This is a genomic window from Candidatus Omnitrophota bacterium (assembly GCA_041653595.1).
Taxonomy (GTDB): domain Bacteria; phylum Omnitrophota; class Gorgyraeia; order Pluralincolimonadales; family Pluralincolimonadaceae; genus Pluralincolimonas.
In genome coordinates this window covers 1-92,574 of record JBAZFB010000006.1, presented here as the reverse complement: position 1 = coordinate 92,574, position 92,574 = coordinate 1, and the positions used below count along the sequence as shown (strand labels likewise).

87 protein-coding genes and 3 tRNA genes are annotated in these 92,574 nt (G+C 51.2%); 86 read left to right on the top strand and 4 right to left on the bottom strand.

Translation table 11 applies throughout. The features are described 5' to 3' along the window. Window positions 1-23: 23 nt before the first annotated feature. The 15 genes from WC317_04040 (at window position 24) to WC317_03970 (ending at window position 18,246) form a co-directional block, all read left to right on the top strand. The gene (locus WC317_04040; GenBank protein ID MFA5339306.1) at window positions 24-6,539 is read left to right on the top strand and encodes a hypothetical protein; all 6,516 of its coding nucleotides are present in this window, start codon (window positions 24-26) and stop codon (window positions 6,537-6,539) included. A 12-nt stretch (window positions 6,540-6,551) separates the two neighbouring features. Then, window positions 6,552-7,406, top strand: coding sequence for a hypothetical protein (locus WC317_04035; protein ID MFA5339305.1), 855 nt, complete (start codon window positions 6,552-6,554; stop codon window positions 7,404-7,406). Between the two features lie 64 nt (window positions 7,407-7,470). Continuing rightward, the gene (locus WC317_04030) at window positions 7,471-7,848 is read left to right on the top strand and encodes a response regulator (protein MFA5339304.1); all 378 of its coding nucleotides are present in this window, start codon (window positions 7,471-7,473) and stop codon (window positions 7,846-7,848) included. Then, complete coding sequence (locus WC317_04025; protein ID MFA5339303.1) at window positions 7,845-8,972, top strand: PAS domain-containing sensor histidine kinase; 1,128 nt, start codon at window positions 7,845-7,847, stop codon at window positions 8,970-8,972. Before WC317_04030 ends, WC317_04025 begins: the two co-directional genes overlap by 4 nt. A gap of 16 nt (window positions 8,973-8,988) precedes the next feature. Continuing rightward, window positions 8,989-9,363 (top strand): response regulator, encoded by a 375-nt coding sequence (locus WC317_04020; GenBank protein MFA5339302.1) that lies wholly within the window; start codon window positions 8,989-8,991, stop codon window positions 9,361-9,363. Between the two features lie 11 nt (window positions 9,364-9,374). Further along, window positions 9,375-10,508, top strand: a complete 1,134-nt coding sequence (locus tag WC317_04015; protein ID MFA5339301.1) for a GNAT family N-acetyltransferase — start codon at window positions 9,375-9,377, stop codon at window positions 10,506-10,508. Beyond that, window positions 10,508-11,644: a radical SAM protein gene (locus WC317_04010; protein MFA5339300.1), complete on the top strand. Its 1,137-nt coding sequence runs from the start codon at window positions 10,508-10,510 to the stop codon at window positions 11,642-11,644. Before WC317_04015 ends, WC317_04010 begins: the two co-directional genes overlap by 1 nt. Before the next feature lie 56 nt (window positions 11,645-11,700). After that, window positions 11,701-12,612 (top strand): serine hydrolase, encoded by a 912-nt coding sequence (locus tag WC317_04005; protein ID MFA5339299.1) that lies wholly within the window; start codon window positions 11,701-11,703, stop codon window positions 12,610-12,612. A 13-nt stretch (window positions 12,613-12,625) separates the two neighbouring features. Then, the gene (locus WC317_04000) at window positions 12,626-13,405 is read left to right on the top strand and encodes a DUF4239 domain-containing protein (protein ID MFA5339298.1); all 780 of its coding nucleotides are present in this window, start codon (window positions 12,626-12,628) and stop codon (window positions 13,403-13,405) included. A 53-nt stretch (window positions 13,406-13,458) separates the two neighbouring features. After that, window positions 13,459-14,079 (top strand): MotA/TolQ/ExbB proton channel family protein, encoded by a 621-nt coding sequence (locus WC317_03995; GenBank protein ID MFA5339297.1) that lies wholly within the window; start codon window positions 13,459-13,461, stop codon window positions 14,077-14,079. Next, window positions 14,076-14,501, top strand: a complete 426-nt coding sequence (locus WC317_03990; protein MFA5339296.1) for a biopolymer transporter ExbD — start codon at window positions 14,076-14,078, stop codon at window positions 14,499-14,501. The genes WC317_03995 and WC317_03990 overlap by 4 nt, the downstream gene beginning before the upstream one ends. 174 nt (window positions 14,502-14,675) lie before the next feature. Continuing rightward, a complete protein-coding gene (locus WC317_03985) occupies window positions 14,676-15,014 on the top strand; it encodes a hypothetical protein (protein MFA5339295.1) in 339 nt (112 codons plus the stop codon). A gap of 17 nt (window positions 15,015-15,031) precedes the next feature. Further along, the gene (locus WC317_03980; protein ID MFA5339294.1) at window positions 15,032-15,655 is read left to right on the top strand and encodes an NAD(P)H-dependent oxidoreductase; all 624 of its coding nucleotides are present in this window, start codon (window positions 15,032-15,034) and stop codon (window positions 15,653-15,655) included. A gap of 28 nt (window positions 15,656-15,683) precedes the next feature. Beyond that, window positions 15,684-17,399: a 2-oxoacid:acceptor oxidoreductase subunit alpha gene (locus WC317_03975; protein MFA5339293.1), complete on the top strand. Its 1,716-nt coding sequence runs from the start codon at window positions 15,684-15,686 to the stop codon at window positions 17,397-17,399. Then, on the top strand, window positions 17,386-18,246 hold the full coding sequence (locus WC317_03970) for a 2-oxoacid:ferredoxin oxidoreductase subunit beta (protein MFA5339292.1): 861 nt from the start codon (window positions 17,386-17,388) through the stop codon (window positions 18,244-18,246). The genes WC317_03975 and WC317_03970 overlap by 14 nt, the downstream gene beginning before the upstream one ends. Here the strand turns inward: WC317_03970 and WC317_03965 are convergent. Further along, window positions 18,229-18,498, bottom strand: coding sequence for a hypothetical protein (locus tag WC317_03965; protein ID MFA5339291.1), 270 nt, complete (start codon window positions 18,496-18,498; stop codon window positions 18,229-18,231). The genes WC317_03970 and WC317_03965 overlap by 18 nt on opposite strands. Before the next feature lie 26 nt (window positions 18,499-18,524). On the opposite strand from WC317_03965, the gene WC317_03960 reads away from it, so the two are divergent. The 10 genes from WC317_03960 (at window position 18,525) to WC317_03915 (ending at window position 27,224) form a co-directional block, all read left to right on the top strand. Next, window positions 18,525-19,025, top strand: a complete 501-nt coding sequence (locus WC317_03960; GenBank protein ID MFA5339290.1) for a DNA-binding response regulator — start codon at window positions 18,525-18,527, stop codon at window positions 19,023-19,025. A 115-nt stretch (window positions 19,026-19,140) separates the two neighbouring features. After that, window positions 19,141-19,509, top strand: a complete 369-nt coding sequence (locus WC317_03955) for a response regulator (protein ID MFA5339289.1) — start codon at window positions 19,141-19,143, stop codon at window positions 19,507-19,509. 36 nt (window positions 19,510-19,545) lie between these two features. Beyond that, on the top strand, window positions 19,546-19,734 hold the full coding sequence (locus tag WC317_03950; protein ID MFA5339288.1) for a ferredoxin: 189 nt from the start codon (window positions 19,546-19,548) through the stop codon (window positions 19,732-19,734). Window positions 19,735-19,766: 32 nt separating this feature from the next. After that, window positions 19,767-20,831: an NAD-dependent epimerase/dehydratase family protein gene (locus WC317_03945; protein MFA5339287.1), complete on the top strand. Its 1,065-nt coding sequence runs from the start codon at window positions 19,767-19,769 to the stop codon at window positions 20,829-20,831. Continuing rightward, a complete protein-coding gene (locus WC317_03940) occupies window positions 20,828-22,087 on the top strand; it encodes a glycosyltransferase 87 family protein (GenBank protein ID MFA5339286.1) in 1,260 nt (419 codons plus the stop codon). The genes WC317_03945 and WC317_03940 overlap by 4 nt, the downstream gene beginning before the upstream one ends. After that, on the top strand, window positions 22,084-22,827 hold the full coding sequence (locus tag WC317_03935; GenBank protein MFA5339285.1) for a glycosyltransferase: 744 nt from the start codon (window positions 22,084-22,086) through the stop codon (window positions 22,825-22,827). The genes WC317_03940 and WC317_03935 overlap by 4 nt, the downstream gene beginning before the upstream one ends. A gap of 86 nt (window positions 22,828-22,913) precedes the next feature. Beyond that, on the top strand, window positions 22,914-24,323 hold the full coding sequence (locus tag WC317_03930) for an HD domain-containing phosphohydrolase (GenBank protein MFA5339284.1): 1,410 nt from the start codon (window positions 22,914-22,916) through the stop codon (window positions 24,321-24,323). A 30-nt stretch (window positions 24,324-24,353) separates the two neighbouring features. Continuing rightward, the gene (locus tag WC317_03925; protein ID MFA5339283.1) at window positions 24,354-25,307 is read left to right on the top strand and encodes an aldolase catalytic domain-containing protein; all 954 of its coding nucleotides are present in this window, start codon (window positions 24,354-24,356) and stop codon (window positions 25,305-25,307) included. Window positions 25,308-25,311: 4 nt separating this feature from the next. Beyond that, complete coding sequence (locus WC317_03920) at window positions 25,312-26,223, top strand: class I SAM-dependent methyltransferase (GenBank protein ID MFA5339282.1); 912 nt, start codon at window positions 25,312-25,314, stop codon at window positions 26,221-26,223. Window positions 26,224-26,237: 14 nt separating this feature from the next. Further along, the gene (locus WC317_03915; protein MFA5339281.1) at window positions 26,238-27,224 is read left to right on the top strand and encodes an OmpA family protein; all 987 of its coding nucleotides are present in this window, start codon (window positions 26,238-26,240) and stop codon (window positions 27,222-27,224) included. Between the two features lie 13 nt (window positions 27,225-27,237). On the opposite strand, the gene WC317_03910 is transcribed toward WC317_03915, so the two are convergent. Further along, window positions 27,238-28,716, bottom strand: a complete 1,479-nt coding sequence (locus tag WC317_03910) for a glucose-6-phosphate isomerase (GenBank protein MFA5339280.1) — start codon at window positions 28,714-28,716, stop codon at window positions 27,238-27,240. 95 nt (window positions 28,717-28,811) lie between these two features. Here WC317_03910 and WC317_03905 point away from each other — a divergent pair, with 95 nt between their 5' ends. From WC317_03905 to WC317_03710, 40 genes are all read left to right on the top strand, one after another. Beyond that, window positions 28,812-29,486, top strand: coding sequence for a TIGR00730 family Rossman fold protein (locus WC317_03905; protein MFA5339279.1), 675 nt, complete (start codon window positions 28,812-28,814; stop codon window positions 29,484-29,486). Beyond that, window positions 29,483-30,022 (top strand): hypothetical protein, encoded by a 540-nt coding sequence (locus tag WC317_03900; protein ID MFA5339278.1) that lies wholly within the window; start codon window positions 29,483-29,485, stop codon window positions 30,020-30,022. Before WC317_03905 ends, WC317_03900 begins: the two co-directional genes overlap by 4 nt. 12 nt (window positions 30,023-30,034) lie before the next feature. Next, window positions 30,035-30,745, top strand: a complete 711-nt coding sequence (locus WC317_03895) for a cytochrome c biogenesis protein CcdA (protein ID MFA5339277.1) — start codon at window positions 30,035-30,037, stop codon at window positions 30,743-30,745. Window positions 30,746-30,747: 2 nt separating this feature from the next. Beyond that, on the top strand, window positions 30,748-31,233 hold the full coding sequence (locus WC317_03890) for a tetratricopeptide repeat protein (protein MFA5339276.1): 486 nt from the start codon (window positions 30,748-30,750) through the stop codon (window positions 31,231-31,233). 121 nt (window positions 31,234-31,354) lie between these two features. Then, complete coding sequence (locus WC317_03885; GenBank protein MFA5339275.1) at window positions 31,355-31,840, top strand: NAD(P)H-dependent oxidoreductase subunit E; 486 nt, start codon at window positions 31,355-31,357, stop codon at window positions 31,838-31,840. After that, on the top strand, window positions 31,837-32,199 hold the full coding sequence (locus WC317_03880; protein MFA5339274.1) for a (2Fe-2S) ferredoxin domain-containing protein: 363 nt from the start codon (window positions 31,837-31,839) through the stop codon (window positions 32,197-32,199). Before WC317_03885 ends, WC317_03880 begins: the two co-directional genes overlap by 4 nt. After that, complete coding sequence (locus tag WC317_03875) at window positions 32,192-33,931, top strand: NADH-ubiquinone oxidoreductase-F iron-sulfur binding region domain-containing protein (protein MFA5339273.1); 1,740 nt, start codon at window positions 32,192-32,194, stop codon at window positions 33,929-33,931. The genes WC317_03880 and WC317_03875 overlap by 8 nt, the downstream gene beginning before the upstream one ends. Window position 33,932: 1 nt before the next feature. After that, window positions 33,933-35,684 (top strand): NADH-dependent [FeFe] hydrogenase, group A6, encoded by a 1,752-nt coding sequence (locus WC317_03870; protein MFA5339272.1) that lies wholly within the window; start codon window positions 33,933-33,935, stop codon window positions 35,682-35,684. A 114-nt stretch (window positions 35,685-35,798) separates the two neighbouring features. Then, a complete protein-coding gene (locus WC317_03865; protein MFA5339271.1) occupies window positions 35,799-36,053 on the top strand; it encodes a TM1266 family iron-only hydrogenase system putative regulator in 255 nt (84 codons plus the stop codon). Then, window positions 36,050-37,339 carry a [FeFe] hydrogenase H-cluster maturation GTPase HydF gene (gene hydF / locus WC317_03860; protein MFA5339270.1) on the top strand — a complete coding sequence of 430 codons (1,290 nt, stop codon included), beginning with the start codon at window positions 36,050-36,052 and terminating at the stop codon, window positions 37,337-37,339. Before WC317_03865 ends, hydF begins: the two co-directional genes overlap by 4 nt. Beyond that, window positions 37,336-38,718, top strand: coding sequence for a [FeFe] hydrogenase H-cluster radical SAM maturase HydG (gene hydG / locus WC317_03855; protein MFA5339269.1), 1,383 nt, complete (start codon window positions 37,336-37,338; stop codon window positions 38,716-38,718). The genes hydF and hydG overlap by 4 nt, the downstream gene beginning before the upstream one ends. Next, on the top strand, window positions 38,711-39,682 hold the full coding sequence (hydE, locus tag WC317_03850) for a [FeFe] hydrogenase H-cluster radical SAM maturase HydE (protein MFA5339268.1): 972 nt from the start codon (window positions 38,711-38,713) through the stop codon (window positions 39,680-39,682). The genes hydG and hydE overlap by 8 nt, the downstream gene beginning before the upstream one ends. A 74-nt stretch (window positions 39,683-39,756) precedes the next feature. Next, on the top strand, window positions 39,757-40,389 hold the full coding sequence (locus WC317_03845; GenBank protein ID MFA5339267.1) for a hypothetical protein: 633 nt from the start codon (window positions 39,757-39,759) through the stop codon (window positions 40,387-40,389). Window positions 40,390-40,581: 192 nt separating this feature from the next. Continuing rightward, entirely contained in the window at window positions 40,582-43,917 is a 3,336-nt protein-coding gene (locus WC317_03840; protein MFA5339266.1) for an alpha/beta hydrolase, read from the top strand. Continuing rightward, window positions 43,917-44,810 carry a hypothetical protein gene (locus tag WC317_03835; GenBank protein ID MFA5339265.1) on the top strand — a complete coding sequence of 298 codons (894 nt, stop codon included), beginning with the start codon at window positions 43,917-43,919 and terminating at the stop codon, window positions 44,808-44,810. The genes WC317_03840 and WC317_03835 overlap by 1 nt, the downstream gene beginning before the upstream one ends. 63 nt (window positions 44,811-44,873) lie before the next feature. After that, window positions 44,874-45,146, top strand: coding sequence for a hypothetical protein (locus WC317_03830; GenBank protein ID MFA5339264.1), 273 nt, complete (start codon window positions 44,874-44,876; stop codon window positions 45,144-45,146). Between the two features lie 50 nt (window positions 45,147-45,196). After that, the gene (locus WC317_03825; protein ID MFA5339263.1) at window positions 45,197-45,589 is read left to right on the top strand and encodes a hypothetical protein; all 393 of its coding nucleotides are present in this window, start codon (window positions 45,197-45,199) and stop codon (window positions 45,587-45,589) included. Between the two features lie 139 nt (window positions 45,590-45,728). Continuing rightward, window positions 45,729-46,151 (top strand): Rrf2 family transcriptional regulator, encoded by a 423-nt coding sequence (locus WC317_03820; protein MFA5339262.1) that lies wholly within the window; start codon window positions 45,729-45,731, stop codon window positions 46,149-46,151. After that, entirely contained in the window at window positions 46,141-47,796 is a 1,656-nt protein-coding gene (gene hcp, locus WC317_03815) for a hydroxylamine reductase (GenBank protein MFA5339261.1), read from the top strand. Before WC317_03820 ends, hcp begins: the two co-directional genes overlap by 11 nt. Window positions 47,797-47,915: 119 nt before the next feature. Beyond that, on the top strand, window positions 47,916-48,218 hold the full coding sequence (locus WC317_03810; protein ID MFA5339260.1) for a hypothetical protein: 303 nt from the start codon (window positions 47,916-47,918) through the stop codon (window positions 48,216-48,218). Between the two features lie 184 nt (window positions 48,219-48,402). Continuing rightward, window positions 48,403-48,642 (top strand): AbrB/MazE/SpoVT family DNA-binding domain-containing protein, encoded by a 240-nt coding sequence (locus WC317_03805; protein ID MFA5339259.1) that lies wholly within the window; start codon window positions 48,403-48,405, stop codon window positions 48,640-48,642. Between the two features lie 82 nt (window positions 48,643-48,724). Next, the gene (locus WC317_03800) at window positions 48,725-49,975 is read left to right on the top strand and encodes a TolC family protein (protein MFA5339258.1); all 1,251 of its coding nucleotides are present in this window, start codon (window positions 48,725-48,727) and stop codon (window positions 49,973-49,975) included. After that, on the top strand, window positions 49,959-50,936 hold the full coding sequence (locus WC317_03795; GenBank protein ID MFA5339257.1) for an HlyD family efflux transporter periplasmic adaptor subunit: 978 nt from the start codon (window positions 49,959-49,961) through the stop codon (window positions 50,934-50,936). Before WC317_03800 ends, WC317_03795 begins: the two co-directional genes overlap by 17 nt. Beyond that, window positions 50,933-52,900: an ABC transporter permease gene (locus WC317_03790; GenBank protein MFA5339256.1), complete on the top strand. Its 1,968-nt coding sequence runs from the start codon at window positions 50,933-50,935 to the stop codon at window positions 52,898-52,900. The genes WC317_03795 and WC317_03790 overlap by 4 nt, the downstream gene beginning before the upstream one ends. Further along, window positions 52,893-54,095: an MFS transporter gene (locus WC317_03785; protein ID MFA5339255.1), complete on the top strand. Its 1,203-nt coding sequence runs from the start codon at window positions 52,893-52,895 to the stop codon at window positions 54,093-54,095. The genes WC317_03790 and WC317_03785 overlap by 8 nt, the downstream gene beginning before the upstream one ends. Before the next feature lie 138 nt (window positions 54,096-54,233). Continuing rightward, window positions 54,234-55,268 carry an outer membrane beta-barrel protein gene (locus WC317_03780; GenBank protein ID MFA5339254.1) on the top strand — a complete coding sequence of 345 codons (1,035 nt, stop codon included), beginning with the start codon at window positions 54,234-54,236 and terminating at the stop codon, window positions 55,266-55,268. After that, a complete protein-coding gene (locus WC317_03775; GenBank protein MFA5339253.1) occupies window positions 55,268-56,629 on the top strand; it encodes a sugar transferase in 1,362 nt (453 codons plus the stop codon). Before WC317_03780 ends, WC317_03775 begins: the two co-directional genes overlap by 1 nt. Next, on the top strand, window positions 56,629-57,342 hold the full coding sequence (locus tag WC317_03770) for a polysaccharide biosynthesis/export family protein (GenBank protein MFA5339252.1): 714 nt from the start codon (window positions 56,629-56,631) through the stop codon (window positions 57,340-57,342). The genes WC317_03775 and WC317_03770 overlap by 1 nt, the downstream gene beginning before the upstream one ends. Beyond that, window positions 57,342-58,922: a polysaccharide biosynthesis tyrosine autokinase gene (locus WC317_03765; protein ID MFA5339251.1), complete on the top strand. Its 1,581-nt coding sequence runs from the start codon at window positions 57,342-57,344 to the stop codon at window positions 58,920-58,922. The genes WC317_03770 and WC317_03765 overlap by 1 nt, the downstream gene beginning before the upstream one ends. 131 nt (window positions 58,923-59,053) lie before the next feature. Continuing rightward, entirely contained in the window at window positions 59,054-59,722 is a 669-nt protein-coding gene (locus tag WC317_03760) for a hypothetical protein (protein ID MFA5339250.1), read from the top strand. Next, complete coding sequence (locus WC317_03755) at window positions 59,703-61,034, top strand: hypothetical protein (protein MFA5339249.1); 1,332 nt, start codon at window positions 59,703-59,705, stop codon at window positions 61,032-61,034. Before WC317_03760 ends, WC317_03755 begins: the two co-directional genes overlap by 20 nt. Then, complete coding sequence (locus WC317_03750) at window positions 61,022-62,011, top strand: glycosyltransferase (protein MFA5339248.1); 990 nt, start codon at window positions 61,022-61,024, stop codon at window positions 62,009-62,011. The genes WC317_03755 and WC317_03750 overlap by 13 nt, the downstream gene beginning before the upstream one ends. Before the next feature lie 10 nt (window positions 62,012-62,021). Beyond that, complete coding sequence (locus WC317_03745) at window positions 62,022-63,278, top strand: oligosaccharide flippase family protein (GenBank protein ID MFA5339247.1); 1,257 nt, start codon at window positions 62,022-62,024, stop codon at window positions 63,276-63,278. Beyond that, window positions 63,271-64,752 carry a hypothetical protein gene (locus WC317_03740; protein ID MFA5339246.1) on the top strand — a complete coding sequence of 494 codons (1,482 nt, stop codon included), beginning with the start codon at window positions 63,271-63,273 and terminating at the stop codon, window positions 64,750-64,752. Before WC317_03745 ends, WC317_03740 begins: the two co-directional genes overlap by 8 nt. Beyond that, window positions 64,733-65,962, top strand: a complete 1,230-nt coding sequence (locus WC317_03735; GenBank protein MFA5339245.1) for a glycosyltransferase family 4 protein — start codon at window positions 64,733-64,735, stop codon at window positions 65,960-65,962. Before WC317_03740 ends, WC317_03735 begins: the two co-directional genes overlap by 20 nt. Further along, the gene (locus tag WC317_03730) at window positions 65,959-67,170 is read left to right on the top strand and encodes a glycosyltransferase family 4 protein (protein MFA5339244.1); all 1,212 of its coding nucleotides are present in this window, start codon (window positions 65,959-65,961) and stop codon (window positions 67,168-67,170) included. Before WC317_03735 ends, WC317_03730 begins: the two co-directional genes overlap by 4 nt. Window positions 67,171-67,176: 6 nt before the next feature. Then, window positions 67,177-68,634: an alpha-L-arabinofuranosidase C-terminal domain-containing protein gene (locus tag WC317_03725; GenBank protein MFA5339243.1), complete on the top strand. Its 1,458-nt coding sequence runs from the start codon at window positions 67,177-67,179 to the stop codon at window positions 68,632-68,634. Then, on the top strand, window positions 68,621-69,583 hold the full coding sequence (locus WC317_03720) for a radical SAM protein (GenBank protein ID MFA5339242.1): 963 nt from the start codon (window positions 68,621-68,623) through the stop codon (window positions 69,581-69,583). The genes WC317_03725 and WC317_03720 overlap by 14 nt, the downstream gene beginning before the upstream one ends. Continuing rightward, the gene (locus tag WC317_03715; GenBank protein ID MFA5339241.1) at window positions 69,580-70,692 is read left to right on the top strand and encodes a glycosyltransferase family 4 protein; all 1,113 of its coding nucleotides are present in this window, start codon (window positions 69,580-69,582) and stop codon (window positions 70,690-70,692) included. The genes WC317_03720 and WC317_03715 overlap by 4 nt, the downstream gene beginning before the upstream one ends. A 169-nt stretch (window positions 70,693-70,861) precedes the next feature. Then, window positions 70,862-71,416, top strand: a complete 555-nt coding sequence (locus WC317_03710; protein ID MFA5339240.1) for a PEP-CTERM sorting domain-containing protein — start codon at window positions 70,862-70,864, stop codon at window positions 71,414-71,416. Between the two features lie 117 nt (window positions 71,417-71,533). Here WC317_03710 and WC317_03705 read toward each other — a convergent pair whose 3' ends face one another. Both WC317_03705 and WC317_03700 read right to left on the bottom strand, forming a co-directional pair. Next, a complete protein-coding gene (locus WC317_03705; protein MFA5339239.1) occupies window positions 71,534-72,193 on the bottom strand; it encodes an exosortase C-terminal domain/associated protein EpsI in 660 nt (219 codons plus the stop codon). After that, window positions 72,190-73,017 carry an exosortase/archaeosortase family protein gene (locus WC317_03700; protein ID MFA5339238.1) on the bottom strand — a complete coding sequence of 276 codons (828 nt, stop codon included), beginning with the start codon at window positions 73,015-73,017 and terminating at the stop codon, window positions 72,190-72,192. Before WC317_03700 ends, WC317_03705 begins: the two co-directional genes overlap by 4 nt. Before the next feature lie 52 nt (window positions 73,018-73,069). Between WC317_03700 and WC317_03695 the strand changes: the two genes are divergently transcribed. From WC317_03695 to fba, 21 genes are all read left to right on the top strand, one after another. Continuing rightward, entirely contained in the window at window positions 73,070-73,291 is a 222-nt protein-coding gene (locus WC317_03695) for a hypothetical protein (protein ID MFA5339237.1), read from the top strand. Continuing rightward, the gene (locus WC317_03690; GenBank protein MFA5339236.1) at window positions 73,288-73,584 is read left to right on the top strand and encodes an EF-hand domain-containing protein; all 297 of its coding nucleotides are present in this window, start codon (window positions 73,288-73,290) and stop codon (window positions 73,582-73,584) included. The genes WC317_03695 and WC317_03690 overlap by 4 nt, the downstream gene beginning before the upstream one ends. 9 nt (window positions 73,585-73,593) lie before the next feature. Continuing rightward, on the top strand, window positions 73,594-74,652 hold the full coding sequence (locus tag WC317_03685; GenBank protein ID MFA5339235.1) for a hypothetical protein: 1,059 nt from the start codon (window positions 73,594-73,596) through the stop codon (window positions 74,650-74,652). Then, entirely contained in the window at window positions 74,609-75,373 is a 765-nt protein-coding gene (locus WC317_03680; GenBank protein ID MFA5339234.1) for a hypothetical protein, read from the top strand. The genes WC317_03685 and WC317_03680 overlap by 44 nt, the downstream gene beginning before the upstream one ends. Window positions 75,374-75,471: 98 nt before the next feature. Continuing rightward, window positions 75,472-77,538, top strand: coding sequence for a tetratricopeptide repeat protein (locus WC317_03675; protein ID MFA5339233.1), 2,067 nt, complete (start codon window positions 75,472-75,474; stop codon window positions 77,536-77,538). 10 nt (window positions 77,539-77,548) lie between these two features. Beyond that, window positions 77,549-79,501, top strand: a complete 1,953-nt coding sequence (pgaB, locus tag WC317_03670) for a poly-beta-1,6-N-acetyl-D-glucosamine N-deacetylase PgaB (protein MFA5339232.1) — start codon at window positions 77,549-77,551, stop codon at window positions 79,499-79,501. Next, on the top strand, window positions 79,498-80,760 hold the full coding sequence (gene pgaC / locus WC317_03665) for a poly-beta-1,6-N-acetyl-D-glucosamine synthase (protein MFA5339231.1): 1,263 nt from the start codon (window positions 79,498-79,500) through the stop codon (window positions 80,758-80,760). The genes pgaB and pgaC overlap by 4 nt, the downstream gene beginning before the upstream one ends. Next, window positions 80,721-81,194 (top strand): hypothetical protein, encoded by a 474-nt coding sequence (locus WC317_03660; protein ID MFA5339230.1) that lies wholly within the window; start codon window positions 80,721-80,723, stop codon window positions 81,192-81,194. The genes pgaC and WC317_03660 overlap by 40 nt, the downstream gene beginning before the upstream one ends. 58 nt (window positions 81,195-81,252) lie before the next feature. Beyond that, a tRNA-Lys gene (locus WC317_03655) sits at window positions 81,253-81,328 on the top strand. 21 nt (window positions 81,329-81,349) lie between these two features. Next, window positions 81,350-81,434, top strand: a tRNA-Leu gene (locus WC317_03650). Window positions 81,435-81,457: 23 nt separating this feature from the next. Further along, window positions 81,458-81,533 (top strand) — tRNA-Gly (locus WC317_03645). 29 nt (window positions 81,534-81,562) lie between these two features. Next, window positions 81,563-82,027, top strand: a complete 465-nt coding sequence (locus WC317_03640) for a PTS sugar transporter subunit IIA (GenBank protein ID MFA5339229.1) — start codon at window positions 81,563-81,565, stop codon at window positions 82,025-82,027. Between the two features lie 74 nt (window positions 82,028-82,101). Then, entirely contained in the window at window positions 82,102-83,367 is a 1,266-nt protein-coding gene (locus tag WC317_03635; protein ID MFA5339228.1) for a YvcK family protein, read from the top strand. Then, the gene (locus tag WC317_03630) at window positions 83,367-85,367 is read left to right on the top strand and encodes an alpha-amylase/4-alpha-glucanotransferase domain-containing protein (GenBank protein MFA5339227.1); all 2,001 of its coding nucleotides are present in this window, start codon (window positions 83,367-83,369) and stop codon (window positions 85,365-85,367) included. The genes WC317_03635 and WC317_03630 overlap by 1 nt, the downstream gene beginning before the upstream one ends. Window position 85,368: 1 nt before the next feature. Then, window positions 85,369-85,638 (top strand): HPr family phosphocarrier protein, encoded by a 270-nt coding sequence (locus WC317_03625; GenBank protein MFA5339226.1) that lies wholly within the window; start codon window positions 85,369-85,371, stop codon window positions 85,636-85,638. After that, window positions 85,628-87,364 carry a phosphoenolpyruvate--protein phosphotransferase gene (ptsP, locus tag WC317_03620; GenBank protein MFA5339225.1) on the top strand — a complete coding sequence of 579 codons (1,737 nt, stop codon included), beginning with the start codon at window positions 85,628-85,630 and terminating at the stop codon, window positions 87,362-87,364. The genes WC317_03625 and ptsP overlap by 11 nt, the downstream gene beginning before the upstream one ends. 11 nt (window positions 87,365-87,375) lie before the next feature. Beyond that, window positions 87,376-88,449, top strand: a complete 1,074-nt coding sequence (locus tag WC317_03615; protein ID MFA5339224.1) for a bifunctional phosphoglucose/phosphomannose isomerase — start codon at window positions 87,376-87,378, stop codon at window positions 88,447-88,449. Then, window positions 88,446-89,186, top strand: coding sequence for a nucleotidyltransferase family protein (locus WC317_03610; protein MFA5339223.1), 741 nt, complete (start codon window positions 88,446-88,448; stop codon window positions 89,184-89,186). Before WC317_03615 ends, WC317_03610 begins: the two co-directional genes overlap by 4 nt. Window positions 89,187-89,205: 19 nt before the next feature. Beyond that, entirely contained in the window at window positions 89,206-90,360 is a 1,155-nt protein-coding gene (metK, locus tag WC317_03605; GenBank protein MFA5339222.1) for a methionine adenosyltransferase, read from the top strand. Next, window positions 90,357-91,613 (top strand): adenosylhomocysteinase, encoded by a 1,257-nt coding sequence (gene ahcY, locus WC317_03600; GenBank protein ID MFA5339221.1) that lies wholly within the window; start codon window positions 90,357-90,359, stop codon window positions 91,611-91,613. Before metK ends, ahcY begins: the two co-directional genes overlap by 4 nt. 27 nt (window positions 91,614-91,640) lie before the next feature. After that, window positions 91,641-92,567: a class II fructose-1,6-bisphosphate aldolase gene (gene fba / locus WC317_03595; GenBank protein MFA5339220.1), complete on the top strand. Its 927-nt coding sequence runs from the start codon at window positions 91,641-91,643 to the stop codon at window positions 92,565-92,567. Window positions 92,568-92,574 lie beyond the last annotated feature (7 nt).

Genomic DNA, 92,574 nt, shown 5'->3' with positions numbered 1-92,574 from the left:
GCGACTTTTCCGTTGCGGCCGCGGTGGCATTGTGGACTAAATCTACCGCCAACCCGTGCCTTATTTTTAACGGCGCCGGCGCCCAGAACCTTACTTCAGGCGGCAAGAACCTGGGCAATATACAGTTCTCGACCGCCGGAACAAGCGTGAGCCTACAGGACGACCTGAACGGCGACAACCTTACCATTGACAGCGGGACAACGCTTAATACCACCGCCGCGGGCAACCGGAATATAACCCTGACCGTCGATTTTAACATAAACGGGACCCTCACGGCGAACGGCTCTACCATCAGGGTCAAGCGAAATTGGGTTTCTAACGGGGCTAACGCGGTATTTAATTGCGGGACCAGCACGGTCATCAGCACTGTGACCGACGGCGATAGCGCCGGCTGGAAGACAAAAGATACCAACCCGTTCTACAATTTCGAGAAGACAGGCACAAGCGGGGCGTTCGGCAAATGTTTCATGGAGACCGATTGGGTCGTAAATAATGATTTTACCGTGACCAACGGTGAGTTTTATCAAACCGGCGCCCTCGGCCAATGGGACCTTACGGTAAAAGGCGACTTTTCCGTCGCGGCCGCGGTGTCGTTGTGGGATAAATCTACCGCCGACCCGTGCCTTATTTTTAACGGCGCCGGCGCCCAGAACCTTACTTCAGGCGGCAAGAACCTGGGCAATATGCAACTCTCGACCGCCGGGACCAACGTCAGCCTCCAGGACGCCCTGACCTGCGTAAAACTTACTCTTGACGCGAACACGACTTTGACCGACACGGTCGATAACGCCAACCTGACGTTAGGCGGCAATGTCGCCAATGCCGGGACCATGACGTTTAACGCGCCTACGAGCGACCTCATCCTGATAAGGTCTACTCCCGACGGGACCCAACGCAACTGGCAGGGGGCTGGGGCTTTCAATATGACCGATGTGGATGTGAAAGACCAGACCTGCATCGGGGGGACGCCGGCCAATATATATGTTGTCCATGGGACAGACTCGGGCAACAACGTCAACTGGGCTTTTACGGCCACCACGCTCACCGTCCCGGCCGCCGGCAGCAATGTAAACCAGCAGCCCACGATCATGGGGGTAGGGACGCCCGGCGATGTCGTGACCATAAAAGGCACGGTAGGCGGCCTCGCCTTCCAGGCTGTAGCGACGGCCACCGTTGACGCTAACGGAAATTACAGGGTAAAACAGACCGATTACACGGCCCTGCTGGATGTGATGCTCAATAATAATATCAGGCCGTATGTCGGCCTCGCGGGAGGCGTGGTAGTGGCTGTTAACGTCAGCGCGGCGCCCGGGCCCAACCTTACCCCGACTATCACATCACCTGCCGACGGCAGCCGCGTAAGCGGCAGCACGCCGACGATATCAGGCCAGGGTTTAGCCGGCCAGGCAGTGGCGTTATGGGCAAGTGATTTTAACAATGTCAATTTGCCGTTGACGAATATCGCGGCTACGGTGGTAGACGCGGGAGGAAATTGGACCATTACCGCCGCGGATTACACGACTCCCCTGGTGAAGGGAATAAATTACCTGAGCGTTGTCGTCAATAACGTGGCCAGCAACATAACGACTGTAACTTTCACGGATCCCTTCGGCGTGGTCTTCGATTCGGTTACCAATAATCCCATCAGCGGCGCGCAGGTCACCATCTATGATGCGGCAGGCGTTATTTTGGTCCCGGGCGCTCCCCCCGCCGCCGGGGGATGCCAGATAGCCGCCGGAGACGCCAACCCGCAGACAACCGCGGCGGACGGGGCATACAGCTACTTATGCGCGAATGCGAACGGTTATACTATAACCGTGTCGGCCCCCGGATACAACTTTCCTTCGACCGTGACCAACCTGCCGGCAGGCCGCGTCATCGTAAACGGTTCGCGCGGCCAGGCCTTTAATGTGGCAGGCGTCATCATACAGATGGACTTCCCTATGGACTCGAATAATATGCTGCTCAGGATCAAGAAGACCGCCAATAAGAAGGAAGCCGTGATAGGAGATATCGTCACCTATACGGTAACCATCAAGAACGTCAGCTCGACAGCCGTGAGCGGGGTATACCTGGCGGACCAGATCCCCGGAGGATTTAAGTATATAAACAGCAAGGCGATCCTTGACGGCGTTACCCTGGACCCGAGCGGCACACGCCCGATCGTATTTAATATCGGTACGGTCGCCGCGGGACAGACGCGGACCCTTAAGTACCAGTTGGTCGTAGGTTCGGGCGTCACCCAGGGCAGTTACGAGAACACTGCCTGGGCGCAATATGTAACCGGCGTTATTATATCCAACAAGGACCGCCAGACGGTAAAGATCACCCTCGACCCGTTGTTCGACCTGGGTACCATTATCGGGAAGGTATTCTGGGACAGGAATGATACCGGTTACCAGGAGGCCCCCAAGAGTACGGGGAAGAAGGCGGATAAGGAGATCGAAACCGAGGCCGGTATCGGCGGCGTCCAGATAGTCATGGAGGACGGCGCGGTCGTCACGACGGACAAGGAGGGTAAATACCATTTCCAGGCAATTATCCCGGGAAGACACCTTTTAAGGGTCAACGAGAGGACGCTGCCCGACGGCGCCTATTTGACCACTGATAAGGTGGTAGTGGTAGACACCACGCCCGGACTCTTGTCGAAGGTGAATTTCGGGGTCAACTCAAAGGACAAAGGGAGCAAGGAGCCAAAGAAAGAGAGTTCTCCGGTAAAGATACTCCAGAAGGAAGAGAAGGTAAAGCCCCTTCTTAACGCGGCGCTCTTTCCGGCCGGTGTTATAAGTTACGCGGGTTACGGTTCCGAAGTCCAATCCCTTCCCAACGCGTACGAATTCAGGATATTCACCAATTATTCCCTTTTTATCAAGAATTGGAAACTTGAGATATTGGACAGGGAGACGAAGGCGTTGGTCAAGGGCTTTAGCGGCACGTACCTTACCCTGGGCGAACCTGTCTATTGGGACGGCAAGGACAAGGACGGCAACTGGCTTGACCCTGGCCGCAATTACATATTTGTACTTTCAGTGATGGATAAGACCGGCCGCGCGGATACGACCAAGCCGGAGGAGTTGAAGGTCGTAAAATATAAAGCGCAGGCCTTAGAGCGTTCGGATACGGAGAAGAAAAAGATGAGATCCGAATGGCTTAAGGAAGAGAGTCTCGCCGATAACCTGGATAAGCAGAACATAAGGCTCAGCAACAAGGTAGTCGTGGTCGAGTCCCGGGGCGGCTTTGAGGCAAAGCAGGACGTCGATGTGCCTGAGGTCACGGATACCTCCAGCATAAATATAATGGTTGACGATACGCCTGTCCCGGCGGCCGGGGAAGGCAAGGAGTTCGTCCGGGAAGTCATAGTCCCTGAGGGCGAACACAAAGTCACGGTGGAATCTGTCGATACGGAAGGCAAAAAAGAGGACCAGACGCAATACGTAAAGGATAAAGATAATTACCTCATGTTCGTGGCGATGGGCGACGGCAAGGCCGGCTATACCTTCCAGGGAGGCAACATCGAACCGGTCATGCACGATGATAAATTCAGGAAGGGCCTCTGGTCCGAAGGCAAACTTTCCTATTACTTAAAAGGGAAGGTGCTCGGTAAATTCCTTGTCACATCAAGCTTGGATACCGACAGGAAGAAGAAGGAGCTGTTCAGGAACCTGGACCCGAATAAATATTATCCGGTCTACGGCGACGCCTCCAAGGTCAATTACGACGCCACCAATACCCAGGGGATGCTCTATCTTTTGGTCGAATGGGACAAGTCCAGCGCGTTATGGGGCGATTACGTCGTTGATTTCAAGGATACGGAATTCGCCACTTTCAAGAGGACCCTCTACGGCGCGAACGTCAATTATGAAGACGTCTCGACCACCCAATTCGGCGAGCCGAATACAAAGTTGGTCGTTTTCAAAGCCACCGCTAAGCAACAAGCGGCCCATAATGAATTCGTCGGGACGGGCGGTTCGCTATTTTACCTGAAGAACAAGAACATCACCGAGGGTTCGGAGAAGGTCGCGATAGAAGTCAGGGATAAAGTCACGGGCCTTGTCCTCGCGACCCTGACCCAGGGCGAGGGATTCGATTACCAGATAGACTACGATAACGGACGCGTCATGTTCTGGGAACCCGTCTCCCGGATAGCCGAATCGAATTCGATAGTATCATCCGCCCTCTTGAACGGAAACCCCGTCTATGTGACCGTCGATTACGAATTTGAGACCCTCGACAAATATGACGAGGGCGTCATCGGCGTGCGCGCCGAACAGTCTATAACCGATTACGTCAGGTTAGGCGGCACATACGTAAAGGAGGACCAGCAGGATAATAACTACGGCCTCGCCGGCGTAGACACGACCATACACTTAGGCGCCAAGACCCAGGTCACCGGCGAGTTCGCCCAGAGCAGGTCACAGGAGTTGGGGAGGTTCGTATCGACAGACGGCGGCCTTACATTTACCCAGCTCATTACCGACGAGCTTGCCATAGGCAGGGCTTACGGGGTGAAGGGCGAATCGCGCCTCTTTGATAAGTTGGGCGTCAGCGGCTATTACAAGAGGATAGATAAGGATTTCTCGTCGATCTCTACCGCCTCCCAGCAGGGTAAGGAGATGATGGGCGCGGCCGTGACATACGATATAACGCCGAAGACGAGGATAACCGCCAGGCACGATACGCAGGAACTGTTGGCCGACGGGAATCTCCAGACGCAGCTCCAGGTCGGCGCCAAGAAGACGGAGACGACAACCGCCCAGATCACGCATACGATGGACAAACTGAAGCTCACCGGCGAGTATCGCCACCAGAATACCGGCGAAAAAATAGAAAAATTCAAGTCCGAGACCAACGAGAACGGGGACATACTGGCCGCAAGGGCCGATTATAAACTGACCGACAAGACGAATGTTTTCGCGGAACAGCAGGGGAACATAACGGGCGTTGCCAATAACCAGACTACCGCCGGCGTCGAGACCAAAGTAAACGAGTATGTATCCTTAAGAGGCAAAGAGACGGTAGGCACAAAAGGGAACGCCACCTCAGTCGGCGCCTTCAGCAACATAACCGATAAGTTCAAGATCTCCGGCGACTACACATTAGCCGCTTATAAGACAGGGGACAGGGAGAACACCGCCTCGGCCACCGCCTCGGCTAAAGTGGACGAAACCAGCGAGGTTTACAATACTTATTCGACGAGCAGCTCCGCCTTTGAGGGCAAGAGGGACTCCCATGTCTTTGGCGCCAAGAAGACGATCAATAACGGGCTGGAATTAAGCATGGAACAACAGGAGGCGAAATCCGCGGTCGAGGTGAGCGATACCAATATCTACGGCGTGTCGGGGAACGTGAACGACAAGTTAGCCGTTACGGCTAAATTCGAGAGGGGCATAGTCCAGGATTTTGACGGCACCCGTTACAACCGTAACGCCCCGTCGCTCGGGTTGAGTTATTCCGATAAAGATAAGATCAAAGCCTCCCTTAAGGGGGAGGCGCGTTTTGACAATGCGAATGAGGATAAAAGGCAATACCTCGTCTATGCCGCGTTCGAAAATAAAGTGACCCGCGACCTTACGCTTTTCGCGAAGGCCAACATATCAAGCAGCGATAACACAAGCTTATCGTCGAAGCTCGCTGCCTACAAGGAATTTACCTTAGGCACTGCCTACAGGCCGGTTGATTTTGACAGGTTGAACCTGTTGGCCCGTTATAACTACCTGCAGAACGACTCGCCTGCCCAGCAGACCGACATACATGATATAGAGGGCTACAAGGCCCATATCTTATCGGGTGAGGCCGCCTACGACTTGAACGATCACTGGCAGATAGTCCAGAAACTCGCCTTAAGGATAGGGGAAGAGAAAGTAAGCGGATTCGGATATACAAGGACACAGACCTGGCTGGTAGTGGACAGGTTAAATTATAATATAAACAGGGACTGGGTGGTGGGCGCCGAGTACAGGCGGCTCGCCCAAACACAGGCGAAGGATGCCAAGCAGGGCGCGCTGGTCGAGGTTGCCAGGAATATCGGGGAATATGTCCAGGCAAGCGTGGGTTATAATTTTACCGATTTTAATGACGACCTGACCTATCTTGGTTATACCGCCCAGGGGCCGTTTGTAAGGCTGACCGGCAAGTTCTTTGACAGGACCCCGGAAGAGATAGAACAGCTGCGGCAGAGGAGAGAAGAAGAAAAGATAAAACGCTGGGTCCAGGAACTGGTCGACAGCGAATTATCCAGGCCGGACAGCAAGATAGCCCGGGAATTACGCCATTATTATAGCTTGGCTGAGACGGCGCAGCAGGAGGGAGAATTGGAGCTGGCAAAGAAGTATTATGCAAAGGTCGTCGAGACGGGTAACAAGATGAAGCGGGAAGCTGAGGATTATGTGAGAGGCCGCATAGAATTGGAAAAGTCGCTGGAGAGGGAGGATAAGCTGGCCAGCGCTTATTATAAAGACGGCAGATTACGGGAAGCTAAAGAGGAATGGGAAAAGATATTGGAAGCGGGCACCGCCAATATTTATCCCGCTAACTGGTAAGGAGGAAGAGCGATGTATAAAGAAAAGATCAATTTTGCGGCGCCGGTACTGGCTGTCCTGTTTCTGGCCGGCAATTTATCTTTAGCCCAGCATTCGCCGGCGGAAGAGGCCCGGCCGGCCGGCAAGGGATATACCTACAACCTCCAAGAGATGATAAAAAAGGCGAACGAAAATATCAAAAAGGTCGATAAAGAACTGGAGGAGCAGGCACTCAAAGAACGGAACATGGAGAAAGAAGCGGCAGCCAGGGAGCATTTCGAGAAAGGGGATGCCCTCTATAAGCAAGGTAAATTGCCGGAGGCCCAGCGGGAATGGCGGAAAGCGGTGGATATAACCAAAAGCACCGGTATGCAGGAATATATAAAGACAAGCGAAAAGGAAGCTAAGGAGAGAGAGCTCCTCAGCCAGAAGGAGGAAGAGGGAAGGCTGGCAAGGGTAAAGGAAGAAAAAGCCCGCATAGAGAAAGAGAACAAAGAGAAAGCGCTCAAGGCAAAACTAGAGGCCGAAAAGCAGGAGAAAGCGCGCCTGGAAGGCGAGGCGAAGGCACGCAAGGAAAAGGAAGCCGCCGAGAAGGAATCCCGGAAACAACTTGAGGCCCAGAAGAAAGAGCAGGAGCGCAAGGCCAAAGAAGATCAGGCTCGCATAGATAAAGAGCGCAAAGATAATGAACGCAAGCAAAAAGAAGATCAGGCTCGCATAGAGAAAGAGAACAAAGAGAAAGCGCTCAAGGCAAAACTAGAGGCCGAAAAGCAGGAGAAAGCGCGCCAGGAAGCAGTGCGCCGCGCCAATCAGGCAACTGAGAAACAGGCCAAACCGGAAGCTGAGAAGCAGGCCACACCGGTGAAATCGGGTAATTTTAGTTTTTGATATTTGACCTTGTTTTGGGTAAGTAAGGAATATATACTATAGCCGAGGGCAATCAGCGTGAAATATGACCGACGATAAGAAGACGGTGCTTATAGTAGAAGACGAACCGCTGAACATGAGACTTACCGTTGATCTTCTCGAGATCAACGGTTTTAATACGTTAAGCTGCTGTGACGGCGCAGCCGCGCTCGAGACCTTAAAGAATGCCATCCCGGATATCATCCTCCTCGATATCAATATGCCTAAGATGAACGGGTTCGAGGTACATAAAAAGATAAGGGAGGACCGCCGCCTCGACCGCATAAGGGTCCTCGCGCTCTCCGCGTCGGTGATGAAAGAGGACGAGGAGAGGATAAGGGCCGCGGGGTTCGACGATTTCATCCCGAAGCCGATCGACACGAAAGGGCTGGTAAAAAAGATAAAGGACTACTTATCCTCATGAGCCGGGACGAACTCGATATCCAGTACCGCGAACTCGTGGAGAACGCCAACAGCATCATCCTGCGCATGGATATGAAGGGCGATGTCACTTATTTCAACAGGTTCGCCCAGAATTTTTTCGGGTACAGGCAGGAGGAGATACTGGGAAAGAACGTCGTCGGCACGATAGTGGCACCGGCCGATTCCTCGGGCCGCGACCTTAAGGCGATGATCGACGACATGGCGCTACACCCGTCGAGCTATGTAAGCAATGAGAATGAGAACGTGATGCGCAACGGCACGCGCGTGTGGATCGCCTGGACCAATAAGTCGATCCTCGACGAAGACGGCCGAGTCAGGGAGATACTATGCATCGGCAACGACATAACCAGGCTTAAGGAGGCCGAGGAAGAGATAGTCAAGGCGAAAGAGGCGGCGGAGAGCGCCAATAAGGCGAAGAGTTCGTTTTTGGCGAATATGTCGCATGAATTAAGGACGCCGCTTAACGCGATAATAGGTTTTTCAGAATTGATGAAAGACGAGAGCTTCGGCCCGTTGACCGATAAGCAGAAAGAATACCTTGATTACATCTGGGAGAGCGGCAAGCACCTGCTCTCGCTGATAAACGATATACTCGACCTCTCGAAAGTCGAAGCGGGAAAAATGGAGCTTGAGCCGGGAGAGTTCGACCTGAAGGAACTTTTGAAGAAAAGCTTTGTTTTTATATCGGAGAAGGCCGCTAAACACGGCATAACCCTCTCCGCGGACGTCGGTGAAGGGGTAGGGGTAATAAAAGCGGACGAGAGGAAAGTCAAGCAGGTCATCTTCAACCTGCTCTCAAACGCGATGAAATTCACCCCGGACGGCGGCAAGATCGGCATTGACGCCAAAAAAACCGACAAAAAAGAGATCCTGGTCTGCGTCTGGGATACCGGCATAGGCATAGAAGCCAAGGACAACCATAAGATATTTTCGGAATTCGAGCAGGTCGACAGCGAATATTCGCGTAAATACGCGGGTACCGGGCTCGGCATGCCGTTAAGCAAGAAATTCGTGGAGCTGCACGGAGGCAAGATGTGGTTTGAGAGCGAAGGCAAGGGCAAAGGCACGCGTTTTTATTTCACCCTGCCGCTTAATATCTGTTAAGAAGAGGAGGCAAAAGATGGCGAAGGTCCTTATGATAGACGATGATGTGATGGTGCTTAAACTTTATTCGGAGATATTATCGAAGGAGGGGTTCGAGGTCCTGACCTCCAGCGACGCGAAGAAAGGTTTCGACATGGCCGTATCGCAAGCCCCGGCCCTTGTCCTGCTCGATATCATGATGCCGACGGTCGACGGGACGCGGGTGCATGAGGCCCTTTCACAGAACGATAAGACGAAAGATATCCCTGTCGTCTTCCTGACGGCTCTCGTCAGGGAAGAGGAGGTCGCGGCAAGCGGCGGGAAGATAGGCGGGCTGGATTACATATCCAAATCCACGCCTAAAGACAAATTCATCACGCGGGTCAAGAGTATCTTAGCCGGGAAGAAGTAGGGCTATACGACATGACGGCGGGATCCGGATTTAATATTAAGATCGCAAGGAAGATCGAAGAGATCCCCGTCGGGGACTGGAATAAACTTATGCCGGAGGCAGGAGAGAACTATTTTTTCCTAAAGACCCTCGACGAATCAAAGATGTCGCAATTCTCGTTCTTTTACATCCTGGTTTATGACAAGGATATCCCGGTCGGGGCGACCAGCTGCTTCGTCATGAATTTCGGCCTGGATTTCGGCGTTACCGGAAAGCTCAAAGGGTTCGCCAGGTGCATCAAGAGTATCTTCCCTTTTATTTTTAACCCCAGGATCCTGATCTGCGGCCTGCCTAACGGCCAGGGCAGGATAGGGATCGCCGCCGCCGCGGATCCCGGGATGGTGGTCAAGGCCATATGCGAAGGCATGGAGCAGATAGCGAAGGAAAAAAAGGCGAAGGTCGTCGTATTTAAGGATTTCAGCTTCAGGTACAAGGATATCCTTGATAAATGCCTTGATGACGGTTTTTTCAGGACCGCGTCCCTGCCTTTCACGGAGATGGATATCCGTTTCCGGGATTTTAACGGCTACCTCGGGACGCTGAGCTACGCGTCCAGGAGCGGGTTAAGGAGAAAGTTCAAGAAGATCGACGAGGAGGTCAAGTTCGACCTGGAAGTGAAGGGCAGGCTGGAAGAGGACGAACTGAAAGAGGCGTACGCCCTCTACCTCCAGACGTTCGGCAGGAAAGAGGTGGGGCTAGAAAAAGTGCCGGTGGATTTTTTCAGGAACATATCTGGGAATATGCCGGAAGAGACCAAGTTTTTCTTATGGCGGATGGATAAGAAAATGGTCGCGTTCAGCTACTGCCTGGCATCAGGAGGCCGTTTCATCGATTATTTTCTCGGGTTCGATTATTCGATCGCCTTCCACTTCCATCTTTATTTTATAAGGTTCCGCGACCAGCTGGATTGGTGTATTAACAATAATATAAGGTTGTATGAATTCGGGACAACCGGGTATGAATCTAAGAGGAGGCTGGGTTTCAGGCTTGTCCCGTCGTATAATTACGTAAAGCACCGCAACAGGTTCCTGAACCCGGTCGTCAGGGTCTTCAGCCGGAACCTGGTGGAAAAATTATATAAGTTTTTTTCGAAGCGGAAAAAATAATGGTATCTATCAAGAAAAGCCCCGATACGGGCGAACGGCTTTCGGTATTATCGAACGATTCCCGGTACGACCTCGCCTGCGCCTGCGGCACAAACGATGACGAGCACCGCCGCCGCTCTAAAGAAGGCAAATGGATATACCCGGTAGTGCTCCCTAACGGCGGCACGACATACCTTTTCAAGACCCTGCTTTCGAACGAGTGCGTCAATAACTGCAAATATTGCCCCCTAAGGGCCGGTTCCGATACGGAGCGCTGCTCCCTTAGCCCCGGTGAACTGGCCGCGTCTTTCATGTCTTATTATAATGCCCGGAGGGTCAGCGGGCTGTTCCTGAGCAGCGCGGTAACAGGCAGTCCGGACGCTACCATGGAACGGATCAACCGCTCCGCGCTTAACCTGCGCAGGATGCGGTTCAGGGGTTATATCCATTTAAAGATAATACCGGGCGCCTCCGAAGCGGCTATCAGGGAGAGCCTTTCGCTGGCTACGGCCGTATCTTTGAATATAGAGACGGCCGGCGAAAGCAACTTCAGGCATCTCAGCACGACCAAGGATTATATCCGCGACATCATACGGCCGATAGAATTGATAAGCCGCCTCACAGCGAAAGGTTCTCCTTATGCGGGGATCAAGCAGACCACCCAATTTGTCGTCGGAGCTTCCGGGGAGACCGACAAGGAGATCATCGGCTATTCCTGGAAACTGTACAGGGAGTTGGGCCTCAGCCGCGTCTATTTCAGCGCTTACCAGCGCGGCGCGGGTTCGCCGGAACTCCCCGGCGAACGTTCGGACCTCACCAATAGCGACCTTTTGGCGAGGGAGCACCGCCTTTACCAGACGGATTGGCTCATCCGCAAGTACGGCTTCAGGGCGGACGAGATCCCTCTCGACCGGGACGGCAACCTCTCCCTGGGGACGGACCCGAAAGAGATGTGGGCGAAGTCTCATCCCGAATTTTTTCCCGTATATGTAAATAAAGATGACAAGGACCGGCTGCTGCGCGTTCCCGGACTGGGACACGTGATGGTCGAGAAGATACTTTCATTGCGGGAGAGCGGGGCGAGGATCAGTTCTATCGAAAACCTGGGAAGGCGCAGCAAACTCCTCGTCAAGGCCGGCCAATACCTCACCTTTTGACACCGGGCCATCAAAGTCCTTGTCATAACAAGGCATTATCCTCTATAATATCAAACATGAAGACGAAGACGGTATTGATAGCCGCCGCTTTTATCTTCCTGGGCGCAGGTCTATTTATCGCGTACAGGAATTATGCCGGTTCCCCGGAGAGTGTATCCTCAAGGGCCAGGGAGAAGGCATGGGCGGGGCTAAAGAGGGACCTGAAGAATAAAGTCGCGCATTTCAAAGGCACGGTCGGCCTTGTGATAAAGGACCTGGATACAGGCCGTGAGATCGACCTCAACAAAAATACCCCCATACCCTCCGCGAGCCTGGTCAAGATACCCATCATGCTCTCCTGTTTTTACGCCGCGCAGGACGGGAAGATACATTTAAACGACCCTGTGAGGCTCAGCTACGCCGATAGGGTAAGCGGTTCTAAGGTGTTGGGCAACAAGCCGGTCGGCTCGGTCTTTACCGTAGAGGAGTTGTTCCATCCTATGATAACGCAGAGCGATAACGCCGCCGCGAACGTCATTATCGATTTCATGGGGTTCGACACCTTGAACTCGTATTTCAGGAAGATGGGCTTAAGGGACACCAATTTGGCGCGCAAGATGATGGATTTCAAGGAGAGGAGGGCGGGTGAGGAGAACTATACGACCGCGGCGGATATGGCCGGCCTCCTGGAGGAATTGTATCGTAAGGAATTCTTAAGCGATGAGATATCCGGCAAATGCCTCGAGTTACTGGGACAGCAGAAGATAAACGACAGGATCCCCAGGAAGCTTCCCAGGGACGGTACGTCGATCGCCCATAAGACGGGCCTGGAAAGGCATATCTGCCACGATGTGGGGATCGTATTCACCGATAACGGCGATTTCCTGATATGCGTCCTGGTCAAGCACGAGAACAGGTTCGCGATGCCCGCGAAGAAACTTATTTCGGATATCGCGTTATTGACGTATAATTATTACCGGAGCTTTTAAAAAAGGGGTAGAAGTGCCTACGATACAAAAAGTAATGTTCTGGTTCCCGGCTTGGCTTTTAGGCCCGTTCGTAATAGGGGGATTTACTTTATTTTCAATAGTGGGGCTGCTGATAGTCCGCCGTTTCGTGCCGCATAGCAGGTTAAGGACCCATCATGACGTAGCCGACCCGATCCTCGGCGCGGTCGGCGCCGTTTATGCCGTGCTTATAGCGTTTGTCGTGGTAACCGTCTGGCAGAATTATGACAAATCGAACTGCAATGTGGAGATGGAAGCTAATTACATGGCCGACATTTACAGGGACGCAGAGGCCTTTTCCCCGGGTTTCAGGCAGAAGGTGGGCGATCTACTCCGGGAATACCGGCAGGCTGTGGTCGACGACGAATGGAAGTCGATGCGGAAGGGGGAGATGAGCCCCAGGGTGGAAAAGATAATGCGGCAGATCTGGACGCTTTATACTTCTTACCAGCCGAAGACCTCTACAGAGCAATCGTTTTTCGATGAATCGGTCAGGAAATTGAATTCGTTCCGGGAATTAAGGAGGCAACGGCTGATGGATTCGAGGTCCGGGATCCAATCCTTGCTATGGTTTGTCCTGATAGGAGGGGCGCTCGGCACCATCTCCTTTACATTTTTATTCGGCGCGGAAAGCATAAAAGCCCAGATCATAATGGTAATTATACTTTCGGCGATGATATCGTTGATCCTGTTCACTATCATGGAGCTGGATTTCCCTTTCACCGGCTCGGTCTCGATATCCCCGGAGCCGTTTAAAGAGATGCTGTTGGATTAAAGATATTCGAGTTCGAAATCCAATAAAATAGGAATATTAAGGAGGCAACTTTTATGTCATTGTTCCAGGGGGTCATCGGCGGAGGTTTTGTCATATTAATCCTTGTCGGCTGCTCTATCTTGTCGCTCGCGATAATAATAGAGAGGTGTTTTTATTACAAAAGCAGGTCCAGGGTGAAGAGAAGGGACTTTATGGATGAGATAAGCGCGGAATTGAAGAGGGACCGCCTCATGAACGCTCTGGATATCTGCGAAAACACCAAGACGCCTTTCTCCGGCGTCGTCCATGCCGGACTGAAGCTCTTCGGCCACAATGAGTCCGTGATATCAAACGCGATGGAGAGGGAAGTGACGATAGAGACCACCAAATTGGAGCAATATACCAGCGTGGTCGGCACGATCGCAAGCACCGCCGTTTATATCGGCCTCTTCGGGACCGTCCTGGGCATAATAAGGGCTTTCCACGATATCGCCCAGAGCGCCGGTTCCGGCGGGATAAACGTCGTCATTAACGGCATAGCCGAGGCGCTGATATGCACCGCGGCCGGCCTCTGCGTCGCCGTCCCGGCAGTCATCGCGTATAATTATTTCATCAAGAGGATAGATAAGTTCGTCGTAGATATGGAATTGTGCGTTTCCGAAACCATGGACCTGATCGCCACCAAACACAGATGAAAAGAGAATCCAGAAGGCAAAGGCTGGTCGCGGAGATAAATATAACGCCCTTCACCGACGTTATCCTCGTCCTGCTGGTCATATTCATGATAGCGACCCCGCTGATATCCCAGACGAGCCTTGATATAAAGCTTCCCGAGGCCAAGAGCGGACAGCCCCTCGAGGCGCCGAAGAAGGCGCAGGTATATGTCAGCATAATGAAGGACGGCTCGACCTATGTCGACCAGGACCGGGTGACGAAAAAGGAATTGAGGGCGAAGATAGACGCCCTGCACAGGAAGACCCCGGATATAAGCGTCGTCGTCCATTCGGACAGGCTGACGCCGTTCAAGGATGTGGTCAGCGTCCTCGACGTCTTGAACGAACTGGGCGTGAACAGGTTGAGCATAGGGGCGATAAGCGAAAGAGAGGCCGATAGATAAATAGGATTCCCTCCCGCCGCAGCCCGTAAGGTAGAAAAAAGTCAATAAAAAGCGGAATGCGGCAATTTACATATCTCCGCCATCCCTTATAATTATTTTATGAGGCCCATGAGGTTATTTACGAGTTTAGCTCTGCTGTTATGCCTCGCTTGCTTTTCGCCGTATTCCTATGCAATGCCCAAATTTTTTTTAAGATCCGGCCGGTCCGTCCCTCCGACGCTCCTTTATCCGACGACAAACGACATCAACCTTGAGGGAAAAGATATCCTTGTCTTCCGGTGGGAGACGACCGATATTGCCGAGACCGACCATTACGAGTTAAGGTTGTATAACGGTTACGACACCACGGTCACAGGGTTTATAATGAAACACAATATCTCCACCAGTCCCGCAAAAATCCCGGCTGCTACATTCAGTGAAGGCCGGGTCTATACATGGAGTTTGAGGCAGGTATTCCTGGGCGGCAAAAAAAGCGATTATAGTTACAGCTCATTCAGGGTCATAAAAAAATAATACCGGAAAGGAGCAAAATGAAAAAATTACTGCACATAATAGCCACGCCGAGAGGGGAAGAATCCAGGACATTGGCGGTATCCGGCGCCTTCCTTGAGGCCTTCAAGACAGGCCATCCCGACTGGACGGTGGAGGAACTGGACCTTTCGAAGGAGGACCTTCCCTCGCTTACATTAAAGAGGGTAGACGGTAAATATGTCCTTTTGTCGGGCAAGGACCTCACCGGCGACCTGAAGGAGGCCTGGGAAGAGATAGTCAGGCATATCGAGAGGTTTATGTCGGCGGACGGCTACCTGATAAGCACGCCGATGTGGAATTTCAGCGTCCCGTACACGCTCAAGCATTATATCGATGTCATAGTCCAGCCGAAGTACCTCTTCCGTTATACGGCGACCGGCGCCGAGGGGCTGGTGAAGAACAAAAAGATGGTTGTTGTCGCCAGCAGGGGAGGCGATTACAGCTCCAAGGAGATGCGCGCCGCCGATTTCCAGGAGCCCTATCTCCGTAGAATATTCGGGTTATGCGGCATCACGGATATCACGTTTGTCGTCGCCCAGCCTATGGATATGGGGCCCGAGCTGCAGAAACAGAAGATAAACGAAGCGCAGCAGGCCGCCAGGATAACGGCCGCAAAATTCTGACTAAGGAGAAGGTCCATTGCGGGATGAATTGACGATAAAGATCTCCGGAGAAGCGGGCCAGGGGATGCAGGCTATAAGCACGGCGCTGGCGAAAGTCTTCAAAAAAGCCGGGCTGCATATATTCATGAACCAGGACTTTATGTCGCGCATCCGCGGCGGGAATAATTTTTCGCAGTTGCGGGTCTCGGAGAGGCCCGTCTTTACGCTAAAAGGGAAAAGCGATATCACCGTCTGCCTGGATAAGGGAAGCATAAGCATACATAAGCCGGATATGGCGGAAAAAGGCATTATGATAACCGACAGGCAGAAATTCGGCACCGAGGAAACAGGCCCGGGTTTTTTCGACGCGCCTTTTTATGATATGGCCAAAAAAGCAGGAGGAAGCGAGCTCTTCGCGAATTCCGCGGCGTGCGGCGTGGCGGCCGGGATCACAAAGATCAGCTTCCGTCTCGTGGAGGAGGCGTTAAAGGAGATATTCGCGGATAAGCCCGCGGATGTCATAAAGATAAATATAGCCGCGGCGAAACTGGGATATGATTTCTCGGCGAAATATTTCCGATCCGACGCCTTCGCCGTCAAGGAAGGCGCGGCGGCCGGAAACCTTTTGATGAACGGCAATGAGGCGATAACCCTGGGCGCGATCAGGGGAGGATGCAAATTTTATTCCGCGTATCCGATGTCGCCCTCGACGAGCATAATGGAGAACCTGAGCCGCTACGCGAAGGATTTCAATATCATCGTCGAACAGGCCGAGGATGAGATCGCCGCGATAAATATGATAATAGGGGCGTCTTTTGCGGGCGTTCGGTCGATGTGCGCCACATCCGGCGGCGGATTCGCCCTGATGGTCGAGGGGTTAAGCCTTGCCGGGATGCTCGAGACGCCTATCGTCGCGGTGGATGCTCAGAGGCCGGCCCCGGCGACAGGATTCCCGACCCGCACCGAACAGGCTGACCTGGATTTTCTTATACATGCGGGCCACGGCGAATTCGCGAGGGCGGTATTTGCCCCCGGGACGGTCGAAGAGGCGTTCTACCTTACGGTAAAAGCATTTAATCTCGCGGAAAAGTACCAGATACCGGTCCTGATAATGACAGACCAGCATCTGGCCGATTCCTCCCGCGACATTGACCCGTTCGATATGGATAAGGCGAAGGTAGAGCGCCACATAATATCAAAAGAGGATTCGAAGAAGGTCACCGGGTATAAGCGTTATCAGCTCACCGAAACAGGCGTATCGCCTATGGCCGTGCCCTCGTGGATCGAGGATGTAATTTACGCCGATAGCGACGAGCATACCGAAGAAGGGCATATCACCGAAGACGGGAAGATCAGGATGTCGATGGTCGATAAGCGGTTCTATAAGAAGATGGCGCTTCTCTCGCGCGAGGTCGAGGAGCCGACGGCTTATAACCTGAGCGGCGCCGACATGGTTTTGGTAGGTTTTGGTTCGACCTACGGGGTTATGAAGGAGGCCTGCGAAGCGACGCAAGGGAAGAAGCTGGGTTTTATACACCTATCCCAGGTATGGCCGTTCCCCTCGGATCATATAGCCGGATTATTGAAGCGGGCAAAAAAGGCCGTTACCGTTGAAAACAATGCCGGGGCCCAACTGGCGAAACTCATCCGGCGCTCGACCGGCATCGAAGTCGACGGTTCCATATTAAAATATGACGGCAGGCCTTTTAACGCGGACTTCCTGAAAGAAAAGGCCTCCGAGGCGGTGAACAATGGCAGACGTTAAAGATTTCATAAGCAACGATCCGATAGCATGGTGCCCTGGGTGCGGGGACTTCGGCATCCTCAACGCATTGAAAGCGGCGCTCGTAAAACTGGGGCGGAAGCCCAAGGATATAGTCATCGCCTCGGGGATAGGCCAGGCCGCGAAATTGCCCCACTATATAAAATGCAACTGCATAAACGGGCTCCACGGCAGGTCTCTCTCATACGCGTCCGCGGTCAAGATCGCCAACCGCGAATTGACCGTCCTCGTCACCACAGGCGACGGCGACTGTTACGGTGAAGGCGGCAACCATTTCATACACAACATCAGGCGCAATACGGATATTACCGTGATAGTCCATAATAACCAGATCTACGCGCTGACGAAAGGCCAGGCCTCGCCCTCGACCGATGAGGGGTATGTAACGAAAGTCCAGACGCAAGGCGTCATCTCAGAGCCTATCCGCGCGCTGGAGATGGCGATAGTCCTCGGCGCGGGTTTTGTGGCGCGGGGTTATTCCGCAGATATGGAGCATCTCTCGTGGCTGATTCTCGAAGGGATAGAACACAAGGGGTTCTCTCTCGTCGAGGTCCTGCAGCCGTGCGTTTCGTTCAACAAGAAGAACACTTACGAATGGTATTCAAAGAGGATATACAAAGCAAACGACGATCCCGCATATGATCCCGGAAATTATGTTGCCGCGCTCCAAAAGGCTTCGGAATGGGGCGACAGGATCCCCATAGGGATAATTTATAAGGCCGAGAAGGCGAGCTACGAGGAAAAGAGCGGATTAAATAAGCGTCCGCCTTTGGTCGAAGAGAAGATAGATGATATCGACATAACAGGCATCTTAAAAGAATACGCGTAAAAAAAGGAAAGAGAGGAAGCCCATGGTTGATAAGATCTTGATAGTGGATGACGATGAAGGGCTGAGGAGCGAGCTCAGGGACTTCCTGGAAGGATACGATGTGGTCGAGGTCCCTGACGGGGAAGCGGCCCTGAAATTATTGGGCAGGGCGAACGAGATCGGCCTGGTGATCCTGGATGTCAAGATGCCGGGAGTGAACGGCCTCGACGTCCTGGCTGAGATCAAAAAAACGGACCCGCACCTAAAGATCATTATCCTGACCGGGCATAGTTCAAAAGATGGCGATCGAAGCCCTGAAGGCCCGCGCGGACGATTATATGGAAAAGCCGGTAGGCATCGCAAGGCTCAAAGAGACGGTAGAAGGCCTGCTGGAGGCCAGGCGCGGCGAAGGCGGAGTGAACGAACAAGGTTTAAAGGGGAAGATAGAGAAGGTCAAACGGTTCATGGAAAGGAACTGGTACAAGAAGATAACCTTGAACGAGGCCGCTGGCGCGGTCTGCCTTAGCCCGAAATACCTTAGCAGGATATTCAAAGAGAACATAAAGAAAGGTTTCAGCGACTATAAATTGGAGTTGAAGATAGGCAAGGCCAAAGAGCTCCTGAAAAAGGGCGACTACAATGTAAACCAGATCTCCGAGAGGATGGGTTACGAAAACACGGAGTCGTTCATAAGGCAGTTCAAGAAGTTAGCGGGATACACCCCGACGGAATACAGGAAGAAGGTAAGGCCGGGCAAAAGCCCCGGCAAGCGGGCCAAAACCGCTAAACGGAAGCGGTAACCGCGTTTTGACCCGTAAGCCCTCAGTAGAAAAATATCAATAAAAAGGGGAAACAGCCTGTTTACACTTTTACCGCGATAAGATAATATCTATGTATCAAACGAGGCATAAAGAGATGGCCGGTAAAAAAGTGATGATAGTCGATGACGACACGGAATTTCTCGAGGAGCTGAACGAGACGATGTCTATGAGCGGCTATGAGATAATCCCCGTCAACGATTCCGTCGCCGCGGTGGAAATAGCGTCCCGCACAAAACCGGATCTCATAATACTCGATCTTAAGATGCCAGGGAGGAGCGGGTTCCAGCTGGCCGAGGAGATAAGGCGGCTCCCGGAATTGGAAAAGACCCCGATAATCGCGATGTCGTCGTTCTTTAAGGAGGAATACGCGTTCCTCCTGAGCATATTCGGTATCAAGAAATGCCTCAAGAAGCCGTTTAAGCCCCTGGATGTGATCAACGCGGTGGAAGCCGCTATCGGATAAGATAATAGAATGCTTAAAGAAGAAGGGGAAGATCGGATGAAGGTGAAAATCGACCCGGATATCTGCATAGGCTGCACATTGTGCGTGCAGACCTGTCCGGATGTCTATAAAATGGAGGGAGAGAAGGCGGTGGTTTATGTCGCCGCCGTCCCTAAAGCCGTCGAGGCCGCCTGCAAGCAGGCAGCGGATGAATGCCCCGTGACGGCGATCATAATAACAGAATAGCGTATTTCGTAAATTCTGCTATAATATGACACATGAAGAAATTAGTCCTTGTGACCGGTTCTGCCGGTCTCGTAGGTTCTGAGTGTGTCAGATTTTTTTCTCACAAGGGTTTCGGCGTCATCGGCGTCGACAACAACATGAGGAAGAAATTCTTCGGCGACGCGGGTTCGGTGGAATGGAACAAAGACCTTCTCCTCAAGACCGCCCCGGATTATGTCCATCATGACTTCGATATACGGGATAAGGCCGCTGTCGAAGGCCTTTTCGCAAAATACGATTTCGACCTTATAATCCACGCAGCGGCCCAGCCCTCGCATGACTGGGCGGCCAGGGAACCTTCCACGGATTTCGATATAAACGCCGGGGGGACGCAGGCTCTCCTGGAAAATTTCAGGCTGCGCGCCCCAAAGGCGGTCTTCATCTTCCTTTCGACGAACAAGGTCTACGGTGACAATCCCAACAGGCTTCCCCTGGTGGAGCTCGGGAAGAGGTTCGAGCTGCCCGAGGACCACAAATTTTTCGGCGGTATAGACGAATCCTTCAGCATAGATAACTGCCTCCACAGCCTCTTCGGCGCCTCAAAGGCCGCCGCCGATATACTCGTCCAGGAATACGGCAGGTATTTCGGCCTCAAGACCGCGGCATTCAGGTGCGGCTGCATAACAGGACCGTATCATTCCGGGGCCGAGCTTCACGGTTTCCTGTCCTACCTGGTGAAATGCTGCGTCTCCGGGAAGAAGTATACTATCATCGGCTATAAGGGAAAACAGGTGCGCGATAACATCCATTCCCGCGACCTCGTCGAGGCCTTCCACCAATTCTATCTAAAACCCCGCTCCGGAGAGGTCTATAATATGGGCGGGGGCAGGAGCACCAGCGTTTCTGTCCTTGAGGCGATAGGGCTTTGCGAGGAGGTCTCCGGCAGGAAGATGCCTTACGATTACGTCGACCGGAACAGGATAGGGGACCACATATGGTGGATATCCGGGCTCTCAAAATTCAAGTCCCATTATCCCGGCTGGAAGATCTCCTACGATGCCCGCGGCCTGATCGGGGACATATTCAAACAACAGAAAGAATTGTCCGGAAATAAATGAAAAGATACAGGGTCTTTAATATTTTTTTCTGGTCGGCCGTCTCTATAGCAGTCATAGTCACAGGCATCTCGCTTTCCATGAGGGGCGGCAGGGACCTGAAGGTGGGGTTGTATGGAGTCAACCAGGTATTGCACGGCAAGTCGCCGTATGATAATATTTCCGACGTAAACCGTCCGCTCTTCCGTTACGCGCCGGGGATGACGATACTCCAATATCCCTTTATGCTGGGAAGCGAAATGGCCGAATTCTCGGCCGCGGAACCCTTGACTTTCAAAGGCATGTTGCCCTCCATATTCGCATGGTACCTGGCCGAGCTCGCCGCGGTAGCGCTCAGCGGGTTGATATTGCTCCGGCTCATCCGGTCGCGCACTAAAGAGGAGGGTTTGCTGAACCTGAAGATAAGCCTCCTCTTGGCTTTGCCTTTCCTGTTATATGAATTGTCCAACAGCCAGAACAAGCTCGTCGCCCTATTTTTCCTTCTGACGGCCCTTTTATTGTTCAAGGAAAGAAGGATGTTCTTTTCGGCCGTATACTTCTGCCTCGCCCTGACCGTATACAGCCCTTTGCTGGTCTTTATCCTTTATTTTGTATTAAAAAGCAGGGGGAGGTTCATCCTTAGCTTCATCGCGGGCTTTTTTGTCATTTTTTTCCTGGTCCCTTCCGCGGTATTCGGCATAGGGTTCAATAATTACCTGCTGGGAGAATGGTTCGACCGCGCCATCAAGCCGTTCTCTGCCGCGGCCTCTTACGTGAACTACCTCGACCTGAGGGTAAGCAACCAATCGCTTCCCGGGGCCGTCGGAAGGCTATTGGCGCCGGGCGGGACCAATAATTTCCGTTATCTCGTTTCTCCGGAATTGATCCATCTGCTTATCAGGGGCCTTTCGGCGGTGATCGTCCTGTTGTCATGCATCGCGGCCTGGAAGAACAGGGAAGAATCCTCGCAGGGGCTGCTCTATCCGGTCTTTTTAATGCTCGCGCTCTTGCTTCCCCAGTATTGCATTTATTACACCTGGGGTTGGACGTTTGTCATTTATTTCGCCGTCCTTAACTATGCCGCGCGCGCGGAAACCCCGCCGGCCGGGAAAAAATTCCTGCTTGCGGCCGCTTCGGCCTTATTTATTTCCACCTGCCTGGTGTTCGTGCCTGTTTTCAAAAGTATTTCCCTTATTTCGTGGGCCACCCTGTTCTTGTGGGCGGCGATGGTGAAGGCCATTATCGGGACCCCGCTGCTTAAAAAGGCCGGTCCGCGATGAAAGGCAACCTCTCGGCTGTCTTGATCGCCCATAACGAAGAAGAGAATATCGGCGGGATGCTTGAAGGCCTGCTGGGTAATTATCCGGACGAGCTTCTCGAGGTCCTTGTGGTCAGCGACTCCAGCACGGACAGGACGTCAGATATCGTCCGGGCCTGGATGGGCCGCGACAGCAAAGTCAGGCTGATAGAAAAAGGCCGGCCGAGCGGGGCCGGGCTCGCGTTAAAGACCGGTTTCAGGAACGTCAGCCCCAAGGCCGATTATGTCCTTACGATGGATTCGGATTTTATAGAGAATATCAAGGAGGTGCGGTCGCTTATCGCGGCAGCGGAGCGGAAAGGGTTCGACGGGGCGATAGGCTCGCGGTATATGGAAGGCGGGAAGCTGGTCAATTATCCGCCCATGAAGAAGATAATGAACCGCTCGTTCCATTTTATCGTCAGGGCGCTTTTCAATATAAGGCAGAAAGACCTCACCAATAATTTTAAACTTTATAAGGCGGAGATAATACGCGGCCTGCCGTGGAGGAGCGGTGATTTCGCCATAAATGCGGAGACAGGCATATTCCCCATCGTTGCGGGATATAATATCGCGGAAGTCCCGGTATCATGGATACAGAGGGGGGCCGGGATGGGAAAGTCAAAGTTCCGCCTCTTCGCGGTAGGCTGGAGCTACATCAAAGTCATCGGTTATGCCTTGCGGCTTTCTGCGGGGAAAAAGGTTTCCCGATCGATCCGATGAATATTGTTATCACAAGTGCCATCTTGATTTACGGCGGTATATACGTATAATATCTACTATACCGATGGAGGCAACGGCAGGCCCATATGAACAATAACCAATTCTTTTTCGGGAGTTTTCGTTCGAAGATCACGGTGGCCCTCGTCCTTTCACTGTTTTTGGTGGCCGCGATCAGCAGCCTGCTCTTATACCAATTCAGCTATAGAGCGCAATTCGAGCAGTTCAGGGAACACCTCAAGATGGTCGCGCAGACGGCGGCCTTTACCGTGGATCCCGATCTCCTTATGCAGGTCCCGCTTGACCGCGCCGGCGTAAAAAGCTCGCAATACAATACCATCGCCGAAAAATTATCACAGATAAAAAAAGCGAACCCCCAGATACTTTTCATATACACCATGGACCGGACCGACAAGGGCGTATGGCAGTTTATAGTCGATCCCGAACCCAGGGTCCAGACCAAGGGGGAGTCGGGGGCCACCTCGTACCCGGGGGATAAGTATGACGCCTCGAGGTTCCCTGAGATGTTAAAAGCGCTATCGGGCCCTTCCGCCGATAGTAAACTCATGATCGACGAATGGGGGGCCACCCTCTCGGGCTACGCTCCCATCCGCGGCAAGGACGGCAAGGCGGTAGCCATACTCGGGATAGATATCAGCGCGCAAAATGTTTACGGGACACAGAGGGAACTCTTACGGCGCGCTATTTTGGTATTGGGCGCGGGCATGCTGATCTCCGTAGCCTTAGGGCTCCTGGTCTCAAAGAGGGCGACCGATCCGGTCAAGGAACTCGAGGAAGCTACCAGGCACTTCGCGACGGGAGACCTCCAATACAGGGTCCACATAAAAGGAAGAGATGAGATCGGCAGGTTGGGCGAGTCCTTTAATAAAATGGCAGAGAGCCTCGTCGCGTCAAAAGAGGCCTTACGGGATTATTTCTACCGCATCGTCCAATCGTTAGTGCGCGGGCTTGAAGCGAAAGACAGTTACACGAGCGGCCACTCTGACAGGGTCTCCGAGTATTCGCGCGCGCTCGCCCTCGAGACGGGACTTTCCGTAAAAGACGCCGACATGCTGAAAGAAGTGGCCGAGCTCCATGATATAGGAAAATTAGGCATCGACGAGAGGGTATTGAACAAGGTGGAAAAACTGACCGATGAAGAATGGAGGACGGTCAAGCAACATCCGGTTACGGGAGAGGAGATATTGGGACCTGTCTTCCTGGATAAGCGTATGCTCTCCATCGTCAGGTCGCATCACGAACGGTACGACGGTTCGGGTTATCCTGACGGCCTTAAAGGCGATGAGATAGATATGTTAGCCCAGATCGTCTCGGTCGCCGACGCTTATGACGCCATGACCACTACCCGCGCCTACAGGGGACCGCTGACTAAAGAGGTTGCCATAGAAGAATTAAAAAAGCACAGCGGGACGCAGTTCAACCCGCTATTAGTCGATGCCTTCCTCAGGGTATTGAGCAGGGAAGGTAAGGATGCTTGAGCATGACCTTAAGAGGAGGAGACCAATAAAGTGTTCAGAGAAAAGATAAAGGTGCTGGACTGCACGATAAGGGACGGCGGGCTCATAAATAAACACGACTTCGACTTCAAGTTCGTCCGGGCGGTCTATAAGGCGCTCTCGGAAGCCAGGATAGATTATATGGAGATAGGATATAAGAACTCGAAGAAACTCTTCTCGGAGAAGGAATACGGCCAGTGGAAATTCTGCGACGATGAACAGATAAAGAGGGTCATAGACGGCATCGAATCGAAGACGAAGATCTCGGTCATGGTCGATGTCGACCGCGTGGACGTAGAAGACGTAAAACCGCGGAAGGAGAGCCCGGTGTCGATGGTCCGGGTCGCGTGTTATGTCAAAGACATAGACAAGGCGATATTCCTCGCCAACCGGTTCGCGGACAAGGGTTATGAGACGACGGTCAATATAATGGCCATTTCCAGGGCGCCTGACAACGAGCTAACCGAGGCTTTCCACCAGCTTAACGAAGAGTGCAAGGCCGGCGTCATCTATATCGTGGACAGCAACGGAGCGCTGTACCAGGAGACGACCGAACTGCTGGTAAAGAAGGCAAAGGGCATAATAAAGGACAAGGAGATCGGGATACACGCCCACAACAACCAGCAGCTCGCCTTCGGCAACACGATAGAGGCGATAATCCACAACGCGAATTACGTCGACGGGACTGTTTACGGCCTGGGAAGGGCCGCGGGCAACTGCCCGCTCGAGCTTATACTCGGGTTCCTCAAGAACCCCAAGTTCGATATACGTCCGGTGCTCGACCTGATATCGAAGGAATTTATCCCCCTGAGGGAAAAAATGGAATGGGGTTATATAATACCGTACGCGATAACCGGCATGCTTGACGAACATCCGCGCGCCGCGATGGCCCTGCGCGGAAGCGACAAAAAAGAGGATTACAGGGAGTTTTACGAGAGCCTGATAGGAAGCGGAGAGACGCAGTAAGAAGATGGGTATCGGTCCCGCGGGAATGAGGTTGATAGAAAAAGGGGTCAGGATCTCCGATTCGAAGATGTTCGAAGAGGACAAGATCTGGGCCAAATACAGCAAGGATAAGGTCGACAGCGGCGAGAAACTTGCCGCGGTGATCAGGGCCCTCTGCAAGGAGTTCCCGCCGGATAAACCTCTTACCGCCCTTTCGGTCGGCTCCAGCAACGAGCCCCAGTTCAGGATACTCGAGGCCGTCTTCCGCGGAGGCCTCTATCTTTTGGACATAGAAAAGAAATCGCTCGGCCTGGTTGACGAGCGCATCAAGAGGCAGTCGCTTGACCACGTCAAGACCATCGTCGGCGATTACAACAGGATCTTTTCAGGCCCCGGCGGCGCCGGCCGTTTTTTGAATGGCCGCCTTGGCGGAAGAAGGATGGACCTCATCATGCTTCACCATTCGCTCTATTATTGCCAGGAGCCCGGATGGGACCGGCTCTTCGATAACCTTTACCGCGGAATACTTGCTCCGCGGGGGGCCATCCATGCTATAATGATGGCGTCGAAGAGCGGCGGTGAATCCACGACCAGCTGGCTCTACGGCCATTTCGCCGGAAAATTCTTCGGCTGCCATAACGACCAGGATCTCCGGCATTTCAGGAGGGAGCTCGATAAGGACCCCGTATTCCGGAAGGCGAAGGTCCTGATGAAAAGGAGCCGCGTAAATTTCTTCGTCGATGATTTCGGGGAATTCATGGCGGTGATCTGGATGATAATGCTCTATCCCAACGTCCATAACTACAGCGTTGCGCAGAGAGAGGAGATCACCGAGTTCGTATATAGGAAATTCTGGCTTCCGAAGAAGCCTCTCATCCAATTGCAGGATCACCTGGTCTTATTCCGCGGCATAAAAATTTTACCTAAAACCCTTTAAAGGAGGGACCTAGAATGTCGAAAAGGACGATCGTGAGATACGCATTAATCGGCCTGATCATTTTGACCGCGCCGAACCTGTTTGCCACAAGCCTTTTCATGAGCAAAGAGGAGAAAAAGGCCAACCGCGAAACCGAAATGCAGGAATTACAGAAACAATTCCAATGGTGGCCTACCGACGCTCAACCGGCTCCCATAAAGGACGCGGATATGGGCGGATACTGGTGGTGGCCGAAGGAGCCCGGCACTGCTGCGCCCGGCACGACCGCGCTGTGGGGGAACAGGGGTTACATATACATGTATAAGATAATATTCGATTATAAATCGGAAGAATTGCCTCCCCCCAAGCCGCAGGAATTGAGGCCGTCGCTGCTCATCAAGAACATAAAAAAGAACGTCAAGATCTACTTTGATTATAACAAATCCTATTTGCGCGTTGACGTCAAGAAGATCCTCGATGAGGCCGTCTGGACTTTAAAGCATAATCCCGACTGCAGCATCCTTATAACAGGTAACTGCGACATCCGCGGAACGGAAAAATACAATGAAAAACTCGGAAGGCAGCGCGCCGACGCGGTGAAAGATTTCATGCTCAAGAACGGTATACCGAATAGCCGTATCAAGATAGTAAGCCGCGGAAAGCTCGACGCCATCGCGCCGGTCACAGACCTGGTCGGGATGCAGAAGGACCGCAACGCCCAGTTCATGATAGCCGAGGTCGAGGAGGTAATGATCCCGGCCCCGGGCGAGGCGCAGCTCGAACAGGCCACGAAGGTTGAAGAGGGAAAATATGTCATCGAGGAAGAGAAGAATGTCGAGAGCAAGATAAAGGTCTCCAAAAGAGAGTATGTAGTGCAGAAAGGCGATACTCTTTCTTCCATCGCGAAGAAGGAACTCGGGAATCCCGCGAAGTGGAAATATCTCTATGAGGTCAACAAGGAAAAAATCAAGGACCCGAACAAATTGAAAGCCGGGACCAAAATTATCATCCCTAAAGAATAATCACCATAATTCCTTATAGGATGAATTTGGGGTTTTTGAGGAGAGGATTGTTCTTTATTTCGTCGGCGACCTTCTCGGAAAGGCCGGGTTTGCCGAGCTTATAATACATATAGTTCTTATATCCCTCCACGCCGGGCTGGTCGAAGGCGTTGACTCCCAGCAGTTCCCCCTCGAAAGCCGTTGCCATCTCGAAGAAGAAGAGAAGGGCGCCCCAATTATAAGCCGAGGCCTCGCGCATCATTATCGTGCAGTTCGGCCTCGATTCCCGCACTAGAGCCCACTCCGTCGCCTCCTGGGCGAGCGTTATCATCTCCGAGAACTTTTTTCCTGCGAGGATGCCGCTTTCCGGGCCCGAGGGGACCTTGATCTCATTGTTAAATTTTTCGACGCGGATGAAGGTCACGACCTTATTATTCATCCCCTCGATGTTGTTCTGCTGGATGGAATGCAGGTCGTTCGTCCCGCGCGCGGAGATAGGAGTGCGCCCGGCGTTTACTACGCGGCCGGTGTCGTTTACCCATTCCTCGCGCCCGTCCCGCGCCTTGTTTATCTTCCTGGCATATTTCTTCCCCAGGCTCTCGGCGAGCATCTGGACGTACCAGTCGGCAGTGGATTTCAAAGTCTCGGAGAAAGGCATGATTATGGCTATATCCTTGCCTTTCATCCTGTAGAGTATCGTGTGCAGGGCCGCGTACATGTATGCGGGGTTCCTGTAGAGGTCGATCGTCCCGCACCTTTTGCACATATCAGCGGCGCCCTCGAGGACTTTCTCTATGTCGATGCCGATTATCGCGAGATGAAGGAGGCCCATATTGAATTCCGAGAACCTTCCGCCCACGCCTTTCATCAGCGGGAGGTTCCTGAAACTCAGCTTGTCCTTCTCCCGGTGCCGGTCTACGATCTTGCGCAGGCTCCCGGATTCGGGGTCGGTTATCGCGAATATCTGCCTGCCGTAGTCCTTGCCCGCGCCTTTCTTAAGCCAGTTCTCGACGGCGATAAAGGCGGTCTTAGTCTCGGTCGTCTCGCCTGATTTGGAGATGACTACCACAAATGTCTTTTTCGGATTTAAATTTTTCAGCAGCACAGACAGCGTGTCCGGGTCGAGGTTATTCCCCTCGAAATATACCCTCGGCCGTTTCTTCCTGGCGCCGGCGAATTCGTTATAATAAGGAGGACAAAGGGCGTCCTGCGCCGCCTTCAGGCCGAGATACGAACCGCCTATGCCCAGGGATATCACGTTCTCGTATTTTTTCGCTATCTCGTTCCCCAGCTTCCGGATATTTTTTATTTCCTTTTTATCCTGGAAAGGCAGGCGCGTCCATTCAAGGCCCAATTTTACCCTGTTGCGGCTGTCGGCCAGGACAGAGGCCAGGTGTTCATGCGCCTCTTTTACGGAGTAGGAGAGGGCGTTTAATTCCGTTTCCTCGACGCCATTCTCTTTTCCGACATTGAAACCGAACATGTTATTGAAATCGAATTTCAGTTCTTTCATCGTAGAACCCTTTCTGTTTTTGGTTTGCCTATTTTACTACTCTTTGATACAATAAATCAACAGAATCCACCCTTTCCTTAATGAGGAGGCACGCCATGCGCAAGGATGTCGCCATCGTAAATGATTTCACGCAGGAGGACACCTGGCGGATATTCAGGATAATGTCCGAGTTCGTCGACGGGTTCGAGACGCTTTCCAAGGCCGGCCAGGCCGTGTCGATATTCGGCTCCAGCCGTTTCAAGCCCGGCACTAAATATTACAAGATGGCCGAGGAGACCGCTTACCTGCTCGCCAAGGAAGGATACGCCATCATAACCGGCAGCGGCCCCGCGATCATGGAGGCCGCAAATAAGGGCGCGAAGAGGGCGAAAGGCCACTCGATAGGCCTGAATATCCAGATACCTCTCGAACAAGAAGCCAATAAATACGTGGACACCCTCCTCGATTTTCGCTATTTCTTCGTCAGGAAAGTCATGTTCGTTAAATACGCGAAGGCCTTCGTGATAATGCCCGGAGGGTACGGCACGCTCGACGAATTCTTCGAGGCCATCAACCTTATCCAGACCCAGCGCATCCAGAAATTCCCGGTGGTCATGATGGGAAGCGGGTACTGGAAGGGGATGATCGACTGGCTCAAGTCGACGGTCCTTAAGAGCGGGGCAATATCCAAAGAAGACCTTAAGCTCTTCACGATCGTGGATGAGCCGAAAGACGTTGTCGGTGTGATAAAGAAATTTTACAATAAGCAGGCGAGAGAAAAATCAGCGTGAAAACGATAAGGCTCAAACCGATGAACATCACCGGTAAGATACTCCTGCGCCTCGAGAAGAAGGGGCTGATAAGGACGCTTAAGCCGACGGCAAAGATATTGCGCAGGACGGCAAAAAACGGCCTTGTCGATACCATCTATTCTTCGCCGGTCGAGCACGGCACCCACAAGCTGATCTGCGTCAGGTCGGATAACGGCGGCAGGATCGCCCTCAACTCGCATCCCCACAACGAGGAATTCATAGTGATAAACAATACGGGCCTGAAGCTAAAACCGGTGTTGATGGCCATAGCCCTGTCCAAATACAGGGATATAGAGAGGAAGGCAAGGAAAGGGAGGCTGGCCTCAAAGGATTTCCTTCTCCTGCGCCTCAAATACAACGACCACAAGACCTGCGTCTTCACGATGCTTAAGGACACGCCGCACTGCGAGATGTCGGAGCCGGGCAGGGGCAGGCCGTCCATCTTTTTCGTGAGCGAACCCACAAACCTGCCGATGAGGTACCTGGACATGGCCGGCTATACCTTCGCCTTGTAGGGATACGGACCCATGACCATGACTTTTGATGTCGCCGCAATTACGAATATAATAAAAGAAGGCTCGCCCTGGACTTTCGTCGTCGTATTCTGGGCGGCCGCGGTCCTCAGCCTCGCCTCCTGCACCATCATCAGGATACCTGTGATAGTCGGCCTTATCGGCGGCGTATCCACGTCCAAGAAGAGGGCATTTTTGCTGACCCTTTCTTTCGTATCCGCCCTCGTCCTGAGCTATACGCTTATGGGCGTCATGTTCTCGCTTATTGGCTCCCTTGCCGGCCATATGATGAGATTAAGCAGGTACTTTTATTATCTCGTTGCCATCATCGTCCTGCCGGTCGGACTTCAGATGGCGGGGCTTGTCAGGTTCAGGTTCTTTGAGGATACCGTATCGCGCGTCTTACAGATACGGCACGGCGGGATGCTGGGCGCTTTCCTGTTCGGGTTCGTCTTTGTCCTCTTTGAGGCCCCTACATGCCCGGTCTGCGGCCCGTTCCTTTTGGTCATCGCGAGCCTCGGAATCCTTAAACAGAACCTCCTCTATTGCATCCTGTTATTTTTCACCTACGCGCTCGGCCAGGCGTTCCCGATAATACTGGTCGGGGTCTTCAGCGGCATCGTCAAGTATATTTACCCCAAGGTGGAGATGGTGGAAAAGGTCGCCCCTATAATAGGCGGCAACATACTCATACTGCTGGCAATATCCTTATTTATTCTGGGGTGACAATGATAGAGATAGGAAAAAAACGAAATTATATCATAAGCGCGATACTCATCGCGATATCGTTTATCGCCCTGAGGCCGGCCCTGGCGTATCTGCTCTACAGGCGCGCAGGGGATTACATGAGCGCGAGGATAGTCCCCGACGCCGCGAGGACTTACGAGAAGACGCTTGCCTTTAACGGAAAGGACGTCGACTCGAGGAACTGGCTGGCGTATTGTTACAGCCTCATGGGCCGCGACGACAAGGCCCTCATCGAATACAAGAAGGCGATAGAGTTGGACCCCGACAACGCCGTCGCCCTTTTTGACGTGGGAATGATGTATAAAAAAGGGGGAGATATCAAAACGGCAAAGGAATATTTCTCTAAAGCGGCCTCCGCGGGGAAAAGCCCGAATGTCACCGACCAGAATTATAAGTTTTACACAAGATCCGCCAAGATGATGCTGGAGATCATCGCGAAAAAGGAAAAAGGGCTCGCCGCCCCGTAGCGGCTTTACCCCGCGCCTTTATTAAGGCGCGGGGTTGACAGTTATCTGCCGGTATGATATATTAACATCACTAGTCTCCCCACCGGGAACCTTTAATCAAACTTCGGAGAACAAGACCAAGATGCACCGCGAAGAAAAATTATCCGCCGATATCGAGAATATCGTCAAGAAATGGGAGGGCAAGAAGGGCAGCCTGATCATGATCCTGCACGATATCCAGAATCTTTACGGATATGTCCCGCGCGCGACCTCTCTCCAGCTGTCGAACTACATGGAAGTCCCGCTCGCGAGGATATACGAAGTCATAACATTTTACCATTTCTTCAAGCTTGAGCCGCCCGGCAAGCACCTTATCCAGGTCTGCATGGGCACCGCCTGCTACCTCAAAGGCGCCTCAGACCTGCTCCATGAACTGCGCGATATACTCGGCGTCAGGGAAGGGGCTACCACCAAAGACGGGCTTTTCCGCCTCGAAGTCGTAAGGTGCCTCGGCTGCTGCGGGCTTGCCCCGGTCGTGAAGGTCGACAGCAAGGTCTACAGCAAGGTCACGAAGGACCGCGTTGCTGATATACTCTCCGAATATGAACAGGAACAGGTAGTCAAATGAGCAAGATAACAAAAGAAGAACTTGATAATATAGCGAAGCAGCCGGGAAAAGAAGATAAGGACTGGATAAAGGTCGGGATGTCGAGCTGCGGCGTCGCGGCCGGCGCCGAAGAGGTCTTCAAGACGCTCACCGAAGAGGTGAAGAAGAGGAATATCAAGGTCGCGATAAAAAAATGCGGCTGCGCCGGGATGTGTTCGGTCGAGCCGCTCGTCGAGGTTAACGTCGAGGGGATGCCCCAGGTCACCTACGGCAAGGTGGACAAGGACGTCGCGATACAGATCCTGGACGACCACATACACAACCACAGGCTGGTCAACGACCACATTTACGATATACAGGTAAAGAAACCGAATGGATAAGAAGATAGTATATATAAAGGATACGGGGATATCGCTGCCGGAGAGGACAAAGGACGTCTACGCGGCATTCCTTAACGGCCTCCGCGACCGCGGCATGCAGGATTCGGTAATGGCCGTCCGCGTCGCCGACATCGGCGCCTATAACCAGGGTATTGTGATAAAGGTCCTTCCGGACACGACTTATTATAACGTCAAAGACGGGGACATTAACCGCATCATAGATTCCATAAAAGAGGGCAAGATAGCCCAGGACCTCGCCACGCGCAAAGAGGCCAAGCAATTAAGGATAGTCCTCAGGAACTGCGGCGTTGTCGACCCGGATAATATCGACGATTATCTCGCGAGGGACGGTTACCAGGCGCTAAAGAAAGTCCTCTTCGACCTGAAGACCCCGGAAAAAGTGATAGACGAGATAAAGAAGAGCGGCCTGCGCGGAAGGGGCGGCGCCGGATACCCGACCTGGATGAAGTGGAATTTCGCGAAACAGATGGTCTCAGACCAGAAATACGTCATCTGCAACGGCGACGAGGGCGACCCGGGCGCTTACATGGACAGGAGCGTGCTCGAGGGCGACCCGTACTCGGTCGTCGAGGGTATGATGATAGCTGGTTTTTCCGTCGGGGCCACAATGGGATATTTTTACATAAGGGCCGAATACCCGCTCGCCGTCGACAGGGTCCAGAACGCCATCGACCGCTGTTACGAGCGCGGCCTTCTGGGCAAAAATATATTGGGAGGCAATTTTAACTTCGACCTCGAGATAAGGCTCGGCGCAGGCGCTTTCGTATGCGGCGAGGAGACGGCGCTCATAGCGTCTATCGAGGGGAGGAGAGGAACGCCGCATCCGCGTCCTCCTTATCCTTCGGTAAAGGGGCTCTGGGAGAAGCCGACGGTAATAAATAACGTCGAGACCCTCGCCAACGTCCCTTATATCATATTAAAAGGCGGCGATGTCTTCGCCCGCGTCGGCACGGCGACATCGAAAGGCACAAAAGTTTTCGCGCTCACAGGCAAGATAAAGAATTCCGGGCTCGTCGAGGTCCCGATGGGCACCACTATCCGGGAGATAGTCTTTGATGTTGGCGGCGGCATATTCAATAACAAGGCGATCAAGGCGATACAGACAGGCGGCCCGTCAGGCGGAGTCATACCAAAGGATTTCCTCGATACGCCGGTAGATTACGAGAACCTCCAGAAGCTCGGCTCGATAATGGGCTCGGGCGGCATGATAGTCATGGACGAAGACGACTGTATGGTAGATATCGCGAGGTTCTACCAGAGGTTCTGCTTTGAAGAGTCGTGCGGAAAATGTTCGCCGTGCAGGATCGGCACCGCCCAGATGCTTAACACTTTGAGCAAGATCGCGGAGGGGATGGGGGAGCTGAGCGACCTCGATAATTTACGGAGGATCTCGCAGGCGATGCAGAAAGCCGCGCTCTGCGGCCTCGGCCAGACCGCGCCGAACCCGGTCGTATCGACGCTCAGGTATTACCAGGACGAATACGAAGTCCATATAATTAATAAGAAATGCCCGTCGAAGAAATGCCGCAACCTTTTGAGCTATAAGATAATCCCGGAGAAATGCAAGAGGTGCTCGGTCTGCATGATGAACTGCGAGGCGAAGGCGATAACCGGGAACAAAGACGACGGCTACGTCATTAACATGGACAAATGCGTCCGCTGCGGCAAATGTTTCGAGGTCTGCAAGTTCAAGGCGGTATCAAAGGAATAATATGGCAAAATCCATACAGGCGAAGATAAATGATATATTCATCAAGGTCCCCGAGGGGACGACGATCCTCGAGGCGGCCAAGAGCGTCCAGATAAAGATACCGACGCTCTGCAAGCACCCGGACCTGCCGCCGTCAGCTTCGTGCGGCATCTGCGTGGTCAAGGCGAAGGGCTCGAACAAGATGCTCAGGGCCTGCTGCACCCCGCTGGAAGAGGGGATGGAGATAACGACCCACGATCCCGAGATAGTCGCGATAAGGCGCAGCGTCCTCGAACTGATACTCTCGAACCACCCCAACGACTGCCTTATCTGCGGACGCAACAATAACTGCGAACTCCAGAAGATAGTCGCGGACTTCGGCATCTCCGAGGAATATTTCCCGAAGATAAGGCGCGACCTGCCGAGGGATGAGTCGACCAAGGCCGTTGTCCTCGAGCCGGAAAAATGTATTTTGTGCGGCAGGTGCATCTACGTTTGCCAGGAGATGCAGGATGTATGGGCGCTCTCGTTCCTCCAACGCGGCATAAAGACGAGGTTCTCCCCGGCCGGCGATATAACGTTGGCCGAGTCGCCGTGCATAAAATGCGGCCAGTGCTCGGCGCATTGCCCGACCGGCGCTATCGTCGAATACTTCGACGTGCCGAAGGTCTGGAAGGCGCTCGAGAATGCCGACAAATATTGCGTTGTCCAGATAGCGCCCGCGGTGAGGGCCTCCATAGGCGAGGCGTTCGGGTTCGCGGGAAAGAATTTCGCAGGGAAATTATACGCCCTGTTAAGGAGATTAGGTTTCAAGGCGGTATTCGATACGAGTTTCGCGGCCGATGTCACCATAATGGAAGAGGCGAGCGAGTTCGAGCAGAGGTTCGTCAAGGGCACGAAGCCGCTTCCTTTGATCACGACCTGCTGCCCGTCGTGGGTGGATTTCATGGAGAAGTTCCACACGGATATGATAGAGCATTTCTCGTCCTGCAAATCGCCGCACGAGATATTGGGCGTCCTTTCGAAGACATATTACGCGCAGAAGAACAACATCGACCCGTCGAAGATAGTGATGGTATCGATAATGCCCTGCACCGCGAAGAAATACGAGATAACCAGGAGCGATGAGATGTCCGCCTCGGGTTACCAGGATATAGATATCGTCCTGACGACGAGGGAACTCTCCCTGATGATAAAGCAGGCGGGCATAGATTTCATGAACCTCCCTGACGAAGAGTCGGACACGATACTCGGCGAATACGCGGGCGCCGGAGTCATCTTCGGCTCGACCGGCGGTGTAATGGAAGCCGCGTTAAGGACCGCGAATTATTTCATAACCGGCGAAGAATTAAAGAAAGTCGACCTCGATGTCGTCCGCGGCCTGAAGAGGGTCAAAGAGGGCGAGATCGAAGTCGGCGGCAAGAAAGTCCGCGTCGCTGTCGCGCACGGGATGGCGAACGTCGAATACGTCTTGAATAAAGTAAGAGAGGCGAAGAAGGCGGGCAAGGAACTGCCGTACCATTTCATCGAGGTAATGGCATGCCCGGGCGGATGCGTCGGCGGCGGCGGCCAGCCCTACATGGTCACAGACGAAGTCAGGGCGTTCAGGGCCGCGGCTCTATATGAAGACGACAAGACCAAAGCGGTCCGGTGCTCGCACCAGAACCCGTATGTAAAGAGATTATACAAGGAATTCCTGGAGAAGCCCTTGAGCGAGAAATCCGAGAAACTTCTCCACACGACATATAAAGGAAGGCCTATCTACAAGAGGTAGGCGGTAACCAGACATACCTGCGGCGAGGAGGCGACTCTGAGGCCAAGGGGCTGAAAGTAACATCTTTAGCCCGGCTTGCGCTTCGCAGTCCGGGCTTTCTAATTAGGAGGGAAAATGAACAAGAGACTGGGATTTATGGGGATAATAGTGACGGACAGGAACAGGCAGGCGGGCGAGGTCAACAAGATCCTGTCCGAGTTCGGGAATATCATCCAGGGGAGAATGGGCATTCCATACAAAGAGAGGAATTGTTCGATAATAACGCTCATAGTCGACGCGACGACCGACGATGTCGGCGCGCTGACCGGAAGGCTCGGGCTGATACCCGGCGTTTCGGTAAAATCCGCGCTCAGTAAAGGAAATAAATGATAAAGACCCCGAAATCATTACGTTTGCAGATAGGCCTGTTCGGCAGGACAAACGTGGGCAAATCCAGCTTCCTTAATTTCGTGGCCGGGCAGGACGTGGCCATAACGTCGCCGGTCGCCGGCACCACCACGGATGTCGTCGAGAAATCGATGGAGCTCCTCCCTGTGGGGCCAGTCGTATTCCTCGATACCGCCGGGCTCGATGATATATCTAAGCTTTCCGACCTGCGCCTTAAGAAGACGGAAAAAATATTCGACAGGGCAGATATCATAACTCTTATAACCGAGGCCGGCGCCTGGACCGGATACGAGGAGAAGACCGTTGAAGAGGCGCGCAAGAGGGAGATCCCGCTGATAATAGTGATAAACAAGGCGGACCTGAAGAAGCCGTCGGACGACTTCCTGGCGAAGATGTCCGCGGTGACGCCGCGCGTAATGGCGTGCTCATCCCTCGGCTACAACGAGACGATACTGGACGCCGGGAATACGCGCGACGCGAGCGTCGAAAAATACAAAAGATTTCTCCTCGAAATATGCCCCGATGATTTCCTGAAACCGCCGCTTTTGACCGGGGACCTCATGCCGAAAGGCGGCATCGCGGTATTGATAATGCCGATAGACAAGGAAGCGCCGAAGGGCCGGCTCATACTTCCGCAGGTCCAGACGATACGCGATGTCCTCGATAACGACGGCATCTCGGTAGTGGTGAAGGAGACCGAATACCTCGCGTCGCTCAAGAATCTCAAGGCCCCGCCGGATATCGTCGTCTGCGACTCACAGGTGGTCTTAAGGATGGTGAAAGAGACCCCTCCGCAGGTTAAATGCACTACGTTCTCGATAATATTCATAAGATATAAGGGCGACCTCGTCGAGATGGCAAAGGGCGCCGCGGCAATAGAGCGGCTCAAGCCGGGCGACAAGGTGCTCATCGCCGAGGCGTGCAGCCACCACGCGATAGAGGACGATATCGGCCGAGTAAAGATACCGCGCTGGCTGAATAAATTCGCAGGCGGCGAAATTTTATTCAAGGTCTGCTCGGGGCGCGATTATCCCGACGACCTCAAAGAATATAAACTGATAATACATTGCGGGTCGTGCATGATAACGCGCCGCGAGATGCTCACGAGGATAGAGAAGGCGAAGGAGGCTGGCGTGCCGATAACCAATTACGGCCTCGCGATATCGCTTTCACAGGGAGTGCTGGAAAGGGTCTTGTCTCCTTTCCCCGCGTCCCTGGAGGCATTCATAAATGAAAGGGAAAGATCGGTCAAGGGGGCCAGCCAATGAAATATATCGACGAAAACAAGATACAGGACCTGCTCAACAGCGCGGGCAAAGCCGGCGGGGACAAGATCGACGCGATATTGGATAAGTCGCGCTCGCTCAAGCGCCTCGCGCTCGAAGAGACGGCCGCGCTTTTGGCGGTCGAAGACCCGCGACTGGTAAAAAAGATATTCGAGGCCGCGGCATACGTCAAGAACGCCATCTACGGCAACCGCGTTGTCCTTTTCGCGCCGTTATATATTTCGAATTTCTGCGCGAACAAGTGCGTTTATTGCGCGTTCCAGTCCGGCAATTCCGAATTGAAAAGGAAATACCTTGATGCCGCCGAGATCCGCGAGCAGGTAGAGTGGCTGCTCAAGAGGGGGCACAAGCGCATCCTCGTCGTCGCCGGCGAATCCGGCGTCCCCGGCAAGTCAGCCATTGAATATTATACAGAGGCGGTCGAGGCCGCGTATTCGGCGCGCGTCGGCCCGCATTATATAAAGAGGGTGAATATAAACTGCGCGCCGCTCTCGGTCGAGGATTTCAAAAAACTCAAGGCCGCGAGCATCGGCACATTCCAGTTGTTCCAGGAGACATACCACGACGAGACCTACAGGAAATGCCACCTTAAAGGGCCGAAGAGCGACCCGGACAACCGGCTCGACGCCATCGACCGCGCTTTCGCTGCCGGGATCGACGACGTCGGCATAGGGCCGCTTTACGGGCTCTACGATTACAGGTTCGAGACGCTGGCGATGATGATGCACATCGAGCATCTCGAGAAAAAATTCAACGTCGGCCCGCACACGATATCGGTGCCGCGCATCGAGCCGGCGGTCGGTTCGGAGTTCTCGCTCCACCCGCCTTACCAGGTCTCTGATGATGATTTCAAAAAACTCGTCGCGGTGATACGCCTTTCTGTGCCGTATACGGGAATGATCCTTACGACCAGGGAGACGGCGCAGATGAGGGATGAGGTCATAAGCCTGGGCATTTCGCAGATAAGCGCCGAGTCGAAGACCTCGCCGGGCGGATATTCCGACAGCGAGAAGTGGGACGGCCAGTTCACCACGAGCGACAAACGCAGCCTTGAAGAGCTCGTAGGCATGCTCATCGGGAAAAATTACATCCCGAGTTTCTGCGCCGCCTGCTACCGCAGGGAGAGGACAGGGGAGAAGTTCATGGGCCTGGCGAAGCCCGGCCTCATCAAGGGCATGTGCAGCGTCAACGCTCTCGTCACATTCAAAGAATACCTAGACGACTTCGCCTCGCCCAAAATAAAACAGGAAGGCCATAAACTTATCGAGCGCGAAACCGCGAAACTCGACGAGAAATCCCGCGCCCAGGTCTCGAAACTCTTCGCCGCCGTCGACTCCGGCCTCCGCGACGAATATGTATGATCTGAGAGAGATCGAACGCCTGCTTTCGCTCGAGGATGAGAAGGCGCTCGTCGAGCTTTATGAACGTGCCGATAAAGTCCGCCATGAATACGCCGGCGACGCGATCCTCCTGCGCGGGCTTGTCGAGTTCTCAAATTTTTGCGGAAAACATTGTTACTATTGCGGGCTCAACGCGACGAACAGGTCTCTCGAGAGATACCGCCTGACAAAAGAGGAGATACTCGAGAGCGTCAAGCAGATCGCCGCCGCAAATATCAAAACCGTCGTCCTGCAGTCGGGCGAGAATCCCATGCTGAAGCCCGAGTGGCTTGCCGGCCTCATTAAAGATATAAAATTAAGATATGAGATCGCGGTGACCCTGTCCGTAGGCGAGAGGCCGCGCGAAGACTATAAATTATGGAAGGACGCCGGCGCGGACAGGTATCTCCTTAAGATCGAAACTTCTGACAAAAAACTCTACGACTCGCTCCACTACGGAATGGATTTCGAGAACCGCCTGCGCTGCCTGCGCGACCTGAAAGGCCTTGGTTACGAGACCGGCTCGGGTATAATGGTCGGCCTCCCCGGCCAGACTTTACGCTCCATCGCCGCCGACATTTTGTTTTTCAAAGAATGGGATTTTGATATGATAGGCATCGGGCCGTTCATCCCGCACGGCAAGACGCCCCTGGCGGATAACACCGCCGGCGATGTAAACCTCGTCCTTAAAACGCTGGCGCTCACCCGTATCGTCACGAAAAGGGCAAACCTCCCGGCGACCACCGCCCTCGGCAGTTTAGGCAAGGATTTCAGGGTAGAGGGGCTGATGGCGGGCGCCAACGTCCTTATGCCCAACTTCACGCCCGCGCCTTACAAGAAATTATACGAGATCTATCCCAACAAAAGATGCATCAGCGAATCTACCGGTTCCTGCGCCCCGTGCATGGAGTCCCTCGCCGCCTCGATAGGCCGCACCATCGCCTGATCGGGGACGTTAATCTTATTGAAGTAATGTCCTGCCGGAGTTATAATCTATCCATAAATACAGGAGGTAGCAAAATGAAGAGGGCGGTGTTTGTCGCGGTGTTTTTGTGCGGTTTGGCGCTGATCTGCGCGGCCGGCGTAGCGCGCGCCGCATCAGCGGATTTTTTCACGGACATCATAGATGAAACTAACGGCCAGTATATGTATGCCTATGGCGGCGGGACGACTTTCGAGATCGAGAAGACGGGCTCTCACTCGGGCGAGGGGTGCCTGAAGGCGGATTTCGATAGCACGCAATGGTCGGGCGCGGTAGTAGGGCGGAATCCCCTGATCCCCCCGGTTGACCTGACAAAGTTCAATAAACCCGCGGTCGAGTTCTGGGTCAAGGGCGCCGCAGGCGGAGAGAATTTCGAGGTATTATTGATCGATGCCGATGATAACGACGGCAACAAGACCGAAGTAGGCGTGATGGCCACACCTGCCTACGTCAAGACCACCAAAGAATGGCAGAAGGTGGCCATACCCTTTAATGTGTATCCCAAGAAAGGGCAGTATTGGGACAACACCTCGGCCAAGATGGTCACGGACGTCAAATTCAATCCCGCGGAACTCAAAGAAATAAAATTCGCCGTGGGACCCAAATATAACGCGGGCAAGGATTCCGTGATAATATACATCGACGACCTTAAGATAGTCGATATGCCGTAATTAAAATTCAGGGACGCTTTATTCGGGGGCACTTCACTTATCGTCCTATAAAATGAACTGTCCCTTTATGAAACGTCCCTGAATTTATCCCACATTACCCTAAATAAGCAATTTAATTTACTAGACAAGGAAGGTGGAATATTGTATATTAATTACTCATTCTTGCTTTGATTGGAGGTAGAGTAATAAATTATGCACAAGAAATTATCCGCGGTTTTATTTATCGCGTTAGCGTCATCGACGCTATTTTTTACGCCTTTGTATGCCCACAAGGGCATTAATTATCGCTTACCAACGTTGGATTCGATACTTCCGCCAGCTTTCTCTATAATAGATACCGAAACGGTGGATATCAGCGGCCATATACTGACCGAATCGAAGATCTTATCCTTACGGATAGACGGCAAGCCGGTCAAATTTAGCGGATCCAAGTTCATGATATCTAGTTTGCCGTTATCGGTAGGAAAAAATGTCTTCATATTTGAGATCTTTGATTCGACAGGCAAAAGGAAGTTCTATTCTTACACGCTATATCGTAAAGAGGAATTAGAGGAAGAGGCCGGACCGCTTCCCGAAGCGACGGGATCGCATGAGACAGAAACTAAAAAAGTTTTGTCAATAGATACTAACATCGCGCCAGAGGGTTTTACGCCGGCGCTTATCGCATCTAAGAGTTCGCCTGTTACGCCTGTCTCAACGCCGTCAACTTCGGGTTATAGGATCAAGAACGATGATCCTCAAGTCATTTCCGTTGTCCAACAGATAACAGGCGGCGTTACCGGCGGAGCCGGTAGTACCAATAACTCAAATCCTCGAACTGATCCTGTCCAAATGCCGGTTCTTGATAATAAAGAAGAGCCGATGCTGTCTTTTTCCTCTCCTTATAAAGACCAAATTATAACCGAAAATGCCCTTCAGATAGGCGGCAGGTTTAATGAGTTCGCCCATGTAAAAAGCATAACTATAGGCGGCCGGGAGTGCACGATAAGCCCAGCCAGTTTTACTTTTACGGGTCCGACGCTTCTTTCCCCGGGAGAGGCGCGCCGCAGGAATATTGTAGCCGATTCTCCCGAGTATATCATTATGAAGGTCGATCCGGTAACGCACTCCGGCAAAAACATCCTTACGGCGCAGGTAACCGATGACGCAGGGCATGTTAAAGAAGAGAAGATAACATTTTATTATTATCAGTTGTTTGTGAAGATGCAGTCGACGGGTGAAAATTATGTGTTTCCGCCAATTTATGTTGATTATATTGAGAATGGGAGGCATCGCAGGAAGAATATCAATTACTTTGGCCAGGAAAAACAGATAAAGCTTGAGATCAATTATAACCAGATGTTCAATCGCGATCTCTTCTCCGAGTCTCCTTTCGCGAATTGGTCGGATATAAAGTCTAACATGCGGACGTATTTCCCTTATGGACCGCCTTTTAGCTCTGGCTGGATAATGCTAAGCTCGGTAGATTCTATGGGTTTTTGTTATTACGTTCCCTCGTACGGCCTTCCGTCTTGTACCGTCTCAAATTATCCCTGGCTTAGCAATCCTTTCGATAGTTGTTCCGATATTAATTGGGAATATAAAGAGAGTCCCGGAAGGTTATGGGGCATGACGGTCACGACCCTTCATTCCCCGCCGGTAAAAGATAATCCTTTTATAGTCATATTCAAGAACTGTGATTTTATTGAGACATTCGGCCCCTTTCTATATTATGAACAACCCTTAGATCCTTCAAAATACAAAATAAACGGCAAATACCCGCTAAATCCCCTCTTTGACCCGGCAGACAGGACATACAATTTAAATAGATCGGCCTATATTATTATGGAGAATCCTAATCCTGACACAGATATCGATATAACTATGGAGGCGCCCTCATACGGCGACGGGTTTGGCTATAGCCCAGGCTACTGCAATAAGTTTTTTTCTTGTTATAATATGCAAACTCTGAGCGGCGACATCCTCGTTGACTCCAATAACGACGGTTTTCTGGGCGGCGATGACAATGCCGTCGAACAGGTCGCGCCGGGGTGCGTAAATTGGGTCAATAATGACGACGATTATGATGAGTCAAATATACATTCGGATGATGCCTGCGCGGTAAACAGCAACGGGAACGATGGCTATGACGGGAATATAAACGGTATAAGAGACCTTGAGGATTTTATGCCGATAAATCTAACAATACCCAACATTAAGGAATGGACCACCAACCAAAATGTAAAGTTCTATCTAAAGGCGGAAGGCTCGGGCAGGATTAAGATATTTGAAAGGGTAAAGGATATTAAGAAAATTGGCTCATTCACATATCTAAAGGATATCAACAGCTCCATCGCCCAATTCACCAAACCAATCATAATAAATCTGGCTTCAGGTGACAAGAAAGAACTCGAGTCAAAATATTTCGATGATAATGGCAACTTCCGTGCCATCTTCGAAGGCATCGAGCAAGGGGTGCTTGAGTTATCTCTGATAGTCGAGCTAGGCGAAAATAAGACAGAAGCGATATTGGACGAAGCTTATGTAACTTTAAAAAGCATAAGGGATATGTATAGATTTGTGGATGTCAGGGGCGCTCCTTCCGACGGGAGTGATGGCAAGCTTAGATATAGGACAATTAATGTTGAAAATAAAAATATGTTTATACAAGATCCGAGCAAAGTATTTATGTTTATCCATGGCGCCTGGACCCCAAAGAGTGATGCTGTGACATGGAGCAATACCGTATATAAACGTTTATATAGGAGCGGCTATAGAGGCGGTTTTATTGGGTTCTCGTGGGATACTGCAGAGGGGATATACGATCCGATACCGCTTATTGGAAGTAACAATTTCAAGACGGTTTTCGACAACCAATGGGTAAACTCTTTCCAGACTGGTCAGGTTTTGGCTGATGTAATAGAAAATACCAAAAATGAATTTAAAAATGCTAAAATAAACCTGGTTGCACATTCATTAGGAGGCAATCTTACTTCATATGCTTTGAAATTACTTGCAATTCAGGACAAGAGAAAGATCGTAAATAACGTATTCTTAGTTCAGGTAGCCGTTTCTGGTAACACTTACGCCACTAGACAGGAGAATGACTATTATAAAGATATGTATGTATCAGCTGCGGCAAATAATATTACTGGAAAAGTGTATAATTTGTATTATAGCAAAGACAAATTAATACGCAATTTTTCCGATAACCTAATCGGAGTTTGGTGGTCGGGTTTAATAGGTAACCTGGACTATGGATTGCCGGTTCCGCTGGACAATAATTATGAGGTCCTCCCTTCAAATCGAATGTATGGTTTTTGTGATGTAGGTCTTTATAGACATGAAAAGAGTATGTCGGGAGGATTGGGAAATCAGAATTTAGAGTCAAAATTGTCGAATTTTATGAGTCGTTCATATTTTAGGGGAAATATTCGGCCATTCGGGATTCGAGATCATTTAAGTTTTGGAACGGAGTGTTATTATGATGTTCAAGAATATTTTGGAGGATTTTTAAATCCAAAAAACTTAGAAAAATGGGGGTACTGATGTCTAAATCTTTATTTGTTGTTATGTTGTTGTGTTTAAGTAACATTTGTAATGGCTATCAATCTTTGGATAAATTCGAAATCGCCGGTAAAATAATCGATCAGGATGGCACCTTGATTACGGACGAAGTGGTCCTTACGGCAGAACTTGAGACTGTAACGTATCCTGATGTGGTTAAAAGCAAGTTTTACGATGAGATCAAATCCGAGACTAAAATACTCGAAAAGAAAATTTATGGTGGTACGTTTTCTTGGAAATTGCCGGACGCCACTTTTTGTGATATTAAGGTAGAAAAAGACGGCTATCACGGAAATGCTATAGTCCTTGCAGATTATAAGGAACCGACAGATGATAAGATAATCATAAATGATTTGACAATTCACCTTATAAAAAAAGGATCGCCTTCCAAGCTTGAGTATGTTCATAATGCACATATTCCCGATATAGAAGATAAGGAATCCAAAGGTAAGGAATGCGGTTGGTCCTTTATTAAATTATGGTACTTCCCTGTGGTTGAAGAAGAGACCGTCTGGCTAACGAGGTCTTACGACGAAGAAGGTAGAGCGATTTATACGATGAAAGAACCGGGCGGATTTGTTTGCTTCCCGGGATATCCAATGAGAGAAAGTACTCTGGATAAGCTTTTCGCCAAATTTGAATGGATGCCTCAAGCACCTGAGGATGGTTACGTCCAATCTGTCTGCCCTGAATCAACAGGGGGTTATTGTTTTTATTTCAAAACTCCAGATGGGAAATACGGGAAAATCGCACTTAGTGGAGATTTTGACTACTACATACAACCCGACGGCTCGCGCAACCTCGAAGCGGGGGAGGTGGATGAAGTAGGGCCAATTAATCCAATTGAAGCCGAATGGGAAGGATGGGCGAGATAAAATATTTTTGAAAGTTTTTCCTTCCGCTTTACGTCTATTATAGCAGAAAGGAGACACAGACAAATGCGTCATGATAAGCTAGGTGTTATTTTGGTATTGTGTATGACTGTGCCGTTGGTAAGCGGTTGTGCGCGGGAAAAATCAAAGCAAACTTCATTAAAGCCGGCTTCCGTTGCTAACCAAGAAATCCCGGCCTCAAAAGAAGAAACCGTGCTTGCGCAAGAAGAAAAGAAGCCAATTGCAACTGAAACAGTTTCCCTCCAGAACAAAACCCCCGACCCTAACGAACCAACCATTCCCGAGCCCAGCGCGCCGCGATCAGATACGCTGAGGTAAATCCCGATAAGATATCCAACTGGAGGCACCAGGCTGCCGTAAGGGCCTTGATGCCCGAAGTAAGCGTAGGTTATAACAATGATCTAGATACTACGATATCGACCGCCACATCAAACGGTAGGACGAACTTCTGGGTAGGTCCGGACGACACAAGTTCCGGCTGGGATTTCACGGCCAAATGGGATTTGGGTGACCTTGTATATAATACTGCCCAGACCTCGATAGACTCGCGCTCGAAGCTTATGGTGGAGCTAAGGAACGATATTATGGAGGCACTCAACACCGTTTACTTCGAGAGGAAGAAGCTACAGAAGCAACTTATCAGGATAACCGACAAGGAAAGCCCGGCTTACACGGAAAGAGAGCTCAGGATAGAGGAGCTCACCGCTAGCATTGACGGCCTCACGGGGGGCTACCTCAGCCGCAAGCTCGAGAAAAATTAAATAATTTTTTCCCCGCGCCTAATCGCTTGAAAATCTCTTAGGGATTTTCTGCGCAGGCGCGGGATTATTTTGCAGCATGCGTTCCGCGCGCTGCAAAATTTAACTTGACAAATGATACCATTGTGGTATCATTACTGCCATGAGCATAAGACTGATAAACAGGAATACGGATTACGCCGTGAGGGCGCTCTGCTACATGGCGAAGAAGCAAGAGGGTCTGACGTCGGTGCCGGAGCTTGTCCGGAGCCTCAGGATACCGCGGCCGTTCCTCAGGAAGATACTGCAGACCCTGAACGCTAAAGGGCTCCTTATTTCCCAGAAAGGCGCCGGCGGGGGGTTCAAACTGGCGCGCGGGCCGAAGAAGATATCCTTACTAGAGGTCGTCAAAGTGTTCCAGGGCCCCATCAAATTGAGCGAGTGCGTGCTTCAAAAGGAAGCTTGCCCCAATAAAAAATCTTGTTTTTTAAGGAGGCGGTTAGGTACAATAGAGCAGTTCATAAACATCCAACTGAAACCGATAACAATTGAGGGGATGATCCATGGAAACAAAGATGTTCTGTAGGCAATGCGAGCAGACCGCGCAGGGTACCGGATGCACTATGCAGGGCGTTTGCGGGAAAGACCCGGTCACAGCGACACTCCAGGACCTTCTTATATACGCTATGAAGGGCATCGCCGTTTACGGGAATATGGCGCGCGAGCTCGGCATAAAGGATAAAGAGGCCGACCTTTTCCTGAAAGAAGGGCTTTTTACCACGATAACGAACGTTGATTTCGACCCGGGGCGGCTCAAAGAATTTTTGACGCGCGCGTATGAGGTCAAGGAAAAAATGAAAGGGCTCTTCCTTCGGGAATATAAGAAGAAATACGACAAGGATTTCGCGACACGCCTCCCAGACGCGACCGATTGGAAGCCCGCGAACAGCATAGAAGGGCTGGTCGACCAGGGCAGGCAGGTAGGCGTCCTTTCATGGCCCGCGATGGATGAGGATTCGCGCAGCCTGCAGGAACTCCTGCTTTTAGGCCTTAAAGGCATGGCGGCCTACGCCGACCACGCCGCGGTCCTCGGCCTTGAAGACGAGGAAGTGGACGCGTATTTCCACAAGGCGCTCTCGAAACTCGCCGAAGACAACCTCTCGGTCGAAGAGGCCCTCGCGATGAATATGGAGTTCGGGAAGGTGAATTTCAAATGCCTCGAGCTCCTCGATAAAGCGAATACGGAACATTTCGGCAACCCGTCCCCGACGAGGGTGAAATTGGGCCTGAAGAAGGGCCCTGCGATAATCGTCTCGGGCCACGATCTCCTCGACCTCGAAATGCTGTTGGACCAGACCGAAGGGAAGGGGATAAATGTTTACACGCACGGCGAGATGCTGCCGGCGCACGGATATCTCGCTTTCCATAAATATAAACACTTCGCCGGGCATTTCGGCACCGCGTGGCAGAACCAGCAGAAGGAATTCGACGGCGTGCCTGCCGCGTTCCTGTTCACGACAAACTGCATCCAGAAGCCGCGCGACTCCTATAAGGCGCGGGTATTCACGACCGGGATGGTCGCGTGGCCGGGAGTCACCCATATCCCGGGGTTCGACGATAAAGACTTTTCGCCGGTGATTAGGAAGGCGCTCGAGCTCGACTGGCTCAAGGCGGATAAGATCGAAAAAGAAATAGTCGTCGGCTTCGGCCACAACGCGGTTTTGGGCGTCGCCGACAGGATCGTCGGATCCGTAAAAGAGAACAGGATACGCCATTTCTTCCTCATAGGCGGATGCGACGGCGCGAAGCCGGGCAGGAATTATTACACCGAGTTCGCCGAAAAGGTCCCCAAAGATTGCGTGATACTTACGCTCGCCTGCGGGAAATTCCGCTTCAACACGCTTGAATTCGGAGATATCGGCGGCATCCCGCGCCTGCTTGACCTGGGCCAGTGCAACGACTCATATTCGGCGATAAAGATAGCGCTGGCGCTTGCCGGCGCGTTCGGCTGCGGCGTGAACGACCTGCCGTTATCCATCATCCTTTCCTGGTATGAGCAGAAGGCGGTTTGCATCCTCATTACGCTCCTTTCGCTGGGCGTGAAGAACATAAGGATAGGCCCGTCGCTCCCGGCATTCGTGTCGCCGAACGTCCTCAAAGTCCTCGTTAATAATTTCGGCGTGAAACCCATTACCACGCCCGACGAAGACCTGAAGGCGATCTTAGGGTAGCCGCAGTCCCTGCCGTTTTTGGCAGGGGGTGAAAAAGGTCAAAAGAAAGCGGAATCCGCCAATTTACATTATTTGTGGGTATGACATAATGGAAAACGAAAAATAGGAGGGCGTGTACCATGATGAGAATGATGGGTGTGCTGGTTCTGATCCCTGCATCCGCGTTGCTTACAGCAAGTTTTTTTGTATTGTTCGCGCTCGAAAGAGCGAAAGAGAAGGGCTTGAAGAACTTCGGCAAAGTAGTCGCCGTTGTCTTGATCGTCGTGTCCGTGCTGTTATATGCGAAAGGCATTTATACCATCGCGACAGGCAAATGCCCGATGATGGGGGATATGCAGGGGATGTGCCCGATGATGGGTAAAGGAATGGGCGGCATGGGCATGGAAAAAGGTATGCCCGGAAAGATGCCAGTCGGAAAATAATTAAGTATATCCTCAATTACAGACGCCCCGCTCTTTTGGAGCGGGGCGTTTTGCGTGTAAACCTTTTGGGTGGAGGCGCGTCTAACTATAGTAATAAACATAAATAAATATATTGACATCTCCGTATGTATGATATATCATACAAATCATACAATTCATACAATAACACATTACGGAGGTTAAGATGAAAACTGAATTCAAGGGCGGCCCGGGCGGCGGGTTCCACAGCGTGGTGACTGTAGGTGAGAGGGGACAAGTGGTGGTTCCCGCGGACATAAGGAAGACGTTCAAGATAAAGTCCGGCGATAAGCTTGTCGTCTTCGCCAAGCCGGACGGCATGATCGGGCTTATACAGGCCGAAGAGTTCAACCGTTTCCTTAACGAGGCGACAAAAGTACTTTCCAAACTAAAGGGCAAATTCTGACACTGTGAACAAGAATATTTTCATATATGCTTTTTGTTCTATCCTGCTGCTGAGCGCACCGGCTCCGGCGGAAGAAACGGCGGTGCCTGACTCCGTAACTCCCATGACGTGGGACGATTGCGTCAAGGAATCCGCGAAGAATAATCCCGGCCTTGTCTCGGCCCAGCAGTCCATAAAGAGTTCCAAGGCCGACAAGACGATATCCGCGAGCGGCCTCTTCCCGCAGATAAGCACGGACCTTAACGCCACCAGGTCGAAAAGCTCAGGCGGCACCTCACCGGGCTCATCAGGCGGCACATCAGGCGGCTCAACCGGCGCGGTAAATAATTATAATTACGGCGTCACCGGCAACCAGCTGCTCTTTGACGGTTTCCAGACGATAAATAAGGTAAACGCGGCCGGGGAAAATATCAAAGCCGCCCAGCAGAGCTATAATTTTACGTCCTCGCAGGTCAGGCAGCGCCTCAGGGCGGCTTTTGTCAACCTGCTCAAGGCTCAGGAATCGGTAAAGATAAGCCAGCAGATCTACGAGCGCCGCCGGCAGAATTATGAGCTGGTTACCCTGCGCTATGAGAGCGGCAGGGAAAATAAAGGTTCTCTCCTTACCGAGGGGGCGAACGTCAGGCAGGCCCGGTATGACATCTCCGTGGCGAAAAGGAATATCGACCTCGCGCGGCGCCAGTTGACAAAAGAGATGGGCCTCCTGCAGCTTGTGCCTGTGGAAGCGAAAGGCGATTTTATCGTTAAGGATCCCGCGCGCGAGAAACCGGATTTCATCGCGCTCTCCGTGAACCACCCCTCGCTCCAGCAGCTTATAGCGCAGAAGAACGCCGCGGCTTATAACGTGAAAACGGCCAAAGGCGAATTTTTCCCGACGATAACCGCGCAGGGCAGCGCCAATAAAAATGATTCGCAGTGGCCGCCCAAAGGCAACCAGTGGTCGATAGGCGCCTCGGTATCATTACCCATATTCGAGGGCGGCTTGCGCATAGCGGATGTCTCAAAGGCGAACGCCCTGCTGGCAAAAGCGGAAGCGGATGAAAGGAACTCCAGGGACGGTATAATACAGACCCTCACCGACGCGTGGACGAGCCTGCAGAACGCCCTGGAAAATGTCGAGGTCCAAGACCAATTTTTAACCGCGAGCGAAGAGCGCGCCAAGATAACCGAGGCGCAATATTCCATAGGATTTGTGTCGTTCAACGACTGGATAATAATCGAGAATAATCTTGTTGCGGCGAAGCAATCATATCTAAACGCCCAGGCCCAGGCCCTGACAACCGAAGCCAACTGGATACAGGCGAAAGGAGAAACTCTTGAAAGCATCGAATAAAAAATGGAAGGTGTTCCTCGTCATAATTATCGTTATCGGTATCGCGGCGTTCTTCTTTATGAAGTCGAAGGGCGGCTCAGCGGTCAAGGAGACGACCAGCGAGATAACGGCCGCAATAGGCCCGATCCAGAGTTTTATATCGACCACAGGCACGGTCCTCCCGCAGAACCGCCTTGGGCTTAAGCCGCCGGTGGCCGTCCGCGTCGAGAAGATATTGGTGCGCGAAGGCGATATGGTAAAAACCGGCCAGACGCTGGCGTGGATGAGCTCGACCGAGAGGGCGGCGGTATTGGACGCGGCGAGAGGCAAGGGGGAAGCCGAACTGAAATATTGGGAAGACGCTTATAAAGCCATACCGTTATTGGCGCCTATCGACGGCGAGATCATCGTCGCGACGGTCCAGCCGGGGCAGACACTGACAACCGCCGACGCCGTGCTGGTCCTGTCGGACCGCCTGATAGTCAGGGCGCAGGTCGACGAGACCGATATCGGCAAGATAAAGCTCGGCCAGCCCGCGACCGTGAGCCTAGACGCGTTCCCCGAATCGAAAGTCAATACTACGGTGGGGCATATATATTACGAGTCCCAGACGGTAAATAATGTCACGATATATAATGTCGACCTGGTCCCGGAGAGCGTCCCTGCCTTCTTCCGTTCGGGAATGAACGCGAACATAGATTTCCTGGAACAGAAGAAAGAAGACGCCCTGCTCCTGCCGAACGAGGCGGTGCATAAGGATAAAGAGGGAAGTTATGTCCTGTTGAGCCGGGGCCCGGAGAAGGAGCCGGTAAGGCAGGCCGTCACGACCGGGATCTCCGACGACCTCAACACCGAGATATTATCGGGTATCACCGCGGCCGAGAAGATAGTCGTTAAGGCGCAGAAATACGCGCTTCCCACCGCCGACACCGCGACAAACCCGTTCATGCCGTCAAGGAGCAAGAGTTCCAACAAAAAATGATAGAAATAAAAAATTTAAAAAAGTCGTATTCCATGGGCGCGGCCGAGGTGCACGCGCTCAATAATGTATCCCTGAAGATAGAGGCGGGAGAATTTGTCGCCATCATGGGCGCGTCGGGCTCGGGCAAGTCTACGCTGATGCACCTGTTGGGCCTTTTGGACAGGCCGGATTCCGGCTCATATCTACTCGACGGCAAAGACGTCACGAAACTCTCCGACGATGAACTCGCCGCTACGCGAAACCGGCTTGTAGGTTTTGTATTCCAGCAGTTTTTCCTTTTGCCGAGGATGACCGCGCTCGAGAACGCCGAACTGCCGCTTATTTACGCGGGCAAGCGCCACCTGAAAGAACTCGCGCGCAAGAGGATGCAGGAAGTCGGCCTCGGCGACCGTATGACGCATGAGCCGAACGAACTCTCGGGCGGCCAGCAGCAGCGAGTCGCGATAGCCCGTTCGCTGGTAAATGACCCGCTGATAATTTTGGCCGACGAGCCGACCGGCAACCTCGACTCAAAAAGCAAGGAAGAGATCCTCGCGGTATTGAAGCAATTAAATGAAAAAGGCAAGACGCTCATCATCGTAACGCACGAGAATGAGATCGCGGTCCACGCGAAGCGCATAATAAAAATGCGGGACGGCGAGATAATCTCGGACGAGCCCAATTGCGAAAATAAGGATAAATGCGCGCCCTCACCGGAGGCGGAAAAAATAAGGGAGGCGTTCTCTAAAGAGCAGAAATTCTCGCGCCAGGCCGAGTTCATCGATTACATCCGCCAGGCGGCCAGCGCGATGTGGTCGCACAAGATGCGCACATTTTTGTCGGTGCTCGGCATACTGATAGGCGTCGCGGCGGTGATCGCGATGCTCGCGCTGGGCCAGGGGGCGCAGGAGACGATATCCAAACAATTGTCGTCGCTGGGCTCGAACCTCCTGGTGGTCATGCCCGGCTCGGCGAAGGTCCACGGCGTGGCGATGGGCACAGGCACGGTAACCAGGTTTACTTTCCAGGACGTGGCCGCGATATCAAAAATGAGCGAGGAGATAAGCCGGATATATGCTAACGTCCAGGGCAGGGGCCAGATCGTCTACGGGAACAAGAACTGGAGCACGACGGTAGAAGGCGACGGCCCGGGTTACGCCGAGGTGCGAAACTCGGTCCCGGTCGTCGGCAGGTTCTTCACCGAAGAGGAAGTGAAATTGCGCGATAAAGTCGCGGTGATCGGCTTTACGGTCGCGCGCGAACTTTTCGGCGACTCGAATCCCGTCGGAAAGACGATAAAAATAAACCTCATAAATTTCAAGGTGGTAGGCGTCCTCCCGACGAAAGGGGCCAGCGGCTGGCACGACCAGGACGACATCGTGATCATCCCGGTCACGACCGCGATGTACCGCGTCTTCGGCAAGGATTATATCGACGCGATATTTGTCGAGGTAAAATCGCCGGACCTGATAGAGGAGACGCAGGACGCGATAACCAAACTAATCATAAAACAGCACCGCCTCAGCAAGGATAACGAGGACACATTCCAGATAAGGAACATGGCTGAGATCAAACAGATGCTCGAGACGACGACCAGGACTATGGCGTTATTATTGGGCTCGATCGCGGCGATATCTTTGCTCGTCGGCGGCATCGGCATCATGAATATCATGCTCGTATCGGTGACAGAGCGCACGCGCGAGATAGGGCTGCGCAAAGCGATAGGCGCGCGCAATACGGACATCATGATCCAGTTTTTGATCGAAGCCGCGCTGATATCGTTTATCGGCGGCGTCTGCGGCATCGCGCTCGGCGCGGGCATATCGAGTTTGATAGCGATGATAGCCGGGTGGGCGGTGAAACTTTCCGCGTTCTCGATAATTTTGGCGACGGGTTTCTCTTTGCTCGTAGGCATTGTCTTCGGCAGCTGGCCCGCGCACCAGGCCGCCCAACTGAATCCCATCGAAGCTTTAAGGTATGAATAGTATATTCCGCTCGCTGAGATACAGGAACTTCCGCCTCTTTTTCATCGGGCAGAGCGTCTCACTCATCGGCACATGGATGCAGTCGATAGCGATGAGCTGGCTCGTTTACCGGATGACCGGCTCGGCATTGCTCCTCGGTATCGTCGCTTTCTCCTCGCAGATCCCCACATTTATTTTAAGCCCGTTCGCCGGCGTTTTCGCCGACAGGTATAACCGCCACCGGATAGTTATCGTGACCCAGGTACTGGCGATGATACAGGCGCTTATCCTCGCGGCGCTTACGCTTGCAGGACATATCCAGGTCTGGCAGATAATCGTTTTAGGCCTGTTCCTCGGCTGCATCAACGCGGTCGATATCCCGACGCGCCAGTCATTTTTAATAGACATGGTCGAGCGGAAAGATATGCTCGGCAACGCCATTGCCCTTAACTCTGCCATATTTAATGGGGCACGGCTCATCGGGCCGACGGTCGCGGGGATCCTCGTCGCGCTGGTCGGGGAAGGGGTATGTTTCCTTATCAACGCGATAACTTTCCTTGCCGTCATCGCGAGCCTTTTGATGATGAGATTGACGCCGAAGGAAGAGAAGGGGAAGGAGACGCGCGTCCTGGATGAGATCAAAGAGGGCGTGATTTACGCGTTCGGCTCGAGGCCTATCAGGATGATATTATTCCTGTTAAGCGTGATCAGCATGCTCGGCATGTCGTATGTCGTGCTGATGCCGGTTTTCGCCGCGGATATCCACCGCGGCGGGCCGCTTACGCTCGGCGTGCTGATGGCCGCCATCGGCGTCGGGGCGCTCATCGCGACACTTTATCTCGCGTCGCGCAAAACACCGCCGACCCTTGAAAGGGGAATACCTATTGCCGCCGCGATATTCGCGGGCGGCGTGATCTTATTCGCTCTCTCGCGCGTTTTATGGGTTTCGATAATTTTGCTTGTCGTGACCGGCTTCGGATTCCTCGCGACGACCGCCTCAAGCAACACTATCATCCAGACCATCGTAGACGATGACAAGCGCGGCCGCGTAATGAGCTTCTACACCATGGCTTTTATGGGCATGGCGCCCATCGGAAGCCTGCTTGCCGGCGCCCTCGCCAGTAAAATGGGCGCTCCGGACGCCCTGATGCTCGGCGGCGCGCTCTGCCTCTTCGCCACGTTCGTTTTTTACCGCTTGACTAACCCCCGCCGCTAGTGTAAACTATTTCCTTGCTTGCCTTTATAGATAATTTATAAACTACCTATGAAAAAGAGTGCCGTTTTCGCAGTGATGATGGTTATTTGCCTGATTTCGGGCAATGCGTGGGCATACCGCCTTAGTAATATTGACGTTATGTTAAGGGGTGGAGTCTCCGAAACCTACGATGATAATGTCACCTACGTAAAGGTCGGCAAGATCAAAGATTATATCACCAGGCCGTGGGTCGGCCTCAGCGCCTCTTACGACAACAAGACCACGGTTTTCACGGCGAGCGGCCGCTATTACCACGAATTTTACGCCAACAAGCACGGTTTCAACAACAACGGCGGCGATTTTACCGCGTCTGTCAACTCCGAGCTGTCGAAGTTCGACAGGATAAGCGTTTCCGACTCGTTTTCGCGCACGGAAGAGCCGCGCAGTTTCGAGGATGTGTTCGGGAGGACGGGCGGGCGATACAGTTCGACGAGGAACCGCGTGAACCTCGGCTATGCGCGCGATATTTCGGAGCATTTCGGCGCTTCATTGCGGTATTCGAACGAATACAACACATATTCGCGCACCGACATCCCGAAATCATATTTAAATACGGCCGGAGTCGAAGGCGCATATATCGTCGGCTCGGACCTGACTTTCATCGGGGCGTATGATTTTACTGCCCGTGACTTCAGCCCGGGTGCGAACACCAGGGTCAATACGCTGAGCGGCGGCCTGCGCAAATACATCACGAAACAGTTGTATTTCGACGGTGTGGGCGGAGTGGATTTCATTAATTCTTTCAGCGGCAGGAGATATACGAAGCCGATGGTGCAAGTCTCGCTTTCCGACGACTTCAGCGAGCGCACACGCGCGTCGCTCTATTTCAGCAAACGGTTTGATACGGTTTCGTACTCGCAGGACCTTTTCGATCAGTGGCGGGTTTCGGGCGCGCTCTCGCACGAAATTTTCCAGAAATTGCGCGGGACGCTTTCGGCTTTTTACGGCCGCGGCGAATATATCGGGGCGTCAAGCGTGACGCATCTCATCGGGTCCAGCGCAGGATTGACTTATGACATCAACGACCATTGGAAGGCAACCGCCGATTATTCATACACACATGAGACATCGTCCGTCCCGCTCGGCGGATATTTGAAAAATCGTGTCACTCTCGGGCTGGCCGCTGAATTTTAATGCTTAAACAACACGCGGACATATTCAGGAAATTAATGATCTTCGCGGACCTGGTGCTGGCGGCCGCATCATTTATCCTTGCGTATTTTTTGAGTAATGAAATGAAACAGCTATATCCGCTCGAGGATTACCTTCGCCTCCTGCCGTATTTTGTCGTGGTATGGGTGGGGCTTATGCATTTCCTCGGAATGTATAATTCGTTCCGGACCAAGCCGATCGGCGACGTGATTTCGATAGTTTTCGAGGCAGCGTTCTTCGGTTTCGTGGTGTTCAGCAGTGTCGTATACGTGGTAAAGCTCCACGACGTAAGCAGGACGTTCTTATTTTTGATAATCGGCGTTTCGCTCGTCCTGTTCGCGGCTGAGAAGGTAGTCATAGTAATGTTTTTCAGGTTCCTTAGGAGCAAGGGATACAACACTAGGAACATCCTCATCGTCGGGACGGGCAGGAGGGCGAAGAATTTTGCCGAACTTGTCGGACAGCACGGCGAATGGGGTTTTAAGATTACTCGGATGATAGATGAGGACGAGTTCGGCGACATGGCGAACATCCTGCACCGCAACGTCATAGATCACGTTGTATTCGTCGTGCCGCGGCTCTGGTTCGAGAAGATAGAGGACCTCATACGCATGTGCGAGATAGAAGGTATACCCGCGAGCGTAGTCGTCGACCTGTATGAATTGAAACTCGCGAAAGCGAAGCAGACCGAGTTTTTCGGCATACCGATGCTGACGTTCGAGAGCGCGCCTGACAAGGCTGGAGAATTATTCGTAAAAAGGGCCTTTGATATAGTCGTCTCGGGCTTGGCGCTTATAATTTTATTGCCGGTATTCTTGGGAATCGCGCTCGCGATAAAAGCGACTTCTTCGGGGCCGGTCTTCTTTAAGCAGAAGCGTTGCGGGCTGAACGGCAGGAGATTTATTTTTTATAAATTCAGGACGATGGTCAGCGACGCGGAAGAGAAACTCGCGGAACTGCAGAAATATAATGAGATGGGTGGGCCGGTCTTCAAGATGCAAAACGATCCTCGTATTACGGCGATTGGCCGGCTCCTCAGGAAGTTCAGTCTCGATGAGTTGCCGCAATTGTGGAATATCCTCAGTGGAGATATGAGCGTCGTGGGCCCGAGGCCGCCTATCCCTAACGAGGTCGATAAATATGATAATTGGCAGAGGCGGCGCCTGAGCATGAGGCCCGGGCTTACCTGTCTCTGGCAGACGAGCGGCCGCAACGAGATAAAAGATTTCAACCAATGGATGAAACTCGACCTGCAATACATCGACAACTGGTCCATTTGGCTGGACCTGAAAGTATTTTTTAAAACAATCCCCGTAGTCTTATTAGCGAAAGGAGCGAAGTGATGAGGTACGCAATACTCGTGTTTTTGTTTATCGCAAGCGTGGCATTCGCTGACGAAACGATAAAACGGTCAGATTTCGCCCAGCCGAAGGCAGCCATCCCGCAGGCGGCGACTCCACGCGCCGGGACTATCCCCGTTGCACAGGAGGGGACAGGTCCATCTCTTGTTAACTCTGCCCCCATCGCTGAGGCAGTAACGCCTCAGCCCGCACGCCCCAAAGAATACAAAGTCGGCGTTGACGACATCCTCGATATAAACGTCCTCCAGCCGGAGCAGATGGCGCTTACGGTAACGGTATCGCCGGACGGCTCGATAACGTTCCCGTATATCGGCAGGGTGGAGGTAAAAGGCAAGACGCCGGCTGAAATCCAGGATGAGATACAGAGTCGCCTCGCCGACGGCTACCTGAAATACCCGGTCGTTTCGGTAGCGCTCAAGCAATCCCAAAGCAAAAAATTTTATGTCTATGGCGAGGTCTTAAAGCCCGGCACATACCTGCTCGAGGATAATATGACGGTCCTCAAGGCGATCTCAAGCGCCGGCGGCTTCACCAGATACGGCTCCTCAAGCCGCGTAAAGGTCCTTCGTCCTAAAGTCAAAGGCGCGGGTTACGATATGATAAAGGTCAACATGAAACTCATAATGAACGGCCTCGCTAACGACGTCGTCCTCGAACCCGGCGACATCGTGCAGGTCGAAGAGGGGGTATTCTAATGGACGAATTAACTTTAAGAGATTACCTGAAAGTTATCTTCAGGCAGAAATGGGTCATTATCATGGCCATCATCACTGTTACGGCTGTCATGGCACTTGGGTTGTGGATAAAGACACCGACGTATCAGGCGACGGTCAAGATGTCCGTAACTGCGCAGAAGGGAGTAGAGTCGCCATATTACATCCCGCTCATCGGTATGCAGAACATACAGGTTGCCCTTACCCAGAGCGAGATAGTCAAGTCAATGCCTGTTCTCGAGCGCACGCTTAAAGCAATCGGCCTCAAGCCGCTCGATTTCGAAAAGAAATTTGCCAGCCCGCCATGCAAAGCCATTATTGATTTGAAGGTCGCCTTATTAAATAAGCAGCTCGCTGAGATAACCGCGAAGACCACCGACCCAAAGGTGGCCGAACAGCAGAAACAAAGCATCCTATTCCGCCTTGCCATCGAGGAGCTAAAAGAAAACGTCAATGTTGAGCCGATCCGCGACACAAACCTCTTTACGATATCCTACCAGGATTTCGACCCGGGCATCGCCGCGGCTATTGCCAATATCATTAGCCGCTCGTATGTCATATTCGACCTCGAACAGCAGTTAGCTGAGATGCAGATGAAATACGGAGAGAAGAACCTAGCGGTCATGCAGCTTAGAGACAGTATAGCGCAGATGGAGAAGAGCTTAAACGGCCAGACGCTGCCAAACATCGAGGCTATCGGCCCGGCAAGCGTAAAGGTAATCGAGCAGGCGATACCGCCGATAAAGCCGACCGGCCTGCCAAAGGTTCTTATGCTTATCCTAGCGTTCTTTATGAGCATATTCCTCGGCGTCATGCTCGCGTTTGGTTTTGATTATATGGACCAGACATTCAAATGCCCGGAAGATATCGAGCGGACGTTGAATGTGGCTTTCCTCGGCTCTATCCCGAAGAAACCAAAGCCGAACGATTACGAGCATATATCGGACCAACTTTGCTTTGAATTGAAGGACAGGAAGTTAAAGTCGGTTATAATAGCCGCCGCTTATCCGAAAGAAGGGGTCACTATGGCCATAATGAACATCGCGAAAAGCATCTCCAATAAATGCAGGCCGAAGGTCCTTGTCATTGACGCCAATCTGCGTAAACCCGCCATCCATACAGCTTTTAAGATCGCCAACAAAGAAGGCCTTGTGGATGTGCTCGAAGGAAAGGTCTCATTTGACGAGGCGGTCAATAACATTACCGAAAACCTCGCCGTCCTGACCAGCGGCAAAATAAACATGAACCCGGGCACCCTGCTGGAATCCCAGAAAATGGGCGTGCTCATAGACCATGCCAAGGAAAAATACGAGGTGGTATTTGTGGATTGCGCAAACCTTAGGGAAGCGAAGGATGCCATCGTATTAAGCCAGCACGTCGACAGCGTGGTGTTCATAGTCGAGGAAGGCCGCACCCGCCGCCAGGCCGCGCAGAAGGCCGTAGAGTCATTGCGAGGGAGCGAAGCGCTTGAAGCAATCTCTAAGAGGAAAGTCGTTTTCCTCGGAGCAATCTTGGGCAGCCGCACCTTCGCCATTCCGAAGGCCATATACGAGAGGGTGTAGAGCGCATAGGATGTCCCCCAATGCCCGCTTCTGACGGGGGACGTCCCATGACTACAGAATATGCGGATACCGTCATAGCGTTATTGATGCAATTATTAACAATAAAAGGTATGTTATACCCAAAATGATTTATGATAAGCTTTCAAATAAATAACAGCCTAAGGAAGAGATATCCACTGATTGCCGCGGTCACTAAAAATATCAAGGCGTTCTTCTGGTTTCTTTTTCCTCCGGTTTCTTTCAGCAAGTCCACTTATTACTTCAAGGATTTTAAATCTCCCGTATCGCAAGTTATCCTTCCAGCAGATCAGAAATTCGTGATTATAGGAAGCTATGATGAATTAGTTGAGCTCATAAGGACAGAGGCTTTCTGGGACAGGCTGCTTATTGACGACGTGAAAATAAGATTTAAAGAGAAACAGCTATGTTTTGCCATGCTCTTATCAGGTAAATTGGTGGCTATTTCATGGTGCAGTGATAATTCCAGAGATCACATCTATCCAAAAATCGCCCGAGGCGATATGCTTAATGAAGTCCCGTATCTTTATGGCCTGCTTATAGACAGGGACTTTATCGTGAAGAGAAGTATAACAATGAATTCCTACCTATCGGGCTTTGCTGTTCTGTGCGATAGGGGGTATAAGGGAGTGAGATGGTACGTTAAGACCGATAACAGATTTGCCAAAAGCATGGCGAAGAAACTTGGCGCGCAGGACCGCGGCTACGTCAATAATATTAGGATATTATGGTTCTGGTTCTACGATCATTCGGGAGAGAGAGTTGCAAAAACAAGTAAATAATGTCCCGGCTTTAGTATATCCATATGAAACAGTATGTGGTTACGGCGCGGTACGCAGTATTTATATGGCGGATAGAAGCGTTCCCATAATTGGACTGAACCATCGACACAGTTTCATGTCGTCATCGCGGCTGTTTCAAGCTCGCCGCTGTCCCGACCCGGCCAGGGAACCCGAACATTTCGTATCATTTTTGGTTGATCTCGGTAAAAAAGTTAAAAAAGCCGTATTATTTCCATGCGATGACATTTCCGTTTTTCTTATATCGAGCAATAAGAAAGTGCTTGAGGAATATTATCAGTATCCATATCTGGAAAAAGATGCTTTATTCTGGGGATTTGACAAATGGCAAATGTATCTGAAAGCTAGGGACCTCGGGATTCCTGTCCCGCGCACTTTATCTCTGAAGGATATCGCGGATATTGATTCGTGGGAGGGTAAGCTGCGGTTCCCGGTTATAATTAAACCTATTGCCAGGTTTAATATGGAAGGTGGAAAGATCAGCAAGATTCATGAGTTTATGCATGTATATGAATATGTCAAGGCGCTTGTATGCCACGATCAGGAAGAGTTGATTTGCAGGGCTAAAGATGTTCTAAGTAGAGGGCTTGAGGTAATAATCCAGGAAGAGATACCGGGACTATGTGAAACTTTATTTGAGTGTAAGTTCTATTCGGATAAATCGGGCAGCATGCGCTTATTCTCCTCGAAGAAGATCAGGCAATTTCCGGCAGATTTTGGCATATGTACCTTCGGAGAAAAGATTGATTGTCCCGAAATAGAGTCGTACACCAAATCATATGTCAGCGCGATAGGCTATAAAGGCATAGGAGAGACGGAGTTTAAATACGACGCAAGGGACGGCGCCTATAAATTCCTTGAGCTTAATCCGCGCTCCAATCACTGGATGTCACTTGCGGCTTTTCGTGGCATGAATTTTGTAGCCATGCAATATCAGGAATATTCCGGACTCAGTATTGGAGAGTATAAGGCTAATAAGTTAAAAACAAAATGGTTTTATATAAAGGGCGAGTTAGAATATCTGGCAGCGTACAGCCTGGATAAAAAATCCATATATCATTTGCCTTTTTTTACCCAGATCAGGTCTCTGGCAACAAGAGAGGCAGTAGAGGCCGTACTATCATGGGAGGATCCGTTCCTTAGCCTAACTTACGCCGTGATAAGCGTTTCCATGTTTATCCGCAGATATATACGTAAGTTGATATGCAAAATTACCAACATAGACATCTCGCGCCACGGAATCACGGTAAAAAATAATCGCAAATCGGAAGGGGCGGGAAAGTGTCGCAGCTAAGCTGCATAATAATAGCCAGGAACGAGGGAAAGAACATAGGCCGCTGTATCGGATCCGTTATGCAAACGATAAAAAATATTGATAAATCCGAAATAATTCTTATAGACTCATACTCAAGTGACGATACAGTAGATATTGCGAAGAGTTACCCGATCAGGATTATTGGAATGAGGCCTTCGTGGAAATTGTCCCCTTCTGCGGCGCGTTTTACAGGAACAAATTATGCTTGCGGAGAATACCTGTTATTTATGGATGGGGATATGGAGCTGGTAAATGGATGGGCAGAGGAGGCCATAGGTTTTCTTGAAGCTAATAATGATGTTGCGGCAGTAATGGGTAAGCAATATGACATCTATGTAACAGCCGATGGTGAGCGTTCCGAGCCGCACGTTTCCAGAGATGGCAAAGGGCTTAAATATGAAAGGCAGGTAAGTTATGTATTTCAGTCCGCTGTTTTTCGCAGAAAATATCTTGTGGAAGCCGGAGGATTCCACCCGTTCTTAAGGGCAGAGGAAGAGGCGGAATTGTCGTGGCGCCTAAAAAAGCTGGGATACAAGTTATATTATCTTCCGTACGATTCCATATATCATTATTCTATTCCAAGAAAAACATTTAAAGAAACGACTCGTCGTATTAGAAACAATTTATGGCAAGGTATGGGTGATACGTTTTCCTGGGTTTTATATAACGGAGAATTCGGGGTTATTTGGGACAGGTTTATGCCGTATATTGTCTACACAATACTGGCGGTATGTATAACGACAGGTATTTTCATTAACAGCGGAAATTCCCGCATTGTTTTTACGGTTTTAGCCTGTCTTTTATTCATAGGTATAAGCATAAAGAAGGGGAGCGTTCATCAAGCCGTGCTAAGTCTTATAAATATAAGCGTCATATCGCTATGTCTTATAGGCGGCGTTTTTAGAAAAATACCTGCTATTGATAAATATCCAAAGGATGCAATTGCAGTAAAATGATCATAACACTATGAAAAAGACAATAAAAGATTACATTACAGTACTTTTCGGTACCGGTTTCTCCAGGGGCGTATCGTTTTTAAATTCGATAATAGTTGCCCGCATCCTGGGCCCGGCCGATTTTGGAAAGTTTTCAATATTCTTTACGGTTATGGTGCTAACGTGGCTGTTCCCTCAGGCATTTGACGCAACGTTCATTCGCAACGCTGCTATTGCCGAAAGCGATGACGAAAAACGGGAATATTTTAAGATGGCCGTGATAATGAAGATAATTTATTCGGTCATCGCGATAGTCATTTCATATCCGCTATCTATTCTTCTGGCAAAATACTGTTTCCAGAAGCCGGGCATCGAATGGGTCATAACGCTTGCCGTTATATCCGGTGTTTTTCAGTCATTTTTGATGACCATAGCCAGTATCTACCAGGAGAGAGAGCACTTTACGATGTTTTCGTTTTTCTATTCATTTTATACAGTAACGATATTTTTAATGTTAATACTCAGCGTTGTATTCGGCATGCGCCCATCGTTTAACATGGCGATAGCAATGTACGCCTCGGTTTCTCTTGCGATAGGAACTGTAAGCATTTATCTTATATTTAAACGCAAGATCCGGAACCTTCTACCTCTGGATACAAAAATATTAAATTCGTCATTTGCTTTTGGCAAGTGGATATTTGGAACGATGACACTGGGATATCTTTTTACACGACTGGATCTTTTCTTCCTGCCTAGATATGTAAAGTTTGAATCCGTAGGTATATATTTTTCGGCTCAGCAGTTTATTTTGGTTATATCGGTAATGACGGGTTCGCTTTCGAACGTATTTTTACCCAAAGGCTGCAAGGCGCTTGAATCAAGGGCCACCTATGCTAGATTCATAAAGGAATCATTTATAATAAGCAGCGCAATCAATATTCTTGTTGTTATTTTAATTATATTCGCGCATAGTATTATAAGGGTGCTTTATGGGCCTGACTACGAATCGGCTGGATCGATCATGAGGATATTGCTTTTAGGATACCTATTTTCGATAGTTTATATGCCGTTTTCAGCATTATTCTTTGCGCTGGGCATGATGAAGCAAAGATTTATGCTAGAGGCGTCGAAGTTTGTGATTGCCCTGATACTTCTTTTTATGCTGGTTCCCTCGTACGGAATATGGGGCGCCGCGATTTCGATAACCATAACTTTCATATTGAATTCGGCGGTGTCAATGATTTATATAAAAAATAAGGTTGATAACCATTTCGTGTCCCATGCCTGATAGAGAAAAACTCAATAACGGTCCATTCCTTCTAATAGTAGCTACGGCTCTTATTATTGTTACGCTACTATTGTCGTTTATTATTTCCGTAGACGTGTTTATTGCCGCCTTCTTTTTTCTGTGCTTATTCGGCCTAGTTCTAGCGCTATGCACGCCGCAGGTCGCTATTTTCCTTTTTGGCTTTTTCCTGGTTATGCAGTCGTATATGCTGCATGTATTTCGCCTTAAGATAATACAGAATCTGGACGAAGCTGCCATAATAGTTTTGTTCACACTTATGGTTATAAGGAGACTCGCAAGGAAAGAAAAATTTTTCGGTTCCCCTATTGATATGCCAGTTATTGCGCTTATTCTTTTAGGATTCGCGAGCAGTATTACCAATAGGATAGTGTCGTTTCAAACGACAATAGGCGGCGCCGTATTGTTTGTTAAAGGTTTCCTCTTGTTCTACATATTCGCTTATTCCGATTTCAAAGAGAAGCACCTGAAATACTACATGAAAGGATTTCTGATTGTTGGTTTCATCGTTATGCTTTATGGCGTATTAGCTGTTATCTGGCCCAACGCTTTTTTAGTAAAACTGGGGTATTTACCCAATACGACAAGCTTCGGGTTTGCTGCAATGCAATCTGTGTTTGGTCACCCCGGCGCTTTCGGCGCTTTTATGGCAATACTCGGATGTTATAGTATGGCGGCATTTTTGGTGACGGGGAAAAGAAAATACGCAATACTCATAGCGGTATTTATGGTCGGCATTATATTCTCATTTCGCCGGACCTCTCTTTTTGGATTTGTTTTGGTTACATTGATGGCTATTTCGAAATGGCCTGCTCAAGTTAGCGCTAAAAAAATCGCAAAGAAAAATGCGATAGCAATACTTCTTATCATATTGTTGTTATTTTCCGGTTTTGTTATGACGATTTACAAGGATCTATACAAAAATTATATTACGGCAGGCGAGACCCCTAGGAGCATCCTGTTTAAGACCGGAGTTAAGATCGCCGTTGATAATTTCCCGCTCGGATCCGGTTTTGGAACTTTTGGCAGCGGAATTAACAGGGCAGACTACAGCCCTCTTTATTACAAGTACGGATTGAGCAATATATGGGGGTTCACGCCAGATTCTCCAAGTTTTATAAATGATACATTCTGGCCACACGTTATGGCCGAAACGGGTTTTTTCGGTATATTGTTGTATATTTCGGTAATATTTGGATTCTTTAAGATTCTTCGAGAGAGTTTCCATCTCAAAACAAGCCAAATTGTCAGTATTTTTGCTTTTGGTGCGTTTCTTGTGTTTACAGAAAGTCTTATAGAGTCCCTAAAAGCTACATTTTACGAAACGTCATTATGGACGTATTTCTATTTCGGAAGCCTCGGCATACTATGGTCATTTGTAAAACAGGGCAGCGGAGAGCACGATTTGAAGGTTGGCGGCGCTAATCGAGAATCGAATGAAAATTCTGGTAGTTAATAAATATTTTTATGAAAAAGGCGGGTCGGAAAAAGTATTTTTTGCCACCAGAGAGCTATTAAAGGCTAATGGGCACAGGGTGCTTGATTTCTCTATGCATCACCCTTTTGATCTTGAATCGGATAATAGTAAGTACTTCGTCTCGAATGTTGATTATAACAAAAATGGATGGCGCGCCAAAGCCATTAATGGCCTGAAGCTTCTCTATTCCTGGGAAGCCAGTTCTAAAATCAACAGTTTATTGAAGACCGAAAAGCCTGACATTGCGCATTTGCATAACATACACCATCAGATATCGCCTTCCATAATCCGAGTATTGAAAAAACACGGGGTGCCGATAGTCATGACGTTACATGACTATAAGCTTGTCTGCGCATCGTACAGGCTGCTGAATCGGGACAATATCTGTGATAGTTGTAAAAATGGAGCATACTATCAGTGCGCATTAAAAAAATGCGTGAAAGGATCTTTTTCTAAGAGCCTTCTCAATACTCTGGAGATGTACCTTCATCACACGGTAATGCATATCTATGACGATGTAAATGTTTTCATCTCCCCGAGCAGATTTCTAAAAACAAAAATGAATGAAATGGGATTTCGCGGTAAAATAGTATATCTCCCGAATTTTATCTCGGCCAATGGATACCAGCCTGATTTTGATCATAAGGAAAATGAAATTACTTACTTCGGAAGGCTCTCCGAAGAAAAAGGAGTTCTAACGCTACTTAAGGCTATAAAGAAACTTCCAAATATAGTTGTTAATATTGTGGGAGATGGACCGTTAAAAGAAACGCTTGAAAAGGAGGCGTTTCTGGACGGAATAAAAAATATCAGGTTTTTCGGGCATTTAAAAGGCGCCGACCTTCACTCCGTAATAAAAAGATCGATCTGCACGGTACTTCCATCGCAGTGGTATGAGAATAATCCTTTATCCGTGCTTGAGAGCTTTGCCCTCGGAAAGCCGGTTATAGCTTCGCGCATAGGGGGGATTCCGGAGTTGGTAATGGATGGCGAAACTGGACTTACGGCGGAAGCAGGCAATTCAGAAGACCTCGGTAAAAAAATAGAGTATTTATCAAGTAATGCCGCAAGTGCTACCGCCATGGGCAGAAAAGCGAGAAAGTTTATCGAGCAGGAATTTAATGCAGATAAACACTACCTTTCGTTAATGCAGATATACGATGAGGCAATTCGGGAAAGTATTAAATGAAAAAAGTGATCGTGGTTGCTTACGACCTGAATTTCTTTATAGGTTCCGAATGCCATGTTGCCGCATCGTGGGTAGAGGTGCTTTCAAGATATTGCGAAGTATATGCAATAGTAGACAATCATCATAAAGAAGATATTGAAAGATGTGATAGTTTAAGAAACGTAAAATTCTTTTACGTAGATACAAAGAGGCACCGGTATGAGCCCTGGAATAAGATAGGCCTTGGATATCTTATGCTTTATCGGGAATTTATAATAAATTGTCGAAGAGTAATAGCGGCCATATTAAAGGATGGCGGAATAGATGTTATACATTGTTTAACTCCGGAAGGCATATACTACTTCAATGATCTATATAAGTTCAAAGTCCCGGTCTATGTGGGGCCGGTGGGCGGCGGCCTGAAATTAGATATCCGCACAATTCGCGCCTATAGGGGCCAAGTCTTGTTGTACCTGGGCAAGTCCCTCATCGCATCGTTTATAACGGTTATTCCTGGGTGGCGGAAATATTTTAGGAAAGCGTCAAAAATTATCATAGGTACAAAATATATGAGGCCACTGTTGCCATCCGGGTGCGAAGGTAAAATACTCGAGATTTTCGATACTATGGTTGACACTAGGATTAAAAAACGGGCAAAAGGATCAAATGGAAATAAAGACGGAACGGTTAAAATTTTATTCGCCGGCAGGCTCACAGCGCATAAAGGTGTCTGGCTTGCCATCGATTCCGTAGAAGCCCTGGGTAACGCAGTTAGCGCGCGATACGAGTTTCATATAGCGGGTAGCGGACCTTTAAGTAAAAGTTTGCGTGAATACGTCGACAGAAAAGGCCTCTCGGGGGTTATAAAGTTTATTGGGCATGTGCCTTTAGAAAAATACAGGGCCATGTTCGTTGATTACGATATTTTTCTGTTTCCGGCCCTTCAGGATCCCGGCGGAACAGTAGTGCTGGACGCTATGGCAAGTGGTCTGCCGGTTGTTTGCGTCGCTTATGGCGGGCCCGATATCAGCGTGAATGACGAAGTTGGCATAAAGGTGCCGATAGGCAGCTACTCGCACATGGTTGACGGTATATCGCACGGATTAAATATACTTATAGAAGACGGCGATATGCGCGAGAGGAAAGGCGCTAGAGCGGTGGAGCTGGTTAACGAGAGATTTGGCGCCGATATTCTGGAAAAAAAGATACTAGAACTATACGGAGTATAATCGATCGTGAGAAAGACGCTATTATTTTTCACAATATTGGTATTCATATTGAGCGCATGTGTTTTTTGCGTGCTGCCGGCCGACAAGGTTGAAACGATAACTCTTATCATAGACGCCTCAGCCAAAACCCAAAATGTAAACCCCAGGGTTTACGGCACCAGCATTCTTGGGTGGGAGGCGAATAACGGCCGTGAAAAGATCCCGAACTATCGAATTGCAGCAGACTATGGCTACGGGATCAGGGATGGAACAAAGTTTTGCGAAGAGCCTCTTGCCCTTATAAAAAACATAGACATACGCATGATAAGGCTTAGTGGACAATTCACGGATTGGGAAAAGGGTGTGCCGAGTTTATCGAATAAGGAGTATAAGTTCGGGCTTGATGATCAGATAGGTTTCTGCAGGGAAATAGGGGCAGAGCCTATTATATGCTTGCAAAACCTGTGGCTTGAAGATAGTTACAAAAGGTTGGCGGAGTATTTAAAAGTGCATTATCCGGAAGTTAAATATATCGAGATAGGGAACGAGAGTTACTTCATATTAAAACCGCAAGAATATGTTGATAGGTACCTGCATTATTATGATATGTTTAAGTCGATCAATCCGAATCTCATGCTTGGAATAGTCGGCTATGAGAAGGATTGGGACGAGAGCGTGGTAAAGATGGTCGGTGACAGGTTTGATTTTATAGTAAAGCATTATTATCCTCACGGCGGCAAAAATAACAGCCCAAATCAGGATTCCAATAAAATATATGAAAACCTTTTCACCAAGGGCATGGCTATCGAGAAGGATATAAAGAACACGCACAATATAATAAAGTCCATCACAGGGAAAGATAGGCCCATAGCCGTCACGGAATTTACGGCATGGTTTGTTCAGCAAAAGCCGGTACCTTACAGGCACTGCCTGGGGACCGCGCTTGTAAATGCCGAGCTCCTGCGAATATTCATGAAACCGGAGAATAATATTTTGTGCGCAAATTATTGGAATTACATAAACGAATATTGGGGCATGGTATCGAACCGTTTTAGCGGTAGGGAGTCCGAGCTTGGTAAGAGTTATTTTAAGAGACCGAACTACTATGTATTCGAAATGTACGCAAAGCATTTCGGCAAGGAGCTTGTACAATGTTCTTTGAGTAAAAACAAATATGTATCGGTTAACGTAAGCACAATAAACGACAGGAGCAAACTTTATATTATGCTGGTAAACAGGAATCTGAACGAAAGAGAAAAGCTGACTATAGATTTGCGCGGGTTCAATCCATCGTCTCAAGCCGGTGAATGGGTTTTAACCGGGAAATCGATTGATTCAACAAACGAAAAGCCGCCGCATAACGATGTAGTTATAAAAAGCAGAAAGTTTTTAATAAAATCAAATAAATTTCAGATTCTGCTGGAGCCCAGATCGGTTACGGCGATAGAGATCGAAAGAGGCGGAGGCGCGGATGGCGATAAATAAACCTAAGGAAGCCCTCATAGCCATAACTTATCGGTGCAATGCGAAGTGCCACATGTGTAACACATGGATGCATCCCACGAGACCCGAGGAAGAGATAAGGCCCTCGGATCTGGAGTCTCTGCCAAGTGTGAGGTTCTGTAATATAACGGGCGGAGAGCCGTTTATAAGGGAAGATATAAAGAGTTTTGTCGAGGTGATGAGTAAGAAGGCAAAAAGAATAGTTATCAGCACAAACGGTTATTATACTGAGAAGATAGTGGATCTGGCGAGACAATATCCGAAGATAGGTATTAGGGTAAGCATGGAAGGCCTTCAGAAGGCCAATGACGAACTTCGCGGAATAAAGGACGGATTCGAGCATGGGCTAAGGACCCTGAAAGAGCTCAGAAAAATGGGGTTAAAAGACATAGGTTTTGGAATCACCCTGTCCGACCGAAACATACTTGATCTTATGGACCTCCATAAGTTGAGCGAAGAGATGGGACTGGAATTTGCGACTGCCGCGGTCCATAATACGTATTATTTCCATAAATTCGATAATAAAATAACCAGATTAGACGATTTTGACAGGGAATTGGAAAAGTTGATTACGAATTTACTGAAGGGTGGTCGGCCGAAGAATTGGTTCAGGGCGTATTTTAATTATGGCCTTTTGAATTACGCGCATGGCAACAAAAGGTTATTACCCTGCGAGGTTGGCACGGATCTATTTTTCATAGATCCTTTCGGTAATGTTATGCCGTGTAACGGCGTGGATATGAGCATGGGTAACATCAGGGAAAAACCATTTAACGAGATATGGAATGGCGGACAAGCCGAGAAAGTCCGCGAGGCCGTTAGGGAGTGCAAAAAAGAATGCTGGATGATAGGCTCGGTCTCTCCGGCGATGAAAAAAAACATAATTGTTCCGGCGCTATGGGTTTTAAAGAATAAGATAATGAAACGATGAAAATCGCAGTTTTGGGCACGCGTGGGTTTCCCGGTGTGCAGGGCGGGGTAGAAGCGCACTGCGAGAATCTTTATCCGCGACTGGCCGCGAGGGGTTGTGAAGTAGTTGTTTTTACGAGAGCACAGTATGTTGATCCTTCCATAAAGGAATTCGAAGGCGTTAAATTCATTCCCCTTACCTGCCCGAGTAATAAATTTCTCGAGGCATTTGTCCATACGTTTAAAGGTGTTCTAGCCGCAATAAGATTAAAACCTGATATTGTCCATATCCATGCTAGCGGGCCGTCGTTATGCGTACCCATGGTTAGGATGCTGGGTATGAAGGCGGTAATGACGAGCCATGGCCCGGAACATCTCAGGAAGAAATGGGCCGGACTGCCAAAATATATACTGATGATTGGAGAGTATCTTGGGGTCACATGGGCGAATGGGGTCATCTCTGTTTCTAAAGCAAATGCCGAAAGATTAAGAAAGAATTTCAAGAGGGATATAAGCGATATACCCAACGGAGTCATAATTCCGGAAGCGGCGAAGACGCGGGAGGCTCTGGATAAATATGGACTTGGGGTAGGCAAATATATTCTCGCAGTGGGCAGATTTGTGCCGGAGAAGGGGTTCCATGACCTTATAGCGAGGACATTCCCTGGTGGATGGAAACTTGTCATTGCAGGGAAGTCGGACCATGAGGATAAATACAGCCTGGACCTAAAGCGAAAGGCGGCCGAGAATCCGAATATCGTCCTGACCGGATTTATTACAGGCAAAACGCTGCAGGAGCTTTACAGCCATGCTGGGCTGTTTGTACTGCCTTCATATTATGAGGGCCTGCCTATAGCGCTCCTTGAGGCAATGAGTTATAGACTATCCTGCATAGTCAGCGATATTCCGGCCAATAGGGAGGTAGGCCTTTCCGAGGAGAGATATTTCATGGCAGGTGATGTCGAGGGTTTATTCTTAAGGATGAACGACTTTATTGCAAAACCGATGACTGAAGAAGAGAAATCCCGCCAGATAGAATTGCTGAAACAGAAATACGATTGGGATAAGATAGCGGAAGAAACGCTTAAGGTTTATCAGGAGATAGGAGAGGTTGGAATCTCCAACGGATAACAGCAAAATAATGCTATAAAAATCGCAATTATTTCAATTGACAAAATCTTAGTATCTGTTAAAATAAGCACGTTGCTTTGAATGACACCTTCCTGAGGATAATTCCGTGTTATTTCATATTCTTAATAAGGAACAATAATAACTTATTTAAATAAGGTGAGGTGGCAAAATGAAAAAGATTATTATGGTAATGTTTGTTGCGATCTTGACGATGTTTGCTACCGGTGCTGCGTCAGCCAACACCTGGAACCAGTTATTCCAGCAGTCGAGCACGGAAATCTATAAAAGTGCTCCGGTAGGCGCATTTGATCAGATGCAGATTTTCTGGCAGGCAGATGATACATTTACGACCCCTACCTTCACCAATTTTACCGATTCTAACTGGCAAAACTTCACTGTTTCAAATACCGAGGCGTATGCTGTAGGCCCAGATTCAAACTGGCTGAGGTTCTATCTGAATTTTGATAATGACGTGTCGTCGCGCTCGACCCAATTTCTTTATCAGGCATCCTTAAATGGGCAAGTCGTCCAAAGGCAGATCCTGACTTATACAGAACAGGATTGGTGGACGTGGCCGGAATTTATAGGTAGCGATCAAGATTGGCATAATCAGGGCGGCGGTGATCCCATTGCGGTACCTGAACCCGTGGCTTCTATATTATTTGTTACAGGCGGAACGATTTTATTCATAAGACGTATACGCAAAAAGGGATTAAGGAAATGAAGGACGGGAAAGCGGCATTTCCGGGATTGATAATAGTTTTGTTCCTGGCTTAAAGAGATTGCGCAGGAAGTAATAATTCGGGGACGTTTCATGTAGCCCTTTTTGAAACGTCTCCTTTTATTTGCCGAAGAGATATTCCGCCTGGTCCTGAGGGATGAACGGGGCGATAGCGGAGATGAAGCTTTTCGCGAGATTTACGGCCTTGTCTGTCGTATCGGCCGTGGCCGGGATATCGATCCGGCACATAAAACCTGCCTTTTTCTTTCCTAATAAAGACGACCAGAGCTCGATGATCTTCTGCTGGCCCCAGCCCGCCTGTTTCTTATCTATAACTATCCAATAAGTGATCACGACGCTTTTGCCCGGCCTGTCGAAGAAGACGGCCGACGCCTTGAATCTATGGCCGTTGGCGTCGAATTCGATATCCGGCAGGTCCGTTGTCTTGTAGCCGGAACTTCCGTAGCAGACTTTCGGGTTATGGAAATTCCCGGCGCCCAGGATGAGGAAGAGCAGTCCCTCGTAGCCCTTATCGAGCAGGGAAATGTATGCGGGCCGCGCGTATTCGCGGGCGAAGACGCGGCTCACGAAATTATAGACATCGCCGCCTGTCTGGACCTGCGATGAGGCGTCGCGCGAGCGCCAGGCGCCGAAACTTGCCGGTATCTCGAGCTTTGAGAGGATATCCGGGCTCTCGTATTTCGGCCTGGGCAGGGCGAAGCTTACGAGCATCGTCAGGCCGATCAGCGTTATTACAATGATCGCTTTTGAGCTCTTCATTTTTTGGGCCTCTTTTCGAGCAGGGATTCTATCCCCAGCAGGCCGAGAATGAGCACGACGAATATCACGAGGCCGCTCGTGTCATGGAATTTGTGCCCGGTCTCTTCGCCGAATTTATAGGTGACGAGGCACATCCCTGTCACGCGGATGAGGTTACCGAGAAGCGCGAGCGGGACGACCGAGATGACGAGGATCACTTTGTTCCGCAGGCGCGCGTTTATGAAATAGACGTAGGCAAGGGCGAGCGAGAACATCGTTATGAGCGAGCGGAAACCGCTGCACGGCGCGCCCATGTAGACCTCGTGGCCGCCGACGGTGAGCATCAGCCCGTCGCGGATTATCGGGATGCAGAAGGCCTTTAAAATGTGCTCCGTCGCGATGGAGATTCCGTAGCGCATGGGCATTGTTATTGAATCGAGGACGCCCAGCGGCGGCGGGACGAGCAATAACAGGTATAATATCGGGAATGCCGTTATTTTCGCCGTAGACGGGCCGTAGAGGTACAAAACCAGCCCGAAGAGCACCGGTATCATCGAGCCTGTGGTTATCATCAGGTAATCCCACTTCCAGCCGAATATGAACATCAACAGGCCGACGATTAAAATAAAAAGCGCAATGATCGATGTCCTATAATTTGAGGTGTCTCCCTCTGCGGAGGGACCTTGCCCGAATTGTTTTCTTTTGAAGAGGAGGAAGGCGAAGAAGACAGGGAGGATGAAGTAGGCGTGGGTGTAGTCTATGCTTTCCCATCGCGCCCTGTAAAGCTGGGAGATGACCGGCGAATAGAGCCCCGCGACCAATACCCAAATTATCCAATTTATCATAAGCGTATTATACCAGAATTATGCTATAATACACAAAAATAGGGAGATGGGTATGCCCAAATTATACGATTGGATAATCTATACCGGCATCGCGGCATTTATCTGCCTTGCCGTGACCGCGGCGCTCGGGATCACCCGAATAGATTTTGAGGTCCACGAGATAATGGCCGCCGCGACATTTGTCCTGGCATGCGTCCACACCGGGCTCGTATTCTATAAACGATATAGGATCCGGAAGGCGAAAAAACAGGCGATGAAACAGGCGCCGAAATGAAGATGATCCCGGCAATAATTAAATGTATTGTCGCCATAATTATTCTTTTCCTACCGGCCGCGTATTCCCAGACGGAGGTGAACAAGCGCCTCGATACAGATACGACCCAGACTACCAGTCCGCTGGCAAGGCAAAGCGCGGCAGAAGAGAGCCGGATGATAAGGGAAGACAAGCTTAGTAACTATGTCACGGTCAAAGTCACGACGACCAACCAGAAAAAATTCGACGCGAACCATGACGGGTACCTGAGCGGCAGGGAGTTCCAAAGGTATTTAAAGCACTATACCAGGTAAGGGGGAAAAATGGTCGACTTCGGCGCGATAATCGGCGGATCCGCGGAATGGACAAAACAAGTCCTCTTCAAACCTTTCAATTTCAAGAAATGGATGGTCCTTGCTTTTATCGCGATCATGGCCGGGGCGATGTCGAACGGGTGCAATCTTAATTCAGGCGGGAACGGCAGCCATTACGAGCAGAAGCAGGAACAGCAGGAGTCGGGCCCGCAGGCCGCGGCCAAGGCCCAGTCGGCTGAAGAGACAGGTATGATAATAGCGGCCGTCGCGGTCGTAGCCGTCATCGTTATCGCGGTGGCGCTGGTATTGATGTGGCTGTGCTCGCGGTTCTCCTTCGTGTTCCTGGAGGACGTCATCAAGAACGACGCTTCTATCAGGGCGCCTTTCGGCGCGAACGCGGACGCGGGGAACTCAATTTTCCGTTTCAACCTCGTTTTTACCGCGGCCTTTCTCGCGATATTAGGGTTTTTGATATATCTCGTCATCGCGGCCCTGGTAAGATCGGGGCTTATCAACGTCTCCGACCCGACCCCGAAGCAGGTGGTCGAGATCATCCTGATGCTGCTGCCGGCCCTTATCATCGGATCTATAGTTTTTATCATAACAGGAATAGTCGCGCTTATAACAGTGGACCTTGTCATCCCGATAATGTATAAGGAGAGGATACGCGTCCTCGCCGCGTGGGGCAAGGCCTGGGCGCTCGTGAAAAAGAATTCCGGGAATTTCATCGTCTATATTTTGATAAAAATGGGGCTCGGCATCGCCGCGGGCATAGCCTATCTTTTGGCTTTCATTGCCGGCTTCATCATTGTAGCGATACCGATAGGCCTGTTTGTCCTCGCGCTATGGCTTATCCAAAAAACGGTCCCGGGCATCTCGATCCTGCCTTACTGGATATTCTTCGGCGTGGTGTTGACACCGGTCTGCCTCTTTTTGTTATATTGCCTTATGGCGCTTAACCTGCCGTTCGCCGTTTTCTTCAGGACATACAGCCTGAAGTTCCTCGAAAAACTGGATCCCCAGTATGCCTTCATTAAAACAGAAAAGCCGGTGGCGCCTCAACAGTAACCACGACCTGGAGCTGGTCGTCACCGACACTACGGACCCTTACGGCGGGGAAGTCCTCAGCATGAAGGCCGACCTGGCCGGCATCTCCCCCGACGAGCTTACCTGCATCGTGACATCGAAGAAGGAGAGGAATGTCGATGTCACGAGCATCCTGAAATTAAAAGGCAAATGGCAGGCCGACGAGGATAACCGCCTGTCGTTCGGCGTGTCGAAGGAGGACGGGAGCCGGGACATCCTTGTCCTCGACGGCGCCTGGGAGATAGGCGACGATAACCGGATATTATACAGGTATAAAAAGACAGACCTGGTCCGCAAGACGAAAGAGGAGCGCAGCCTCGTTTTTAACGGCGCGTGGCGGTTGACCGGCAGAGACAAGATCGCCTACATGCTCGATACGAGCGGCGAGTCCGGGTTTTTGTTCAGGGCGCAGTTTGAGGATTCCGGCGTCACCCGGGGTTTAGGGACGCTCGTATACCGTATCGGCATAGGCGTATCCCAGAGGAAGAGGCCGGTCGAGAGGGTCTTAAAATTCTTCGGCCTGCTTAGGTATAATATCGATAAGAAGACCTCACTGGAGTTCGAGTTTACCGACACCCGCGGACAGAGGGTCGGGATGAGCGCGACGCTCTCGCGGAAACTCCTGGGCGGGGAGGCGTTCATCCGCCTCAAGCGCCTCGCCGAGGAGTCAAAGGTAGAAGCAGGCATTAAGTTTCCTTGGTAGCCGCTGGCACCCAGTCTTCTCTAGTGTTGGGTGAAAAAGGTCAATAAAAAGGGGAGTCAGCCTATTTGCGCAAATCGCATAATTGGTATAATCATAACATGCGATATTTAATACTACTTATAGCGATTCTTTCTTTTTCCCCATGCCTCGCCTCCGAAGACATAGACGCGGACCTCAGGATGGCCAAGACCCTGGAGATAGAGAAGAAATACGACGAAGCCGGCGCGATAATAGAAAAACTTTTAAGCAGGAAAGACAAGCCCGTAGACGCTTATTTTGCCAAAGGCGAATTGCTGGAGGCGCAGGGTAAATATTTGGAAGCATATTATGTTTATGACGAGGTCTCTAAGCTGTATCCGGGTAATCAGGGCGCGGTCGACCTGAAAGTGCGCGCCCTTGTGGACATGGGCAGCACAAGCCTCGCCAGGGATAAGATGACCGGCTTAAACGATAAGATAGACCCGAGGATCAAAGATACGATACTCGGCAACGAGGCGATGGACAGGATAAAATGGCTTGAGTATAAAGACGCGTTAAGCCTTCTGGACAGGAACGAACAATACGCGCAAAAAGAGGCGCCTGTCCTTGATGGTAATTTTATCAAGAGGACGCATTTTGACAGGATCCTGGCCCTCCGGCAGAACGAGGATTACGCGGAGGCGATCCGCCAGTATGAATCTTTGAAGGGGGAGATACCGCCGTGGGTCACTATAGCCGCGGCCGATTCATACCTTTATATGCAGAAACCGGCGAAAGCCCTAGCGTTATATGAAAGCGCAGTCGCCGCCGGATGGGATTCCTCCAATACCACTATGGCGGTTTATTATACCCTGGTAGAGCTCGGCAGGTACAAAGAGGCCAGTAAGGTAGTGAATGATCTCGACGGAAATATGCCGGTGCAAGTCGTCGAGAAAGGGATCCTGCAGGATAACCCGCTGAAGGAAGAGATAGCCGTAAATAAAGGCTGGCTGTTATTCTACCAGGACAGGTTCGCTGAAGCCCAAAAATATCTTGAAGGCCTGCTTAAGCAGGCGCCGGAAGACACTAATATCCGCACCGCGCTCGCGCACACGTATTTATATAGGGGATGGCCGCGCCGCGCCCTCGCGGAGTTCGATGTGATACGCCAGATCGACCCCAAGGATACGGCCGGACAGATAGGATATACTTACGCTTTGGACGCGAACGGGCAGGGCGAGGATGCCCGCAAATACGCCAAGGAGCTCCTCCAAAAATTCCCGAAGAATAAGCACGTCATACGCCTCAACAGGTTTTTTAAGGTCGAGGATATGCGCTCTTTATCGGGCAATTGGAATATCACCCATGAAAATGCCGGGTCGCGCGAACGGGCGTTCGACGTGAAATTAGACCAGCCGTTTGCCCCGCAGAAGAGTATTTTCGTGGATTACGTGTGGAGGAATGATATAAGTAAGCCGGACGGCCTTCTTAACTATATTGCCCGCTTATATGAGGGAGTAGACCTGCGCTTGACAAGGGACCTGTGGTTCGTAGGATCAATATCCGAAGACATCGGATATAACCGGACCGGCCGGAATATCGGGTATTCGGGAGCGGCCACATACGAACCCAATGACTATTTTTCGTTTACCTCGGCCTATGATTCGTTTACATTGGGCATACCGTTCCGCGCCAGGGCGTTCAATATTAAAGGCAATGAATGGCAATTCACGACCCGGGTCCGCCCGGATGAAGAGACCATCGGCACCGGCACGGTCTCATATAGCTCGTATTCCGACAATAACGCGAACTGGTCTTATTCGGCGAAACTCGACCAGGCGGTTTATACTAAGGCCTACTACAAGGCGAGGATAGCCATTGAAGGCAGCTCATCGATGTATAAGGAGGATGACGTCGATTACTTCAGCCCGAAGAAACTCTATACGTTTTCCGCCACGCCGATGCTGGAACAGATATGTTACAAGCGCTACGACAGGCTCATCGCCAACCGCATTTTTTTCACCGAAGGCGTCCAATGGCAGAAGGGTTTCCCGTCGAGGAATATATACAATATACGTTACGAGCAGGACTACACGATGTCGGATACTTTTTCGTTTTTGGTGGGGGCTGATTTCGGCCGGAGGGCTTACGACGGCGCTTATACTAATGAGTGGAACGTTGACGGCAGTTTTAAATTCAGTTTCTAAAAGGGGTTAAATGAGGAAAGCAGTATTATTATTCGCGCTGGCACTGATACTCGGGGCCGCTTCTTCCGCGAAGGCGGCCGATGCCTCCGGCAAGGAAGTCATTATATTTTGTTACCATGATGTCCCGCAGGTGGTGAAGCTCGACGACTACGCCCTCGACCGGGCATCTTTTGTGCAGGAGATCGAATACTTAAGGACGCATGGTTATCATTTTGTCAGCTTTGACGATATCCTTAAGGCGAGCAAGGGTAAGGGCCGGTTGCCCGATAAGGCGGTTTTCCTGACATTCGACGACGAACTTCTCACATTTTACCAATCTGTCTATCCTATCCTGAAACTGTACGAGATCCCGTGCATGCTCTCGGTGGAGACCTTATGGCCCGATAAGAAAGACCCGGACATAAGGGCCCCGCTTATGACCTGGGACCAGCTGAAAGAAGTGGCTCAAAGCCCGCTCGTCGAGATAGCGACACACACGCATAACCTGCATCGCGGCGTCATGTGCAATCCCCAGGGGAATACCAGTTGGGCCGCGGTCACGCGGATATATGACCCCGATACAAAGGCCTACGAGACCGAAGAGGCGTACCGCAAGAGGGTCATTGATGACCTCGCTTTATCGATAAAGATACTCAAGGAGAAACTGGGTGTGGATGTGAGGGCCGTCGCCTGGCCGTACGGGCATCAAAATACGATCGCCCTTGACGAGGCCAAAGCGCTCGGGATACAGGCGGCGTTCACGATCGAAGACAGGTTCGGCGATGCCAGAGAGATCTATTCGATGCCGCGTTATATCGTCAGCAAAAACCTGACGATACTGCAATTTATCAAAATTTTAAATAGCCGCTTCGAGGAACCGATCCAGCAGAGGGTCTTGCAGGCCGACCTCGACCTTTTATATGACGCCGACCCGGTCGAGCAGGGAAAGAACGTGGACGCGTTCATCGAGCGCGTCTACAGCATGAGGGTCAATACGGTCTATTTGCAGGCTTTCTCCGACGACGCGGGGACCGGGAACATATCATCGGTCTATTTCCCCAGCCGCGTCCTTCCGATGAAGGCGGACCTCTTCAGCCACGTCGCGCACCAATTATGGATAAGGGATATCGAGGTATATGCCTGGATGCCGACGCTTGCTATCGCATTACCCGACGCAAAAAAGACCGGAGAGCTTAGGGTAATGGAGCTTGTCGACGGCAAAAGGGCGCCTTCCCATTATTCATACGCGCGCCTATCGCCGTTTAACGCCGAGGCGCGGGAAAAACTTATAATGTTATATGAGGACTTGGCGATCCACAGCAGGTTAAAGGGAGTCGTCTTCCAGGACGACGGATACTTAAACGACCACGAGGATTTCAATCCCGCGGCCGCCGCGGCCTACAAGAAGATAAGCGGAGGCGAGGACGTCCCGTATACATCATTGAGCCAGGCCCAGAAGACGGAATGGATGCGCCTTAAGACGAAGACGCTCATAGACTTTACCGGTGAACTGGAAAAAGCGGTCCGCAAATACAGGCCGATCACGGGTTTTATCCGGACGATATATTCGGAAGTCCTGACGAAACCGGAGAGCGAAGAATGGTACGCGCAGAATTACGCGGATAGCCTTAAGGCTTACTATAATGTGGCTGTCATGGCATACCCGAGGATGGAAAAAGCCGGCCGGCCCGATAAATGGTTGAAGAAATTGGTCGAGGACGCGAAGAAATATCCCGACGGCATAAATAAGACGGTCTTCAAGGTCCAGGCCTATGATTGGGATAGCAAGAAATGGATCGAGACTAAGACGCTCGACAGGTGGCTTAAGACGCTTGTCGCCTCCGGCGCGCGCAACGTCGGGTATTACCCGGATGATTTCACGGAAAACGAGCCCGATGCGGGCGCCATCCGGCTGATGATGTCCACGGAAGATTTTTCGTTCCAAAGAAAAATCACGATAAGGGACCTTTTACAGGGGAAATGAAAACACTCTGGGATCTTTTCAATTATTTCGTCTTCCTTTATCCGCTCTACATGAGTTTTGTCTGGATCATAGGCGCGTTATTGTTCTATTGGCGCAGGGAGATGAAGCCGCGCAACAGCGATCTCGATACCTATCCTTCATATTCTATCATAGTGCCGTCGCATAACGAGGAAGGCGCTATCAAGGAGACGATCGAGAACTTAAGGGACCTCGATTATCCCTCGTATAAGGTCCTCGTCGTAGATGACGGCAGCACCGACAGGACAGCCGAGATAATAGACGCTCTCGCGGACAAATATCCCGGATGGCTCAAGGCGGTCCATCTCATGCCTAACAGCGGCAAGTCCAAGGCTATCAACGCGGGTGTCCTTTTGTGCGAGGGAGATCTTATATTGATAGTGGACGCGGATTGCCTCGTCGATAAAAATATCCTAAAGATGATGGCGTGGCATTTCGCCAAGTCCCCGACCGTCGGGGCGGTCACCGGCAACCCGCGCATAAGGAACAGGACGACGCTTTTGGGCAAGATACAGATCGGCGAGTATTCGAGCATAATCGGCCTGATAAAAAGGGCCCAGCGCATACTGGGAAAGATCCTGACCGTATCGGGTGTCGTGGCTTCCTTCAGGAAGAGCGCCTTTATAAGGTGCGGCCTTTTCAGCTCAGATACGGTGACCGAAGATATAGATATGACCTGGAAGCTGGAGAGGGCCGGCTGGGATGTGCGGTTCGAGCCGCGCGCGCTGGCCTGGATACTGACGCCGGAGACGATAAAAGGATTATGGAACCAAAGGGTGAGGTGGGCGCAAGGCGGCATGGAGGTAATGAAGAAGCACAAGGACATATGGCTCCATTTCAGCGAAAAGCGGCTCTGGCCGGTATACCTGGAATATGTGGTATCGATCTTTTGGGCATTCTCAGTAGCTTTTATGCTGCTCTCGTGGCTGGCCGCTTTTGTCCTGTGCCATTTCAACATCCCGTTCATCCGGCCGATCTGTTATTTGGTGGCGCCGTCATGGGCCGGCGGGGTCCTCGCCACAATGTGCCTCATCCAGACACTTATAAGCCTTTATATAGATTCGCATTATGAGAGCAGGTCGCTGTTGAGATATTACTACTGGATAATATGGTACCCGTTCTTCTATTGGATGATAAATGCCGCAGCAGCCTTAGCCGGTTTCTGCAACGTATTTATCTTTAGAAAAGGAGTTAGAGTGACATGGAAAAGCCCGGACAGAGGGTTACAGACTCTAAGATAATAGAAAGGCCGGAACTTAAGACCCTTTTAAGGAAGATCATCGAGGGGGTCGTTACCGCCTTACTATGGGTCATATGGGGATTTTTCATCTCCCGCGTCTTTATTATTCTTATTCCGGGTTTGAGGGCGGGTTTCGGTATTTCGGCGGACGCATCCGCGCAATTGTTCGGGGTGATGAGGGACGCAGCCCTGATCATTATCGTGATATTCCTGCTCGATCTTCTCTGGATCGAGTATAATTATGCCTACATCTTCAAGAAGCTCAGGATGGATAAGATAATCAGGGTCAAGCTTGGGCGCCCGGCCAAAAGCGACCTGAAATGCTTCGTCAGGCTCCTAAATGCCGACGAGAAAGCGGTGGAAGCCGCGCGCAAAAATAGCCATATCACCGTAGAGCTCAAGAACAACCGCCTGACCATCCCCGAGCCCAAATAATAGTCGATTTTTGGTTGACCTTCGGGACTAATTCTGTTAAAATGTGTTCTCTAAATTCGGGCCGCTAGCTCAATCGGTAGAGCAGCAGACTCTTAATCTGTTGGTTGAAGGTTCAAGTCCTTCGCGGCTCACCATGTGCCTCGTTTTTTGTTTCCGCGCGGATGGCGGAACTGGCAGACGCGATAGCCTTAGGAGCTATTGGGGAAACTCGTGGAGGTTCAAATCCTCTTCCGCGCACCAGTTCGTTGGCAGTCGAAGATAACGCGGGTGTAGCTCAGCTGGTAGAGCGCTACCTTGCCAAGGTAGTTGTCGACGGTTCGATCCCGTTCACCCGCTCCATTTTTAAAAGTCAAGAGGAGGAAGCCGTAATGAAGATAATGGATTTTCTCAACCAGGATGCTGTGACCGCCGATCTTCAGGCGAAGGACAAGGAAGAAACCGTCAGGGAGCTGGTCGACCTGCTGGCCAAAGCCGGGTCGCTTAAGGAGAAGGACAAGCTGGTGAAGATACTCCTTAGCCGCGAGGCGCTTGGCTCGACCGGGATAGGCCAGGGCGTAGGTATCCCTCATGGCAAATACGACGGCGTGAAGGAATTGACCGCCGCGTTCGCGCTCTCGCCCAAAGGCGTCAATTTCGATTCGCTCGACGGAGAGCCGGTGCATATCTTCTTCCTTCTCGTAGCGCCGCAAGATTCCGCGGGCCCTCACCTTAAAGCATTGGCCAGGATATCACGCCTTCTGAAGGACAGGCCCTTCCGCGATGCCCTCAGGCAATGCAAAGATGAGAAGAGTATCCTTAGGCTGATCGAAGAAGAAGACACGAAACGCCATTGATCATTCCGAAAGCCCGGCAGTAAAAAACGCCATAATTTTTTTAGATAATAAATCGTTAAAAAAAGGGTAATAGAATGCGCTGGTTCAAGTGGTTATATCCGGGTATGAGGATAAAGAGGTGGATATTCCTCTTTTCTGTGGGGATACTCGCGGTCATGTTCGCGGCCGGGTTCCTGTGGTTCGGCTACGTGAAATATATGTATACCCACAAGGCGAACCTTCTCGTCTTCGGGACGCTGCTCTTTATGCTCGGCGTCTTGCTGATGATAATCGGCATGCGCAAGATGGTCAAATCGTTCGTGACGGTCTTTTTGCCGCGCCGCGAGAACGACCTGCTGGGCATCATGTTAAGGCAGAGGGCCCTTTCGAAAGGGCCGAAGATAGCGGTGATAGGCGGCGGCACAGGCCTGGCGGTCCTTTTGCACGGCCTTAAAGAGACGACGTCGAATATCACGGCGATAGTCACGGTGGCCGATGACGGCGGCAGTTCCGGGAGGATAAGGAATGAATTTGATGTCCTCCCGCCCGGGGATATACGAAACTGCCTTATAGCGCTCTCGGACGACGAAGGGCTGATGAGGGACCTTTTCCAGTATCGTTTTACCGAAGGCGAGGGCCTGAAAGGCCATAGTTTCGGGAATCTTTTTATTACCGCCCTTTCCAAGATCACCGGCGATTTTGAGAAAGCGATAAAAGAGTCGAGCAAAGTCCTCGCGATACGCGGGAGCGTGGTGCCGTCCACCCTTGAAAAGGTGACATTGACCGCTAAGCGCGCGGACGGGACGCAGACCTCGGGCGAAAGCGCTATTCCGAAAGTCAGCGGCGTCGTAAGCCCGATAAAAAGGTTATATCTTAATCCCGCGAGCGTCAAGGCGACGCCCGAGGCGCTTGTCGCCTTAAAAGAGGCCGCCGCGATCGTCATCGGGCCGGGCAGCCTTTATACGAGCATCCTGCCCAATCTCCTGGTGGGAGGCGTGGTCGAGAGCATATTAAAGTCCAGGGCCGTCAAGATCTACCTGTGCAATGTGATGACACAGCACGGCGAGACCGACGGGTATACCGCCTCAGACCATGTCGAGGCGCTTTTGAGGCATACGAGCAGCGATTTTGTAGATTATGTATTTGTAAATACCGCGAAGATACCCCAGCGCTTTTTGGATAAATACAAGGCCGAGGAGGCGTTCCAGGTCGAGCCGGATATAAAAAATATACGCAAGATGGGTTTAGGCGTGGTCGAGGGCGACATGATAACCATCGACGATTTCATCAGGCACAACGCCGAGAAGATCTCGAAAAGAATATTTGATCTTATATACGAATTGAAGGGGACAGGCATCTGATGCCGCAGAAGATCGATCTTTTACTGGCGATACATTCCCACCAGCCGGACGGGAATTTCGAGTGGATATTCGCCGAGTCGTACGAAAAGTCGTATCTGCCCTTTTTGGAATCGCTTTACAGGCATCCGCGGCTTAAGGCGGCGCTGCATTATTCGGGCTGCCTGCTCGACTGGATAGCCGCGAAGCATCCCGAATTCATCAAGATGCTGAAAGAGATGGCCGGGCGCGGGCAGGTCGAGATGCTTTCGGGCGGTTATTATGAGCCGATACTGACGCTCATACCCGAGCGCGATATACTCGGCCAGGTAAAGCTGATGAACGAGAAGATAAAAGGCTTTACCGGCTACGAGGCAAGCGGCGTATGGCTGACCGAGAGGGTATGGGAGCCGACGCTCATAAAGCCCCTGGCGAAGGCAGGTATAAAGTTCGCGATAGTCGATGACTGGCATTTTACGTATGTAGGGCAGAAGCCGGACGGCCTTTCCGGATATTACGTGACCGAGGACGACGGGGAGAAATTATTCATATTCCCCGGTTCCGAGAAATTAAGATATACTATACCGTTCAGGATGCCCCAGGAGACGATAGACTATCTGGGGCAGCAGAAGGAGAAGGGGTTCCCGGCAAGTTTATACGCGGACGACGGCGAGAAATTCGGCGTCTGGCCCGGGACGCACAAGTGGGTTTTCGAGGAGAAGTGGCTCGAAAATTTCTTCGGCGCCCTCGAGAAGGAATCGGCGTGGATCAGGACGACAACGCTGACCGAATATATAAAAGAGAACGGCCCGACCGGCAGGATATACCTGACGTGCGCGAGCTACCGCGAGATGATGGAGTGGAGCGGCGGTTATTTCAAGAATTTTTTGGTGAAATATCCCGAATCGAACAGCATGCAGAAGAAGATGCAGTTCGTGAGCGGGCTGGTCGCCGGAGCCAAGTCGAAGAAGGCGCTGGAGTACCTTTATAAGGGCCAGTGCAATTGCGCCTACTGGCACGGGGTCTTCGGCGGGCTCTACCTGAACCACCTGCGCTCGGCCGTATATTCTAATCTTATAAAGGCGCAGAAGGAACTCGATAAGGCCGCGCACAAGGACGCGAACTGGGTCGAGTCGGTAGAGACGGATCTCGACTGCGATTCATATGATGAAGTGTTAATATCGAATTCGAAACTGGAACTCGATCTTTCGCCGCATAACGGCGGAACGCTCTTTGAACTGGATTTCAAGCCGCTCGCGCTGAACATGACGAATACGCTGGCGAGGCGCAGGGAACCGTACCACGACAAGGCGCTGGAGAAGGCGAAAGCCCGCGACACCGGTAAGAAAGACGGCGGGATAGACTCGATACATGATGTCTCGAGGGCGAAGGACGCCGAGCTCGTCGCCGACTTAAGCTACGATTCTTACAGGCGCGTATCGCTTTTGGACCATTTTTTGAAGGAAGGCACGACGGTGAAGGATTTCGCGGCGTGCAAATACGGCGAGGCCGGGGATTTCCTGGGCGGCGAATATAAATATGATATAAAGAAAGAGGCGAGGCCGAAGGGTATCGCGGTCGAACTCACACGCGACGGCAATTATTACGCCGGCTCCGGCGACGCGTATAAATTAAGGGTCGCGAAAAGTATAAGCATCAGGCCGGACAGCCAGGAGATGGAAATAGAATACAAGATAACGAACCTAGATACGAGGGAGTTCGAGCCCTGGTTCGGCGTGGAATTTAATTATTCGTTGAAGGACCCGCACCTCAACAAGGTGGGCGAGGCGCACGGGTTGACGAACATAAACGTCAATGACCAGTGGTACGGAGTAAAAATAGATTTTGAGATATCGAAGGCCTCGGATCTCTGGTATTTCCCGGTAGAGACGGTATCGGATTCGGAGCAGGGGCTGGAAAGGACTTACCAAGAGCTTTCGGTCCTGTTCCATTGGAAGTTCAAGCTCGCGCCGGGCGCGGTATGGGGCGTGAAGATCACAAAAAATATCAAAATAGAGGAATGAGATGATAACAGAGAAGAAGATAACCATAAAGAACAAGTCGGGGCTTCACGCCAGGCCTGCCGCGATCTTTGTGCAGATCGCTAATAAATACGACTCGGAAGTCGTCGTGAAAAAGGGAAAGCTTGAAGTCAACGGCAAGTCTATCATGGGCATACTCATGCTCGCGGCCGGAAAAGGCGCCCAGGTCACCCTGAAGGTCGACGGGGAAGACGCCGAAAAGGCCATGGTTGAGCTTGAACAGGTTTTAGCAGGAGAGATAGATGCTGCTTAAAGGCATACCGGCTTCGCCCGGTGTCGCTATAGGCAAGGTCTTCATATTAGACAGCGAGGCCTATACCGTTATAAAGAGGGATATCCCGGAGAAGGACCTGCCCCGCGAGATCGCGCGCTTTGAGGACGCCCTTATCCAGACGAGGCAGGAGATACTGGGCATCCAGGAACGCATCTCAGAACAACTGGGCATAAAACACGCCGAGATCTTCAACGCCCACCTGTTGGTGCTCGAGGACCGCACGCTTATCGAGGAGGTCATAGCCAGGCTAAAGAAAGACCTCGTGTGCGTCGAGTATATATTCGACGATGTCGTCAAAAGGTATATAAGCGCGTTCCAGAAGGTCGAGGACGAATACCTCAAGGAGCGCGTCGCGGACATCCGCGATATCGGAAAGAGGGTCCTGCTCCACCTGCTGGGCAAGAAACGCGAGACGCTCGCGGATATAGGCGAGAAAGTCATCGTGATAGCTTATGACCTTTCGCCGTCGGACACGGCTTCCCTCCATAAGAAGAATGTCATAGCTTTTGCTACGGATATAGGCGGCAAGACATCCCATACCGCCATCATGGCGAAGGCGCTCGAGATACCGGCGGTCGTCGGCCTGAAGAATGTAACGAAGGGCGTAAAGAGCGGCGACACTATAATAGTGGACGGCTCGAACGGGTTTGTCATAACCGATCCCGACCAGGAGACGCTCGCGAAATACGAGCAGGCGAAGACCAAGATCGCCGAATTCGACGCCTCGCTGACGCACCTGCGCGACCTGCCTTGCGTGACGCGCGACGGGCGCCAGGTACACCTTTCAGCCAATATCGAGATACCCGATGAGATGCCGTCGGTAAAATCGCACGGCGCGAACGGCATCGGGCTTTACAGGACCGAATTTTTTTATCTTGAACACACTGAACTTCCCACCGAAGAGGAGCAATACGCGGCCTATAAGAATGTCGCGGAACAGATGTCGCCGGATTCCGTCGTCGTAAGGACCCTCGACCTCGGCGGCGATAAATTCATGTCCCAGTTGAAAATAGCCAAAGAGATGAACCCGTTCATGGGATGGAGGGCGATAAGGTTCTGCCTGGCGCGCCCTGACATCTTTAAGGTACAATTGCGCGCCATACTGAGGGCTTCGGCGCACGGCAAGCTCAAGATAATGTATCCCATGATCTCGGGAGTGGAAGAGCTCCGCGAGGCGAACAAACTGCTTGGCGAGATGAAAGACGAGCTCAGGAGGGAGAACGTCCCGTTCGACCAGAACATCGAGGTTGGCGCGATGATCGAGGTTCCCTCGGCGGCGATGACCGCGGATATACTCGCCAAGGAAGTGGATTTCTTCTCAATAGGGACGAACGACCTGATACAATATTCGCTGGCCGTCGACAGGGTCAACGAAAAGATCGCGTATCTTTACGAGCCGGCGCATCCGGCCGTCCTGAGGCTGATAAAGAGCGTCATAGATATCGGCCACAAGGCGAATATATCGGTAGGGATGTGCGGCGAGATGGCCGGCGATCCGGCTTTCGCGCTGCTTTTGCTCGGTTTTGGCCTCGATGAGTTCTCGACAAGCCCGGTCAATATCCCGAGGATCAAACAGATAATAAGGTCGGTCGAGTATAAGGCCGCCCAACAAATAGCGAATGAGGCCCTTACTTTCTCGACCGGCACCGAAATAGAGGAATTCGCCGCCAGGAAACTCAGGGAAGTCCTCCCCGGCCTCCAGTAAAGGAGAATATATTGAACGACATCGATAATATGGACCAGGTGAAAAAGATAGACAAATCAGGCATGCTCGACTTGATAGTGAAATTCCCGGAGCAATGCGAGAACGCCTTTTCCATCGGGAAGGATTTCTTCGTTCCCCAGTCGTATATCGGCGCCGGCTGCAAAAATATCGTGTTTTCAGGGCTCGGCGGATCGGCGATAGGCGCCGACCTCCTGCGTTCTTACCTTACCGACGAGATAAAGATCCCCATATTCGTGAGCCGCGATTATACCCTGCCCAGGTTCGTGGGAAAGGATACGCTCTTTTTCGCCTGCAGCTATTCGGGCGACACGGAAGAGACCCTATCCTCATACGCGGAAGCGAGGCAGAAGGGCGCGAAAATAATCGCGATAACCTCAGGCGGCAAACTAGAGGTCCTCGCTAAGGAGGACAAGGTGCCGGTCATTTATATACCGGGCGGCAACCCGCCGAGGTCGGCGCTAGGATATTCGTTCTTCAGCTGGCTGGATGTGCTGCATAAATTTGGTTTCATCGATGACAAGACCGGGAATGTCGAGGAGGCGATAGCCGATATGAGGGAATTCCGCGACAACGTCATCGGCCCGGAGGTCCCCTCGCCAAAAAATATTGCCAAAAAGATCGCGAAGGAATTGAGTGGGAAATACGTGATAATCTACGGCGCCAATAAACATATCGATTCGATCGTCGTGAGATGGAGGGGCCAGTTAGCCGAGAACGCGAAGACCCTCGCCTCGACGCACGTCTTCCCGGAGCTGAACCATAATGAGACGGTCGGGTGGGAAGGGCCGGAGAAACTGCTTAAGGACCTCGCGGTCGTGATATTGAGGGACGAGAGCGAGCATCCGCGCGTCGCGAAGAGGATAGAGATAACGAAGACGATGATAGGGAAGGAAACGAAGGTCATAGAGCTGAGATCGAAAGGCAGGAACCTCCTCTCGAGGATGTTCAACCTTATAAATACCGGGGATTTCGTGAGCTGTTACCTCGCGATCCAAAATGGCGTCGACCCGACGCCGGTCGAGAGGATCGTCAACCTTAAAAAGGAGTTGAGCAAGTTCAGATGAAAGCCGTTATCCTCGCCGCCGGATACGCGACGCGGTTATATCCCCTGACAAAAGACAAGCCGAAGCCGCTATTGACCGTGGGCAGGAAGACTATAGCCGACCACCTGGTCCAAAAACTCTGCGATATAAAAGGGATAAACGCGATATATATAGTGACGAACCGGAAGTTCTACGGGGTGTTCGGCGATTGGCTTAAGACGGTCAAGTCCGCCAAGAAGGTGATCCTCGAGGACGACGGCAGCACGACGAACGACGACAGGCTAGGCGCGATAGGCGATATAAGGCTCGCGGTCAAAAGGCAGAAGATACAGGACGACATGATAGTCCTCGCCGGCGATAATATGTTCGACTGGGGATTGAAGGGTTTCGCGGATTACGCGGAGAAGTCCCCCGGGAATTTCGCTATCGGCGCGTATGATATCGGCGACAGGAAGAAGGCGAGCATCTACGGCGTCGTGGAAGTTGACGAAAAAGGCGACATGATCAATTTCCTGGAGAAGCCCGAGGACCCGCCGACGTCTTTGATAGCTACGGGCATTTATTATTTCCCGGAGGGCAAATTGGGCCTCATAGAGGAATTTCTTAAGGCGGGAGATGAAAAGGACGCGCCCGGCCATTTTATACAGTGGCTCAGCAAGAGAGAAGAAGTCAGGTGTTACGTATTCAAAGGGGTATGGTACGATATCGGTGACCTGGAATCGTACCGCAGGGCTAATTTAAGTTTCCAGGAAAAATAAAGGAGAAAGAGGAAAGAGAATGGAAAAGAGAGATTATCTTTTTACGTCAGAGTCGGTAACGGAAGGCCATCCGGACAAAGTATGCGACCAGATATCCGACGGCGTCCTTGACGCCGTCCTTAAGGACGACCCGAGGGGCAGGGTCGCGTGCGAGACGTATGTCACGATGGGCCTGATCATTGTCGGCGGGGAGATAACCACGAAGACTTTTGTGCACGTGCACGACCTCTGCCGCAACGTCCTTAAAGATATAGGTTATTCGGACCAGAAGTACGGGTTCGACTACCATACCTGCGCGATTCTGAACGCGATACACTCCCAGTCGCCCGATATCTCGCAGGGCGTCGATAGGGGCGGCGCCGGAGACCAGGGAATGATGTTCGGGTACGCCTGCCGCGAGACGAAGGAACTGATGCCGCTGCCGATAATGCTCGCGCATAAATTATCATTGAAACTTTCCGAGGTCAGGAAGAAGGGGATATTGAAATATCTCGGCCCGGACGGCAAATCGCAGGTCACGGTCGATTACGTGAACGGCAAGCCGAGGACGGTCACGAATGTGGTTATCGCCGCTCAACATACCGATGAGGCCGTAGAGAAGAACGCTTTTTCGAGTAAAGGGCGCAAAGACATAATCGAGAAGGTGATCAAGCCGGTCGTCGGCGATTACCTTACGAAAGATACGGAATTTTTCATCAACCAGACCGGCGTCTTTTTGGTCGGCGGGCCCCAGTCGGATACGGGCATGACCGGCAGGAAGATAATCGTGGACACCTACGGCGGCGCCACCCCGCACGGCGGCGGCGCTTTCTCCGGCAAGGACCCGACGAAGGTCGACCGTTCGGCAGCCTATATGATGAGATACGTAGCGAAGAACATCGTCGCGGCGGGCCTGGCCGACAAATGCCAGCTCCAGATCGCTTATGTCATCGGCAGGGCGGAGCCGGTCTCGATAAATGTTGATACCTTCGGCACGGGCAAGGTCTCCGATTCGAAGCTGGAAAAACTCGTGAAAGAGAACTTTGACCTGACCCCCAAGGGCATAATCGAGACGCTCGACCTGAGGAAACCTTTTTACAGGAAGACCGCGGCATACGGCCACTTCGGGCGCGAGGACATGGGCTTCTCGTGGGAGAAGACCGACAAGGCCGCCGCACTCGCGAGGAGAGCATGAAATACCATATTAAAAATATAGGCCTGGCGAAAAGGGGGAAGCTGCGCATAGAATGGGCCGACGAGAATATGCCGGTCCTGAAGCTAATACGCAAGAGGTTCGCGAAGGAGAGGCCGCTAAAGGGAGTCAGGATATCATGCTGCCTCCACGTGACGACCGAATCGGCCGCGCTCATGCTTACGCTTAAGGCCGGCGGAGCCGATTGCGTCTTATGCGCGTCAAACCCGCTTTCCACCCAGGATGACGTCGCGGCGTCGCTGGTCAAAGATTATGGGATACCGGTATTCGCCATCAAAGGCGAGGACGGCAAGACATATTATAAGCATATAAACGCGGCGCTAGACCACCGCCCCAATATCACAATGGATGATGGGGCGGACCTCGTCTCGACGATACATTCGAAGAGGCAGGACCTCGTGAAGAATATCTTAGCGGGGACAGAGGAGACGACGACAGGCGTCATAAGGCTGAAGAGCCTCGAGCAGAAAGGGCTTCTCCTTTTCCCGGTCATCGCGGTAAACGACGCGCTGACAAAACATATGTTCGATAACCGTTACGGGACGGGCCAGTCGACGATCGACGGCATCATAAGGGCGACGAACGAGCTCGTGGCCGGGACGAATTTTGTCGTCGCCGGGTACGGCTGGTGCGGAAAAGGCGCCGCATCCCGCGCGAAAGGCCTGGGAGCCAACGTCATTGTCACCGAGGTCGATCCGCTCAAGGCGATAGAAGCGGTAATGGACGGGTTCAGGGTCATGCCGATGAAAGACGCGGCTAAGATCGGCGATATCTTCGTGACCGTCACCGGCGACTTGAATGTCATCAGGGGCGAACATTTCAAGGCGTTAAAGGACGGCTCGATAATCTGCAATTCCGGCCATTTCAACGCCGAGATAGATATCCCGGCCCTCGAGAAGATGAGCAGGAAGAAGAGGAGGATAAGGGATTTTGTGGACGAATATACGATGAAGGACGGCCGCAGGATAAATCTCCTCGGCGAGGGCAGGCTCATAAACCTCGCGGCGGCGGAAGGCCATCCGGCGCAGGTCATGGACATGTCGTTCGCGAACCAGGCGTTCTCCGCGGAATTCGTCGTAAAGAGTTCGAAGAGATTACAGAACAAGGTCTACCCTGTCCCGAAAGACATAGACGAGAAGATCGCTGCGCTGAAACTCGAGTCGATGAAGATAAAAATAGATACCCTGACCAGGGAACAGCAGGAATACCTGTCTTCCTGGGAAGTGGGGACATAAAAACAAAATAAAGGAGAGGAGCTCAAGATGGCATTCATATCGACAAAAGAGATGTTCGCGAAGGCATATAAAGAGGGTTATGCTGTAGGGGCCTTCAACGTAAATAACATGGAGATCATACAGGGCATCACCGAGGCGATAGCCGAAGAGAAAGCTCCTGTTATCCTGCAGGTCTCGGCCGGCGCGCGCAAATACGCGCGTCACCAGTACCTCATCCATCTCGTCGACGCGGCGATGGAGTGCACCGGCATCGACTGCGTCCTGCACTTGGACCACGGCGAGGATTTCGAGATGTGTAAGTCGTGCGTAGACGGCGGGTTCACTTCGGTCATGATCGACGGGTCGAAGTATCCCTTTGAGGAGAATATCAGGCTGACGAAGCAAGTCGTCGATTACGCGCACGCGAAGGGCGTGCCTGTCGAGGCAGAACTCGGAAAGCTTGCCGGCGTGGAAGATAATATCTCGGTTGCCGCGAAAGACGCGATATACACCGACCCGGACCAGGCGGTCGAGTTCGTAAAACGCACCGGATGCGATTCGCTCGCGGTAGCTATCGGCACCAGCCATGGAGCATATAAATTTAAAAGTGAACCGAAACTCGATTTCGACAGGCTGGAGAAGATAGGCAAATTGCTGCCCAACTTTCCGCTCGTCCTGCACGGGGCATCGTCCGCGCCGGCCGACCTCGTGAAGATCTGCAACGATTACGGCGGCCAGATACCCGGCGCGAGGGGCGTGCCTGAGGAGATGATAACGAAGGCGGCCAAGATGAACGTCTGTAAGATAAATATAGATACCGACCTGCGCCTCGCGATGACGGGCGCGATAAGGAAGGTATTTTTTACGACGCCGGCCGAGTTCGACCCGAGGAAATACCTGGGCCCTGCCCGTGACGCAATTAAATTGGTTGTAAAGAGGAAGGTCGGATTGCTGGGCTGCGCAGCGAAGGCCTAGGTCCGCA

Coding starts and splice junctions, on each gene's coding strand:
- WC317_04035 (MFA5339305.1), top strand. CDS start 6,552: ATGTATAAAGAAAAGATCAATTTTGCGGCGCCGGTACTGGCTGTCCTG.
- WC317_04030 (MFA5339304.1), top strand. CDS start 7,471: ATGACCGACGATAAGAAGACGGTGCTTATAGTAGAAGACGAACCGCTG.
- WC317_04025 (MFA5339303.1), top strand. CDS start 7,845: ATGAGCCGGGACGAACTCGATATCCAGTACCGCGAACTCGTGGAGAAC.
- WC317_04020 (MFA5339302.1), top strand. CDS start 8,989: ATGGCGAAGGTCCTTATGATAGACGATGATGTGATGGTGCTTAAACTT.
- WC317_04015 (MFA5339301.1), top strand. CDS start 9,375: ATGACGGCGGGATCCGGATTTAATATTAAGATCGCAAGGAAGATCGAA.
- WC317_04010 (MFA5339300.1), top strand. CDS start 10,508: ATGGTATCTATCAAGAAAAGCCCCGATACGGGCGAACGGCTTTCGGTA.
- WC317_04005 (MFA5339299.1), top strand. CDS start 11,701: ATGAAGACGAAGACGGTATTGATAGCCGCCGCTTTTATCTTCCTGGGC.
- WC317_03995 (MFA5339297.1), top strand. CDS start 13,459: ATGTCATTGTTCCAGGGGGTCATCGGCGGAGGTTTTGTCATATTAATC.
- WC317_03990 (MFA5339296.1), top strand. CDS start 14,076: ATGAAAAGAGAATCCAGAAGGCAAAGGCTGGTCGCGGAGATAAATATA.
- WC317_03985 (MFA5339295.1), top strand. CDS start 14,676: ATGCCCAAATTTTTTTTAAGATCCGGCCGGTCCGTCCCTCCGACGCTC.
- WC317_03980 (MFA5339294.1), top strand. CDS start 15,032: ATGAAAAAATTACTGCACATAATAGCCACGCCGAGAGGGGAAGAATCC.
- WC317_03970 (MFA5339292.1), top strand. CDS start 17,386: ATGGCAGACGTTAAAGATTTCATAAGCAACGATCCGATAGCATGGTGC.
- WC317_03965 (MFA5339291.1), bottom strand. CDS start 18,498: ATGATCTTTAGGTGCGGGTCCGTTTTTTTGATCTCAGCCAGGACGTCG.
- WC317_03960 (MFA5339290.1), top strand. CDS start 18,525: ATGGCGATCGAAGCCCTGAAGGCCCGCGCGGACGATTATATGGAAAAG.
- WC317_03955 (MFA5339289.1), top strand. CDS start 19,141: ATGGCCGGTAAAAAAGTGATGATAGTCGATGACGACACGGAATTTCTC.
- WC317_03950 (MFA5339288.1), top strand. CDS start 19,546: ATGAAGGTGAAAATCGACCCGGATATCTGCATAGGCTGCACATTGTGC.
- WC317_03945 (MFA5339287.1), top strand. CDS start 19,767: ATGAAGAAATTAGTCCTTGTGACCGGTTCTGCCGGTCTCGTAGGTTCT.
- WC317_03940 (MFA5339286.1), top strand. CDS start 20,828: ATGAAAAGATACAGGGTCTTTAATATTTTTTTCTGGTCGGCCGTCTCT.
- WC317_03935 (MFA5339285.1), top strand. CDS start 22,084: ATGAAAGGCAACCTCTCGGCTGTCTTGATCGCCCATAACGAAGAAGAG.
- WC317_03930 (MFA5339284.1), top strand. CDS start 22,914: ATGAACAATAACCAATTCTTTTTCGGGAGTTTTCGTTCGAAGATCACG.
- WC317_03920 (MFA5339282.1), top strand. CDS start 25,312: ATGGGTATCGGTCCCGCGGGAATGAGGTTGATAGAAAAAGGGGTCAGG.
- WC317_03915 (MFA5339281.1), top strand. CDS start 26,238: ATGTCGAAAAGGACGATCGTGAGATACGCATTAATCGGCCTGATCATT.
- WC317_03910 (MFA5339280.1), bottom strand. CDS start 28,716: ATGAAAGAACTGAAATTCGATTTCAATAACATGTTCGGTTTCAATGTC.
- WC317_03905 (MFA5339279.1), top strand. CDS start 28,812: ATGCGCAAGGATGTCGCCATCGTAAATGATTTCACGCAGGAGGACACC.
- WC317_03895 (MFA5339277.1), top strand. CDS start 30,035: ATGACCATGACTTTTGATGTCGCCGCAATTACGAATATAATAAAAGAA.
- WC317_03890 (MFA5339276.1), top strand. CDS start 30,748: ATGATAGAGATAGGAAAAAAACGAAATTATATCATAAGCGCGATACTC.
- WC317_03885 (MFA5339275.1), top strand. CDS start 31,355: ATGCACCGCGAAGAAAAATTATCCGCCGATATCGAGAATATCGTCAAG.
- WC317_03880 (MFA5339274.1), top strand. CDS start 31,837: ATGAGCAAGATAACAAAAGAAGAACTTGATAATATAGCGAAGCAGCCG.
- WC317_03875 (MFA5339273.1), top strand. CDS start 32,192: ATGGATAAGAAGATAGTATATATAAAGGATACGGGGATATCGCTGCCG.
- WC317_03870 (MFA5339272.1), top strand. CDS start 33,933: ATGGCAAAATCCATACAGGCGAAGATAAATGATATATTCATCAAGGTC.
- WC317_03865 (MFA5339271.1), top strand. CDS start 35,799: ATGAACAAGAGACTGGGATTTATGGGGATAATAGTGACGGACAGGAAC.
- hydF (MFA5339270.1), top strand. CDS start 36,050: ATGATAAAGACCCCGAAATCATTACGTTTGCAGATAGGCCTGTTCGGC.
- hydG (MFA5339269.1), top strand. CDS start 37,336: ATGAAATATATCGACGAAAACAAGATACAGGACCTGCTCAACAGCGCG.
- hydE (MFA5339268.1), top strand. CDS start 38,711: ATGTATGATCTGAGAGAGATCGAACGCCTGCTTTCGCTCGAGGATGAG.
- WC317_03845 (MFA5339267.1), top strand. CDS start 39,757: ATGAAGAGGGCGGTGTTTGTCGCGGTGTTTTTGTGCGGTTTGGCGCTG.
- WC317_03840 (MFA5339266.1), top strand. CDS start 40,582: ATGCACAAGAAATTATCCGCGGTTTTATTTATCGCGTTAGCGTCATCG.
- WC317_03835 (MFA5339265.1), top strand. CDS start 43,917: ATGTCTAAATCTTTATTTGTTGTTATGTTGTTGTGTTTAAGTAACATT.
- WC317_03830 (MFA5339264.1), top strand. CDS start 44,874: ATGCGTCATGATAAGCTAGGTGTTATTTTGGTATTGTGTATGACTGTG.
- WC317_03825 (MFA5339263.1), top strand. CDS start 45,197: ATGCCCGAAGTAAGCGTAGGTTATAACAATGATCTAGATACTACGATA.
- WC317_03820 (MFA5339262.1), top strand. CDS start 45,729: ATGAGCATAAGACTGATAAACAGGAATACGGATTACGCCGTGAGGGCG.
- hcp (MFA5339261.1), top strand. CDS start 46,141: ATGTTCTGTAGGCAATGCGAGCAGACCGCGCAGGGTACCGGATGCACT.
- WC317_03810 (MFA5339260.1), top strand. CDS start 47,916: ATGATGAGAATGATGGGTGTGCTGGTTCTGATCCCTGCATCCGCGTTG.
- WC317_03805 (MFA5339259.1), top strand. CDS start 48,403: ATGAAAACTGAATTCAAGGGCGGCCCGGGCGGCGGGTTCCACAGCGTG.
- WC317_03790 (MFA5339256.1), top strand. CDS start 50,933: ATGATAGAAATAAAAAATTTAAAAAAGTCGTATTCCATGGGCGCGGCC.
- WC317_03785 (MFA5339255.1), top strand. CDS start 52,893: ATGAATAGTATATTCCGCTCGCTGAGATACAGGAACTTCCGCCTCTTT.
- WC317_03780 (MFA5339254.1), top strand. CDS start 54,234: ATGTTAAGGGGTGGAGTCTCCGAAACCTACGATGATAATGTCACCTAC.
- WC317_03775 (MFA5339253.1), top strand. CDS start 55,268: ATGCTTAAACAACACGCGGACATATTCAGGAAATTAATGATCTTCGCG.
- WC317_03770 (MFA5339252.1), top strand. CDS start 56,629: ATGAGGTACGCAATACTCGTGTTTTTGTTTATCGCAAGCGTGGCATTC.
- WC317_03765 (MFA5339251.1), top strand. CDS start 57,342: ATGGACGAATTAACTTTAAGAGATTACCTGAAAGTTATCTTCAGGCAG.
- WC317_03760 (MFA5339250.1), top strand. CDS start 59,054: ATGATAAGCTTTCAAATAAATAACAGCCTAAGGAAGAGATATCCACTG.
- WC317_03745 (MFA5339247.1), top strand. CDS start 62,022: ATGAAAAAGACAATAAAAGATTACATTACAGTACTTTTCGGTACCGGT.
- WC317_03740 (MFA5339246.1), top strand. CDS start 63,271: ATGCCTGATAGAGAAAAACTCAATAACGGTCCATTCCTTCTAATAGTA.
- WC317_03735 (MFA5339245.1), top strand. CDS start 64,733: ATGAAAATTCTGGTAGTTAATAAATATTTTTATGAAAAAGGCGGGTCG.
- WC317_03730 (MFA5339244.1), top strand. CDS start 65,959: ATGAAAAAAGTGATCGTGGTTGCTTACGACCTGAATTTCTTTATAGGT.
- WC317_03720 (MFA5339242.1), top strand. CDS start 68,621: ATGGCGATAAATAAACCTAAGGAAGCCCTCATAGCCATAACTTATCGG.
- WC317_03715 (MFA5339241.1), top strand. CDS start 69,580: ATGAAAATCGCAGTTTTGGGCACGCGTGGGTTTCCCGGTGTGCAGGGC.
- WC317_03710 (MFA5339240.1), top strand. CDS start 70,862: ATGAAAAAGATTATTATGGTAATGTTTGTTGCGATCTTGACGATGTTT.
- WC317_03705 (MFA5339239.1), bottom strand. CDS start 72,193: ATGAAGAGCTCAAAAGCGATCATTGTAATAACGCTGATCGGCCTGACG.
- WC317_03700 (MFA5339238.1), bottom strand. CDS start 73,017: ATGATAAATTGGATAATTTGGGTATTGGTCGCGGGGCTCTATTCGCCG.
- WC317_03695 (MFA5339237.1), top strand. CDS start 73,070: ATGCCCAAATTATACGATTGGATAATCTATACCGGCATCGCGGCATTT.
- WC317_03690 (MFA5339236.1), top strand. CDS start 73,288: ATGAAGATGATCCCGGCAATAATTAAATGTATTGTCGCCATAATTATT.
- WC317_03685 (MFA5339235.1), top strand. CDS start 73,594: ATGGTCGACTTCGGCGCGATAATCGGCGGATCCGCGGAATGGACAAAA.
- WC317_03680 (MFA5339234.1), top strand. CDS start 74,609: ATGCCTTCATTAAAACAGAAAAGCCGGTGGCGCCTCAACAGTAACCAC.
- WC317_03675 (MFA5339233.1), top strand. CDS start 75,472: ATGCGATATTTAATACTACTTATAGCGATTCTTTCTTTTTCCCCATGC.
- pgaB (MFA5339232.1), top strand. CDS start 77,549: ATGAGGAAAGCAGTATTATTATTCGCGCTGGCACTGATACTCGGGGCC.
- pgaC (MFA5339231.1), top strand. CDS start 79,498: ATGAAAACACTCTGGGATCTTTTCAATTATTTCGTCTTCCTTTATCCG.
- WC317_03660 (MFA5339230.1), top strand. CDS start 80,721: ATGGAAAAGCCCGGACAGAGGGTTACAGACTCTAAGATAATAGAAAGG.
- WC317_03640 (MFA5339229.1), top strand. CDS start 81,563: ATGAAGATAATGGATTTTCTCAACCAGGATGCTGTGACCGCCGATCTT.
- WC317_03635 (MFA5339228.1), top strand. CDS start 82,102: ATGCGCTGGTTCAAGTGGTTATATCCGGGTATGAGGATAAAGAGGTGG.
- WC317_03630 (MFA5339227.1), top strand. CDS start 83,367: ATGCCGCAGAAGATCGATCTTTTACTGGCGATACATTCCCACCAGCCG.
- WC317_03625 (MFA5339226.1), top strand. CDS start 85,369: ATGATAACAGAGAAGAAGATAACCATAAAGAACAAGTCGGGGCTTCAC.
- ptsP (MFA5339225.1), top strand. CDS start 85,628: ATGCTGCTTAAAGGCATACCGGCTTCGCCCGGTGTCGCTATAGGCAAG.
- WC317_03610 (MFA5339223.1), top strand. CDS start 88,446: ATGAAAGCCGTTATCCTCGCCGCCGGATACGCGACGCGGTTATATCCC.
- metK (MFA5339222.1), top strand. CDS start 89,206: ATGGAAAAGAGAGATTATCTTTTTACGTCAGAGTCGGTAACGGAAGGC.
- ahcY (MFA5339221.1), top strand. CDS start 90,357: ATGAAATACCATATTAAAAATATAGGCCTGGCGAAAAGGGGGAAGCTG.
- fba (MFA5339220.1), top strand. CDS start 91,641: ATGGCATTCATATCGACAAAAGAGATGTTCGCGAAGGCATATAAAGAG.